Raw genomic sequence first — 113,110 nt, 5'->3', positions numbered from 1 at the left:
ACGTCGTGATGGTTGCCGGCGTGGCTGCGCTGCTTCAGAAGCATGTTGCCGAGCCAGGGGGTGAAATAGACCGCCACGAACCAGGAAACGACGAGCGCGATGCCGACGACATAGAACAGCGAGCGCACATATTCGCCGGCGGTCGAGGCGGCAAAGCCGACGGGAATGAAGCCGGCCGTGGTGATCAGCGTGCCCGTCAGCATCGGGAAGGCGGTGGAGGTATAGGCAAAGCTCGCGGCCTCGACCTTGACGAGCCCCTCCTCCAGCTTCCTTTCCATCATCTCGACGACGATCATGGCGTCATCGACCAGAAGGCCGAGCGCAATGATCAGCGCGCCGAGCGAGATGCGCTGCAGGTCGATGCCGAGTTCGTACATGATGGCGAAAGTGGCGGCCAGCACCAGCGGGATAGTGATCGCGATCACCAGGCCCGAGCGCCAGCCGATCGACAAGAACGACACGACGAGCACGATCGCGAGCGCCTCGCCGAGCGCCTTCATGAATTCGCCGACCGCTTCCTTGACCACTTCAGGCTGGTTCGACACCTGGTCGACCTTGACGCCATAGGGCAGCGACGCCTCGAAGTGCTCATAGGTCGCTTCGACCGCCTTGCCGACATCGGTCACCTTGAAGCCCTTGGCCATGACGACACCGAGCTGCACGCTGTCCTGACCGTTGAAGCGGAACTTGCGTGAATAGGGGTCTTCGAGACCGGAGCTGACCGTGGCGATATCACCGAGGCGGGTGATCTGGCCGCCGGCACGAAGGCGCAGGTTCTTCAGGTCCTCGACCTTGTCGAGGCTGCCTTCGACCGAGATGCGCACCGAGCGCGTGCCGGTATCGACGGAGCCGGCCGGATCGATGTTGTTCTGGCCGGCAATCGTGCTGCGCAGGTCGTTGAGCGTCAGCCCGCGTTCGGCCAGCACCTGCGAGGACACGTCGATGTAGATCTTCTCCGGCTGGTCGCCGATGATGACGGCCTTTTCGACGCCCGGCGTCGTCAACAGCATGTCGCGCGCCTGGATCGCGAACTTCTTCAGCTCCGGGTAGCTGTAGCCTTCACCGCTCAGCGAATGCAGCGTGATGAAGGTGTCGCCGAACTCGTCGTTGAAGTACGGGCCGAGCAATCCCTCCGGGAGTTCGTTGGAGATGTCACCGACCTTCTTGCGGACCTGATAGAAGGCGTCCGCCACCTGCTGCGCATTGGTGTCGCCCTCGACCTGCAGCGTGATGATCGCACTGCCGGCGCGGGTATAGGAGCGCACGAAATCGAGATGCGGCGTTTCCTGCAGCTTGCGCTCGATCTTGTTGACGACCTGGTCCTGCATCTCCTCGATCGAGGCGCCGGGCCAGAAAGCCTGCACGACCATGACGCGGAAGGTGAAATCCGGGTCCTCCTTCTGCCCCATGCGCATCAGGCCGAAAACACCGGCGAGAATGATGAGGCCGAACAGGAAGCGCGCCATGCTCGGATGCGCAATGGCCCAACGAGAAAGGTTGAAGGGCCGTTTTTCATCGGAAGAGGAGGTGGTCATCGGCTCGGTTCCGCGGTTCTCGGGTGTCAGCGCACGAGGGGGGCTTCGGCCTGCACCGAAGCGGAAACTTGCGTTGTCGCGTCCGAGATCGTCACCTTGAGGTCGTCGGCCATGAACTGCGTGCCGGCGGCGACGACGAGATCGCCCACGTCGAGGCCGTCGGTGACGCGCACGCCATCGGCGGTGAAATCCGCAAGCGTGACCGGACGGCTGCGGACGGTTTCCGTGCCGCGATCGACGACCCAGACAATGGTGTAGCCGTCCTTCTGCGCCAGCGCGCTCAAGGGGACCGAAACGTACGCCTTGCCATTGCCGGCCGACGCCTCGACGGTCGCGGTCATGCCGAGCAGAACCCGCGGATCGTTCGGCAGGCTCACCCGCACGGAAAATGTCCGCGACTGCTGGTCGGCGCTGCCGGCCACCTCGCGCACCGCGCCGTCAAGCGACAGCCCGGTGTCGGACCAGAGCCCGACCTTGACCGGCAAGCCGGCCTTGAAATTGGCGATCTCCGTCTCGGGCACGGCGACCTGCACTTCCTTTTCGCCTTCGACGGCGACGGTTGCGACAGGCGTGCCCGAACCGACGACCTGGCCGACATCGGCATTGATCGTGGTGACGATGCCAGGCCGGTCGGAAACGAGGTTCGTATAGGTCACCTGGTTCTCCGCCTGCGACAGCGCCGACTTCGCGGCGTCGCGCGTCGCCACTGCCTGGTTGTAGCTCAGCACCGACTGGTCGAACTGCGCCTGCGAGGCAAACTTCCGGGCGAGCAGCTGCTCGGCGCGGTCGCGAACCAGCTTGACCGTCTCGACCTGGCGCTCGGATGCTTCCAGATTGGCCGAGGCGCTGCGTACGGCGAGCTCATAGTCGGTGGCGTCGACGCGCGCCAGCAGATCGCCGACCTTTACGCGGTCGCCGACATTGACGACCCGCTCGACGATCTTGCCGCTGACGCGGAAGCCGAGGTTCATTTCGGTCCGCGCTCGCACGGAGCCGGAATAGCTGAGCTGGCGGGCCGTGTCGGCCTCAGCGATCTCGACGACCTTGACCGGGCGCACCACAGCAGTGGCTTCGGTCTTTTCCTGCGAGCAGCCGGCCAGTGTCGCCGCGAGCGTCGAGAGGAGTGCAGCAGTGGCAAAAAATGAAATACGGCGGCGAAATTCTATGAGCTTAAACATGTTCGCACTCCCAAAACAGGCTGGCGCAGGCCCGAAGCCACGCCGGGAATATTTCTGCTAGATTTTCAATGCGTTGATCGCGAATTCGACAAGCTCTTCCGGACTTGCGCGGTTCGTCTTGCTCAGACACTGGGCGACCATTTGCGGATGGCAAAGCGTGACGGTCGCCGCCCCGAAGCAGCGGGACGCGGCATCGGCGTCCTGGTCACGGAACTCGCCCGCGGCAATCCCTTCGCGGATGACGTCGGCCAGAAGCGCGTCGATCCTGTCGATGTGCTTGTCGATGACGTGCCACTCGCGCTCGATGGCAACGATCACCATCTCGTGCACCTTCGTGTCGTCGAGCATCAGTTCGACGGTCATTTTATGCTGGGCATGGACGTAGCGGTGCAGGCGCTCGCTCGCGCTCAGCGGCAACTGGCAGATCTCCTGCGCCATCTGGTAGCTGGCCGCGAGCATGCGCGCGCAAAGCGCCTGGTGGATCTCGGTCTTCGAGGCAAAGAAACGGTAGATGTTTGCCGGCGACATGCCGAGCTCGCGGGCGATGTCGGCAACATTGGTCTTGCTGTAGCCGAAGTGCCGAAACAGCCCCTCCGCCGCATCGAGGATGCGCGTGATGTTGTCCTGCCGTGTCTGGTCGACGACGATATCGTTGTTCACGGGCATCGCTGGCCTTTCGATTTACGACTGACGAATTTCGTATTTCGTCAGTCGTAAATCGAAACGAAGTGTGCGTCAATGGTACAGTCGGGCATGGCGATCACATTTGAAGACCAGAATGGCCGCCGCCGGACCATCTGAAGGCTCTGCGATGCAGACCATGACTGACGCAACCGCAGCGGCCGTTGACTCGACACACCATGGTAGGTACTGGCGACTTAACTGCCGCTTTTTCGGATTTCTCTCAAAGGGTTCAGCCGTCAATGGCCACAGGTCTCATCGCCCTCCTCGACGATATCACTGCGATCGCCAAGATGGCTGCCGCCTCGCTCGACGACGTCGCCGCCCAGACGGTGAAGGCCAGCACCAAGGCCGCTGGCGTCGTGATCGACGATGCGGCTGTGACGCCACGCTACGTCGTTGGCCTGACGCCGGAACGGGAACTGCCGATCATCGCGCGGATTGCCTACGGCTCGCTCAAGAACAAGCTGCTTTTCCTTCTGCCCGGAGCGCTCCTGCTCGGCTATTTCGCGCCGTGGGCGATCACGCCGCTGCTCATGGTCGGCGGCATCTATCTCTGCTACGAGGGCGCCGAGAAGCTCTATGGTGCCCTCTTCCCCCATGCCGCCCACGCACATGAGGAAGCCGTGCTCGGTGCCACCAGCGATCCGGCAGCGCTTGAAAACGAAAAGGTTGCGGGCGCTATCCGAACCGACTTCATTCTTTCCGCCGAGATCATGGCGCTGACGCTCTCGACCGTTGCCGACGCCAGCATCTACACGCAGGCAGGAGTTCTGGCCGGCGTCGGCATCCTCATCACGCTTGCCGTCTACGGAGCGGTCGGTTTGATCGTGAAGGCCGACGATGCCGGCGTCGCGCTTGCCAAAAACCCCGTCGCGCTCCTGCGGCCGCTCGGCCGCGGACTGGTGCTCGGCATGCCCGTGTTCCTCAAGGCTCTCGCCGCCATCGGCACCGCCGCCATGCTGTGGGTCGGGGGCAGCATTCTCGTGCATGGCATGGCGCAACTTGGCGAGGTCGGGCCGGAACATTTCATCCACGACATCTCCGAGCATGTCGCGCAGGCGCTTCAGTTCGCGCCCGGGCTCGTCGGCTGGCTTGCGACCTCGGCACAGCAGGCACTGCTCGCCCTCGTCGTCGGTGCCGTCACGATCGTCGTCATGGGCAATGTCGTCGCGCCGATCTGGGGGCGTCTGCGCCCGGCAAAGCACTAAAGGCGTTCGAAAGGTTTTCGGAAAGGAGGCCGCCTCCGGCCTCCTGCCAATCCGCAATCAAGCTTGCCGGAGCCGTTACCGCTTGTACTTCACCCCCGGCAGCACGCAGAGCGTTTCATAAAGCAGGTTCGCCGCGGTGATCGCGGTCGTTCCCGTCGTGTCGAAGGGCGGGCTCACCTCGACGAGATCGGCGCCGACCAGGTTGAGGCCGCGGCAGCCGCGGATGATCTCGAGTGCCTGGATGACGGTAAGACCCCCGATCTCGGGCGTACCGGTGCCCGGCGCATAGGCCGGATCGAGGCTGTCGATATCGAAGGTCAAATAGGTCTTGTGGTTGCCGATCTTCGCGCGGATGCCTTCGATCAGCGGCACCAGCGACTTGTGCCAGCATTCCTCGGCTGGCACGACAGTGAAGCCCTTGTCACGCGACCAGTCGAAATCGTCAGACGCATAACCGGTGCCGCGCAGGCCAATCTGGAAAACGAGATTGGGATTGAGGCAGCCGTCCTCATAGGCGCGACGAAACGGGGTGCCGTGGGCGATCTTTTCGCCGAACATCGTGTCGTTGATATCCGCGTGCGCATCGACATGGATGAGGGCGACCGGCCCATGCTTTTCGGCGATCGCCTTCAGGATCGGGTAGCTGATCGTGTGATCGCCACCGAGGGTCAGCGGAATGCAGTCGTGCTTCAGGATCTCGCCGATGTTGCGGGTGATGATCTCCATATTGGCCGGCAGGTTGAAGGTATTGATGGCGATGTCGCCGATATCGGCGACCTGCAGGCTTTCGAAGGGGGCAGCACCGGTCGCCATGTTGTAGGGACGGATCATCACGGATTCCGCGCGGATCTGGCGCGGTCCATAGCGCGTACCGGAACGGTTGGACGCGCCGATATCCATGGGAATGCCGACGAAGCAGGCGTCGAGGCCGGCGGCCGACGCCGCTGTTGGAAGGCGCATCATCGTGCCCGGGCCACCAAAGCGGGGCATGTCGTTGCCGCCGAGCGGCTGGTTGAATTTCTCTTCCATCGAGGCTCTCCCTTTTGATCTCGCCGGAACCCTATCAGGCGCTGCAGGCCGAGAAATGCCCATTGATCGAATGTTACTTCGATCGCGATCAAACCAACACGGTCGATCCAGCGAAGGCAGGCGTCGATTGCCGTTTACGACGATGCCGCGCCGCCCGCACCTAGCCAAAGGGAGTGTTGCCCTCACAGGACCGGCCAATCACTTTGGCGAAAACAAAAATACCGTGTCTTTGGGAGGAAACATGCAAAACTCACGTCGCACCATTTTGCGCTCCATGCTCGCCGCGTCACTCGCGGCCATCACGGTCTCAACAACTGCACAGGCGCAGGACAAACTGTTCATCTACAATTTCTCCGACTACTTCGCCGAAGACACCGTTTCGAACTTCCAGGCCAGGACCGGAGTGGAAACGCGGGTCGATTTCTACGATTCGCTGGAAGTGCTCGAGACGCGGCTGCTTGCCGGCGGCAGCGGCTTCGATGTCGCCTTTCCGAGCGCAACCGTCGGAGAACGCCTCATCCAGTCCGGCGCTTTAAAGCCGATCGATATCACCGCCCTCAAGAACTACGGCAATCTCGACAAGGACCTCCTGAAGCTCGTGGCCGAGCACGACCCCGCGAACAAGTATCTCGTCCCCTACATGTGGCTGACGACGGGCGTTGCCTACAACGCCAAGCTCGTCAGCGCGCGCCTGCCGGATGCGCCGACCAACAGCCTCGACATGTTCTTCAAGCCTGAAGTGGCAGCAAAGTTCCAGGACTGCGGCATAGGCATTGTCGACGCGCCAAACGAGGTGATCCCGATCGCGCTCAACTATCTCGGCCTCGATCCTTATTCCACAAAGGCGGAGGATCTCGACAAAGCCAAGGAACTGCTGCTGAAGCTGCGCCCCTTTATCCGCCATATGCAGAGCGGCCAGCTCGTGGCCGACATGGCCTCCGGCCAGCTCTGCCTGGCGCTGATGTGGAGCGGCGATGCCGGCATTGCGGCTGCCCGCGCCGAAGAAGCCGAGACCGACGTTACGGTCGACTACGCGATCCCGAAGGAAGGCACGATCATCTCCTTCGACACGATGGCGATCCCCGCCGACGCACCGGACCCGGAACAGGCGCTCGCCTTCATCGACTACATTCTCGAGCCGAAGACGGTGGCTGCCATCAGCAACCACGTCTTCTACGCCAATGCCAATGCGGCGGCGACGGCGGAAGTCGATGCCGCGATCCGCGACAACCCGAACATCTACCCTCCTGCGGAGGTCCGTTCCAAGCTCTTCGTCGACAAGTCGCTGCCGCCGCGCCAGACGCGCGAGCGCACCCGCGTCTGGTCGGCGTTCAGGGCCGGCCAATAGGCGAACCGTCAACAGCAGGATCAGACCCCGTGCAATCCTATATTTCGATCGAGAACCTGGCGAAGTCCTATGGCGTCGTCACCGCCGTCAACAACATCAACCTCAGTATCGAGAAAGGCGAGTTCTTCTCGCTGCTCGGACCATCCGGCTGCGGAAAGTCGACGCTGCTGCGGATGATCGCCGGCTTCGAGACGCCGACCTCGGGCGCGATCAGGTTGGAGGGTGCCGACGTCACCGACGTTCCGGCGCATAAACGCCCGACCAACATGATGTTCCAGTCCTACGCGCTCTTTCCGCATCTGACAGTCGGCAAGAACATCGCCTTCGGCCTGCAGCAGGACGGCCTCGACAAGAGCGAGATCAGGAAGCGCATCGACGAGGTGGCGGAAAAGCTGCAGCTGTCTGCACTGCTCGACCGCAAGCCGGCGCAGCTTTCCGGCGGCCAGCGCCAGCGCGTGGCGCTCGCCCGGGCGCTGGTCAAGCGGCCCAAGGTGCTTTTGCTCGACGAGCCCCTCGGCGCGCTCGACAAGAACCTGCGCACCGAAACCCAGCTCGAACTCGTCCGCCTGCAACGCGAACTCGGCCTCACCTTCATCATCGTCACCCACGACCAGCACGAGGCGATGACCGTTTCTACCCGCATCGCCATCATGAAGCAGGGGCAGGTGCTGCAGGTGGGCTCACCGTCAGAAGTCTACGAAACGCCGCGGTCGCGCTATGTCGCCAAGTTCCTCGGCGAGACGAATGTCTTTGCCGGGGGCCGAGCGGAGCGCAGCGGCGAAGAGCTCCGGATCGAAAGCGACGAGGCCGGCGGCGGTCTGCGCGCCGGCTTCACCGACCGGGTGGCACTCGATCAGCCGTTCTGGGTCTCGGTTCGCCCGGAACGGGTGGAGCTTTCGACTTCGGGCAGCGGCCTCGAAGGCACGGTGGAGCAACTCACCTATACCGGCGTCGAGCGGCACTACCGCGTCCGACTGAACTCCGGCGCAACACTCGACGCGCGCCGGGTCAATCTCGGCGGCGAAAGCGATCTCCGCGTCGGCGACCGCGTGTTCGCAAGCTGGCCGCCGCAGGCAAGCCGCCTGCTGGCGGAGTAGGAGATCACCATGTCTTCTGTCGCCATCGCTCCCGCGGCCACCCCTTCCGCAACGACGAACTGGGGCAAACGCCTGCTGATTGCCATTCCCTATGCCTGGCTTCTGGTGCTGTTTCTCGCGCCCTTCGCGCTCGTCGCCGGCATCAGCCTTTCGACCGTGCGCCTCGGCATGCCCCCTTTCGAGCCGCTGACCGCCTGGGACGGCTCGATCCTGAACTTGCGCCTCAATTTCGAGAACTTCCTCTATGTTCTCACCGACGACACCTACCTGCTCGCCTATCTGACGAGCCTCAAGATCGCGGCGATCTCGACCGCCGCCATGCTCTTCATCGCCTATCCGCTCGCCTACGGCATTGCCTCCTGTTCGCCGTCGTCACGCTCGCTGCTGGTCTTCCTGGTGATTGTCCCCTTCTGGAGTTCGATGCTGATCCGCGTCTATTCCTGGATGAGCATCCTCAGGAACGACGGCCTGCTAAACGCGCTCCTGTTGAAGATCGGCCTGATCAGCGAACCGCTGCGCATCCTCAACACCGAGACGGCGATCTATATCGGCATCGTCTACACCTACCTGCCCTTCATGGTTCTGCCGATCTACTCGACCTTGAGCAGCGCCGATAAGACATTGATCGAGGCGGCGCGCGATCTCGGCTGCTCGCGCATCTCCGCTTTCTGGCGGGTCACCTTCCCGTTGAGCCTGCCCGGCGTTGCGGCCGGCTGCGCGCTGGTCTTCATCCCCGTCGTCGGCGAGTTCGTCATCCCGGATCTGCTCGGCGGCGCCGACACACAGATGATCGGCCGCGCCATCTGGCTCGAATTCTTCAACAACCGCGACTGGCCGACGGCGGCCGCCGTGACGATCGTCCTGCTCGCTTTGTTGGTCGTGCCGATCGTCTATTTCCAGTCGCGCCAGGCGCGCGCGCAAGGCTGAGGAGATCGCCATGACCAAACCAAGCTGGTTCAATCGGCTGTCGATCCTCTTCGGCCTCGCCTTCCTCTACCTGCCGATCGCGGTCCTCGTCGTCTACAGCTTCAATGGCTCGAAACTGGTGACCGTCTGGGGCGGATTTTCCACCCAATGGTACGCGACCGTTCTTGCCAACCCCTCGATCATCGAAGGCGCGAAGGTGAGCTTCCTGGTCGCCGCGGTCTCGGCGACGGCCGCGACCATTCTCGGCACGCTTGCGGCGGTCGTCATGGTGCGGCTGCGGCGGTTCCGCGGCCGGGCGCTGCTCAACGGTATGCTGCTTGCGCCGATGGTCATGCCGGAAGTGGTGATGGCGGTCTCGATGCTTCTGATGTTCGTGACGCTCGGGATTGATCGCGGGCCGCTGACCATCACGCTCGCCCACACCACCTTCACGCTCTGCTTTGCAACCGTCGTCTTGCAGTCGCGGCTGGTCGAGCTCGACCCCTCGCTCGAAGAGGCAGCCCGCGACCTCGGGTGCCCGCCGGCCAAGGCCTTCGTCAGCGTCGCCTTGCCGAACATGATCCCGGCGCTGGTCTCCGCCTGGCTGCTCTCCTTCACCCTGTCGCTGGATGATCTGGTGATATCGAGCTTCACCACCGGCCCGGGTGCATCGACCCTGCCGATCAAGATCTATTCGCAGATCAAGTTCGGCGTGACGCCAGAGATCAACGCGATCTCAACGATCATCCTCGGCATCGTCGTGCTTGGATTGGTGGCCGCGCAACTGGTCTCGCGGCGTTCCGAACAACGGGTAACTGCCGCTTGAAACAGTTCCCGGGAAGAGCAGTTCTTCCCGGGATTGCCGGCGTAACGCGCTGGCTCAGTGCGGCCTCAGCGCGCCGCCCGGCGAAAGATATGTGGCCAGCGGATCTTCAAAGGCGTTGCTTGCCGACGACACGGCGTCGATAAACAGCGAGAACAGTGCTGTCTGCGATGTGATGTCGAGCTTGGCGTAGAGATTGCGGCGATGCAGCTTGACGGTCGCCGGCGAGATGCCGAGCTTTTCGGCAGCCCCCTTGACCGAGTAACCACGCAGGATCATCTGCGCCACCTGGCATTCGCGATCGGTGAGCAGGCTGCGGCCAAAGTTCCTGACCGCCTGCGCCAGGGCGCTTTGCAGCGGCGAGCCGTCGTCGCCCAGGCCTTCGGGCCTGAGATCGCGATAATGCCGAAGCACGGCCATGCTGATGAGCGGCGCCGCTTTCTGCAGGAAATCCTGATCTTCGCCGCTGAAGGCCGCATGCGAATGGCGCCGTGCCAGCGAGATCGCGATCTTCGTGTCGGCGTCAATGCCGATGAAGACGTTGAATTCGTCGTGCAGGCCGGAATGCCGGTAGTAGTCGCGGTAATATTGCGACCGGTCGAAGGACGGATCGATCTGCCGCAGGCGATAAAGTCCGTCGTCGCCATTGTCGAGCGCCAGCCGGTAGAACGGATCCATCCGGTACGGCCCCTGCAGATAGGCGCGAATATCCGACAGCCCCCTGTCCGTGCGCCAGTCGTTGAACAGGATCTTCGGCGCTGCGTCGCGTCGATAGAGGAGCATCAGGCCTGCATCGATCGTGATGTGACGCTTCAGCGACTGGGCCAGCCGGTCCTGGAAATCCGAACGGCCAACCCCCTCCATAAGCGACAGCGCCAGGTCGCCCACGCCGGACGCCCGCTGCGCCGGGGCGCAGACTTTGATGATCGTATCGTCGTTCATGCTGTTCTCCTCCAAGCGCAGACTAGGCGAAGGTTGGGTTCGCCGCAAGTAACGGATTTTCACTACGGGTTTTCCAAAACTATCTTTTGGCGAACCAAAACAACGGCATAGGTGGCCGACACCCGGCGGGGCAAGGCCTTGCGGCGCGGCGCGGATGGTCCGCCGAGGAGCGAACCTAGCCCTTTGGCGTATTCCGGGCAGCGATACCGACGCCTAGAAAAATGATGCAAGCCGCACAGTAGATCCGCGGCAGGCAAGGCGGCACGTGACTGTCGAGACGGCATATTGATCTCGGGCATCCCGTCTTTCCGCAGAAGATTGAAGCAACGAAACCCTGGCGCGCGGCCGATCGACTTGGCGCTCGTCTTTCTGAACTGGAGTGAACATGTCGAAGGTCATCAAACTCGGGCGCGATGGTGTCGGCCTCAACGCCCTTGAGAAATGCAGCGTCGTGCCGCCGGAGGCGATCCTTTCGGGCTTTGCGGACGAGCTCGGCGATGTTCATTTCGAAAGCCCCGACAAGGCCGTGGTCATCGGCACCTGGCAGTCGACGCCGTACGCGGAAATGCTGTCCTATCCCGACGGCAACGAATACAGCGTCATCCTCTCGGGCAAGGTGGCGATTACCAATCCCGATGGATCCGTCGAGACCTTTTCAGCTGGCGAAAGCTACGTCCTGCCGGCCGGTATCGAGGTCCGTTTCGAGGTGCTGGAGACGATGCGCAAGGTCTACGTCCTCTACACCGCACCCGCCGCGAAGTGATGTGAGGCGCCCGATGACCAAGGTCAGAAGCAAAGCCCTTGCAGATGTGACGATGACGCCCTTCTGGCTCGACCGGCCGGATGCGCCCGAGGCTCGCGAACGGCTGGCGCGCCATCTGAACGCCGATCTGCTCGTCGTTGGCGGCGGTTTTACCGGGTTGTGGGGCGCCATCCAGGCCAAGCAGCGCCAGCCGGAAATCGACGTCGTGCTGATCGAGAAGGGATCGGTCGCCAATGGCGCATCCGGCCGTCCGGGCGGCGTCGTTTCGACCTCCGTCATGCACGGCCTTTCGAACGCCGTTCGCATCTTCCCCAAGGATATCGCAGCGCTTGAGAAGCTTGGCCAGGAGAACATGCACGGCTTCCTTGCGACGCTCGACGAGCATGCGATCGACTGTCATGCCGAATGGGGCGGAGAGCTGACCGTCGCTGTCGACGACGCCCATATCGAGGCGCTGCACGAGGAGCACGAACTCCATCTGAAATATGGCCACCAGGCCGTCTTCCTCGATCAGAGCGCGGTGCGCGCCGAGATCAATTCGCCGCGCTACAAGGCCGGCGTCTGGTCGAAGCACATCTGCGGCACGGTGCATCCGGCGTTGCTTGCCTTCGGACTGAAGCGGGTCGCGCTCACGCTCGGCGTACGGATCTTCGAAAACACCGAGCTGACAGGCCTCGAAGACCTCGGCGACCGGATGAAGGCGCATACGCCTTCCGGCAGCGTGACCGCGCCCAAGGTGCTGCTCGCCACCAATGCCTTTGTCTCGGGCCACAGGAAGATCAAAAACAGGGTCGTCGCCGTGCGCGATCGGGTGCTGGCGACGGAGCCCTTGTCGGCAGACCAGATGGCTTCGATCGGCTGGAGCCACCGGCAGGGTGTTTACGACACCCGCACCCAGATGAACTACATGCGGCTCACCAAGGACAACCGGATCATCTTCGGCGGACGCCTCGCCTATGCCTTTGCCGGCGATCCGTTCCCGTCGGTCGACAGGGAGCTCGATACCTATGAGCCGCTCGCCGCCGCTTTCTTCGACACCTTCCCGCAGCTCGAAGGCCTGCGCTTCAGCCATGCCTGGAGCGGGCCGATCGATCTCAGCACCCGCATGGCCGTGCACTTCCAGCGCTACCATGACGAAAAGGTCGTTTATGCCGGCGGCTATTCCGGCTTCGGCGTCTCGGCATCACGTTTCGGCGCACGCATCGCGCTCGATATCCTCGACGGCTCGAAGACCCCGGAGAGCCGGCTCGATTTCGCCACCAGCCTTCCGAATACGATCCCGCCCGAGCCGTTCCGCTGGCTCGGCGCGCAGATCACCATGTATGCGCTCGACACCGCCGACAAGTCCGGCGGCTGGCGCAGGCCTTGGCTCAAGATGGTCTCGGCCATGGGCTTCCCGCTCAGTTGAGCAAACGTTTTCCGGCGGCTTCAAGGGGCAAGCGGAGCCGAAACTTTCGGCTCTGCCACCGGGCGATGGCGGTGTCCCATCTGGCCCGGGAGCAAAGGTGGTAGTAAATCGTTAACCATGATTAGATAGCCAAAGCTACCCATTCCGCTGGCTGATTCGCGAGCGTTCGTAGCACCGGCGGCACCCATGCGACAAACACCGCTCGCGGTCCTTTCCAAACGCCTCGGCCTTTTCACGGCACTAGCCTCTCTTGCCCTCTCGACGCCGGCGCTTGCCCAGACCGTTTGGACCGGGGGAGCCGACAATGAGTTCGGCAACGGCGCGAACTGGGCGCCCGCCCTGCCCGGCGCAAACGACGCAGCGGAGGTCAAAACCGGCTCTCCGCAGGTCAACGACAGCCGTACGATCCGCCAGCTTGGCGTCGACGGCGGAAATGTCACTATCTCCAACACCGGAGCGCTGACCGTCACCAACGGCAGCACGATCAATTCCGGAAGCGTCAGCATCAACGCAGGCGGCGCACTCACCTCCAATGTCGAGCTGAACGGCGGCAGCCTGTCGATCGATGGGGACCTCAACGGACGACTGACGCTGAACAGCGGCAACGTGTCGGTGAACGGAACGCTGGACAGCGCCAGCGTCGGCAGCGCCACGTCGCTTTCCAACAACGGCCAGGTCGGTGACGTCAACGTTTCGGCCGGGGGCACTTTCGTGAACAACACCGGCGCCGTCGCCGGCGCGACGGTGAATGCCGGCACCGCCTCCAACGCCGGAACCATGGGCTCGCTGACGAACACCCAGGGGAACTTCACCAACAACACCGGCGGCACGATCACCGGGAAAACGACGGTGGCGGGCGGAACCGTCACCAACAACTTCGTCGTCACCGACGCGGATGTCGCGGCAGCGGCCGCCTTCGTCAACAACAATGGCGCAACGGCGGGAGCGATTACCAACGCCGGGACGGTCTCGAACGCCGGCACCATCGCATCGGTGCGCAACGACGCCGGAAGCTTCACCAACAATTTCGGCGGCGAAGTGACCGGCGAAACCATGGTCTCGGGCGGCGCCGTCACCAACAACGCGACCCTCGGTACGGTCACCGTCGGCGCGGGCGGCACCTTCACGAACACCTCGGGCGCGAGCGCAGGAGCCGTCACCAACAGCGGCGCCGCGTCGAATGCCGGCACGATCGCCGGACTTACCAACACAGCCGGAAACTTCGCCAACAATGCCGGCGGCACAGTCACCGGGAAGACGACGGTTACAGGCGGCTCCGTGACGAACAACTTTGTCGTCACCGACGCCGATGTCGCGGCCGCCGCCGCCTTCGTCAACAACAGCGGCGCCGTGGCCGGCAACGTCACCAACGCCGGCACCCTTTCGAATGCCGGAACCATCGCTTCCGTGCGCAACGATGGCGGATCCTTCACCAACAACGGCAACGGCACGGTGACCGGAAAGACAACCGTTGCCGGCGGCAGCGTCGTCAACAATGCGGCGCTCGCCGACGTCGAGATCGGTGCCAACGGCACGTTCACCAACAACAGCGGCGCGACTGCCGGGGCAGTTTCCAACGCCGGCACCGGGTCGAACGACGGAACCATCGCTTCGCTTGCAAGTAGCGGCGGCCTCTTTGAAAACACCGGCACGATCAGCGGTCCGGCAAGCATCACGGGCGGCGCGCTCGTCAATCAGGGTACGGTCGCCGGGACGGTCGAGATCTTCGACGGCGGTCTCTTGTCCGGCAGCGGCATCGTTGGCGGCCTGACGATCAATGCCGGTGGTGTGGTCTCTCCCGGCCCCGGCATCGCGGTTGCCACCGTCAACGGCGACCTGACGTTCCGTTCGGGCTCGATCTATCAGGTCGATGTGGATGCGGCAGGGCAATCAGACCGCCTGGCCGTTTCGGGCGCGCTTTCGCTTGAGGGCGGCAGGTTGGCGGTCCTCGCCGGCAGCGGCGTCTATGACCCGTCGACGAGCTACACGATCGTTTCTGCCGGCACTGTCAGCGGCCGGTTCGACGCGGTGACGAGCAATCTTGCGTTCCTGTCGCCGACGCTGACCTATGGCGCCACCGGCATCGATCTGAGGCTCGACCGCAACGACGTTGCCTTCGCGGACCTCGCAGAAACCGCCAACGGGCGCGCAGCGGCAAGCGCTGTCGAAGCGCTGGGCATCACGAGCCCGCTCACGCTGGCCGTGCTCTCGCTGGATGATGCAACGGCGGCAAGCGCCTTTTCCCAACTGAGCGGCGAGGTCCACGCTTCGGTCAAGAGCGCGCTGATGTGGGACAGCCGTTTTCCGCGGGACGCCATTCTGGAGCGCGCGGGCTCGGCCGTCTCGACCCTTCAGGAAACCGAGGACGCTGTCTTCTGGACGTCGGGGTTTGCAGGCGCGGGCCATTTGTCCGGTGACGGCAACGCAGCAGCTATCGATAGCCGCACGGCGGGTGTCCTCGTCGGCGCCGATACGTCGGTTTCCGACGATTGGCGCCTCGGCGGGATCCTCGGCTACAGCCATCTCACCGTTCAGCCGCAGGCGCGTGTCGATGCCTACCATGCCGGCCTCTACGGATATGGGAACATCGGGGCGCTGAACCTTGCAGGCGGCGCGATCTACACCCATAACGAAGTCTCGTCCGAGCGTGACCTTGCCTTCGGCTCGTTCAGCGATCGGCTGACTGCCGACTACGACAGCAGCGTTGCCCAGGTGTTTGCCGACCTTTCCGTCACCCTCGACGCCGACGCCATCCGGCTGCAGCCGTTCGCGAACCTTGCCTATGTCTATCTCGATACCGATCAGTTCAGGGAGGCCGGCGGTTCGGCGGCGCTGTCGGCGGATGACGCCGACGACGACGCCACGTTGACAACCATCGGCGTGCGCTGGTGGGCGGACCTGCCGGCAAGCCAGGTCCCGGTCTCCGCCTCGGGCATGCTCGGCTGGCGCCACGCCGGCGGCGACATTGCGCCGTCCGCGCGGCTTGCCTTTGCCGGCGCCACCCCCTTCACCATCGCCGGCGTTCCCATGGCGCGCGATGCCGTGGTGATGGAGGCAGGCATCTCCGCCCGCCTCTCCAAATCCGCGCGGCTGGCGATCACCTATCTCGGCGAATTCGGAAACGGCGCACGCTCGAGTGCCGGCCGCGCAAACCTGATCGTGGATTTCTAAAAGCGCCTCGCGATCTTTCAGATACGCTCGGTGCGCTTAAGTTATTGATTTGGCGCATGTCGTTGTCGCAAAACCGCCGCGCTCTTTGCGCGACATGCTCTAGCGGCGAACCGCCGAGCATGAAGCTACGCAACGGCCGATCGCGGTCGCCTCACGGCTGGACGTTGGCGACCGATCCGGTCTCGGCGAAGAGCGTCGGGTAGGAGCGTTCCAACATTCCGGCGATCGCCTCGGCGAAGCGCTCGTTGGCGATCCGGTTCGGGTGAGCATCGGACGGCGACACCCAGAGCGTTTCCGGTACGAGATCCTCGACCGACGGGCGAAGATCGAGGAAGGGAACATCCTCGTCCTGGGCCAGCGTCTCGACCGCACCGGTGACCTCCGGGAAGGGGTAGTTCTTGAGTTCATGCAGTTCGGGATAGTTGACGACCACAAGCTTGATGTCGCGCTCGCGGCAGAAGCTCGCAAGCAGCCTGATCGCCTCCTTCCCTTCCGCCCAACCGGGCTGCCCGTCTTCATAGAGACCCCGGTAATAGCCCTTCCAGTCGGCCCGGCCGAGGAAGATGCGCGAGACTTTGTCGATGGCAGACGCAAGGATGACGTAGGCCTGCGAATATTCGCCCCAGCCGACCTCGCGACGGCGCGGTGTCGATTCGGCATCGTTGATGAAATAGTTGAGAACGACGACATCGGGCTTGAGCTCGAAGCCATTGGTCATGAAGTAGGCGACTTCCATCTGCGTGTTGTAGTTGCCGACGCCGGTGTTGATGACCTCGTAATTGCGCGCCCCGGTGGTGCCACCGTTGAGGACCGTTTCCAGCAGCCTGGACGGCGTATCCTCCTCTTTCACGCCCCAGCCGAAGGTCAGCGAATCCCCGAGCATCACCACCCGCGTCGTCCCGTCGGCAACAGGGCCGACTTCCCTGTTGCGCAGGCCAATCGAGTTGATGCTCACCGGCACACCCATGAAGACGCCGATAGAGTTCGGAATGTGCTCGTGGCCGATCGCCGGCTCGGCGCTGACGCGTTTCAGGTCGCGGGCGTATTTCCACATCTCGAGGTCGAAATCCATGCCGTTGTCGAAGACGGTACGCGCCATGCCTTCGATCATCAGACCGAAGAGAGCGAGGCTGAACGCCGTCGCGAGCACAGCGAGTGGTGCTCGCCTGAGAATGGTAGATTTCCGGCCGCTGTTCGGTTCGGCTCTGGATGCATTGGTGTACATCTGATCTTCCTTTCAGGTCCGCCGATCACGGCGCGACCTGCGAAAGCTGCAGGCAATCAGGCTGGACCACAGCGCTCTGAACGAATTCATGCTTGGCAGTCGTGAGGCCCTGGCCGCCGCGCCAGCTGTTGAGCAGCCATTTGTCGATCGCCACGGCCACGACGAAATGCCCGAGCGGGGACAGGTGCTTGTCGCCGCTGCCATAGGTCTTCATCGGGTCGCTGGCAGCGAGCTTCGCCGTCGGATCGACCACGTAAACCCCTGGTGTCGCGGCGGCGAATGCCTTGACCATCTCGCGCTGCTTTGTCGGCTGCAGACCGTCGTCGCGGCCCGCAAGTTCCGCCCAGCCGGGCAGGATAACGATGAGCAGTTCGGCACCGTTCGCTGACGCATCGCCTGCAAGCCGCACGAACAGCCGACGCGTCAGCTCGATCGCCTGGTCCATGTCCCGCCGGGACGCCCTGTCGCCGATATAGGGCCGCAGCAGCGTCAGATAGAACCAATTGTAGAGCTTGCTTTTCTGCCACAGGTACAGGTGCGCCTGCAGAGCGAGGCTGGGCTTCTTCGCTCCAGTCCCCGCCGGTTCGACCGTGATCTCGGCCGACGATGGCGTCAGCACGGCCCGCTCGGCGTTGTCCTCGACATCGGTGCTGAGCGAAAGGCCGACGACGACCAGCTTGTGCGGAATGGTGGGACCCTTGTCCTCGTAGAGCCGGATCTCGTTTGGCTGGCCGTAGCCGCCGGTACCGTAGTTCTTGAAGAGGAGTTGCGGATGCCAGGCGTTCAGAAGCGCGCTGAAGGTCTCACTCTCCTTGACGAGCGAACCGCGCACCATGGAATCGCCGAGAACCAGGATCGGCGCGCCGTTGCCGGTCGCATTGTCGCGGAAGCCGTCGCTGTTGATCTGGATATGGTTCCACGGGTCAAACGGGCTGAAGCGTTCGAAATAGCTGTTGCCCGGTATTTCGGTGTAGCCATACAGCGCGTGTGACTGGTGGCGCGCCCGCGGCACGCCGCAATAGACATATTCGCCCTCGCCGACCGGCGACTGGAGGCTCGGCACAAACCGCAACACCGTCTCGCAGATCAGAATGGCGGCAATGCCGGAAACGACGATGATCAGCCCATCCATCACGCCGCCGAAGTTGCGCGAACGGCGCATGCGCTGCAGGATCCCATTCGACCGGGGCCTGTCTTGGTCAAGGAAATCCGAAGGCGTAGCCGTCGGATTGTTGAGATTGAGCGCATCCGGACGTTCGGCTTTTCGGGACATGTCGGCTGACATCTTGATCGTACGCTCTGTGTTGAAACATTTGGGGTTAATGCCGCACCGCCCAACTCAGCCGCTTCCGGCTTCGCGCCAGTAGGACCGCACTAGGCTGGCGAGATAGGTGGTCGTCCGCCTCGGCACTTTCGCCGGAGACGCCGCACGCTTCTGTTCGCCGGCGTCCGCGGGCCCGGTGCACCTGGAGGAACCCGGTCGCAGGAGTTCGACCGGCCGGAGCAGGCCGGGCAAGATCCCGTAACCGGTCAACAGGTCGCGAAACAGACTGGTGGCGGCGTAGACGACCTCCGCGGTCTCGACGGCCTCGCGCACGCGGGCATCATCTGAAATCTTGACGTAGAGCACGCCGGGAATAAGAAGAGGTAACGTCGGCACCACGGGATCGAGCACGCGATTGACCGCGGCCGGCGTCACCTCGTTCAATACGAAGACGGTAAGCCGCTTCTGGCTCAAACGATAACCCTTTATGATTATCTCGACCGGAATCCGACCGTCTGTTTGCGCTATTTCAATAACACTTTGAACATGCATAGTGGCCCTCCGAAGCAGAGAAGAACACCGTGAATATTTTTTGACTACGACACCAATAATCTATTTTTTATACAGCGACATGAGCTTCGGCGATTTCGCTTCTCTGCCGGATACGCCTTACAATTCCGAACTCTATCTCAGGATTTTCATTCTGAATATATCCAGATGGATATACTCCAGCCTTGTTTCTTCATGATGTACGGCGAATTGTCGGAAGGTCATGGGCAGCAACGCGGGCGGCAGATCGCGATTGCCGTTCTATCGCCCCTCTCGAACCGCAGCATCGGCGATCGACCCATCCTGGATGTGGCGGGCGATGATCTCGGCTGCAAACACTGCGCCGCTGTCGCTGAAGTGACCATCCGCGCCATACAACTCCTGTGGCCGAGGACGCCCTTCGAAAGCGGTCGAAAGGTCGATGAGGGGAACAGCCTCGCTGGCCGCACCTCGCGCGACCAGCGAGCGCAGCGGCTCGAAAGCGGAGCGAGCGGAAAAAGCGCCCAGATACCGATCGACCCTCGGCACATAGACGAGCTGGAGCGAGCCGCCCCAACTCTGCACGATCGATTTTGACCGCCGAAGGACATGCCTAAACTCTGGAATATCCTGCGTCGCCCCCGGAAAATTCAACCCGAGCCGTGCAAAGGTCTGCTGCAGGGCAAAGAAGTTGCGCAGCACTTCGGTCCTTGCAAGCAGGTCCGCCACCGTTATGGGCTGGCGGTTGAGTTCGCCGATGGCGGCCCTTGCTCGAAGCATTGCCGCGCCTGCGCTTTGCGGCGTGCCAAAATCGGCATATTCGTCAAGGGCGGAACGCAACCATGAAATCAAGAGCTCTCCCTCCAGATTTCGCCAGTCGTTGCCCTCAAAAAACACAATGAGAACATGGCGTGGCCTGAGCATCGGACCGAACCGCCCTAGCATTGCGAGCTCTGTTAGAGGGCCACTGCCCCGAATGCCGAAGCCGACGGCCGAGACGGCCTTCTGGCGCAGCTGCGAGACGAGATCGACGCCTGGCGGCAAGCAGAAACCTTCGACAAAGGAGTCGCCGAGCAGCATCACGTCTATCCGGCCGCTATCGTAAACCGAGTCCGGATTGTTGAAGCCATAGCGGTCTGCCCTGTAGCTGACGACACTGGACGGTTGCGCGCAAAGAATGACCTGCTGCGCAGGGAACCCGGAAAGAACGGCACGGTTCAGGTCCTTGACATCAGACAGTCTGTTGAGCTGCGGCAAGGTAAAGCCGCGCACGACGTCACCCTCCCGCGCGATAGCGGCGCTCTGCTCGGGCGACAATTGTCCCAGCATAGACATGCGAACCGGGACGGAGCGCAATGTCAGCAGGGTTTCAAATAGGAACAGCCCACCAAGAACGCTTAAGGCATAGACGCCAGCAGTGAGAGCGACGGACGGCTTCGCAAAGAGGCCGACGGCAAGGAAGAAGAGTGCCAGTACGACTGGCGCAAGGACGTAGCGCGCAATCAACGGGATCGAAGAGGCGTATTCCTTGAAATGGTATAGCGCGTATATCGGGCTGAGAAGCAGATAGACGGCGAGCACTCCACACAGTATCGCCGCAACCCTTCTTGAATTCATAGCTATATTTCCTTGAACGAAATCTACGAAAAGCTACGACGAATGCAGAAAGAAAAATGTGTACTTGCTAATCCACCGCAAACAAACGGCGGCTTCGATGATCTTGGAACTCGTTGAACACAACCGTTGGCCGCTACTCTGGCGCTCTCAGGAGCCGGCTGGCCCGATTGGCAAGTTCGACGCGCGTCGCGATGCCAAGCTTGCTGTAGATACTGTGGAGATGCAACTTAACGGTGCCCGGAGAAATACCAAGTCGGGCGCCGATCTCCTTGCTTCGGATGCCGGAGGCCGCCAGGCGCGACACTTCAATTTCGCGCTGGGTCAAGAGTTCACCCCCTTGCGTCCACGCGGTCTCCTGCATCCGTATCCGATCGAGCGCAGAGGTCAGCGCCCGATCTTGCAAATAGGTCTTGCCGGCGGCCACTGCATCGATGCAATCGAGCAGGGTGTCAGGCGCCTGCTCCTTGAGCACGATGCCGCTCACCCCGAGTTTCATCGCTTCGGCGATTTGGTCGTCGGAGATGTCGGCCGTCAGGATGACGATTGCGATCTGCTGTCCATGAATACGCAGCCGACGGATGAATTCAAGTCCGTCCATTTGCGGCATGCGAAGGTCGGCAACAACGATGTCGACAGCCTTTTCTGAGAGGATCTGCAACGCATCGTCGGCGCGCTCGCAGGTCGCGGCCACCTGCCAGCCAGGCACGGTCTCGATCAGGCGGCGCAGCCCGTCAAGGACGATCCGGTGATCATCTACGACGATTGCGCGCAGCGTTACTGCGGCATCGGCAACATGACGATGACCCTTGTCCATTCCGCTATCCTTTCGATCGCAAGTTTTCCGCCGCGCGCCGCCGCGCGCTCACGCAGGCTGCGGGGCCCGATTTTTTCCCGCTGCAACTCAGTATGGTCAAGGCGCCCACCATAGCCGAAGCCGATGCCGTCGTCGTCGATCGTCAGCACGATCGAACCAGCGTCGACCCGGACCACGATCCGGACCGTCTGCGCTCCGCCATGCCGGACTGCGTTGGCGGTCGCTTCAGAGGTCATGCGGGCGAGTTCATAGGTGAGAGCCAACGGCAGATCGATGCCAGCCGGTGGATCGAAGGCGATCGATATGTCGATCTGCCATTGCTGACTAAGCCGCACCGCCAACGCCTCGAGTTGCCGCTCAAGGCTCATTTCGTCGGTAGCCCTCAGGTTGCCGCCCGGCTCGAGTGCCCGAATGAAGCCACGAAGCTCCCGCTGTTCGTCCTGCAGCATCGCTTGGATGGTGTCGAGGCGCTCCGCCAGAACCTCCGGCCGCACATCGGTGAGCTTCCGCAGCGACTGAAGATGCAATGCGGTGCCCGCAAGGGCCTGGAGGACGCCGTCATGCAGGTCGCGACCGATACGGATACGCTCGTTCACTGCTGCCTCGTCGCTCAGCTGCCGCACCAGGATGGCTTGCTCGAACAGGGCCTTTATCCGGTCGGCAATAATCTCGGTGATCGCAACGTCGTCGAGCGTGAGTGCGGGTGGCTCCAATACAAAGAGGCGTGCCTGGAGATCGTCGACCTGGAAAAAGGTCGAGACCGCGGAATTGATCTTGAAAGCCTCGACGAGAGCCGGCGAGATCGGCGGCTCGGGATCCGTCCATCGATGAAACCGCCCCTCGCCCGTGTGGATGAGAAGGCGCCCGGCCGCGGCCTCAGTGATCAGCAGGCTGCTGTACAGTAATCTCTCGTCCGTCCAGCTGCCAAAGGCGTCTGGCGACATCTGCACGACCTCGAGTTCGCCTTTGTTCCACAAAGCCGCATAGGTCCAAGGCTCTTCCGCGTCCGTCCACAATAGCAGTGCGCGCGGCACCAGCATGACGTGGGCGGCGTAATCGAGTGCCGTGCGTACTGGCCACTCACGGCCCCTTGGCTGGGCCGGCGTTCGCTGGACGAGGCGTAACAGCTCAGCTCTGACTGCTTCCTGATGTGCGCCGAGCCAAACCAGCAAGACCGCAGCCACGAAAATGAAAAGAAGCCGCGATGCGTTGGTGGTCGTGTCCGAATCCGGATCGAGCAGCTCGTTGGTGTCGAAGTATCCGAGGTAGAGCAACGCTGCCAGGCAGACAAGGCCTGTGTAAAGCGCCCCGCGCCAACGCCAGTGCAGGGTCGCTGAAAGCAGCGTGAACGGCATGAACATGAAGAACGGGCTGGCTGGACCATCGGTCATCGACATGAATGTGGTCAGGGCAGCAACATCGATTACATGGCGGACCAGGGTGCCGCGAACCCGCGAAATGTCCGTGCGCCAGACTAGAAAGGCGGCCGCGACCGCGTAGAACAGATAAACAGTCAGAAGAAAATAGATCGGCTCGGGCGGCAGCGGCACATGAACGGAATCAAGCCAGACGATCCACACGCTGCCGGCGGCAAGAAGGATGCGCCCGACAGCGATTACCTTGTCGGATCGGGCGCGGAAGGTGTTCGCCCACACCTTACGTCCCGAAGCCTGGTCCCCGTCGATCGCCGATCTCAACTCCGGCCGCAGACGGTTGCCCGCCGGGCTCCAACGCCGAGCGCTGAAACAGTCTGTCGGCTCCAGCCTCATGCCGTTGTCTCCGCCTTCGGCCGATCCCCGCCAAGTTGCAAATACGCGCGGCGATCCAGAACAAAACTAAATGTCGACTGCAGACCGAGACAACCACACCGTTAACGATATGGGCAGCACGAATCTTGGAGTCGCTAAGCGCACCTTCTAAAATCATGCAAGAATACGCTTTTATGATCATATTCTCAATTGCCTTCAGCCACGAGTATACCCAAGGTTAGGGCTTGATCGGCATCCGACACATCCTCGCGCTTGCGTCAGGGCAGCTGTAACACCGCAAGCGTCCGTACAAAGTCCTCAACATCAGCATGGGCCGCCAAGAAAACGAGCAGGATATGCCCGTCTATATCCATTGGCATATTGACCTATCCCAGTATTTGCCGCTCATATTCTCTCATTATAAATGACTAAATTTTCTCATTCCTCGGTACAATTGAAAATGAGCGTTTTTAGCTAACCGCTTTGAGGTGGATAGCAATGAGCATTTCTCACGGACCACTCAAAGAGAAGCTCCCGGAAGGACCGTCGAACAGAAGTTTCGGCTATACCGTCGGTGGCATCCTCTTGCTGATCGCTCTGGTGAAATGGTGGCGGGCTTCCGAGATAACCACGGTGACGGCCGTAATTGCCGTGATCGGCGCGGTTCTTGTCGTCCTGGCGTTCATCGCGCCCGCGACCCTGACACGCGCCAACCACCTCTGGATGCAGCTCGGCGTCGTCCTTTTCAGGATCGTCAACCCCGTCGTGATGTTCCTGATCTACGTCACGACCTTCGTGCCGATCGGCTTCTATCTCAGGCTGCGCAGGCATGACGCGCTGGCCGCGCAGTTCGACAAGAACGCAAAGACCTATTGGATCGAGAAGCCAAAAGGCGACGCGGCCGAGGCCACGATGAAAAACCAGTTCTGAATTTGAAGAACCTATCCCTTACTGTATCGGACAGAGGACACGAAAATGGACCTTACTCGGGAACTCCTGTCTTACATGGGCAACCGCAAGAAATACTGGTTGCTGCCGATCCTGGTCATGACGACCATCTTCGGAACTCTGGTGGTCCTGACGCAGGGAACGGCTGTCGCCCCCTTCATCTACACGCTGTTCTAAGGCGGCTCGATCGTGCGTATCCTCGGCATCTCTGCCTTTTACCACGATAGCGCGGCTGCGCTCGTCGAAGACGGGCGCATCGTAGCCGCCGCGCAGGAAGAACGCTTCACGCGCCGGAAACACGACCCGGATTTTCCGGCGCGGGCAATCGAATACTGCTTGTCGGAAGCAGGCTGCACCATGAACGACATCGACCATGTCGTCTTCTATGAAAAGCCGTTTCTGAAATTCGAGCGGCTTGTCGAGACCTATCTTGCGACAGTGCCGCACGGCTTCAGTTCGTTCCGCGTCGCGATGCCGGTCTGGATCAAGGAAAAGCTGTTCCAGAAGACGATGCTGCGAAAGGATCTCGGAAAGCTCGCCGGCAAGAAGGAATGGGACGGCTCGCTGCTTTTCACCGAGCACCACCAGTCCCATGCGGCGAGCGCTTTCTTTCCCTCGCCCTTCGCCTCCGCCGCCGTCCTCACCATGGATGGCGTCGGCGAGTGGTGCACCACGTCGCTTGCCCATGGCCACGACAACCGCCTCGACTTCCTGAAGGAAGTGCATTTCCCGCACTCCCTTGGCCTGCTCTATTCGGCCTTCACCTATTATACCGGCTTCAAGGTCAATTCGGGCGAGTACAAGGTCATGGGGCTTGCGCCCTATGGGCGGCCGCGGTTCGCGCAGACGATCCTCGACAACCTGATCGATCTCAAGGACGACGGCTCCTTCCGTCTGGACCAGCACTATTTCGGCTATTGCACGGGCCTCAGGATGACCTCGCCGGCCTTTCACGACCTCTTCGGCGGCGAACCCCGCAAGCCGGAAGCGCCGCTGACCCAACGCGAGATGGACCTGGCGGCCTCGGTGCAGGTCGTGACCGAAGAGGCGGTCATGCGGCTCGCGCGCTTTGCCCGGCGCCAGACGAGCGAGAAGAATCTCTGCCTTGCGGGCGGCGTCGCGCTCAACTGCGTCGCCAATGGCAAGCTGCTGAAGGCCGGCATCTTCGACGACATCTGGATCCAGCCTGCCGCCGGCGACGCGGGCGGGGCGCTCGGGGCGGCGCTTTCCGTCTGGTACGAGTATCTCGGAAGCACGCGCGTACCGAAGGACGGTGACGCGATGTCCGGCTCCTACCTCGGACCTGCCTTCGAGCAGGGCGAGGTCGAACAGCGGCTCGCCGCCACGGGCGCCAAATTCGAGGTCCTGTCGGACGAGGACGTCACCTCGTCCACGGTTTCGGCGCTGGCCGAGGAAAAGGCCGTCGGCTGGATGCAGGGCCGTATGGAGTTCGGCCCGCGCGCACTCGGCGGGCGCTCGATCCTCGGCGACGCACGCTCGCCGACGATGCAGAAGATGCTCAATCTCAAGGTCAAGTACCGCGAGAGCTTCCGCCCCTTTGCTCCGTCGATCCGGCGCGAAGACGTGTCGGACTGGTTCGATATCGACACGGACAGCCCCTACATGCTGCTTGTCGGCGACGTCCTGGAAAGCCGCCGTCTGCACGCCAATCATCCGCAGGAAAACCTGTTCGGCATCGATCTGCTCAACGTGCCGCGCTCGGAAATACCGGCGGTGACCCATGTCGACTACTCCGCCCGTATCCAGACGGTGCACCGCGAGACCAACCCGCGTTACTGGGAGTTGTTGACCCGGTTCAAGGCGCGCACCGGCTGCCCGGTGCTCGTCAACACCAGCTTCAACGTGCGTGGCGAGCCGATCGTTTGCAATCCCGAAGACGCCTATCGCTGCTTCATGGGAACGGAAATCGAGCGCCTCGTCGTCGGCAATTGCATGCTGAAGAAGGAAGACCAGCCGGCGCACCTGAAGCAGGACTACAAGGAAAACTTCGAGCTCGACTAAAACCGCCAGGCAACGTGGTCCTTCATTTCCAGGCGCCGGCCGCAAGCAGCGACCCGGCGTCCTAGAGCATGTCGCGCAAAAGTGCGCAGCGGTTTGGCGACAACGACATGCGTCAAATCAATAACTTAATGCGCACGAGCGAATCTGAAAGATTGCGACGCGCTTTAGCGTCCTGCCCGCATGCGCGATGGGTCTCGGCGAGACTGCGGAACGCCGAACTCGCTCGTCAGCAGTTTCACGAAGAACGGCACCAGCCCGGACTTCGCGCGCGACTTGTCGAAGGCCACCTGGAACGGTGCCTTGTAGCTGAAGAGATCCGGGCGGATCGGCCGCAACAGCCCCTCGCTGACATAGCGACTGGCAAAATGATCGGGCAGGTAACCGAGATAGCGGCCCGAGAGGATCAGCCGCGCCTCCGCCTCCATGTCGCAGACCGTCGCGCGCGGATTGGCGATCGAGAAGATCTTGAGGTCGCGGGCATTCCAGTAGGAGCGGCCGATCAGATTGTAGGACCGGATATCGTCGATCTCGATCGTGCTGTCATCGCGGGAAAACAGCGGATGTTCAGCGCCGCAATAAAAGCGCTGCGTCTCCTCGTAGAGATCGACATATTCGAGCCCCAGCGTCGTGCGCGGGAAGCTTGCAATCGCGATATGAAGCTCGCCGGTGATCACGTCACGCAGCAATTCATGCGGCGGCCGGGTGACGATCGACAGCGCCACTTCGGGCGCCTCGTCGGTCATCCGGGCAAAGACACGATTGAGGCGGGAGGCCGGGTCCGACAGGGTGTTGTCGATGAGACCGATGGAGAGCGTCCCGTTCAGTCGGTGCTGCAGCCCCTTCATGCGGATATCGAACTGGTCGATCGTACCGAACAGGCGCTTGGCCTCCTCGTAGACTGCGCGGCCTTCCTCGGTGAGGCGGAAACCGGACCGGCCCCGCTGGCAGAGGACCAGCCCCAGGCGGCTTTCCAGCGCCGAGATATGGTTGGAAATCGTCGAGAGCGACAGGTTGAGCTCTCCCTGCGCCGCCGCAAAACCGCCTGCCTCGACAATCGTCACAAAAATGCGCAGCAGCCGCACATCCAACGAATCCAACGCCATTCCAACGTGCCTTTAGCTTCAACGATCTCAAAGTGAAGCGCAATTATTATGCATTTTCATGCACTAAGCTAGTGCGTCCATGGCCCGAACGACAAATCGGCCGGCGCTGGCGGCGCCGACCGAGCGTGACCCGGACAGGTGCAAGGACAGTCGTGGCGGAAGGCCGCCGACGACCTGTCCGCGCACGGCAACCGGCAAGCGACGGACGCTTCCGCCCCGGCTTAGGGGCGGCGATAGACCTCGTTTCCGGCGAGATAGGTCGCCTCCACCTTGCGCTCGCGGATCGAGCGGTCGAGTGGATCCGGCAAGGTGCCGTCGATGACGACGAAATCCGCCCACTTGCCGACGCTGATCGAGCCGATCTCACCGCCCCAGGGCGTCATGTCGGCTCCGGCCTGCGTCAGGCCGTGCAGCGCCTGATCGAAGTTGACAGCCTGTTCCGGATGCCAGGGGCCGTCGCCAAGACCGAACGGGCTCTCGCGGAAGACGGCGTCGTTGATCTGGGTGAGCGGGCTCAGCGGCGACGTCGGCCAGTCGGAACCGAACACCAGAGGCACGCCGGCGTCGAGCATCGAATGCCAGACATAGGCCCGCGGCTCGCGATCGCTGCCGATACGCTCGGTGATGTATTTGCCGATCGTGCCGGTGGCGTGGTTCGGCTGCATCGATGCGACGACGCCGAGTTCCTTGAAGCGTTGGATATCCTTGGTCTCGACCACCTCGATATGCTCGATGCGGTTGGGCTGCGGCCGCGGCACGGAGGCTTCGGCGAAAGCGTCGAGAACGAGGCTGACGCCGCCGTCGCCGATCGCGTGCACCGCCGTCGGGAAGCCGTTCTCGTTGGAGGCCTTGATGGCGGCGGCAAGCTGTTCCTTGGTCTCGAAGGGTTTGCCCTTCCAGCCGTGCTGGTCGGAATAATCCTCGTGCATATAGGCCGTGCGCGTGGACAGCACGCCGTCGATCACCGACTTGGTGTAGCCGAGCTTCAGCAGCGGTCCCTTCTTCTCCTGTTCGCCGGAGTCGGCGACAATCTTGTCGACCTCGTCGCGGTCCTTGACCGCACCGGCGATCTTCTTCGGGTCGCCCTCGAAGAAGCCGTACCAGACGCGCAGCGGCAACTTCTTTTCAGCGAGGATCGCTGCATAATCGTGCACGGCGGCAAGGTCGGACATGTCGTTGACGCCGGTAATGCCGAGGCTGTTGGCGAACTTCATCGTCTCAAGCAGGGCTTCGCGGCGCTCCGCGTCGGCAACCGCCGGCCGATGTTTCTCGACGAGATCGCCGGCGCTCTCGAGCAGAATGCCGCTCGGCTCGCCCTTGTCGTTGAGCACGACCTCGCCACCCTCCTCGACCTTGGACGTCGCGGTCACGCCGCCGACTTCGAGCGCCTTGGAGTTTACCCAGTAGGAATGGAAATCGATGTCGCGCAGGATGACGACGCGGTCCGGCACCACTTCGTCGAGGTCTTCCTTGGTCGGCAGCTTGCCTTCGCCGAGCGTATAGTCCCAACCGCCGCCCATCAGCCAGACGCCCTTCGGCAGGCGCTGATCGGCTTCCTTGATCTTTTCGAGCCAGGTCTTCTTGTCCGGGATGTAGGACAGGTCGACGCCGGTCACCATGTCCATGCCCGAGGTCAGGTGCGTATGCCCGTCGATGAAGCCCGGCGTCACCGTCTTGCCGCCGGCGTCGAACACCTTGGTCTCAGCGTCGGCCAAGGCCTTGATCTCGTCGTTGCTGCCGATCGCGGTGAACTTGCCGTTTTCGATCGCGAAGGCCTGTGCCTTCGGCTTGCCCTTGTCGACGGTGCGCACGTCGCCGTTCAGCACGATCAGGTCGGGTGCCGCCCAAGCCGGCTGCGCCGCACAGGCCATGATCGCCAGAATGGATGTTGCCCCCAGGGCCCGGGTCACTGCTGCCAATGTCATGAAATCCTCCTCCCGCGGCTGCATCCCTCCACCCCCGGCGAGCCGCGCGGCACCGGCGTTGAAGGGATGATGCTCTAGGGCAGGAGGATAACGATATACTCCCTCGGGCTAGGTCTGCATGATGTCGACCGAGAACGCGTGCCGAGATCGCTGAGCCAGGCGTGTTGGAGCAGCCGGGGAATGCGCTGGCACAAGCGCTGCCTCGGCGCGAGCAGGAGGCTCCCGCCACCGCGAAAACGAGAGGTGAGGGAAGCGTCCGGCTGGCGCCCTGGCTTCCCCTGTGGCTGGCCGATCGGCTCAGCCCTCAGCTAAAGAGCGCCTTCAGGCGCGGCCAAAGACCAATGGCTGCGCGGACCCGCCGGGCGGCATAGGCGGCCCGCACCGAACTACCGAAATTGCAGTCGCAGACGATGTCGTGCAACTGATGGTCCGATATTTCGAAGAAGCGTTTTGCTTCGCCGTAGCTGTCGTCGGCGAGCCCCGCGAACCGCAATTGCGGATCCTCGAAGGCGACGGTCATGGGGGAACCGTTGACCTGCATGGCCTGGCGAACGGCAGTGGTCGCACGCTCGGTTCCGGAAAGCGTGCCCAGCCGACGGTCGGGGTTGCTTTCGAGGAGTTCGGCCCAACGCTGGAGCCGTTCCGTTCTCGTCATGACGGGATCGGGACGAATTTCGGCGAGCGCCTGCAATTGTTCTATTGTTTGATGCTTCATCGTCGTCTCTCCTAGTGCGAAGATGCGACCGCGGTACGCGCCCCTGCATACCGGGGTCGCCGATCCTCAAACTCGCCAAGGGGAACCCCAGTTCCCTGGCCGAAGAAAAAAAAGCGGCGACGGGTACCCATGCGGGAACGGCGCAGAAACGCCCAACTTCCGCGGGCGGAAACCCGCAAATCGCCAGCCCCGAATGGCCCATTCCACCGCTGACAAACATGCGCCCATCGCCATTCCGGGTGTCGAGCGCAAGGCGTATGCTTTCTCGGGAACGTTCTTGCCGGATCCGCATCAAACGGTGGTTTGGAGGTGGATGATGAAGGATGCCCCGCAAACGACGCGCGCAGCGCCGGCAACGGCTGACTTGACGGACCAGGATCTCATCGAGCGTGCGCTCGCCAGGGACCCGGAAGCCTTCCGGACCATCATGACCAGGCACAACCAGCGGCTTTTTCGCATCGCACGCGCCGTCGTGCGCAACGACAGCGTCGCCGAGGATGTGGTGCAGGAGGCCTATCTGCGCGCCTTCGAACATCTGGATACGTTCCGCGGCGACGCCAGCCTCGCCACCTGGCTTCACCGCGTCGTGCTGAACGAGGCGCTCGGCCGGCTGCGCAGGTCGGCAACGCGCCGCGAGGTTCCGCTTCCAACGGACGGGGCCGGCGCCGAGATCGTGCCGTTCCCCCATGCGGCGAACCCGGACGATCCGGAGCGCAGCGTCGCGCAGCGGCAGATCCTGCGGCTGGTGGAAGAGGCCGCCGACGCGTTGCCGGAAGATTTTCGCCTGGTCTTTACCGCGCGGGTCATCGAAGCGATGAGCGTGGAGGAAACTGCAACTCTGCTTGGCATCAACCCGAAGACCGTCAGGAGCCGCCTGCACCGGGCCCGCCAGCTCCTGCGCCAGCAGATCGATCGCAAGGTCGGGCCCGTGCTTCTGAACGCCTTCCCCTTTGCCGGTCGCCGCTGCGCCCGGCTGACGGAGGCGGTCATGAAGAACCTCGGCCTTTCAAGCTGATATTTTCGGGAACGTTCGCGGGCGGCGCGCATCCAACGGGTATCGTCCATCAAGACCGGCGGCGATCGCCACCGGTAAAAGGAGTTCCCGATGTTTGCCCGCCTCACGTCAGCCTTCGCCTTCGCCTGCCTCATCAGCGGCACTACCCTTGCGGCCGACACGAAGGTCACCGATCCCCAGATCGCCCATATCGCTTACACCGCCGGCGTCATCGATATCGAAGCCGCCAAGCAGGCCCTGAAAATCTCGAAGGACAAGGAGGTCATCAGCTTTGCCAACGACATGCTGCGCGACCACGAGGCCGTGAACACGCAGGCCCTCGATCTCGTCAAGAAACTGAAAGTGACGCCCGAGGACAACGACACCAGCCGCGCACTGATGAAAGCGGCCACTGAGGAGCGCGAGAAGCTTTCGAAGCTCAGCGGCGCCGACTTCGACAAGGCCTATGTCGCCAACGAGGTGGCCTACCACAAGCAGGTCAATGGGGCGCTTGAAAGCCTGCTCATTCCCTCCGCGAAGAATGCCGAGCTCAAGGACCTGCTGGAGACCGGCCTCAAGCTGTTCCAGGGACATCAGCAACATGCCGAGCATGTCGCGGCCATGATGAAATAGGCTGCGGCATGATCCATAAGCTGAGCCTTGGTGCCGTTTGCGGCCTGGCGGTGATGTTGGCCGTGCCGTCGGCGCAAGCGGAAACCATCCGGATCACGATCGACAAGCTCGTCTTTTCGCCCGCCGAAATCAGCGCCGCCGTCGGCGACGTGATCGAGTGGCAAAACAACGACGTGATGGCCCACACGGCAACGGCCAAGGGTGAGTTCGACGTCGTGATACCGCCGAAAAAAACGGCGACACTCACCGTCAGCAAGGCCGGCACCTTCGACTACACCTGCCGCTTTCACCCGAACATGAAGGCGCGCCTGCAGGTGCGGCAATAGGCTGAACCCTGCTGAGGACGGCGGTGCGCCAGGACCGAAGCGCCCCGCCGTTCACGGCGAAGTCACCGGAGGCCGTCTGTATCCGGAACCGGAATCGTGCCATGAAACGGGCGGTTTCATTCGACAGGCGGCACCACCATGAAGAAGATCGGCTTTCTTTCCTTCGGACACTGGACGCCCTCGCCCCAGTCGCAGACGCGATCGGCGGCTGACGCCCTGCTGCAATCGATCGACCTTGCCGTTGCGGCGGAAGAACTGGGCGCGGATGGTGCCTATGTCCGCGTCCATCACTTCGCCCGCCAGCTCGCCTCGCCATTCCCGCTCCTGGCCGCGATCGGCGCGAAGACCAGCCGGATCGAGATCGGCACCGCCGTCATCGACATGCGCTACGAGAATCCGCTCTACATGGCGGAGGATGCCGGTGCCGCCGATCTCATCGCCGGCGGACGCCTGCAGCTCGGCATCAGCCGCGGCTCGCCGGAACAGGTGATCGACGGCTGGCGCCACTTCGGCTACCAGCCGTCCGATGGCGAGACCGAAAGCGACATGGCAAGGCGGCACGCGGAGGTGCTGCTCGACGTGCTGCGCGGCGAAGGCTTCGCCGAACCCAATCCGCGGCCGATGTTCCCCAACCCTCCCGGCCTCCTGCGTCTCGAGCCGCACTCACAGGGCCTTCGCGAGCGAATCTGGTGGGGTGCAAGCTCGAACGCCACGGCTGTGTGGGCCGCCAAGCTCGGCATGAACCTGCAGAGCTCGACGCTCAAGGACGATGAGACCGGCCTGCCGTTCCATGTCCAGCAGGCCGACCAGATCCGCGCCTACCGGGAAGCCTGGAAGTCAGCCGGCCACACGCGCGAGCCGCGCGTCTCAGTCAGCCGCAGCATCTTCGCGCTGGTGGACGATCGCGACCGCATGTATTTCGGCGGCGGAAACAAGCAGGAAGACCAGATCGGCTTCATCGACGACAAGACGCGGGCGATCTTCGGGCGCAGCTACGCCGCAGCACCCGAAGTGCTGGTCGAGCAACTGGCGAAGGACGAGGCGATTGCCGAGGCTGATACGTTGCTCCTGACCGTTCCGAACCAGCTGGGCGTCGAATACAACGCCCATGTGATCGAGGCGATCCTCAAGCACGTCGCGCCGGCGCTTGGTTGGCGCTAGAGCATCCTGCCTCAAGTGGCATCACTTGGGGCAGAAAGATGCTCCAGAATCAAAGTTCTACAGCGACCTTTACGCGTCTGATAAGACGCGCGGCGCTGTAGGACCGGCAACGCATCTCAACTCCGGGCATCTGAAACGAGGCACGCCGACCGACACAGGCGAGCGTCTCATGTCGCTGCACCCGTTTGCTCAACAGACCGCTCAGGGGACCTGCGGCGGATGTGTGACACCCAGATAATAGTCCCCCTGTCCGCCGCCCTGATACTCGCCCGTATAGCGCTGGCGGGCGTCACCCAAGGTGCGTGCCGGCGGGCGATAGATGTAGCCCGGCGCCGGGTCGACATACGGATCCACATAGATGCTGCCGGTCGGCATCGGGTCGACATAGACCTGCGGCGCCGGCTCGACATAAACAGGACCGGGCGCAGGCTCGACATAGTAGGGTCGCGCATACAGCACCCTGTTCTGAGTACCTGGGGGATTATGCGGGTCGATGCCGGTGTAGAAGCCATTGGCGAGTGCCGGTGCTGCCGTGCCAAGGGCGAGAACGATTGCGGCGAATGACATTCCCTTCGATAGCTTCATGGCGTTGCTCCTGTCTCGGCCGAGCATCCGGCCCACCGGGCAGCGTCGCCCCGGTGGATGCGGACTTGGAGAGAATAACGCGCGATCGCTGCAACCGTTCCGCAGCAAGCAGCCTCAATGCAGTCCAAAGACGCCGAGCAGCTCTTCGCGCTGGCGAACGAACGCACGGGCGCTGCGATCGCGCGGCCGTGGCAGGTCGATTTCGATCAACCGGGGCTCGCCGCCCTTTTTCCCGCGGCAGGATCAGGATGCGAAGGAGATTTCAATGAGGCGCGGCCGGATTGAAATGTTTTTCGTCGTTCGGCCCGCTTTCGAGATCGGCAACCGCTGCATCGCCCTCAGGGCCATCCTGCCTGAACGACAGCGCGCGGTTGCTCCGCGAAAATATTCCACTTGGAATAATTTTCGAGCCAAAGGGTTTCTTATCTCGATCGGAATACTCGACTATTTTCCGGGCACCTGCGGCGACCGATGCCTAAAAATGCGATCGCCGCCACACAATTGAGAGTAAACGACGTGTCCCAAGCAACCACCCAATCCTCACCAAAGCCGATTTTCGCCTCCTTCGGCTTCCAGGTCCTGGCAGCCATGGTCATCGGCCTGCTGCTCGGCCTCATCGCCCGCAATATGGGCGTCGATGGCAGCGGCAATGCCAACTGGCTGACGGTGACCCTGCAGACGATCGGTTCGATCTTCGTCCAGCTTCTGCGCGCGCTCGTGCCGCCGCTCGTCTTTACCGCCATCGTCGCCTCGATCGCCAATCTGGCGACGCTGCAGAATGCCGCCAAGCTCGTCTGGCAGACGCTGCTCTGGTTCGCGCTCACCTCGCTGATCGCCGTCGTCATCGCCATCGCGCTCGGCCTGATCATCCAGCCGGGTGTCGGCTCGGCCGTTTCGCAGGAAGCCGCGAAGGCGCCGTCCTATTCCGGCTCATGGCTCGATTTCCTGAAGGGCCTCGTGCCGGCCAACATGCTCGGCCTCGAAGCGAGCACCAAGGTCACCGATACGGGTGCAACCACCTCACTCAACTTCAACGTCCTGCAGATCCTCGTCGTCTCGATCGCCGTCGGTGCAGCCGCCCTGAAGGTTGGTGACGCGGCCAAGCCGTTCCTCGCCTTCAACCAGTCGCTGCTTGCGGTCGTGCGCAAGATCCTCTGGTGGGTTATCCGGCTGACGCCGATCGGCACGATCGGCCTGCTTGGCCGCGCCGTCGCGCAATATGGCTGGGAAACGCTGGCGCAGCTCGGCTGGTATGCCGCCGCCGTCTATATCGGCCTGGCGATCGTGCTCTTCGTCGTCTACCCGGCGCTGCTCGTCGGCCACGGCCTGAAGCCCTCGCGCTTCTTCGCCGGCGCCTGGCCGGCGATCCAGCTCGCCTTCGTCTCGCGCTCCTCGGTCGGCACCCTGCCCGTTACCGAAACGGTGACCGAAAAGAGCCTCGGCGTGCCGCGCGAATATGCCGCCTTCGCCGTGCCGCTCGGCGCAACCACGAAGATGGACGGCTGCGCCGCGATCTACCCGGCGATTTCGGCGATCTTCATCGCGCAGTTCTTCGGTCTGCCGCTCGGCATCCAGGAATATGTGCTGATCGTCTTCGTCTCGGTGCTCGGCTCTGCCGCCACCGCCGGCCTCACCGGCGCCACCGTCATGCTGACGCTGACGCTTTCAACGCTCGGCCTGCCGCTCGAGGGCGTCGGCCTGCTGCTCGCCATCGACCCCATCCTCGACATGGGCCGCACGGCGGTCAACGTCGCCGGCCAGGCTCTGGTGCCGACCATCGTCGCCAAGCGCGAGGGCATCCTCGACGAGACCGTCTACAACGGCGACAAGGTCCTCGACGACCTCGAGCCGCTGGCTGCCGCAGCACGCGCTGCCTGACAGCGCAGATCAGAGCATGCGGGCCGCAAGGCCCGCATGCCGTGTTATACTGCAGGCCATCCGCCTGTTGAGGGATCGGCGATGTCGTCGACCAATTTTCATCTTGTCACCGAATGGACGATTGCTTCCCCGCTTGAAGACGTTTGGCGTGAGCTCGGCACGCCGGAACGCTGGCCCGAGTGGTGGCCCTCGGTGAAACAGGTGACGCTGCTGCGACAGGGCGACGAGCGCGGTGTCGGCGCCATCAGGCGCATGCGCTGGTCGACGGCGCTGCCCTACGAGCTGGTCTTCGACATGGAGACCGTGAAAGTCGAGCAGCCCTTCCTCATCGAGGGCCGGGCCCTGGGCGAACTCGACGGCATCGGCCGCTGGACGCTGCAAGGCGACGAAGCCAGCTGCCGCGTTCGCTACGACTGGATCGTAGAAGTGACGAAACCCTGGATGGTCCGGCTTTCCTTCATCCTCCGGCCCGTCTTCCGCTGGAACCATGGCGTGGTGATGGAGCGCGGACGGCGCGGTCTGCTGGAACGGCTGGCCTGAAAGGGACAGTGGCACGGGCTCGAAGGACGCACGGACAGACGCCTACTGCGCGAGGGCGCGGGCCTCTTGCCTGATGATGTCGCCGAGGCGCCGGGCGCCCGGTCCAGCAGCATCCGGATCCGGGTAGACCAGATACATGGCGCCCCAGCGCTCCGACCCTTCCTTCAGCGGCAGCGGCTTCAGCTGGCCGGCGGCAAGTTCCTCGCGAATCCAGTCCTCCGGATACCAGGCAAAGCCCATGCCCATGCAAGCGGCGCGAATGGAGGTTGCCTTGTGGCTGACCGTCAGCCGCCGCTCCGTCACGCTCCAGACACTCGGGCGTTGCCGTTGCAAACCGCTGTCACGGATCACCAGGTGGCGGTGGCCTTTCAGATCCTCGATCCCGAGTTCCCGGTCCAGTTGATGCAACGGGTGGAAAGGGGCGGCCGCCACAATGGCCCGATAGCGCAGGAGAACCTCGCCCGTGTGGCCGGCCGGCAGATTGTCGGCGCAGATCGCAAGGTCGACGGCGCCCGACAGCAGCAACTCGTCCGTTCCCCCCATCACGCTCTCATGGAGCTCGATGCGGGTCTCCGGCGCCTCCTCGCCGAACCGCTCGATGCAGCGCAACAGCAGCCAGGTCGGAAACAGCCCCTCCACCGCCAGGCTCAGCATCTGCTCCTGCCCCTTGGCAAGGTTTTCGGCTGCCCGCTCCAGCCGCGTCGCCTCGTCGACCAGCGACTTGCCGCGCCGGTAGAGAATACGCCCCTCGGTGGTCAAGAGCGCCTTCCGGCCCTCGATCTCGAAGACGGCGACACCGAGCCTCTCCTCGATCTGGCGCACCGCATAGCTGACCGTCGACTGCGACTTGTTCAGCGCCTCGGCCGCCTGCGCGAAGCCGCCGGCATCGACCACCGCGATGAAGGTCCGCCACTGGTCCAGGGATATGCGCAACATTGATCGAACCATTCGATAGATAGACGCCAATATTCAAACTTTTTTATCGCTCTGACAGATGTTTGTATAGATCCAACAAACGCAGACACACGAGGGCGACATGAACATTCTTCTCGTCACAGCCGATCCGGACGGCCAGTCCTTCGCCAAATCCCTGGCCGACCGCTACGTCGCCGGCATCCGCGAAACGAAGACCGCAAAGGTCGAACTGGCCGACCTTGCCGGCGAAGGTTTCGACCCGCGCATGACCCGCGCGGACCTGGCTTTCTATCGCGAGACTGGACCATTGCCGCAGAATGTCAGGCGCGAACAGCAACGCGTCGAGCGGGCGGACCTCCTGCTGCTGGCCACTCCGATCTATTGGTGGTCGCTGCCGGCCGTAACGAAGGGCTGGATCGATCGTGTCTTTACCAAGGGCTGGGCCTTCGGCAGCAACGATCGCTTCTCCGGGCCGCTCTCGACAAAGCACGTTCGACTGATCGCGACCGGCGCCGGCGGCCACCGGCTCTACCAGGAGCACGGCTACGAAGGCGCGATGGCCGCCCAGATCGCCCATGGCATCTTCAACTTCAGCGGCGTCACCAATGTCGAGACGCACCTGTTCCTGGACGTGGAGAGCGGCGACCGCGCGGCGCGCCTGCGCAATCTTGCCACCGCCCACGATCTTGGCCGCGCCTATGCCGAGGGCCAGCACCAGCCTTCGGCGCACCGCCACCTCCTGCCGGCGAACTAAAGCCACCGGTCGCCGGCAACCCGAAATCCATCTTTCACCGAACCGAGCGCCGCTGCAGGCGGCGCGCGAGCCAACCTGTTCATCCCTCAATCGAATCCCAGAAAGCAAAGGAAAAAACCATGTCCACCGCAACCCGCGAAATCCGTCTGAAGAGCCGCCCGACCGGACTTCCGGCCGCCGAAAACTTCGCGATCGCCAGCCGGCGCCTCGACGATCCGAAACCCGGCCAGCTGCTGGTCCGCAACACCTGGATGTCCGTCGATCCCTACATGCGCGGCCGCATGGACGACCGGAAAAGCTATATTCCGCCGTTCCAGCTTGACGCGGCCATGGATGGCGCCGCCGTCGGCGTGGTCGAACACTCCACCGATCCGGCCTTCTCGGTCGGCGACGCCGTCGTGCACTTCGCCGGCTGGAGGGATTATGCCGTCATCGACGCGGCGGCGGCACGCAAGATCGACCCGGATCTCCCGGCCCAGGCCTATCTCGGCGCGCTCGGCTTTCCCGGCCTCACCGCCTATGTGGGGCTGACGCGGATCGCCAATGCCAGGCCAGGCGAGACCATCTTCGTTTCGGCCGCCAGCGGCGCCGTCGGCAGCATCGTCGCCCAGATCGCCAAGCTCAACGGCCTGCGGGTAATCGCCTCGGTCGGCTCGTCGGACAAGGCCGACTGGCTGAAGAACGAGATCGGCGTCGACGCGGTCATCAACTATCGCGAGACGTCCGATCTGACCGAAGCGCTTGCGGCCGCAGCACCTGACGGCATCGACATCTACTTCGACAATGTCGGCGGCGACCATCTCGAAGCGGCGCTGGCGCGCGCCAACGACCACGCCCGCTTCGTGCTTTGCGGCATGATCACCGGTTACAATGCCGGCGGCGCGGCCGGGCCGCGCAACATCTTCCAGGCGATCGAGAAACGCATCCGCCTGGAGGGGCTGATCGTTTCCGATCACGTCGATCTCATCCCCGAGTTCGACCGCAAGATGAGCGCCTGGATCAAGGAACGGAAGATCGCGCTGCGCGAGACCATCGTCGACGGCCTGGAGAATGCGCCCGACGCCTTCCTCGGCCTCTTCAAGGGCGCCAACACCGGCAAGATGCTCGTGCGCCTCTAGTCGCAGGCGCCCGCCCCTCGCAGAGCCGACCTATGCCCCGTCCGATGGCGGGGCATAGGCCTTCTATTTTTGGAGTGGAGCGAAAGCGCAGGTTCGGCTGTCCGGGCCGCACGACTCGGACGAGACGCTGAAGGCACCGCTGCCCGGAAACACGGTCGGAAACGACGGCGCTTGAACTATCCTATCCAGGGGGATAGGATATGGAAATGAGCGAACATCGACACGACACCCACCCAGAGATCGTCAAGCGGCTGAAGCGCGCCGAAGGCCATCTGAAGAGCGTCATCGCCATGATCGAAGGAGGCCGGCCCTGCCTCGACATCGCCCAGCAGCTCCATGCGGTGGAGAAGGCGATCAGCCAGGCGAAGCGAACCCTGATCCAGGATCATCTGGACCATTGCCTTGAAGACACGATCGGGGCGCTTGCCCGCGACCAGCGCCACTCCATCGACGAATTCAAGGCGATCACAAAATACCTCTGAGCGACGGCAGCCGCCGTCACCAAACGCTACCGAGCGAGCCCAACACCATGCTGCAGATCCTTGCAAACCGGACATACCGCCATCTGTTCCTGGCGCAGGTGATCGCGCTCATCGGAACCGGTCTTGCGACCGTCGCACTCGGGCTTCTCGCCTATGATCTCGCCGGCGCCGAAGCGGGCGCGGTGCTCGGAACGGCGCTCGCGATCAAGATGATCGCCTATGTCGGCGTGGCGCCGATCGCCGCCGCCTTCGCCGAGCGGCTTCCACGTCGCGCCATGCTCGTCGGCCTCGATCTGGTGCGCGCGGCCGTTGCGCTGTTCCTGCCCTTCGTGACCGAGATCTGGCAGATCTATGTACTGATTTTCGTGCTGCAGTCGGCGTCGGCCGCCTTTACCCCGACCTTCCAGGCGACCATTCCCGATGTGCTGCCCGACGAGAGGGACTACACCCGCGCCCTGTCGCTCTCGCGGCTCGCCTATGACCTCGAAAGCGTCGCAAGCCCGATGCTTGCCGCAGCGCTGCTTACCGTCGTCAGTTTCCACGACCTGTTTGCCGGCACGGTGATCGGTTTCCTCGCCTCGGCCGCCTTCGTCGTCTCGGTCGCGCTTCCAACCCCGAAAGCAGCGGAACCGCGCGGCATCTACGACCGGACGACCCGGGGCCTGCGCATCTATCTGGCAACGCCGCGGCTCAAGGGTCTGCTCGCGCTCAATCTCGCGGTCTCGGCGGCCGGGTCGATGGTCATCGTCAACACGGTGGTGTTGGTGCAGGCCAAGTTTGGACTAACCCAGTCCGACACGGCCATCGCACTTGCCGCCTTCGGCGCCGGCTCGATGATCGCCGCGCTGCTGTTGCCGCACCTCCTCGACAGGGTACCCGATCGCGTCGCCATGTTTTCGGGCGCGGCGATCCTCCCCGCCGGCCTCTTCATCGGCACACTCGTTCCAAATTTCGCTTCGCTGTTGCCGCTGTGGCTCGTCATCGGCCTCGGTTACTCGCTGACCCAGACGCCGTCGGGTCGGTTGCTCCGCCGCTCCGCGCAGCCCGAGGACCGGCCGGCGCTCTTTGCCGCGCAGTTCGCCCTGTCGCATGCCTGCTGGCTGATCACCTATCCGCTGGCCGGCTGGCTCGGCGCAACCGCCGGGCTCGCCGCGACCTTCACCACGCTCGGCCTCATCGCCATCGGCGCCATCGTCACCGCCGCCCGGCTCTGGCCGGCGCAGGATCCGGACGAAATCGAGCACGTGCACCACGCGCTGGCGGACGATCACCCCCATCTTTCCGGTGCGACGCGCGTCGGCAGCGGCCACCGCCACACCCATGTGTTCGTGATCGACAGCCACCACCCGGACTGGCCCGCCGAGCGATAGCAAGCAGCCGCTATCTGGAAGCCGTTCCACTGCCGGCAAAGGACAGGATCGCCGCATCGGCGATCTCGGCGAAACGAGCGCTTGGCCCCTCGGCGCCGCTGCTCTGCTGCGCGGCGCGCGCGCCTTCGATCAACAGCAGCAACGTGTCGGCGAGCAGTTCCGCATCGGCGATACCGGCCCTTCGGCAAAGCTCCACGACCCGATCCCGTTGCGCATCCTTGAACAGGCGGATCACCTCGCGTCCGGGATGTTCCTCATCCGTCAACTGCGCGGCGGCGCTCATCATTTCGCATTGGCACGTGTCGCCGTCGAGATGCTCTGCGATGCGCCGGATCCAGGCCCTGAGCTGCCCCAATCCGTCGCCGGGATAGGTATCTTCCAGCTCGCGCCAGAAGCCGTCCATTTCCATTCCCGCTTGGCGCAGGCATTCGACGATCAGATCGTCCTTCGAACTGAAGTGGCGGTAGAGCGTCATCTTGTTGCTGTCGGCCGCATCGGCGATGGCATCGACGCCGGTTCCGCGAATGCCGCGGCGGCGGAAGAGATCACGCGCGGCCTCGACGATGCGATCGCGCGGCGAACGACGGGATGGCTTGCAGAAATCCGTTTTCATCGCAGTGGCCCGGCGTGGACGGCGCGGAAATCTTGCCCCTTGACGCCCTGTCATGGGTCGATAACATGCGACGGTGTTACCGACCAGTAACATTTTCGCCACCGTGTAAATCGAAGAGCATCCGCTTGCGGCAAAGAGCTCTTCCGGAAACGCCGGCGGTAACCGCAGAAAAATTTTCAAGCGCAGTGTCGGTGGGCGCGGTCGTCAGGCGTCTTTTAGCCAGAGCGCACACCGCAGAGACTTTTTAAAATTCGATAACGCTCGTGATTTGGGTCGTTCCGGCCCATCATGATCTCGTGCTGGAGCCTTACGATGCGCATGCTGGATGGGCTGAAGGCTGAGCAGACCGTCGCTGACCGCAAGGTCCGCGCGGCGGGCGTGCGCGTGCCCGGTTTCGAAACCTCCCGCCATGCGGGCCGCCCCTTTGGCGGCGCCTCACAAGGATCGATCCCGTCATGATCGACTTCTTCATCCACCGGCCGATCTTCGCATCGGCGATCGCAATCATCATGACGCTTGCCGGCGGCATCTGCTATTTCCTGCTGCCGATCTCGCAGTTTCCCGACGTGACGCCGCCGCAGATCGTGGTCGCCGCCAACTATCCGGGCGCCAGCGCCCAGGTGGTCGCCGACACGGTGACGACGCCGCTCGAACAGCAGATCAACGGCGTGCCGGGCATGCTCTACATGACCTCGGCGAGTTCGAACGACGGCTCGTCGCGCATCATCATTTCCTTCGAAGTGGGGTACCCGATCGACGTTGCAGCCCTCGACGTGCAGAACCGCGTGTCGCAGGCCGCCTCCTCGCTTCCTGCCCTCGTCAACCAGACCGGCGTCACCATCGCCAAGCAGATCCCCAACTTCACCGTGCTCGTCAGCCTGGATTCGCCCGACAATTCGGTCGATTTCGCCTCGGTCAGCAACTACGCCTATCTGCAGATCCTCGATCCCTTGAAGCGCCTGCCGGGTGTCGGCGACGTCCAGCTCTTCGGCGAGCGCCGCTATTCGATGCGCGTCTGGCTCGACCCCGACCGCATGGCCAATCTCGGCATCACCGCCGTCGACGTCCAGAACGTGATTGCCGAGCAGAACATCCAGGTCGCGGGCGGCAAGATCGGGCAATCGCCGGCGCCGGCGGGCACGCCCTTCGAAATGCAGATCAACGCGCTTGGGCGCTTGAGCGACCCGTCCCAGTTCGGCGATATCGTGCTTCGCGCCGACCAGACCACCGGAGCGACGACCCGGCTGCGCGACGTCGCCCGCATCGAGCTCGGCGCCCTGCTCTACTCGTCCTCGGTCACCTTCAACGGCAAGGAGAGCGTCGTGCTTGCCGTCTTCCAGGCGCCGGGCTCCAATGCGCTCGACCTGCAGGCCCGCGTGCAGGCGAAGATGGACGAGCTGTCTGAGCGCTTCCCCGCCGGCATCGCCTACCACATGTTCTACGACACCACGCGCTTCGTCTCCGCGGCTATGAAGGATGTCGTCTTCACGCTGCTCGAGGCCTTGGCCCTCGTCGTGTTCGTCGTCTTCATCTTCCTGCAGAACCTGCGCACGACGATCATCCCGACGATCGCCATTCCGGTCTCGCTGATCGCGACGCTGGTCGTCATGTATCTCTTCGGCTTCTCGCTCAACATGCTGAGCCTGCTCGGCATGGTGCTCGCCATCGGGCTCGTGGTCGACGACGCGATCGTCGTCGTCGAGAACGTCGAACGCCAGCTGGAGGCCGGGCTGCCGCCGCTCGAAGCCACCAAGAAGGCGATGCAGGAGGTGACCGGCCCGATCATCGCGACGACCGCCGTGCTGCTTGCCGTCTTCATCCCCGTCGCCTTCATTCCGGGCGTCGCCGGCAGTCTCTACAACCAGTTCGCGCTGACGGTCGCGATCTCCGTCGCCTTTTCCGCCTTCAACTCGCTGACCCTCAGCCCCGCCTTGAGCGCCGCGTTTCTGCGCTATCGCGGCGAGCCACGTTTTGCGCTCTTCCGCTGGTTCAACACCGGTTTTCACGCGCTGTCGCACGGCTATGCACACAGCGTCGCCGCGCTGGTGCGCTGGCGCTGGGCGCTGTTTGCCGTCTTCCTCGCCGCGGTCGCCTCGACCTATGCGCTATGGCAGCGCATCCCCTCGACTTTCCTGCCGGTCGAGGACCAGGGCTACTTCTTCGTCGTCATCCAGTTGCCCGACGGCGCCTCGCTGGAGCGCACCGAGGCGGTCGCACGTCGATCCGAGGAAATCCTTCGCGGCACCGCCGGCGTCGATTTCGTCGGCTCGGTGGTCGGCTTCAACTTCCTGTCCTTCGCCGCCCAGTCGAACTCCGCCGTGCAGTTCGCCGTCTTGAAGCCATGGGATGAGCGCCCGCCCGAACAAGGCGCCTCGGTGCTGCGTGAAGCGGTGACCCCGCAACTCCTGCAGATCCCGGACGCGCTCGTGCTCGCCTTCGACCCGCCGTCGATCCAGGGCCTCGGCGCCACCGGCGGCTTCGAATTCCAGGTCGAGGACCTCGCCGGGCGCAGCGCCCAGGCGCTCAACGACGCGACCCAGGCGTTGATTGCCGAGGCCCGCAAGCAGCCGGAGATCAACCCCTACCAGCTCTTCACCACCTTCAGCACCTCGAGCCCGCAATTCGACTATGACCTCGACCGCGACAAGGCGAAGCTGCTGGGCTTGAGCCTGCCGGATATCTTCAGCACGCTGCAGATCTATTTCGGCTCACTCTATGTCAACGACTTCAACATCTTCGGCCGCACCTTCCGCGTGACGCTGCAGGCCGACCAGGAGGCGCGGGCTTCCGCCACCGATCTCTCGCGCCTCTATGTACGCAACACCGAGGGCGAGATGGTGCCGCTCAACACGCTTGGAACCTTCAAGCCGACGGTCGGCCCCGAGACCATCACCCACTACAACAATTATCCCTCGGCACTGGTCAACGGCGCGGCAGCGCCCGGCTTCAGCTCGAGCCAGGCGGTGGCGGCGATGGAACGGGTCGCCCGCACGACGCTGCCCAGGGACTACACATTCGAGTGGACCGGCATTACCTATCAGGAGATCCGGGCAGGCTCGATCGCCGCGCTCGTCTTTGCGCTCGCCCTCGTCTTCTGCTTCCTGATCCTGGCCGCCCAGTATGAAAGCTGGTCGATGCCGTTCATGGTGCTGCTTTCGGTGCCGCTCGCGCTCCTGGGGGCGCTCTCGGCGCTGTGGCTGCGCGGCATGCAGATAGACGTCTATTCGCAGATCGGTTTCGTGATGCTGGTTGGACTTGCCGCCAAGAACGCCATCCTGATCGTCGAGTTCGCAAGAAGGCGGCGCGAGGAGGGGCTTGATGTGGTCGCCGCAGCGGCGGAAGCGGCGCGGCTGCGGCTGCGGCCGATCCTGATGACGGCCTTTGCCTTCATCCTCGGCGTTCTGCCGCTGATGTATGCCCGAGGCGCGGGTGCAGCCAGCCGCCAGTCGATCGGCACCACCGTCTTTGGCGGCATGCTGGCGGCAACCATTCTCACACTGATTTTCGTCCCGGTCTTCTACGCAGTCATCGAGAGGTGGCGCGAGGGCACATCCTCGCAACCGATCGGCCAGCGTCACGAGCCGGAGGCGGCGGAATAGGAACTGGAGCCTGACATGCGTGGTTCGAAACTGCTTCTTGCCGCAGCGGTCGTGGTCGCCGCCCTCGCTGCAGCCTATCACTACAAAAACGGCGGCTTCGAGCTGAAGGGCGGCGATGCCGGCGCGGCGGTCGGCCCGCCGCAACAGGCCATGCCGGTTCCGGTCGCAGCGGTCGTCAAGAAGACCATTCCGATCTATCTCGACTATTCGGCCCGGACCGAAGCAATCCGCAATGTGACGCTGCGCGCCAAGATCACCGGCTACATCGAATCGCAGGCCGTGCCCGACGGCTCGGATGTGAAGCAAGGCGATCTTCTCTACCGGATCGACGCGCGCGACTATCGCGCCGAGCTCGACCAGGCGAAAGCCCAGGTCGAGCGGGACGAAGCGTCGCTCGCCTATCTTCGCTCCAACCTCAACCGCGGCAACGAGCTTGCCACGACCGGGTATCTCGACAAGGACAGTTTCGACCAGCGCCAGAGCGCCGTGCATCAGGCCGAAGCGGCGCTGGCCATGTCGCGGGCGGCGGTGCGCACCGCCGAGATCAACTTCGACTACACCGAGATCCGCGCGCCCTTTGCCGGCCGGCTCGGTCGCAACCAGGCGCCCGAGGGAACGCTCGTCAGCAACACCGCCGGAACGCCGCTTAACAACCTGGTGCAGCTTTCGCCGATCTATGTCTCGTTCAACCCGAGCGAGACGGAGCTCTCCGACATCCAGAAGGCACGGGCGAAAGGCAAGGTGGAGGCGGAAGTGCTTCTGCCCGGTGACAAGGAGCCGCGCTATCGCGGCGATCTCAGCTTCATCAACAATACGGTCGAGGGCAATACCGGAACGGTGGTGGCGCGCGTGACGATCGACAACACCGATCTGACCCTGCTGCCCGGCCAATATGTCCGCGTGCGGCTGAAGGTCCGCGACGAGCCGAACGTGCTGATGGTGCCGGAAACGGCGCTCGGCTCCAGCCAGCTCGGCAAATACATCTATGTCGTCGGCAAGGGTGAAACGGTCGAGCAGCGGCTGGTCACCCTCGGCCCGGCGAGCGGCGACCTCATCGGCCTGACGTCGGGCGTTTCGGAGGGCGACCAGGTGATATCTGGAAACCTGCAGAAGATTTTTCCCGGCGCACCGGTCAAGCCCATGCCTGCCGAACAGGCCCAGGCACAGAAATAGGCCAGCCGCCGGCCCGGCCTACGCCCTTTTCAGGATCGGGAAGACCATTCCGAACGTGATGACGGCAATGGCGACGACCTGAAGCAGCGTCGGGACTTCGCCGAGAACGACGACGCCTGCCGCGGTCGTCGTCACCGGAACGCACGGCATGAACAGCGACGCAGGCTGCGGGCCCAATTGACGGATGACATAGGTGTAGAGAACGCTCGCCAGCGCTCCGGCGAGAAAGCCCTGGATGACGAATTGCGTGGCAATTTCGGTGAAAGAGGCGGAAGCGAACCCGCTGGGCGCCAGAATGTGCAGCAAGGGCAACGGCAGACAGGAAAAGAACACCACGGCGATCGTCGCCGTCACGGCGTCGACGGACCATAGCCGCACCAGCACCGCAAAGGTGGCAAACATCAAGCCCGACACGGCGAACAACAGATCACCGCGCAATGTCCCGGCGTCGGCGACGCCCGACTGTGCGACGAACAGCAAAAGGCCGGCAATGACCGTGGCAACGCCTGCAAGGCGTGTGCCGGAGGCCTTGTCCTTGAAGACGAGGCGGGAAAACAGGAACGAGAAGAAGACGATCACGGCGGGAGAGAGTGCTGCCGCATGGGCGACCGGTGCGAGCGAAAGTCCCTGGTTGATGATCAGCGGATAGGGCAGCCCCGTCAGCAGCGCCAGCACGGCTGCCTTGCGCCAGCCAAGCTGCAGCAACTTCGGCAAGCCGAAGCTGAGGAACACCGGCAGGAAAGCCAGGGCGGCACCGGAGAACCGCAAGGTGACGATGTCGGCGGCCGTCAGATGCTCGCGCAAACTGAACCGGGCGGCCACGAACTGCAAGGTGGTGATTGCTACGACCGCCACCCCTGCCCATATCGCCAGCCGCCGGCTGCGGTCGCCCTCCCCGATTGTAGCACTTTGCACGCCCGCCTCCCCACATTGCGGAAGCCCACCGAGCTTCGACAGAAACACCGTATTGCGCAGGCGGCTGCGTCTAAATACACTGATTTCAACTAATTTGAGCGATTATCACTCTTTCATGGAGCAATTTGCGTGAGTATCGAAATTGCAGGTCTCGACACGATCGATCGCACCTTGCTGAGATTGCTGCAGGAAGATGGTCGGCGGACCACGCTGGAACTGGCCGAGCGTGTCGGCCTGTCCCCAACAGGCACGAGCCAGCGCGTGAAGCGCCTCTTTCGCGAGGGGTATGTGAAAGCCGTGAGAGCGATCCTCGACCCGAAGAAGATCGGCCGCGGCACCGTCGTGTTCATCCAGGTGCGCCTCGATCATACAGCCCCGCACATTTTCGAGCGCTTCTCCGAGGCGGTCGTGAAGGCGCCGGAAGTCCTGGAATGCCACATGGTGATCGGCGGTTTCGATTATCTGGTGAAGGCGCGGATCGCCGACATGTCGCTGTTTCAGGATTTTCTCGAACGGGTGATCCTGCCCCTGCCCGGCGTCAGGGAAACGCATACCTACGCGTCGGTCGGCGACGTCAAGCCGGACGCGCTGTTGCCGATCTGAGGATCAGCCGGCTTGGGCCGCGCCGTCGCGGCCAAGCCATGGATCGGGCCCCGGGTCGCGCCCGGACGCCACCTGTCGGAGCCGCTCCAGGTAGTGCGCCCAGCCCTCCGCGTGGCCGGCGCATTGTTCGGCGCTGGGCAATCCCGTTTGTGTGAGGCGCAGCAATGTTCCGGGCGGCTGCTCGATCAGGTCGATCTCGATCAGGCTGGAGCCAGGCGGGACGATGTCGCTCCCCTCCCAGCCGAAGCTGTAGGCGAGCCGGTGCACCGGCACCACTTCGCGGAAAGACCCACGGGCAAACCGGGCGCCGGTCACGTTGACGAGATAGAGGCCGCCGGGCTCCGCCTTGGTGTCGGCCTCGGTTCCCATCCAGCGCAGGATCTTTTCCGGGTCGGTCAAAAGAGCGAATACCGCGGCGGGCGGCGCCGGGATATGCGTTTCGCGGCGAACGACAAGGGCGTCTGGCATCGGTCTTCCCTTTGCAGATTGGCCTGCCCGCCGGCATGAGAGGCCGGATGCGGGCTGCCGCCAGCATAGACCGCCATGGCGGATGACGCTACCGGCTCCCTCCAAAGCTTGCCCGCTGTACCGCGCGGAAAGGTCCTTGTCCGCGGGGGCCTCGGCGCTATCCTCTTTGCCATGGATTTGTCCGCACCCCTCGCCTGGCTCGTGGACGAGGCAAGCGCCTCGCCGGAGCCGGACCGGTTCCTGTTAGAACTCGGCGGCCGGCTTGCCGCCGACGGTCTGCCGCTCGCGGGCGGCGCCCTGACCCTGGCCGTGCCGCATCCGATCATCGCCCACCGCACTTGGCTTTGGCGGTCCGAGACCGGCGTGGTGATCGAGAGCCTGGGTTTTGCCGGCGCCGTCTCGGACCGGGCGGGCGAGGAGTGGCTGGCCGGGCTCGGGCCGACGCTCGACCAGTCGACCGGCGCGGGGACGGACCACGCGACGCTCGGCTGGGCCGGGATCCGGCCATTCGACGCTGACGAGACGGCCCGGCTCCGTGATGTCGCGCGCTTTGCCGCTGCGCCACTTACGGCACTTGCCGAGCGGGCAGCGCTTGCCGCCCTGCTCGAAGCCTATCTCGGCCGCCGCAGTGCCGCCCGTGTCCGCGCCGGATCGTTGAGCCGCGGCACCGGCGAGACCATTCGTGCAGCGTTGCTCTACGCCGATCTGCGCAACTTCACCGCGCTGTCCGAGACATCGGAGCCCGCCGCGGTGATCGCGGCGCTCGACGCCTGGTTCGACCGCCTCGCCGGGGCGGTCCACGCCTTTGGCGGCGAGGTGCTGAAATTCATCGGCGACGGCGTCCTGGCGATCTTTCCGGTCAGCGGTTCGCCGCGCGAGGCCTGCGATGCGGCGCTGCGCGCGGTTGCTGCCGCGCGCGCCGGCATGACACATCTCGGCCAGACACGGCAGGCCGAGGGTCTGCCGCCGCTCTCCTTCGGCGTGGCGCTGCATCTCGGCGATGTTTTCTGGGGCAATATCGGCGCCGCCGACCGGCTGGATTTTACCGCGATCGGCCCGGCGGTAAACCTCGTCAGCCGGCTGGAGGGCCTGTGCCGGCCGCTCGGCCGGTCGGTGCTGATCTCGGGCGCCGTCGCCGACGCCACGTTAACGCCGCTCCTGTCGCTCGGCGATCATCCCTTGCGCGGCATCGCGGCAGCTTGCGCCGTCTTCACCCTGCCGGACGCCTGACGCAGCCCTTGGCCACAACCAACCGCAACGGGCGAAGTATCCGTCTTCGTTCGTCACGCGCGCATGCGCTCCGCCACCCAGTCGGCCACCAGCGGGCGATAAAGCCAGGGAATGTTGTTGCAGACGTGGTTGCCGTCCTCGAAGATGTGCAGTTCGGCGCCGCGCGCGCAGGTGTCCGCGCATTTTACCGCTTCGGAGGGCGGAAAGATCTTGTCACGTCCGCCGTGGAGGATGAGAGCCGGGACGGTCGGCGGCGCGCATCGCGCCAGCGTGAAACGATCCGCGCGTTCGCGAACGTCCGCGCCCCCCAGCGAGAAGCGCATGTTGTCGCGATAGACCTGCGGCAGCGCATCCCAGAACCCGCCGAGATCGAAGAAGCCATTGATCGAGACGACGCCGGCGAGCGACGGCACGGACGCGGCGGCGCGCAGGGCGAGAAAGCCGCCGAAGGCCATGCCGACGAGCGCGACCTTGCCCGAAAGGCGCGGATGCGCCTCCACAGACCGGATGGCCGCCTCGACGGCCGGACCGATATCCGGGCGCAGCGCTCCCATCGAACGCCCCTCGCCTTGCCCTGGGCCGTCGAGCGAGAGGGTCGCGACGCCGCGGGCGTGAAAATGCCGCTCGAAGGCCGGGAATTCCTCCTTGGTCGAATCCGAGCCCGGGATGATCAGCGCCATCGGATGTCTGCCTTCTCCCTTCGGCACGCGAAGGACGGCCTGGAGTTCTCCACCTTCGAAGGGCACGGAGACCATCTCGCCAGGCGGATCAAGCAAGGGCGCTGCGAGGCGGTAGAGTTCCACCTTGCGCGCGGCCGCCCTCGCCTTGGCGTCAAGGTCCTCGAAAGCCATAAACTGCCCGAAATGGTAGAAAAGGCTGGCGCGGGCATAGGCCTCGCCGGCGGTCACGTGGCGGCCGGCGAGCAAAGCCGCGGCGCCAAGTTCCGCGTGACGCTCGCCCTCCTCGCTCCAGATCGCAAGCCATTTCTGCCAGACGCCGGCGCGCTCGATGACGGCGCGTGCCGTTGCCGAGGGGATCCCGGCCACCTCCATGCGCGGGAGCCAGTGCTCGACGACACTGACCAGTCGGTTCTCATTCTGCGTCATGCATTTTCTCCCGCATGATGAAATTGCTTGGGTCCGCCCCCGGCGATACGTGTTCGACGGAGACCGGCTGGAGCTCCCCGGGGTAGCTCCGGGCTTTCGCTCGATAACGTTGCGCCCCGATCGACAACGCCTCAGCCGTCTTTCCGTCGAGGGCGCGGACGATCTGGGCGGGCACGCCGACGACCAGCGATCCATCCGGGACGACCATGTTCTCCCGTACCAGGGCGCTGGCCCCGATCAGGCATCTCTCTCCGATCCGCGCGCCGTTCAGGATCGTGGCCCCCATGCCGACGAGGCTGCCTTTGCCGATCCGGCATCCGTGAATGGTGGCATTGTGCCCGACGGTGACATCATCGCCGATCTCGACGGGATAGCCGGGGTCGGTGTGAACGACGCAGCCGTCCTGGATGTTGCAGCCGCGCCCGAGAATGATCGGCTCGTTGTCGCCGCGCAAGACGGCATTGAACCAGATGCTGACATCCGCTTCGAGCCGCACGTCGCCGATCACCACGGCGCCGGGCGCGACGTAATATCGACCGTCAGCGGGAACGCGCGGTTCACGCGTGCCCAGTCGGTAGAGACCCGGTGAAACCATCAACAATTCTCCATTCTTCGGCAGTGCGTTCAGGTCGGCATCGCAAGTAGGATGGACGCCGGCGCATTGGTGCGGTTGACGAGCGCCCGGGTCTCGCCGGGCGCCAGGCGGCAGCTGTCGAGAAAGCCGAGGGTGACGCTCTCGCTGCCGGTTTCGACAGTCACCTCGCCCGCAACGACGATGTAGATCTTCTCGACCGCAGCATCCTTCAGCGACGTATGGCCACCCGGCAGGAGGTGCGACAGGCCGATCCAGATCGTATCAGTCACCGTCGCCTCCTTTCCCTGGAGCCTGAGGCAATGCATGCCATAGTGCTCCGCCGCCTCGTATGGCTTGGCATCGCCGTAGCGCGTCACCTGCATCGGCGTCTCCTTAAGGCACCAGCAGCACGCGATCGGATGTGCCGCGCAGCACCGAGGCATAGGCCTTGGCGGCGTCGGCAAAGCCGTAGACGGTCGCCGGATTGATCGGGAACGGCTTGAGCTTGCCCTCCTCGAACTTCGGCTTGAGCTTGTCGAAGATGCGGGCGCCCTCGACCGAGGACAGCGCCAGCGTGTCGATACCGATATATTTGTGACGCCCCCGGAAGAAGTTAAAGATATCGAAGGGCACGGCGCGGTCGAAGGTGGAGATGAACACCTGGCGCGCCTGTTTCGCCATCGCGTTGTTGGCGATCTCGAAATAGGGACTGCCGACGGTGTTGAAGACGATGTCGGCACCATGGCCGCCGGTCTTTTCGCGCACGATCGCGGCAACGTCGTCCTTGGCGCTGTTCAGCATTTCGACGGGCGCGTTGGTGTGCGCCAAAAGCGGCTGCTCGTTGTATTCGACCGCAAAGACCCTGGCGCCGGCCATGGTCGCAAGCTGGATCACCGCCTGCCCGACCTTGCCGTTGCCGCCGCAGACGAGCACGACATCCGTCGGCTGCACGCCGCCGGCCTCGCGCAGGCCCTCATAGGCAGTGATGAACGGCACGCCGATCGAGCCCGCTTCCTGCATGGTGAAGTTCGCGGGCTTGGCGCGCACGGCCTTCTGGTCGAGCACCATCCATTTGGCGTGGCTGCCGTCCTGGGTGATGCCGAGCTCGCCGCCGCCACCCCAGATTTCCATGCCGATCATCGACGACGGTCCCTCGCGCACGATGCCGCCGAAATCGCGCCCCGGCGTGCGCGGCCAGATGGCATGCGGCATGTGCCCGAGCGAGGCCTTCACGTCGCTGGGATTGACCCCTGCCGCGACGATCTCGACCAGCACCTGGCCCGGCCCCGGCCGCGGCACCGCGACATCGACCACATCGATCCTGAGATTGTCGAGATCGGGAGATTTTTCCGTCACCCTCAGTGCCCGGGCGATCTTGGCGTCCACCTGAATGTTCATTCTATGCCTCCTTGCAGAAATCGATGCCTATGCACGCAGTCCGAGAATTTCGCGGGCCTGGGAGGGCTCGGCGATCCGGCCGCCGAGCTTCTCGATCAGGTCTCTTGCCCGCTCGACCAGTTCGCCATTGCCTTTGGCGAGCACGCCCTTGGCGATGTAGGAATTGTCCTCCAGGCCAACCCGGACGTGTCCGCCGAGCAGATAGGCCTGAACGGCCATCGGGAACGACATGCGGCCAACGCCGAAGCCGGTCCAGACGGCGTCTGCCGGCAACATGCGCGCAGCGGTCGCCATCACGTCGGTGGTCGAGGGAAAGCCGTACTTGACGCCGGTGACGATCGTGAACATCGCCGGCGACTTCAGCACGCCGGCCTTCAAGAGGTCCTGAGCCAGCTGGATGTGCCCGGTATCGAAGACCTCGAGCTCCGGCTTGGAACCCGCCTCGTTGATGATGTCGGCCATGATCTTGACGTTGGCCGGCGTGTTGATGACGACCTCCGACCCGAAGGTCATGGTGTTGAGATCGAGCGTGGCGATATCGGGTTTCAGCGCGACGATGTGCTCGACCCGCTTTTCCGGCCGCATCAGCGTGGTCCGCGGACCGGCGACCGCCGGATTTTCGTCGCTCGGGTGGTAGCGGCCGCCCGGACCGGTCGTCACGTTGAGGATCAGCGCCGTGTTCTTCGCCCGGATGCACTCGACGACCTCGCGGTAATATTTGAGCTCCATGGAGGGCTTCGCCGTAACCGGATCGCGCACGTGAATATGAGCGATCGCCGCACCGGCATCGGCCGCCTCCAGGCAGGAATTGGCGATCTCTTCCGGCGTGACGGGAAGTCCGGGGTGGTTCTCCCGCGTCGTGAGATTGCCCGTGACCGCGCAGGTGATGATGACGTTTTGCTGCATCACACGCCCTCCGCGCCCGAGCGCGAGCGGTTCGATCTCTCAGTCATGATGCGCCACCTTCTTTCCGGAGATGGGAGGCAGCGGCAGGACCGATTGGCCCTCCACCAGCTTGAAGTGATAGTTGCAGCTATAGAAAGGCGCCGCAGCGCCCGGAAATTCGCTATCCGGGCTGTCGTGGCGGAAGAACTTCCCGACGATCTGCTGTTTCGCGCCGAAGACCACGTCGTTGACCAGGGCTTCGTGCGTGTCGGAAAAGATCTGGGTGACGAGCGTCTTGTAGCCCGGGGCCGAGACGATGAAGTGGATATGGGCCGGACGCATCGGCGTCCGCTTCTGCGCCCGCAAGAGGTCGCCGACCGGTCCATCGGTTGGAACCGGATAGCCTGCCGGCTTCACGGACACGAAATGAAAGTTTCCGTCGCCATCCGTGGTGAACCGGCCGCGCAGGTTGAAGTCGTCCTGCGTTTCGTCCTGGTTCTCGTAAAGTCCGACCGGGGACGCCTGCCAGACGTCAAGGGTCGCGCCCTCGACGGGCCGGCCCGCAGGATCGGTCACCCGTCCCGTGAAATAGAGCTGCGATCCCGGCGTATCCGAACGGGCGATACAGTCGCCATTGGCACATTTCGGCGAGCCGCCGCGATAAAACGGTCCGAGAAGCGCCGACAGCGTCTCGCCCTGCATGCCGTCATTGTTGATCAGGTCGATCAGCGTCGAGGCGCCGAGCACGTCGGCGGCAAGCACGGTTTCATTGTGCGCCTCGTTGGTCGCCTGGCCGACCGCCGTGATCCAGCGCAGGGCGTATTCGAACTCCGCCTCGGTCGGACGTGCTTCGAGCAGGAAGGCATGCAGATGGCGGACCATCGCGTTCATGATCTGCTTGAGCCGCGGATCGTCGCCGTGCGACATGGCGGCAAGCACCGTCGGCGTGACGTCGGCCTCCCTGGAAATCAGTTTTGCCTCGGGGCTGATATGGCTGTTCATTCCTGCTCTCCTTTCCGCGTCACAGGCCCGACCCGGCGACCCGAAGTTCGGGCCGCGCCGTCTTCAGGTGCGGATACTTCTCGGTCAGCAGCGAGCCGTGGTAGTAGGTTTCGGTGAAGGCGTCGGTTGCGCGGATGGCATCGAGCCAGTTCGTTATCGCCGGCATCTCCCCCCACATCGAGGAGAGACCGATATCGTCCATCCGGACGATCACCGGCATGATCGCGATATCGGCCAGCGTCAGCTGGCTGCCCATGATCCATGGCCCGCCATTGTCGGAGAGCCAGTTCGCCATGCGCTGAACGCCGCGCTGCAGGCGCCCGAGCGCTTCATTCATTTCCTGCTCGGGAAAGCCGGTGCGCCCCATCTTCATCAGGAACTCGCGGCGAAGCGGCTTGGCGTCGCAGACCGCCTGAAACTCCTCCGCCGTCATCGCCTGATAGTGCGGCAGGAAGGCGAGGTTGTAGGAAGGCACCCGGACAGCCGGTGTCGGCACTTCGTCGATGAAGCGCATCATCGCCCGCATCTTCGCCGCACCGAAGGCGTCATTTGGCCGAAGCCCGCCCGGCGAAATGTCTTCCAGATACTCCATGATGACGGCGGAATCGGTGACCGCGCGGCCCTGGTGGACGAGCGAGGGCACGACGCCGTTCGGGTTGATCGCCAGATATTCGGGCTTGAGCTGGTCGCCGGTGAACAGATCGAGCTTGTGCTCCTTAAAGGCGAGGTCCTTGGCGTTGAGTACGTACCGAACCCGCTGGCTGCACGTCGATTGAGGGGCGTTGTAGAGGATGAAGTCCTGCATCATTGCCTCCCTCAATCCCAGTTGAGGACACGGGGCAGCTTGCCCTTGCGGGCGAGCGTTCCAATCACGCCGTTCGGGAAGAACATCAGTCCCAGGACCATGACGAAGCCGGTCGCGAGAATGTTGATCTCGGATGCCCCGAGCGTGGCCACGAAGATCTCGTTGAAGGCCACGATGAGGATGGCACCGACGACCGGGCCGGCAATCGTGCCCTTGCCGCCGAGAATGCACATCAGCACCAGGTTTGCCGAAACCAGAATGATCAGGAAGATGTTCGGCCGGAGATAGGTAAGGTACTCGCCCCAGACCGCACCGGACATGCCGACGAAGAAGGCCGACAGAGCGAAGGCGAGCACCTTGTAGAAGCGGGTGTTGATCCCCGCGCTTTCCGCCTTGACCTCGTCCTTGGAGAGCGCACGCAGGCCGAGCCCGAACTTGGAATGCTTGATGCGATAGGTCGCCCAAACCGTGAAGGCGGCCATCAGCACGAAGGCGTAGTAGTAGGGCAGCTTCGCCGTCAGAACCGGCAGGTCGGTCACCGGCAGCGACATGCCGTTGGCACCGCCGATGAACCCCCAGTGGTCGAACAGGATGCGGGCGATCATCAAAAGTGCGATCGACGAGATGATGAAGCTCGGGCCGCGGACCTTGAGCGTGATGAGGCCGACGAGATAGCCGCAGATGGCGGCCACCAGGCCGGCGAGCGGCGCCGTCAAGAGCGTCGAAATCCCGTACCGCGCCAGCAGCATGCCCGAAAAATAGCCGCCGATCGCGAAGAAGACCGCATGACCGAGCGAGATGTAGCCGGCGAAGCCACCGATGATGTTCCAGCCGCTGGCCATGACCGCATAGGAGGCGGTGAACAGGACGAGATGCAGCAGGTAGTTGTAGTTGCCGGTCAATTGCAGCAGCGGCAGGGCGAGCAGCACACCGAGAACAGCAAGGGGAAACCATGTGGCGCGGGTCTGGTCGTGCTGGCGCGCAAGCTTCTGATTGTGGATGCGACGGGCCTCGAGCACCGAGCTCGCGTCGGCTTGTTGCAGGTTAACGGCCATTATGCCAACTCCGGTTTTTCGCCGAACAGACCCTGGGGACGGATCAGCAGGATGACGAAGAGTGCGAGAAAGAAGGTCATGGTCGACCAGGTGGCGCCCACCCAGGCGCCGACGAAGGCGGCGATGACCGACAGGAGAAGGGCGGCGACGACGGTGCCGAGCACGCTGCCCATGCCGCCGAGCACGACGACCGACATCAGCATTGCGATCCATTCCCACTGCTTGGCGGGGAAGAAGCTGAAGACGAAGCTCACCAGCGAGCCGGCAGCACCTGCAAGCCCGATGCCGATGGCAAAGGCGATCATGCTGATCAGGTTGACGTTGACGCCGAGAAGTTCGGCGGCCTCGCGGTTCTGGGTCGTGGCGCGGATGGCATAGCCGAGCCGCGAGTAGTTGAGGAACAGCGTCAGGGCGCCGATGATCGCCAGCGATACGCAGCCGGCATAGAGCTGGCCCTTCGGAATGAACAGGCTGCCGATGAAGAAGGCATCCGTCGCATAGTCGGGCGAGGTCACGCGCTGGGTATTGGTGAAGGCGGCGCCGAGGAAGCCTTCGACGATCATCGCCAACGCGAAGGTCAAAAGCACCGTCATTTCCGAGTAGCGCGCGCTCTTTGCCTGGCTCTCGAACATCAGCCGGTAGAGCAGCACGCCGATCGCCGCCATGATCAGCGCTGCGATCGGCAGCGTGACGATCGGGTCGAGCCCCCAGAGCTTGAAGGCCCAATAGCTGACATAGGCGCCGCAGATGATCAGCGACGGATGGGCCAGGTTGACGATGCGCATGACCCCGAAGACCAGCGAAAGTCCGGACCCCATCAGGGCGATCACGCCGCCGAGCGCAAGCCCGAGTATCAGTATCTGAAGTATGTCTGTCATTGTGTCCTCCGCTACGCGACCTTGCGGCCGCCGAGGTAAAGTTCCTGGATGCGCGGGTCCGCCAGAACCGCTTCCGCCGGCCCTTCAAAGAGGGTGCGGCCGAGGTCGAGCACAACGCCCCAGTCGGAATTCTTGAGGCCCATCAATGCGTTCTGCTCGACGAGCAGCACGGTGACGCCCTCCTGCGACATCATCTTCATGATGTCGAACATCTCCTGGACCACCTTTGGCGCGAGCCCGAGCGAGGGCTCGTCCAGCATGACGATGTCGGGCTTGACGATCAGCGTGCGTGCCATCGCAAGCGTCTGCTGCTGGCCGCCCGACATGGTTCCGGCATGCTGGTCTGCGCGCTCGCGCAGCACCGGGAAGCGCTCGAGGATTTCATCGATGCGGCGATCGCGCAGTTTGGTGTCGCTGAGCACGTACCCGCCCATGCGCAGGTTCTCGCGCACCGTCATCTTCGGAAACAGCGCGCGCTCCTGCGGCACGAAACAGATGCCCTTGCGCAGGATCTGGTCGGGGCGCAGCCCGTTCAGCCGCTCGCCCTTGAAGACGACATCGCCCTTGCGGATCGTCAGCATGCCGCAGATCGCCTTCAGCAGCGTCGACTTGCCCGCGCCGTTCGGACCGATGATGCAGTGGACCTTGCCGGGCTCGACCGTCAGCCGCGCGCCATCGAGAATGGCCGGACCGTCGCCGTAGCCGGCGGTGATGTTGGTGACTTGCAGGAGTTCGCTCATCAGGCTGCTTCCTCTTCCAGTACGCCGCCCAGATAGGCTTCGAGCACATGCGGATCGCGACGCACCACGTCGGGCGTGCCGTCGCAGATCACCCGCCCGTGCGCCATGACGACGACGCGGTGCGAAAGCCGCATGATCAGATCCATGTTGTGTTCGACGATCAGCACCGTCAGGCCCTTGGCGTTGAGCGCCCGGATGTGGCCGACGATCTCTTCGAGCAGCGTCGGGTTGACGCCGCCGGCCGGCTCGTCGAGCAGGATGATCTTCGGATCGGCCATCAACAGCGCTGCCAGATCCATCAGTTTCTTCTGACCGTAGGAAAGGTTGTGCCCGTCCTCGTAGGCGATGCGGGTGATCCCGAGGAAATCGAGGATCGACATCGCCTTGTCCCGCTCCTCCGCCGAGACCGCCGGCCGAAACAGGTCCGCAAAGCCGCGGCTGCGCGCCTGCACGATCACGTTTTCGAGCACCGTCATGTCGGCGAGGTTGCGCGAGATCTGGAAGGTCCGGCTGAGGCCCTTGGCCGTGATCTTGTGCGGGCGCAGATTGTCGATCCGCTCCCCGTCGAGCCAAACCTCGCCCGAGGTCGGAACGACGGTGCGGCTGATGCAGTTGAAGGCCGTGGTCTTGCCGGCGCCGTTCGGGCCGATGAGTGCCGTGATCGAGCCTTTCTCGACCTTGAAGCTTGCGCCGTCCACGGCACGAATTCCGCCGTAGTGCTTGCACAGGTTCTTAACCTCGAGCATCCGCGCGATCTCCTTGTACTAGAATCTGGGTAGATAGATGCCTGCTGATCGGAGGGCGCCTCGCAGGCGAAACGCCCTCCCCCTTCCGCGCAATCGATCAGAAACCGGACTTGGGATAGCGGAAGGGCACGATGCCCTCGAACTGGCCGGTCGGGTAGACGAAGGTCAGCTTGCCATCCTGCCACTGCGTCATGATGTGCGACTTGTCGACGGGCAGGCCGAGATCGTCCCAGCTGAAGTCGCCGAGCACGGTCTGGACAGGCTGTTCCTTGGTGCGGGCGTGCAGCCATTCGCCCATCTTGGCGTTATCCGTGGTGCCGGCGCCAACCATGGCCTGCTCGATGCCCTGGCAGACGGCGAAGGGAATGGCGCTGTCCTCATCCGGCTCGACGCCGTATTCGGCTTCAAACGCCTTCACGAAATCCGCGTTGCCGAAGGGCTTGCCGGCGAGCGTGCTCTTGAAGGGAACATCCTTGTGCCAGGTGGTGTGGATGACGACACCGTCGGCCGCATCGTTGCCGACACCCTCGATGAACTCCGTCTGCGCGCCCTGGCTGAGATAGACGAGTTTCGCCGAGGCGCCGACGGTTTTCAGCGACCGCATGAGCTGGACGGCTTCCTCCGCCGAAGCCGTCAGACCGACGATCATTTCCGCGCCGGAGCGCTTGATCGAGTTTGCGAGGTTCAGCCAGTCGTTGAAGCCTTCTTCAGGCCACTTCTCCTCCATCACCACCTCGATGCCGGCTTCCTTGAAGTAGCCTGGCGCGAGGTCGGCGATTTCCTTGTCGTTCGCCGGGTCGATCACCTTCTGGCCGAGCAGGCCGGTGGCGATCGCGTTGGCGAAGAAGTCGTCCGCGTGGACGACGGCGACGGTCTTCGGCGCATCCGCCGGATCCTTGACCTCCTTCAGAAGACCGATCACGTCCTTGCCGGTGTATTCGGCGGCATTGACCTGGAAATAGAAGAGGTTCTTGTAGCCCTGGGCATAGATCCGGAGCGCTCCGCCCGAGGGTACCGGGTGCACCATGTTGTATTTGGACAGAACATTGCCGACCGGAAAGGTCAGGCGGCTCGAGAACGTGCCGTAGACGGCGTCGACCTTGTCGACGTTGATGAAGCGTTCGTACTGGTTGATGGCCGTCGCAGGGTCGGAGCGATTGTCGCTGACGATCAATTCCACCTGCTTGCCGAGGATGCCGCCTGCCTCATTGATCAGCTTGTTGCAGAGCTCGTAGCCCCGCTTGTGCTTTTCGCCGCTGACCGAAAGGCCACCGGTAATCGGCAACGATGCGCCGATCCGTATTGTTTCCGCAGCGCTCGCAACGGTGCTTGCCGAAAGCACACTGACGGTTGCTGCCGCGATCAGCCGATTGATTCCCATTTTGTCTCCTCCCAGACAGTTGCGCGCAATCGTTTGCATTGGAGCGAAAAACAAATCGCCCGGCCACGCCGGACGCCACTTCCGCACTGTTCGATCGACGGCAGGCCAGCTCCTCAACCGCCCTGCCGCAAACTGAATATGCAAACGATTGCACATTGGCGATTATGCGCACCGTTTGCGCTTTGTCAAGCATCCATGCGAACGATTGCAAAACCTCCGGCAAGATTTTAAATGGAGGCGAGAGGTGACACATGCAGAAGAAACGAACCACGCTGAAGGACATTGCGCGCGCGACCGGCGTCCATGTGTCGACCGTATCGCGCGCCCTTGACCCGACCGAGCGAAAGAGCATCACACCAGAGGTCGTGGCGAAGATCCAGGCGGCGGCGGAACGCCTGGACTATCGCCCCAACCGCATTGCCTTCGGGCTTCGCACCAACCGCACGATGACCGTCGGCGTCGTCATCCCGGATATCACCAACCCGATTTTCCCACCGATCCTGCGCGGGATCGAAAGTGTTCTGGAACCGCTCGGCTATGCCTCGATCATCGTCAACACGGACAGCGAGCGCGAGCGCGAAATTCGCCTTCTCGAAGTGTTGCGCGACCGCGGCGTCGACGGTGTCATTCATGCCGCCGTGCTCAGAAGCGACCCGTCGATCGCCAAGGCGGCGCAGGACGGCCTGTCGGTGGTGACGCTTAACCGGCGCGTGGAGAACTCGAACATCCCCTATGTCATCAATGACGAGGACATGGGCATCTGCGAGATGCTGCGCCACCTGACGAAGCTCGGCCACCGGCGGATCGCGCATCTGGCCGGGCCGCAGGATCTGTCGACAGGCCAGTTGCGCCTGGCGGCCTTTCGCAACGCCGCCGAGAGAATGTCGATCGAGATCGATCCGCAACTCATCGTCACCGCCATACGCTTCGACGAGGACGAAGGCGCCCGTTGCACGCGCGATCTGCTCACCTCCGGACACGATTTCACCGCGGTGCTCTGCGCAAACGACCGGCTGGCGCTCGGCTGCATCGACGTGCTGCGCGAGAATGGCCTCGACTGCCCGTCGGACATTTCGGTCAGCGGCTTCAACGACATGCCGTTCTTGCAACTGGCCCGTCCGCGGCTCACGACCGTCCGCATCCAGCAGTATGACGCGGGCATTACTGCCGCCTCGATCCTGCTGCGCCTCATGAACGCCGGCGCAGACGACGACATTCCGCTCGAGACGGTGCTGCCGGTGGAGCTCCTGGAACGCGAAAGCACGGGGCCGGTGGCAGCGCAGCGGCGCTGACAGGCCCCTCTGCCATCAGGTCGCCAGCCGTCAGCGGCTTTGGCTTCATCTCGCCCGCTTTCCCCGGTCTTGCCCGCAGCATTCGACACTCCCGATCATGCAATCGATTGCCCATTGTTTTATGCAATCGATTGCCCTAAGGTCGTCTCCGGTTGGCCGGCAATTGCAGGGCGGCGTTCCCGCCGGCTGAAAAGACATCGCGTCAAGAGGGAGGAACTTATGGCGTATCCGCGGTCCTTGGTTGGAAAGACAATTCTCGTCATCGGCGGCAACGGCGCGATCGGCGCCGCGACCGGCCGCCTTTTCGCAGACGCCGGGGCAACGGTGCTCATCACCCATATGCCGGGCGAACAGGGTGCCACGGGCGCGGATGCAGCACTTTCTTCCTTTGCCAACCCGGAACGTCACGCGCGCTATGCCGTCGACATCACCGATTCCAGCGCTCTTGGCGACCTCGCCCGCGCCATCGAAGAGAAATTCGGACGGCTCGACGTGCTGGTCAATGCCGCGGGCTTCACCAAGCCCATCGCCCATCGGGATCTCGAGGCGCTGACGGATGAGCTGATCGACGACATCTTCAAGGTGAACTGGCGAAGCCAGTTCGCGGCGATCCGCGCCTTTGCCCCGCTTCTGAAAAAGTCGGGCGACGGGCTCGTCGTCTCCATCTCGTCGATCGCAGCCTTCACCGGTGTCGGGTCGAACATCGCCTATTGTGCAGCCAAGGCGGGTATCGACGTGATGACCAAGGCGCTTGCCCGCGTTCTCGCACCGGAAGTCCGGGTGCTGGCCGTCTCTCCTGGTGTCGTCGACACGCAATTCGTTCCCGGACGAGGCTCGGACTTCAACGACAAGGTCGCGGCCTCGACCCCGCTCGGCCGCATCGGCGAAGTCGACGACATTGCCGCCGCCATCCTGGCGAGCGCGACGTTGCTCGGTTTCTCGACGGGCCACATCATCCAGGTCGACGGCGGCCGGGCGCTCTGACGCCAGCGGAAATCCCGCATCCTGCGCGACGGGCCGGGCGCGGGGATGAGATCGCCGTCATGCCGTCTCCGCCCGTGTCGCCTGGGCCCGAACCAACAGGCGTGGCGCTTACGGCGCGGCAGCCGCATATCCGCGCGGCGAGAGGCGCGCGGTCAGCGCCGCCGCAACGACGATGCACCCCAGGTGCCATTTCCAGCCGGTGGCAAAGCTCCCGGTCAGGTCATGGAGTGCCGACACGATCATCGGCGGCAACGCTGCCAGCAGAAACCCGCCGCCCTGCATCACCGCCGACAAAGCGGTTGCCTGGGCGGGATCCGCCAGATGGTCGAGCGCGACCACCATCGACAGGGCGAAGCAGCCACCCAGCCCGACGCCGACCATCGCCACGAAAACGAAGGGCGCGGCATGAGGCGCGAACGCAAAACCGGCAAAGCCCGCGAACTGGCACCCGAGCGTCAGCCACAGCCACGGCCGGCGGTCCGTCCCGCTGCGGCACGCCAGCAGCGGCAGGCAGAGCGCCGCGATGGCCTGGAATATCGCCATGACCGCCAGCAGGCTGCCGCTCGCCGATGCACCCCAGCCAAGCTGCTGGTAGTGCGGAGCGAGCCAGACCACCACCGACGTATAGCCGCCATTGACCAGACCGAAGAACGCCATGAGCAGCCAGGCACGCGGCTTGGCGAGCAAGCTCCTGACGAGATTGCTGTCCGGTTTCCGATGGCCGCCGTTGGGAAGCCCGATCCAAGCAACGGCAAGGGCGGCAAAGCCGATCGCGGCCAGCGAACCCAGTCCCGCGCGCCAGCTTTGGGTCAAGTCCGCGATAACAGGCGACGCCTGGGCCCCCAATGCCCCGCCCCCGAGCAGCATGGCCGAGTAGAGCCCTGCGATCGGTCCCGCCTGATCGGGAAACTCGCGCTTGATGATGCCGGGAAAAACCGCCTGAATGACAGCAACGCCAACCCCGATCACCGCAGCGGTTGCCACCATCGTCCAGCCGTTGGGAACGAAGACGCGCATAAGCGTCCCGAGGCTGATCGTCGCAAGCGCCGACAGAACCACCGGGCGGGTGCCGGCGAGCCGTTCCAGGCCCGGGCCAAGGAATGCGAAACATCCCATCAGCAACATCGGCAGAAATGTCAGCATCGCCAGCCCATAGGAGCCGAGACCTGTTTCTGCGTGAATGTTCTCGGCCAGGGGCCCGACACTTGCGATGAATGGACGAAGATTGAGACCGATGGCCGCCACGGCGATCAAAAAGATCCAACGCAACCTGCCCTGGCTCTGCATGAGTTTTTCCTGTCGTCGTATTCTTTGCTGGAACGGGCGATCAGCCCGAACCAGGGCGTGTTGAATGGGCATCCGGACGGCACGCCCCGCTATCCCGGGGTAAAACCCACCTACGCCATTCGCGCGTAGTGCTCGAAACCCACAGCCTTCAAGGGCGGCGTCTCATGCACATAGCCGGGCGGACGGATCGGACTGCGCAGCTCCCGTGCACCGAGCGTTCGGTTGCGACGCTGATCCGGATGCACGATCGGCACGGCGGACAAAAGTCTCTGCGTATAGGGATGTGCCGGCGAGCCGAGGACGGCGTCGCGTGGTCCGATCTCGATGATTTCACCGAGATACATGACCGCGATGCGGTCGCTGACGCGCTCGACCACGGCCATGTCGTGGGAAATGAACAGGACGGAAATCGAAAACTCCTCCTGGATCTCCGCAAGCAGATCGAGGATCTGCCCCTGGATCGACACGTCGAGCGCCGAGACCGGCTCGTCGGCGATGATCACCTTCGGATTGAGGGCCAGAGCGCGGGCGATGCAGATGCGTTGGCGCTGGCCACCCGAAAACTGATGCGGATAGAGGCTCGCCTGCGCCCGGGTGAGCCCGACGCGTTCAAGCAGGCCATGGACCCGGTCCCGGATCTCCGAGGGGCTACCGACGCGGTGAATGCGCAGCGGCTCGGCCACGATCTGCTCCACCGACATGCGGGGATTGAGCGATGCGTAGGGATCCTGGAACACCATCTGGATGCGTTTGCGCATCTCGATCATTTCGGATGCGCCAACGCCCTCCAGATTGCGTCCCTGGAGCAGGACCTCGCCGCCGTTGGGTCGGATGAGCCGCATGATGCTCTTGCCGGTCGTCGATTTTCCGCAGCCGCTCTCCCCCACCAGCGACAGGGTCTCCTTCTCGCGCAGATCGAAGGACACGCCCTCGACCGCATGGACATTGGCGACGACGCGCTGGAACATGCCTTGCCGAACGGCAAAGCGCGTGACGAGGTTGCGCACACTGAGCACGACGTTCGCGTCGTCCTTGTCCTGCGCTGCCGGCGTCTCCGCAGCACGTTCCTTTTGGTCAGAGCCTTCCTGCCGGGCCTGAAGCTTTGGCGCGGCGTCGAGCAGGCGGCGTGTGTATTCGTGCTTCGGCGCGTTGAAGATCGCGTGGATCTCGCCGCTCTCCACCACCTCGCCCTTCAGCATGACGACCACCTTGTCGGCGATCTCGGCCACGACGCCCATGTCATGGGTGATCAGCAGGATGGCCATGCCGGTCTCGCGTTGGATGACCTTCAGCAGCTCCAGAATCTCGGCCTGCACCGTGACGTCCAACGCCGTCGTCGGCTCGTCGGCGATCAACAGGTCCGGCTTGCACAGGATCGCCATGGCGATCATGACGCGCTGGCGCATGCCGCCCGACAATTCGTGCGGATATTGCCTCAGCCGGCGCTCGGGCTCGGGGATGCGCACCTGCTGCAAGGCATTGAGCGCAATCCCGTCGGCCTCCGCCCGGCCGATCTTGCGATGTTTGACGACGACCTCGGACAATTGCTGACCGATGGTCAGCACGGGATTGAGCGAAGTCATCGGCTCCTGGAAAATCATCGCGATCCGGTCGCCCCGCAACCCCTGCATGCGGGTCTCGTCAAGGGTGAGGAGATCGATCGAACCGCCCGATTTCTCGCTGAGAGCGGCGCGTCCGCCGACGATCTCCGCACCCATGTATTCGACGAGCCGCATGATGGATTTGGCCGTGACCGATTTTCCCGATCCGGATTCGCCGACGATCGCGACGACCTCGCCGCGGCCGATGGCAAGATCGATGCCCTTGACGGCGAGCGCGCCGTCCGGCGTTCCGCGGAACTTCACCGCGAGATCGGAAATCCTGAGCAGGTCTTCAGTCACGTTCGCCTCCAGATCGACGTTTTATTTCCAGGTCAGCACGCGGCGTAGGCGCGGATTTCCACCGCGCAGTCGCGACGCGCTGCATGTCCGGTCACGACGGAAAGGGCGGGTACGCCTTCCGGATCGATCCACTCGTTCCAAAGTTCGCAAAACGCCGGGTATTCGCTGATGTCGAACAGCCAGACCTGCACCATCAGGATCTGCTTGCGCGACGAGCCGACGCTCTCGAAGTACTCTTCGATGGCGGTGAGGATCTGAAGCGACTGATCCCTGAGGTCGCCGGTCTTGTCCGGCGCGGTGAGGCATACGGAGGCCAGAGTGTCTGACGCCTTGCCGAGGCAGATGCGTGGCTGATGGCCGGCGCCATCCTTCTTCCCGAGTTCTCTCAATTCCATGGGGGTCTCCTTCGCAAGCGATCAGGCGCGATAGGCGATGACGACCGCCTCGACGAGAACGTCCGAACGGTAGAGTTCGCCGCTGACGCAGGTGCGCGCCGGCGGATGAGCCGGGTCGGCCCACTCGTTCCAGACCGAGTTCATGGCGCCGAAGTAGCGCATGTCCTTCAGCCAGATATGCACGACGAAGATCGACTTGTGGTTCGAGCCGGCCGCTTCCAGCAGCCGATCGACGCTGCGCAGGACTTCGCGCGTCTGCTCCTTGATGTCGCCGCTGGTGTCGGTGGCATGCACGCCCGACAGGAAGACCATGTCGTTGTGAACCACAGCCATGCTCTTCAGAGCGCCGTCCGCCATCGATGTTTCGATACGTTCAACCAATGGAATAATCCTTCTTTTCTTAGTGTTTCGAACCGTCAGGCGCGGTTCAGGCGGGGATCGAGATGGGTTCTGAGCACATCGCCTAGGAGGTTGATGGCGAGAACGGTGACGAAGATGCAGAGGCCCGGGAACAGGGCCATCCACCAGGAGGTGCTGATGTAGGCGCGCGCATCCGACAGCATGCCGCCCCAGGTCGGGGTCGAGGCCGGCACGCCGAGGCCGAGGAAGCTGAGGCTCGATTCCGCGATGATCGCGGTGGCCATGGCAAAGGTCGCGACGATCAACGCCGACTGGATGAGGTTCGGCAGGATATGCGTGCGCAGGATGCGGCCGTCGCTGGCGCCGAGCGAGCGCGCGGCGGATACAAATTCCCGTTCGCGCAGGGTCAGCGCTTCGGCCCGGGCAAGGCGGCAATAGGGGATCCAGCGCTGCGACGCGAGCGCAACGATGAGGATGCCGAGGCCCTGGCCGAGAAAGGCGACGATCGAGATTGCAAGCAGCAGCGGCGGGAAGGCCCAGACCACTTCCAGAAACTTCTGGATCGCCGAGTCCACCCGGCCGCCATAGTAGCCGGAGACGACACCGAGCGTCACGCCGACCACGCCGGAGAAGAGCACGACGGCAACGGCGATCAGCAGCGAAACGCGCGAGCCGTAGATGATGCGGCTCATCATGTCGCGCCCGACGTGATCCGTCCCGAGGAAATGGGGTCCGGTCAGTTGCGGCGGCATCATCGCAAGCATCAGATCCTGGCGGTTCGGATCAAAGGGCGCAAGCAGCGGCGCAAAGGCAGCAGCCAGCAGCAAGAGGCCGATGACGACGAGGCTGAAGGCGCCCTTCGGCGATTTCAGCGCCTGCAGCAGCTGTCGAGTTTTGGAGGAGCGAGCCATCCTAGTCACCCCAGACGGATGCGCGGATCGACGACGGTGTAGATCATGTCGATCGCGAGGTTGATGAGAACGAACAGCGTCGTGTAGACGAGCACCAGGCCGGTGATCAGCGGGAAGTCGCGGAACGAGATCCCCTGCAGCAGCAGATAGCCGATGCCGGGCCAGGCAAAGACGGTTTCGACGATGATGGCGCCGCTGATGAGCGTGCCGAATTCGAGGCCGATGATCGTGATGACGGCGATGAGCGCATTGCGGAAGGCATGACGCCAGAGCACGACGCGTCCACTCATGCCCTTGGCGCGCGCAGTCATCACATAGTCTTCCTGCAGGTTCTCCAGCACCGAGGCGCGGGTGATCTGCATGATGATGCCGGTCATGTTGGTGCCGAGCACGATGACCGGAAGCGTCAGGTGGCGAAGCGCGTCCCACAGCGCGTCCCAACGCCCGGCGATGATGGCGTCGATCGTCAGGAAGCCGGTGACCCGCTCGACGTTCAGGCCCCAGGTTTCGCGGCCGCCTGACGGCAGCAGGTTGAAGGTGCCGGCAAAGAGCAGGATCAACAGGATACCAAGCCAGAAATTCGGCAGGCTGATGCCGAAGAAGCCGCCGATCGAGCCCAGCGTGTCGACGAGGGAGTTGGGCCGGCTGGCGGCCCAGACGCCAAGCGGCAGACCGATGGCGACCGCCACCAAGGTCGAATAGATGGCGAGCTCAAGGCTCGCCGGCAAGCGCTCCAGGATCAGGTCCATGACCGGTTCGCGGTAGCGGAAGGATTGCCCGAAGTCGCCCATGACGGCGTTCTTCACGAAGGTCAGGTACTGGACATAAATCGGCTGATCGAGCCCCCAGGCCGAGCGGATCGCCAGCCTGACCTCCTCGGTCGCCTCGTCGCTTACCAGCATGTCGACCGGATCGCCGGGGGCGAGCTGTACCAATGCGAAAATCAGAAGCGAGACCATGAACAGCACCGGAACGGTGCCGGCCACGCGTCTCAGCGTGTAGCCAAGCATGGGAAATCCTTGGAACTCTTGAGGGGGAATGGGCGCCGGGGCGGCGCTTGCGGGCGGCCCCGGCGTGATAGGATGGCCGCGGCTATCTCAGATGGATTTCCCAGCCGTTGACCCGGTCGGCCTTGCTCGGCTTGTAATCGACGCCCTTGGCGACGCCCCAGGCGAGCTTGTGCAGCCACAGGAAGCAGGCCGGAGCGTCCTCGGTGATGGCCGCCATCGCCTTGGAGAGCATGGCCACCCGCTTTGCCGGATCGAATTCCTGGCGTTCGGCCTGGAGGAGAGCATCGACCTCGGCACTGGAGTACTTCAGCCGCGGCGAAGCGTCGGTCTCGAAATACTGCGCCAGTGCTGGCGACGGGTCGAGCATGTTGCCACGGCCCATGTAGTAGAATGGCGTTTCGCCGCGCTGGACGTTGGTCCACAGCGTTGCCCATTCGGGCGTCTGCAGCGTTGCCTTGAAGCCCACCTGTTCGAGCATAGGAACGATCGCTTCGGTGATCTGGCGATCGGCGGTGTAACGACCGACTGGCGTATAGAGGTCGACGGCGGCGCCGACCGCGCCGGCCTCCTCGAGCAACGTCTTCGCCTTCTCCGGATCATAGTTCATCGGCGACGTATAATCGGGATCGAAGCCGAGCTGACCGTCGCCGACCGGGCCGTTGAGAAGCGTGACCTGATTGCCGAGGATGGCGCGGGCGATACCCTCGCGGTTGATCGCGTGGCAAACCGCCTGGCGCACCTTCGGATTGTCCCAGGGCGCGGTCTTCGGGCTCATCGCGATGAACATCGCTTCCGCCGAATCGACCATTTCAGCGGTCGCGTTCGGCAGTTGCTGCACGCGGCTTACGAGCTGTGGCGGAATGCCCTGGGCGATCTGCACCTCTCCGTTGGCCAGTGCAGTGACGCGCTGCTCGGGCTCGACCATCATGCGGTAGATGATGCGCTTGGGATTGGTCGGCTCGACCATCGGGTGACCATCCACCCGCTCGATGACGATGTGGCTGCCGATACCGACCTCGACGAGCTTGTAGGGTCCGGCACCAACAGGATGCTCGCGGTCGGCTGCCTTGGCGCCATACTGGTCGTAGATCTTCTTGGAGGTGATCTGCATCGTCGCCAGGTAATTCGGCAACGTCGCCATCTTCTGGGTCGTCTTGATGCGCAGGCGACGCTCGTCAAGCGCCTCGGCCGAAGCGATGTACTGCACCGAGGCCTGCGACATGCTTTCCGGGTCGTTGCGCGAGCGCTCGATCGAATGGATCACGTCCGCAGCCACGATGGGATCGCCGTTGTGGCGCTTCCAATCGGAGCGAAGCGTCAGGATCCAGTTGAGATCATCCTCGGGCTCCAGGCTTTCGGCGAGGAATGGCACAAACTTTCCGGCCTTGAAGTCCCAGGTCGTCAGGCAACCATAGACCTGGCACCAGATCGAACCGATGAGGACCACGGAATCCGCGTAGGGATTGTTGCCGGTTATCCCCTCGGTGATCGCAACGGTGATCTGATCCTGCTTTTGCGCCTGTGCCTGTTGCGCCATTCCGGTAGCCATGACGGCGGCTCCGCCGCTCAACAGCAGTATTCTCTTGATTGCCTTGAACACAGTCCCCTCCCGTTCGCCGCCGGCTCGCAGCAGGCGGTCATCATTTTTGCTCCCTGCACTGCAAAAAGCGTCTCCTCTATTTTTGTAAGTATGCTATTACTTACTTGGTTGTCAATTGTCTCGATGGCCATTTGCGATAGAAAGATCCTGCCGCGTTGGCAGGACAAAAGGTGGATGCAGAATGCGTGACGCAGACAACGATGATCACCAGCCCGGCGAAACAGGCGGCCCACGCTCGCGCAATGCGCAGGCCACGCGCAAATCCATCCTCGATGCGGGGATTGCAGAGTTTTGCGAGCATGGACTGAGCGGCGCGAGCACGGCACGCATCGTCGAGCGCGCCGGCTGCAACATCCGGATGCTCTACCACTACTTCCAGAGCAAGGAACTGCTCTACAAGGCCGCATTGCAGGAGGTTTACAACGACCTGCGCAGCCAGGAAGCCGGGCTCAACATATTGGATCGCCCCCCGGTCGAAGCGATCGAGGCGCTCACCGCGTTTACCTACGACTACATGGCCGCGACGCCGGCATTCATCAAAATGGTGCTGGCGGAAAACCTTCTGCAGGGAGAGTTCATCCGCGCGATCGACAGCATACCGCGCTCCTCAAGACCCTTGATCGAGACGATCCAGACGCTTCTTGATCGCGGCGAAGCCGCCGGCGTGATCCAGCCGGGCATCGACGCCATGCAGCTCTACATCTCGATCGTGGCGCTCAGCTTCATTCACATCTCCAGCCGCTACACGCTCTCCGTCACCTTCGGCGTCGACCTGTCCTCGGAACGCATCGTCACCGAGCGACGGCAGCATGTCGTCGACCTGATCGGAACCTATGTGAGGCCGAAATCAGGTCATGCGGCAAGCTGAGCGGGACCATAGGTTTTTTGCGCGCTGCGCGTCGTCGGTAGCGCCCGCCTTCAGCCCAATCCGCGTCGATACGCCGCCCGCAATCGAGTCGTCTCAAAAGACAGCTTGGACCGAGACTGTCGGCCCCCATCCCGCTATAAGGCTTCCATACGAGCAAATCAGGAAGTGACATGGAAACCATCGAAATCACCGGACGCAGCGACTTCGCCCTGTGGGCAATCCAGCGCGCCCAGGAAATTGTGACGGCCGAAGGCGCGGCCTTCGCCGTCGCCGCGCGCGACATGAACGACGAGGAACTGGCGCAAACCGCCGCCGCACTCGGCAAGGCGATCAGCGACGCAATGCTCGAGGTTTTCGACGGCCTGACAGCGGAGTAAGCCTCAAGCATCGTCTGCCGCTCGCGACCCGCGAAGCCTGCAGGGTTTTCATCCGAAGGAGAAATTGCTAATGTTCCTTCTTTGTTCCCGCCCTGCCGTGATCGATTCGGGCTGTAACTGAATGCGACGAAAAACGAACGGGAACGCATGAGCGCCGCCTATCTCGAAAAACTCAATGATCGTCAGCGCGAGGCGGTCGAGCACGGCGTCGGATTGCCCGATGGACGGATCGGCGGTCCGCTTCTCATCATTGCCGGTGCCGGCTCCGGAAAGACGAACACGCTCGCCCATCGGGTCGCGCATCTGATCGTCAACGGCGCCGATCCGCGACGCATTCTGTTGATGACCTTTTCCCGGCGCGCGGCATCCGAAATGACCCGCCGCGTCGGTCGGATCTGCCGCCAGGTCCTCGGCGACAATGGCGCGGTCATGACGGACGCACTCTCCTGGGCAGGTACCTTCCACGGGATCGGAGCGCGAATCCTGCGCATCTATGCCGAACAGATCGGTCTCGGCCCGGACTTCACGATCCATGACCGGGAGGACAGCGCCGATCTGATGAATCTCGTGCGCCACGAACTCGGCTTCTCGAAGATGGAAAGCCGGTTCCCGACGAAGGGGACGTGCCTCTCGATCTATTCGCGCATCGTGAATTCCGAAAGCTCGATTGCAGACGTGCTGAAGTCGGCCTATCCGTGGGTCAACGGCTTCGATGAACAGCTGAAGGCACTGTTTGCCGCCTACGTCGACGCCAAGCAGGCGCAGAACGTACTCGATTACGACGACCTCCTGCTCTACTGGGCGCAGATGGTTTGCGAACCGGAACTTGCCCGGGACGTCGGCGGCCGTTTCGATCACGTCCTCGTCGACGAGTATCAGGACACCAACAGGCTTCAGGCGTCGATCCTCATGGCGCTGAGACCAGGGGGCCACGGGTTGACGGTCGTTGGCGACGACGCCCAGTCGATCTATTCCTTCCGGGCCGCGACGGTGCGCAACATTCTCGATTTCCCGAGCGCCTTTTCGCCGGAGCCTGCCGACGTCATCACCCTCGATCGGAATTACCGTTCGACGCAGCCGATCCTTGCCGCCGCCAACGGGGTGATCGGCTTGGCGCGCGAACGGTTCACCAAGAACCTTTGGACGGACAGGCAATCGGAGCAGCGCCCGCTGCTCGTCACCGTCAAGGACGAAGCGGACCAGGCGGCCTACATCGTCGAGCAGGTTCTCGCCGGCCGCGAGATCGGCATCGCCTTGAAACAGCAGGCGGTTCTCTTCCGCTCGTCCAGTCACAGCGGGACGCTCGAGGTCGAACTCACCCGCCGCAATATTCCGTTCGTGAAGTTCGGCGGGTTGAAGTTCTTGGACAGCGCGCACGTGAAGGACCTGCTCGCGGTCATGCGTTTCGCACAGAACCCGCGGGACCGCGTCGCGGGTTTCCGGCTGCTGCAGATGCTTCCCGGGATTGGCCCGCAGACGGCGGGAAAGATCCTCGACGCGATCGCCGCCGATCCGGAACCGCTCGCAGCCCTTGCGGAAATCCCGCCTCCCCCGAAAACCGGTGAGGTTTGGGGCGGCTTCATCGACCTTGTTTCCGGCCTGCGAAAGGCCGAGCCGGGGTGGCCGCAGGAGATCGGCGCAGCGCGCGCCTGGTATGAGCCTCATCTCGATCGCATCCATGAAGACGCCGACACACGCAAGGCGGACCTGCTGCAGCTTGAGCAGATTGCCGGCGGCTACCGGAACCGCGAGCAATTCCTGACCGAACTCACCCTTGATCCACCCGATGCTACCAGTGATCAGGCAGGCGTCCCCCTGCTCGACGAGGACTATCTGATCCTTTCGACGATCCATTCGGCGAAGGGCCAGGAATGGCGCTCGGTGTTCATGCTCAACGTCGTCGATGGTTGTATCCCGTCCGACCTCGGTGTCGGCACCACCGCCGAACTCGAAGAGGAAAGGCGGCTGCTCTATGTCGGCATGACGCGGGCACGGGACCATCTCGCGCTGATCACGCCGCAACGCTTCTTCACCCACGGGCAGAACGCCCAGGGCGATCGGCACGTCTACGCGTCGCGCACCCGGTTCATTCCGGCGACACTGCTGCAGTTCTTCGAAACGACGAGCTGGCCGAAGATCTCGGCGAGCGCCAGTGAGAGAAGCGCCCAGCAGATCCGCATCGATGTCGGCGCCCGCATGCGCTCCATGTGGAAATGAGCGACAGGACGGCGTGAAGGCGTCCCGGTCCGCAAGGATGTGGCGATGTGCCGATGCGGCGGCCGCCTCCTTGAGGCGAACACGCTTGCCAAGCGCCAAAATTGTATCGCGCCGTATTTCAACATAAAATAGTCGCCCTCGGCACGTGCCGGCTCAGAATGCTCCCATAGGCTGCAAACGCTCCGACAAGCAGAGTGCGCCTAACGAGCGGCCCGCGTGACGCTGACAAGGCGAGCTCGGCCCCATGAACCCGCGATCGAATCCACCGAAGACATGATCCTTCATTCCCGCGCTCTCGATTGGCTCGTTCACAACCGCCCGAAGGGAGTGGCGGAACTCGGCGTCCACTCGTCTGACGGCGGCAATTGCAGTCTTCGCCGGACTTCACGCGTGATCGCAATCTTCACGACGTCATGTGGGGCTCTTACTCCATGTTGAACAAGGAAGCCGTGCTTTCCGGTCGCCGATTGAGCGGACTGGAACTGACAGCCCTCTTTACCGGCTTCATCGCTGCGACTTACGGCTTTGGCATCTATCTCTTTTCGACGCTGATCCCCGACATGAAGGGTGACCTTGGTCTGGACTACGGCGACGCAGGCACGGTGATCGCCCTGGCGCAGGTCGGTTTCATGGTCGCGGCGCTCTCGAGCGGGCTTCTGGCGCACCGTTTTGGAGCCGCAAGGGTCGTGCTGTTCTCGGTGCTTGTGTGCGGGGTTTGCCTGCTGGCGCTGTCGTTCGCAACGGCGGGCTGGCAGCTCGTCGGGCTCCTGTTCCTGACGGGCGCGGCTGCGGCATCCGTCTGGGTTCCGATGGTTTCCCTGGCTCAGGCCGCTCTGCCGACTACGCATCAGGGGAAAGCGCTGGGGCTGATGTCATCCGGGACCGCTTACGGCGTCTTCCTCAACGGTCTTGCCGTGCCGGCGCTCGTGCCCTCCTACGGCTGGCAATCCGTCTGGCTCGTCATGGGTGTAGTGACGCTCATTCTGTTTGCCTGGGGCGTCGTCCGGCTGTCCGGCGTTCGTTTCGAAAGCCGCCGCACAGCCGTCGACACCGAACCAGGCGCGACTGCGGGCACCTTGTCCGTGCTGCGGTCGCCGCTCAGCGCAATCGTGCTTGCCATGATGTTTTTCAACGGCATCGCTTGCATGCCGACCCAGAACTATCTCGTTTCGCTGCTGCGGGACGATCTCGGCTACGGCGTGGCCGAGGCGAGCCGGGCGTGGAGCGCGATCGGCTTCATCGGCATGTTCGGTGGGTTGCTCATGGGATGGGTTGCTGACCGCATAACCGTGCTGAGAGCCATGCTCCTGACCTACGCGCTTCTCGTCGCGGCCATAATGGCCTTTCTGCACCACTCCAGCCTCGTGGAGATTTACATCGGGGCAGCGCTCTTCGGCCTCGCCTTCAACGCCATCTTCGGGCTGATGCCCGCCTTTGTCAGCCTCAACTTCCACGGCCGATCGGCGACCACGATCTTTGGGTTCGGCAACGTTTTGCTTGGGCTGGGTTCGATGGCCGGCAACTACCTTGGCGGCGCAACGAAGGATGCACTCGGATCATTCCAGCTGATCTACCTGATTTCGCTGGGCGCCGGGATCGTGCTTCTCGGACTGACTGTCGTGCTCGGGATCCGGACGGCAGAAAAATAGGTCTCGGCGTCCTGCGACCGGCGAGATCCCTCACCCTTGACTGGCGCGGCCGCTGACGGACGCGCCCCGAGGCCGGCGGCCTTAAGCCGTCTGCCGGCGCGCGTCTTCATGACATCTCGACCGGTGACGATGCGGACCGCCGACCCCGCGCAAACTATGAGTTGACCGTTTCCGAAGGCGAGGCGACACTCGCGCGATGACAGCAAGGCAGGAGGAAAAAGATGGCCGAGCCGGACCACTGGCGTCATATGGCGAGCGCGCCGAAAAACGGAAGCCGGATCCTCGTCACGATCCGCCCATCCGAGCAGGGCGGCGCAGAAGTCGATCTCGCCTATTGGTCGAACGGTGATCAGTTCGGGCCCGAAGGCTGGCGCGCATCCGATTCCTCGCCCGGCCGTATCGTCGCGTACCCCGAGCCCGAGTTGAAGTGTTGGATGCCGATGCCCGCGGCCAATCTCAGCCGCAGCGCGATGCCTTTGCCCTGGGAGGGCGAGGACGAGCAGGAGTTGGACGGCTCCGGAATCTAGGAACGCGCGGCGACCCATCGGGACGGCACGGCCGCGGCGACTGTCACCGCGGCCGCACACCGTTTTTGTTTGCCCTATCGCATCATCGCCGCGACATTGCCGCCATCGACGGTAATGACCGCGCCGGTGCTCGCGCGCGCCTTGGCAAGATGCACGAAGGCGTCTGCGACATCCCTGGCGGAGACTTCGCGGTGGACGAGATTGCCCCGCATATAGGCGTCCGGCGTAATCCCGCGGGCGCGGCTGCGCTCCTCGACCATCTGGTCGGTCATGAGGCCGGTGCGGATACGATCGGCGTTGACGGCGTTCGACGTGATCCCGTCGGCGCCGTGCTCGACCGCGTATTGCCGCATCAGCGCCATCAAGGCCGCCTTCGACGTGCCGTAAGGACCGAAATCAGGGCCGGGATTGACCGCCTGCTTGGAGACGTTGAACACCAGCGCGCCGCCGGTGCCTTGCGCCTTCATGATCTTCGTTGCAGCGCGGGCGATGTAGTGATGCCCCCAGAAATTGAGCGCGAAGGCTTTCTGGAAAAGTTCGTCCGAAACCTTGATCATGGCTCCCTGGAAGGCGGCGCCCGCGTTGGAAATCACGATGTCGACGCCGCCGAAATGTTCGGCAACGCCGGCGAGCGCTGCGTCGACCGCCTGAGGGTTCGTCACGTCGCATGCCAGGCCAAGTCCGCCGAGCCGGGCCGCCTCCGTCTTGACCGCCGCTTCGGCGAGGTCGATCAGGGCGATTTCGGCGCCCTCCGCCCGCAATGCCTCGGCGATCGCCAGGCCGAGCCCGCCAGCGCCGCCGGTTACCACCGCCACCTGTCGGCTGAGCGGCTTTTCCACCTGCTTCGTCAGCTTCACCTGTTCGAGCGACCAGTATTCGATGTCGAAGAGATCCTGTTCCGACAGCGCCTCGAAGCTCTCGATGCCCTCGGCGTTGCGGATGACGTTGATCGTCGCCTCGGCGACATCGGCGCCGACGCGCGCAGCCTTCTTGCTGGGGCCCGCCGCAAAGAGGCCGACGCCGGCGACGTAAAAGACGCGCGGCATCGGATCGAGCATCTTCCTGTTGCCACCGACGAGGGCGTTGTTGCGCTCGAAATAGGCGCGGTACTCGGCGATGTAATCCGCCACGGCCGCGCGCACCGTCTCAGCCCACGCCGCCGTCTCGCCAGCAACCGGCGCCGGCAGGACGAGCCCGAAGCGCTTGATGTGAATGACGTGTTCCGGCGTTGCATTGCCGCGACGCGCAAGGTCGCTCGCATTCTGCGCATTGCAGAACTCCAGCACGGCGTCGCTCGCGCGGTGCTCCAGCACGAAGCGCTTCGCAGCGCCTTCGACACCGGTATCGATGGCGATGGCGCCACGCAGGAGCGGGGCGATTTCGGCGGCCGACGCAAGCGCTGCCGGCTGCGTCACCTGAACGAACGGTCGCGGATTGCCTTTTGCAATGCGGCGCTCGGCCCGGTCGATCGCGGCGATCATCTTCTCATAGGATTCGCGCGGGTCCTCCGACCAGGTGAAGATGCCGTGCTTCAGGAGGATCATGCCATCGGCGGTCGGATCGGCGCGGAAGGCCTCGTCGCAGGCTTTCGCGAGATCGAAGCCGGGCATGACATAGGGGACGATGATCGCCTTGGGGAAGAGTTCGCGCACGATGTCTTCGCCGTGCGGCTGGTTCGTCAGTGACACGATCGCGTTGGCATGGGTGTGGTCGATGTGCTTGAACGGCAAATTGGCGTGCAGGATCGCCTCGACCGACGGGTTCGGCGCCGTCGGATCGAGCAGCAGCCGGCGCTGCAGCATGACCATGTCGTCGTCGCTGAGCGTCTGGAAACCGACCATGGCCTGCAGCGGCTGCAGGCGCACGGCCGGCAGACCCGCCGGCTCGATCGTGCCCATGTCCCAGCCGCTTCCCTTGACGCAAAGAACCGGAATTTCCGAGCCGTCGAGGTCGGTGAAGGTGGTTTTCACGGAGGTGTTTCCACCGCCGTGCAATACCAGTTCCGGGTCGGATCCGAGCAGGCGCGTGGTGTAGGTGCGGATCGCGAGGTCGCGGTTGACGCCTTTGCGGACATAGGCATCCACGACATCAGCATATTCGGTTTCGGACCATCTCGACTTCATGGAAAGGCTCCTTAGCTTCCGGCGGACATCGTCTGGACGGCCCCGGACAAAATGACATGGCGGGGCCACGCCCGCCGAACCGCAGGAGGCTGGCAGGAAAGGCCGCTTGAGGAATTTGGGAACGGCAGCCGGCACAGGCCGCGCCAAAGGCTCGGCCCGGATGCAGTCTGCCGCGGTCTCGCCTGCGCACGTGTCCGCATTCGCGGCCGCGTGTTCAAGCGCGATTCCGTTCTCGATCGTCCGTTGCAGCGGAACATAAACAAATGACAACATCACGTGTCAAATGTCAATTGAGCGTGCGAATTTGTTTGACGGCAGCGACTTTTCCGGTTTGAGGTGGCGCAAACGGTATCAGGCGGAGTGACGGATGACAGATAGCGGACGGGCAAGTTGGATGATCGGCGAAGGCAAGTCGTTGCCGCCCGAGTTCGATGACGGGGTCGTCTGGGCCGCCTGGCTCTACTACGTCGATCAACTGACCCAGAGCGACATCGCCAAGATCCTCGGCATGTCGCGCGCGACCATCGTCAACTACCTTCAGGAAGCCCGCGAGAGGGGTCTCGTGACCATTCGCGTCAACACCGATATCGGCGGACGCGTCGCGGTTGCGCGAAAGCTCAAGGAAAAGTTCGGGCTCGAAGGGGCACTGGTCATTCCTGCCGGCGAGCCGACGTCGCTGGTCACACGGCTCGGCGAGGCCGGCGCCCGCCTGCTCGCCGACATGATCAAGGAAGGCGATACGATCGGGGTTGCCTGGGGGCGGACCGTGCTTGCCGTCGCCGACCAGATCTCGCTGGCCGAGCCGCTTGGAGGACTGACGGTCGTCCAGGTCTCGGGCAGTTCCATCGCCAATCCCGAATTCTCGCCGGAGTTCTGCACCTCGCTGATGTCGCAGCGCATTCATGCACGCTGCGTCAACCTGCTTGCGCCGGCGCTCCTGTCGACACCGGAACTCAAGCGCTGGCTGCTTTCGGAGCCGGTGCTCGTCAAGCAGTTCGAGCTCATCCATTCCACCAATGTCCTGGTCTTCGGCGTCGGCGACATCGGCCCCGACACGCTGATCCGCTCGGCCAATGTCGCAAGCCAGGAGGACTTCGATTCCTATCAGGCACACGGCGCGGTCGCGGTGCTGATCTGCCGTTTCATCGACGAGGCGGGCCGACAGGTGAGCGGCGAGCTCGATGATCGCATGGTGGGCATCGAGCTCAACGAACTGGTGCGCATCCCGAGCCGCATCTGCGTTGCCGGCGGTTCGAACAAGGTCACCGCGATCCGCGCGACGATGAACGGCGGCTACGCCACCCATCTCGTCACCGACATCGAAACCGCCGAGATGTTGCTGGCGGAAGAGGCCTGAGGCGCTCCGCAAGGAGCGCCCCCGCAGAACCGATCAGTTCGTCTTGACGCGCGCCGTCCGCATGAACTCCTGCGTCGCCTCGAAGGAGGTGATGCCGGCATCCGAGCCGAGACCGGTCGCCACCAGCGCCGCGGAGGCCTGCGCGAACCTGAGCGATGTCTCGGTATCCATCTTGTGATGCAGGCCGGCGATGAAGCCGGCGTTGAAGGCATCGCCGCAGCCGGTCGTATCGACGACGTCGATCTCGAACGCCGGCAGCTTCACGGTCTTTCGCTCCGGATCCATGAAATAGACGCCGTCGCCGCCGAGCGTGAAGACGCAGTGCTTCACGCCGAGATCGCAGAAGAACAGCGCCGCATCCTCGGCCGTTGTCCGCCCGGAGATCAGCATGGCTTCCTCCACCGATGGCATGAAGTAGTCGATATAGGGAAAGAGCGGGCGGATGAGGGAAAGCGTCTTCTCGCTGGCGCCGAGAAGATCGAAGGTGACCGTCCTGCCCTTGCGCTTCGCCGCTTCGAGAAGCACGCGGCTCGGTTCGCCGTCGAGGCGGTCGAGCAGGCCCGTGCCGCCGAGGTGAACGATCGGCGCTGCCGTCACGCGATCGAGCGCCTCTTCTGCGACCTCGAAATGACCGGACGCCCCGCGCACGTGAAGGGCCGGCCTTTCGCCATTGCGACGAATGTTGAGGATCGTGGCGGACGTCGGAACGCCCGGGATCCGCTGCATCTCCGCCGTGTCGACACCAAAGCGCTGCAAGGTCGAAATCACGAAATCGGCCTTCTCGTCGTCGCCGACCGCGCCGACCGCGAGGCAGTTGAGACCGAGCTTTGCGAGGTCGACGACCGTGCCTCCGGCGGTACCGGCAACCGTCAGGCGGATCTCGTCGATGAACTCGACATTGCCGCCCGCGGGAATGCGGTCGACCGGGCGGCCGAGGATGTCGAGAATGTAAAGTCCGATGACCGAAACATCGTGCGCCATGCGCTCAAACCTTTCTCAGTGAAGGAGGGTTGTCGAACGACGCCGGCCCCGGGGCCGCCTCATTGCGGTCCCGGGGCCGGCCGTCAGGATTGTCTGCCGCGGATCGAGAAGATCGCGCCGGCGAGAATGATGAAGATACCGACGATGACGAGCTGCCAGGTGCTCGGAATGCCGACGAGAATGAGCACGTTGCTGACCAGCGTGATCAGCACCACGCCCAGAAGCGTGCCGATGACACTGCCGGAGCCGCCGGTGATGCGCGCCCCGCCGAGAACGACTGCGGCGATGATCTCGAGTTCGGCGCCGGCAAGATCGAACGGGTTCGCCAGGCGGTTGCTGGAGACGTGAATGATCCCGGCGATGCCGGCGAGAAGCCCCGCATAGGCAAAGACGAAGATGCGGACCGTGCGCAGATTGTAGCCGAGGCGCTCTGCGACACCGGCATTGCCGCCGACGGCATAGACCGCGCGGCCGATCAGGGTGCGCTCGAGGATCCACCAGGTAACGAGCGAGGCGACCGCGAGGATGAGCACGAATGCCGGCAGCGTCGACGTCGAGCCGTTGGCGCTGTGATGGGTGAAGAGCGCAAGCTTTCCGAAGGCGTCCATCGCCGCCGGGATGTTCATGAACAGCGCCGTGCCGACAAAGGTGAGCAGGAAGCTGCGGATGACGTATTGCGTGCCGATCGTCACGATCAGCGACGGTGCCTTGAGCACATGAACCAGAACGCCGTTGAGCGCGCCGAAGCAGGCACCACCGAGGGCGCCAAGCGCGAGGATCGCCACGATCGGCATGCCGGGCACGACATTCACCACAAGCATCGTGACGGCGTACATGACGAAAGCAGCGATCGCCGTGAACGAGACGTCGATGCCGCCGGAGGCAAGCACGACGAGCACGCCGAGCGCGAAGAGGCCGCGCACGACCGAAGCACGCAGGATGTCGAAGAGGTTGGATACCTGCCAGAAGTCCGTGTTGATCGCGCCGACGATCAAGGAAACGGCGACGATCAGGATCAGCGTGAAGGCCGGCGGGTGACGCATGAGCCACGCCCAGAGGCCGGCTGTGGCGCCTGGGCTTTCGGAGCGGGATGCTGCCGAGGAGAAGGTGGTTTCGGTCATTGAAGCCTCGCAATGGTATCGTCGGTCAGCGCGCGCGAGAGGACGTCTTCCGCCAGTCCTTCGGCGGTAAAGGTTTTGACCACGCGGCCCTTGCGCATGACCATGATGCGGTCTGAGTTCTGCAGCAGTTCGGGCAGGTCGTCGCTGATGATGATGACACCCATGCCGTCACCGGCGAGCCGCTGAATGATGCGATAGATCGTGTCCTTGGAGCCGACATCGACACCGACGGTCGGGCCGTGGAGGATGAGAAGCTTGGGCTCGATCGTCAGCCAGCGGCCGATGAGCACGCGCTGCTGGTTGCCGCCGGACAGCGACTGCACCGGCTTGTCGACCCCGGCCGAGACGACCTGCAGGTCGTCGACCGTGCGCGCGGCGAGCGCGCGACTGCGGCGACCGTCGACAATGCCAATGGCGTTGCGCAGCCGGTCGAGGACCGGGACCACGATGTTGTCCTTGATCGACTGCGACAGGAACAACCCCTCCGAGAGCCGATCCTCAGGCACATAGCCAATCCCCGAAGCGATGGCGTCGGCGGGTTTCACGAGCCGGATCTCGTTGCCTTCGAGAAAAATGCCGCCGCCGTCCGCCGGAGAGACGCCTGCGAGCGCAAGCGCCAGTTCGTTGCGCCCGGAATCGAGCAGGCCGGTAATGCCGACGATTTCGCCCTTGCGCAGCGACAGGGACACGTCCGCGAAAAATCCACTCCGAGAGAGCTTTTCGACGTTGAGCAGCTTTTCGCCGAGCGTGACGGCCGAGCGCTGGCGCGTGTCGTCCAGCACCTTGCCCGTCATCCAGAAGGCAAGATCGGCCTTGGAATGGGTTTCGACATCGCATTCTGCGACCTTCTGGCCATCGCGCATGATGATCGCCCGTCCGCCGAGCGATTTGCACTCGTCGAGCTTGTGGGTCACGAACAGGACGGCGACGCCCTTGGCGCGCAGGCGGTCGACGACGCCGAGGAGATTGTCGACCTCGTGTTTCGTCAGCGCCGTCGTCGGCTCGTCCATGATGACGAGGCGCGCATCGGAGGCGATCGCGCGCGCGATCGCGATCAGCTGCCGGGTCGCCATCGGCAGTTCGTCCGTCCGGGTCGAAAGAAAGGCCCTGTTCGCCGGCAGGCCCACGGCCGCAAGGGCGCGCTCGGCCGTCGCCCGCATCTTCGGTATGTCGAGCCGTCGCGCAAGCTTGCCCGACGAGGACACCAGCTGCTGCGTCAGCCCGATATTCTCGGCGACGGAGAGATTGGGAAGCAGCGAGAAATCCTGGTAGACGGTCTCGATGCCTTTCGCGAGGGCTGCGACCGGCGTCAGACCGGTGACCGTCTCGCCGTCGATCAGGAGTTCGCCGGCATCGGCCCCTTGCGCGCCGGAAATGATCTTGATGAGCGTGCTCTTGCCGCAGCCGTTCTCACCCATCAGGTGATAGATGTTGCCGGCTTCGATCGAAAAGCTCACGCCCTTGAGCGCGCGCACGCCACCGAAGTGCTTCTCGATGTTGCGCACCTCCAGAAACGGGGTCGCGGGCTTGAGATGCGGTTCACCGCCATTTTGCTGGGGCTGCATGGCTTTGTCCTGATGGTGCATGGAGAGGCGTTCGACGGATGGGCCGCCGCGCCGGTTCAATGGCGCGGCGGCTTTGATCGGTTGAGCCGATCAGAACGGGTATTTGCCGTAGTTGGACTTGTCGACATCGACCCAGGCTTCGCCGACAACGATGATGCCGTCGCCGGCACCCTTCTTGACCGACACCTTCTCGTAGCCGGGCACGCCGAGGTTCATGCCGTCCTTGATCTCTTCGCCCTTGATGACCATGTCGGCCACCTTGTTCATGACGTAGCCGGCATCCTTCGGATCCCAGAAGCTGATGCCGTCAACGGCGCCGGATTCGAGATAGGAACCGGTATCCTTCGGCAGGCCGATGCCGAAGACGCAGGTCTTGTCCTGGAGGCCGGCCTCTTCGACGGCGCGGCCGATGCCGATGACGTCGATCGCCGAGCCGCCCTGGAAGCCCTTGATGTCAGGGTATTTGCGCAGGATCTCGCGCGCCTTTTCATAGGCGCGGTTGGCGTCGTTGAAGGATTCATTCTTCTCCGAGACCAGCTCCATGTCCGGGTACTTCTTGGCGTTTTCGGCACCGCCATCGGCCCACTGCACGTGCGTCAGGCTGCCGAGCGAACCGACGAAGGACGTCCACTTTCCTGACTTGCCCATACACTCGGCGATCTTCTCGTTGAAGCGGGCGCCGAAGGCCTTGTTCTCGAAGGCTTCGATGTCGACGAGCGTGTTCTTCATGCTGTCAGCTTCGTGGGTGACCACCTTGATGCCGCGCTGGGCGGCGCGCTTCAGCACGCCTTCGAGCGACGACGGGTCCATCGGCACGACGGCAATGGCGCTGACCTTCTTGGCGACGAGGTCCTCGATCAGGCGCGCCTGCTGGGCGGCGTCGGCCTTGCCCGGACCGATCTGGCTCGTGGCAACCGTGTCGTTGTCGTTGCCGTAGGCGGCAACGCCTTCGGCCATGCGCGTGAACCAGTTCTCGCCGGTGACCTTGACGACGGTCACGATGCTCGGCTTCTCCTCGGCCGTGGCAGCCGCAGCACCCCAGATGGTGCTGAGGGCGACGGTGCAGGCGGCAAGTTTACGAAAATCAGGCATAGTTCCTCCCATTGCGCCTTCGAAGGGAAAGAGCCGTGGCGCGCGAAGGCTCGCGCCCGGCCCTAGCGGAAGCGGGGTTAGCTGCGCACGGCCCTGAACCAGGCTTTGAAATCGAAGCCGGAGGTGGCGATGAAGACGAGCAGAAGAACGCCCCAGGCGAGATCGCGGAAGAAATTCGAGATGTTCATGAAGTTGAACAGGCTGGACAGCATCTGCAGCGACGTTGCCGAAAGCACCACGCAGATAACCCGTCCGTAGCCGCCCTCGGGGCGAACCCCGGCCATGACGGCGATCAGGATCGCGATGAGGACATAGGAGGTGCCGTAGTCCCACTTCACGCTCGAGGTGCGCGCTGCAATCACGATACCGGCAACCGACGCCAATAGTCCGCAAACCGTATAGGTCAGGAACAGGATGCGTTTTTCCGGGATGCCGGCGTAGCGCGCGGCCTTGGCATTGTTGCCGAGCAGAAGCAGGCGTTGGCCAAAGGGCGTGAAACGCAGGACGGCACCGATTGCGAGCGCGACGACCAGGAAGAGAGCGAAGCATTGGGGCACGCTCAGGATCGTGGCATTGCCGAAATCGTCGAGCGGCTCGACATAACCGATGCTGAGTGCCGAGCCGTTGGTCAGAACGATGGCCAGTCCGGTGAAGAGCAGTTGCGTACCGAGCGTCGCGATGATCGGAGTCAGTCCAACTTGGGCGATCAGGAAGCCGTTCAGCATGCCACCGACAAGACCGATGGCAAGCGCTGCGCCGACCAGGCTCCAGGTGAAAAGAAGCGGAGCGTCGTCGGCGGAGATCACGTCCCGCAGGAAGAAGTAGGCGGCAACGCCCGAGAGATTGGCGAGCGCGATGCCGGAAAGGTCGATACCGCCATTGCCGGACATCATGGCCAGCATGACGCCAAGGGCGAGGAAGCCCAGTTCGGGAACCTGCGACGCCATGGACTGGAAGTTATAGAGCTCGACGAAACTCGCGCCGACGAGCACCGCGCCGGCGACAATGGCGGCAACGTTCACGGTGGCGAGAAAGCCGAGCTGCCGATCCACCTGAAAAGCCACGATGTCCCCTCCCATGCTGGCATTCGTGCGGACGGAAATGCTTTCCGGCCCTCTGGTTTCAGGCTCCTGTCTCCCCTGAAACCGATCGGCATCCGGTGCCCTCTGCACATTTCTGACATTTGCCAGTCATCGGTGTGTTTTGTCAACAGCGTTCTTCGCACTGCCCGGGGACGCGTGGGGACCGAGCGCGGAAATGACGTGTTTCCATGCTTTTGCCCCGGCGGGCAGGCCCGCTTGGCGAGACTGTCCAGCACGTCCTCAGCCCCGGCGCGGCGTCTGCCGGATGTGGCAACGGCAAGGGGTCAGAATGGGAAAAGGTGGCGGCAGTGGCGGCGCGAGAGCGCGCCGTTTGGCTCGGCCGCGGGCGTCACGCTTCGGCGTTCTGCCGATCGAGCCATTCCCGAAGGATGGTGGCGAGGCGTTGCGGCGCTTCCATCGGAACCATATGGCCGGTACCGGCGACAACCTCGAAGCTTGAACCGGCAAGTCCCTGGTGCAACTCGAGCGCCTCGGCGCGCGATCGCAACCGGTCCTCGTCACCCGCGACGATCAGGCTTGGGCACCCAATCGCCGCCAACTCATCCCGTTCGTCTCTCCGCTCGACAAGGGATTGCCGGCGAAAGGCGTCGCCTCCAAGTCGCTGACCCGCCGCCTGGATGCGATCGACAAGATCAGACCGCTCCGCACTATCAGGATACAGGGATGAGAGGATGGCGGATCGGCTGAGCCCCTTGAACGCGGTGCCTGCCGCCTGTCCGGCGACGACCGCCTTGCGCTGGCGCTCCACATCGCTGTCGCCGCGCGCAGATGTGGCGATGAGGACAAGGGCGGTCACCCGGTCGGGCGCCTGCCGGACGATTTCCCGGGCGACGTAGCCGCCCATGGAGAAGCCGATGAGGACGAAGCGGGCCGGCGCATCCAGCAGCGCACGACGGGCCATGGCGGCGATCGAGCTGTCCTGCGACAGATCGGCGTAGGTCGCAGGGCCGTAGTCGCCGAGTGCGGGAACCACGTCGCGCCACAGATCCGCATCGAGCATGAAGCCCGGAACCAAGAGCATTGCCACAGTTGCCACCTCCCCCGTGCACGTGCCGTACACTGACCTATCGGAAGAAATAGATGCGGTCGTCAAGCGGATGAAAAGCGCTCGGTCTTCCAGCGGCGATCGGCGCGACCGCTGTGCAGTGTGGCTGCCGGTCAGTCGGCGTTCAACGACCGGTTCAGGGCCGATTTCCAGCGCGCAATGAAGTCAGCCGAAATACGCGCCTGCGGCACCATCGCATCGAAGCCGTGATAGGCGCCCTGGACCACGGACATCTCGACGGCCACGCCGGCCTCGACGAGGCGAACGGCGAAGCTGATCGATTCCTGCGCGAACAGGTCGAGCGTGCCGACGCCGATCCAGGTGGGCGGCAGGCCGCCAAGATCAACCGCACGCGCCGGGGCCGCCTCGGCGGGCGCGTCCTCGATCACCGGCTTGCGGCCCAGCGCCGCAGTCCAGCCAAAAGCATTCGATCGCGCGTTCCAGATGAAGGTTCCGACATGGGCAGGCGGCGCGTGCAGCGCGGTGCGGTCGTCGAGCATGGGATAGCGCAGCAGTTGGAAGCGAATCGGCAACGCGCCGCGGTCGCGGGCCCTCAGCGAAACGGCGGCGGCAAGCCCGGCGCCGGCACTCTCGCCCATCACCGCGATGCGGTTGCGATCGACGCCAAGCTCGGCTGCCGCTCCATGCAGCCAGCCGAGCGCGGCATATGCATCGTCAAGCCCGGCCGGGAAGGGATGCTCGGGCGCAAGGCGGTAGTCGACCGAGGCGATGAGCACACCCAGTTCCGCAGACAGTTGCTGCAATTCCGGTATCGCAACTTCGGGCTTGCCGACGACCAGGCCGCCACCATGGATATGCAGGATCGCCGGCTTGTTCGCACGCTCCGGCGCGGGATCGAGAACGACGACCCGCAGTTTCGGGTTGCCCTCACCACCTGGGATGAAGCGGTCCTGCGGCTGCACCGCCGGCGCCGGCAGCGCCGGGGGAAACTGCGCGCTGCGGACCGCCTGGAGATTGTCGTTGCCCAGGTCGAGCGGCGGGATATGTGCGAGCAGCGGGCGCAGTTCAGGATCAACCAGATCGATGGGCGCGACGGCTACCGCTCGTTGGAAACCTGGCGCCGCAGTCTCGGCCCGAGCGTCGGCGGCGTGCAAGGCGATGGACAAAGACATGGCGACAAACTCCCTGAAATTGAGATGCATATTGGTCCCCCTCGAGATGCACCGAACATCGGCTCGGGCCGAGGAGCGTGAAAACATCTGGTTCATGGGGAAAAGATAGATTATCTCTGAATGATGGATAATGCTCTAGATTTGGAACTAGAATCCATGAGTGTAGATAATCGAAGCTCCACCGCCTCAACCGTGGAACGCCTCCCCCCGATCGAGGCCGTCGTCATCTTCACCCGCGTTGCGGAGTTGGGCAGCTTCACCGCCGCAGCGCGTTCCATGGGCATCCCCCTGGCGACCGTCAGCAAGCGCGTGGCCGAACTGGAAGAACATCTCGGCGTGAAGCTGATCGCGCGGACGACGCGGCGCTCCTCGCTCACCGAGCCGGGAAAGCGTCTGCTCATCCACGGCCGGCTGATTGTCGATGCGCTTCAGCGGGCAACCGACGAAGCCGCCCATGCGGTCGCCGAGCCCTCCGGCCGGCTCAGGCTGTCGATGTCGTCGGTGCTGGTCGAGGCGGGTCTCGGTAAGGTCGTGGCGCGCTTTGCCGCTGCGAACCCGAAGCTGCACTGCGAGATCGACGTGTCGGACCGTCACGTCGATCTCGTGGCCGAAGGCTACGATCTCGCGGTGCGCGTCGGCAAGCTCAAGGACTCCTCCCTGATCGCCCGCAAGATCGGCCGCACCGAGGCCTCTGTCTTTGCCGCTCCGGCGCTGATTGCGGCGCACGGGATGCCACGCCTCCCCTCCGATCTCGCAGCCTATCCGCTGATCGGCGAGCAGATCGCGCCCGGCGAAAGCCAGATCTGGACACTCCACCACGCGACAGAAAAGCCGGCAAAGCTTGAGTTCAAGCCGCGACTGTGCGCCAACAGCGTGCGCGCGATCTCCGAAGCGATCGAGACAGGCATCGGCATCGGCCGCCTGCCAACGCTGATCGGCCGCAGAATGGTCGCCGAGGGGGCCGCCATACAAGTCCTGCCTGGCTGGGCTGGGCCGGGACTGGATATTTCGCTGATACACGCCGCGAGCCGCGGCATGCTGCCCGGCGTGCGCCTGCTGATCGAAACTTTGTCCAGCGAGGCCGGCGGGCGCTTGTAGCCCGCCCGCGAAGCTGAAGCGCGGAGGTGTCGTGCGGCAGCCGCGCGGGGTGCCGGCGGGAACCACGGCGATCGTTCGGGCGGATGTGCCCGAGCGACAAGATCACCCGCCGAGACCGGGACGATCGCGATCACGTCGCCGGGCGGCCCACCTATTGGTAAGCGCAGCTTGCCAGCATGGGAAGAAATCGACGCCTTATCGCTCAAATCCTCCTCGCCTACCTTTTGCGTCAGCCACAGCAACGCAACCGGAGGGACGTTCGCAATCGTCGGACGTCCACCCGTCACCTGTCGAGGAGAGAAACGTGCTCGATCGCATTCAATCGCAATTTGCAGCCGCGGGTACGGCGGTCATCTTCAGTCTTTCGCCGGAGATCGCCTTCGCCCAATCCCTGGAGGAGCGCCGGGAACGCGGCGCCGCCGTCATCCGCAACCTCAACAACGGCGTGGCGCAGCCCAACCTGGAACGAATGCGGCAGGAGTTTCCCTTCCTTGCCGATGCGACCGAGGCCTATGCCCTTGGCGACGTCTGGTCTCGTCCGGGTCTCGACAACCGGACGCGGCAACTCGCGGCGGTGGCGGCATTCGCCGCGATGGGGCTGACCGACCTGATGAAGGTCCATGCCGGATACGCGCTCAACATCGGCGTTTCTGAGGATGAGCTTAAGGAAGTGATCTACATGGTAACCGTTCCGGCCGGTTTTCCCCGCGCCATTGCCGCGTCGCAATCGCTGTCGCAGCTCTTTGCCGAGCGGGCCGATGGCGGCGGCGAAAAGCCTGCGGAGGCGCGGCCATGAGCAGTCTCCAAAGGCTCGCCGCCGCCACGCTCATCGCCGGTTTCGCGTCTCTCGACGCGCCGGTCTCCCGTCAAGCGATCGCAGAGGACGTCATGGACAGCGCGACCGAGAGCAAGCAATCAGATCACCCCTATGTCGGCATGTGGGTCACAAAGGACGGGCGGATCCGCCAGGAACTGCTGCCGAACGGTCGCTATGACGAGGCGCGCGGAAGCCGAACGAGCGCCTATCAGGGACGCTATGTCGTGACCGGCAATCAGATCGACTACTGGGACGACACCGGCTTCACCGCCGACGGCACGTTCATAGACGGCGTGCTGCACCATGGCGGCATGGTGTTCTACCGCGAAAGATGACGACGGCGGACAGAGCGTGTGACGGCCGTCATGCGATTGGTGGCTGCCACGTCTCCACCGCTCGGTTTCTACAGCTGCCTGCCCTGTTCGCGAGAAGCGCGGGGCTCGGTTGAGGGCAACCTCCCGCTTGCCAGTGGCGGCACACCAAACAAGGACCAAACCATGAAGCGCGATATTTTCGCCTTGGCGGCAATCTGGATGCTGGCGACAGGTGGCGCCTTTGCGCAGCAAGAGGCCCAGCCCGCTTGCCCTGCAAGTGGCGCGGACGGGCCGGCGGAACTCCATAGAAGCTGGATCCTCGAAGGCTGGGAACGTGCCCCCGGGGACCCGGCATTCAAGTTCGCCGACAAGCTCGGACGCTACTACGACCTCGCTGGCGAGGGCGTGTTCTACGACGACCTGGCGCCGAACTTCCGGACAGTGCGCCGCGCGGCCGATTACGGGGCCATGTGGGAAGGCCCATTCAACAACATGCGCGCAGCGATCCACGCCGTCTCCGACGGGCCGGATGCGATCGTCGGAGAGCGCGTCGCCTCGACGACGCTCGAATTCGTGGCGCGGCTCGAAACGAAGGATGGCGCCGTGACCGCGATCATCGACCGTTCTCAACTCGGCTGGGAGTGTGATGGCCGACGGTGGGTAATCCGCCACGAGCACAATTCTGCACGAGCCGTCAGCGAAAGCGAGATTGCACCCTTTCTGTCACGGGAGACCGGGAGGAAGTGAAGGCCCTGGCTTGAAGGTTGTCGGTCGGCAGGCCAAGATTGTATCTTCATTCTGCCCAATCACACCGATACCGGTAAGCTGAGCCGACCAATGGCCGTTGATCTGAATGCTATCTCCGTCTTCATGGCCGTTGCCGAGGCCCGCAGTTTCCGCGCGGCCGCCGAGCATCTGGGCGTTACCCGATCTGCGGTCAGCCAGTCGCTGCGCCGTCTCGAAGATCGACTCGGAGTGGCGCTCGTCCAACGAACGACGCGCAGCGTCAGCCTTACCGAGGCTGGCGCGCAATTGTACCAGCGCGTGGCACCGGCCCTTCAAGAAGTCGGCTTGGCTCTGGACGCCACGGCGGATCGGGACATGGCTCCCACGGGCCTGTTGCGATTGGCCGTGTCCTCGATCGCCGAGAGGTTTATCGCAGGCCCGTTGCTCGCAAGCTTTGCTGCAGCCTACCCGACGATCGAGATCGATGTGACCGTCACGGACGAGGAATTCGACATCGTTGCCCAAGGCTATGACGCCGGGGTGCGGCTCGGCGAGGTCATCGAGCAGGACATGATCGCGGTCCCGGTATCGGCCGAGCAACGCCAGACCGCGGTGGCGGCACCCTCCTATATCGAGCGCTTCGGCAAGCCCTTGCAGCCGTCGGACCTCGCTTTGCATCGCTGCATCGGCTGGCGTCCGGCACCGCAGACCGCGCCTTACCGCTGGGAGTTCGGCAAGGATGGTCGCGAGTTCGATGTCGCCGTGAACCCCCAGATCACGACCAACGACATGTGGCTGATGATCCGCACCGCCTGTGCCGGCGGCGGCATAACGTTCGGCATGGAAGAAACCTTCAGGCCCTATGTTTCGTCGGGACAGCTGGTGCCGCTTCTCGAAGACTACTTCCCGCCATTCGCGGGCTTCTACCTCTACTTTCCCAACCGGCGGAATCTTGCACCGAAGCTGCGCGCGCTTATCGAGCATGTGCGGTGGCGGCCTGGCGCCGGGTAGAACAACCAACCCAAAGCGCCTACGCGACGATCTCGCGAACGAAGTCGAGAAAGGCCCGCAGCTTTGCCGGCATCAGGTCCGAGCGGCGATAATAGGCGTGAAGCGGAAAGGTCTCCTCCGCCCAGTCCGGCAGGATCTGGATCAGATCGCCGTCCCCCAATTCGTCCCTGACATAGAGTTCGAGCAGCTGCGCGATGCCGGCGCCGCTGCGGCAGGCGGCAATCAGCGAGCCGGTGTCGTTGACCATGACCCTGCCGGTCGCCGCGAATGGTACGACTTCGCCCCGACGCTGAAACTCCCAGGTGAAGGGACGCCCGGTTCCCGGGTCGCGGATGAGGACGCACTGGTGCCCGTTCGAGAGATCGGCGGGCGTTTTCGGTTCGCCATTCCTCTCGAGATAGTTGGCCGAAGCGCAGGTGAACACGCGCGTTTCCAGCAGAAGTTCCGTTTGCAGCGAATGTGCGCCGGGCTCGCCGAACCGCACGGCGACATCCGTCCCTTCGCCGACAAAATCCCCGATCGAGTCGCGCACGAAGATCTCGACCGACAGTTCCGGATGGCGCTCGAGAAAGTCGTTGATCCTTGGAGCAAGCACGAAATGCCCGAAGGTCCCATCGACATTGACCCGCAACCTGCCGCGCACCCGCGTCTTGGCCGCACCAGCCGTGATGGCGGCCTCCTCGATCGCCGATAGAAGCGGCGCGACGAGTTCATAGAAACGCCGTCCCTCGTCCGTCAGCGAGATCGCCCGGGCGCTTCGGTTGAAAATTCGGATGCCGACACGCTCCTCCAGACGTGCAACCGCGCGACTAACGGCAGGCTGCGTCAATCCCATTGCCTCACCGGCCCGGGCAAAGCTGCCGGCTTCGACGACCGCAGAAAGCACACCGATCCCGCTGAGCAGGCGAGCATCAAACGTCATGACGACCCATACTTTCAGTTATTGATCACCTGCAAACTATGCATTTTTTCTTCTCTCCTGTCAGCCGTATCCTCCTTTCGATCAATAGACCGAACACCCGAAAGGCTTGGCAAATGAGCAACAGCAACAAGGTCGCGCTGGTTACCGGAGCGTCGCGGGGCATCGGGGCGGAAATCGTAAGGGGTCTCGCCCGTGACGGCTTCAAGATTGTCCTGAACTATGCGGGACGCACCGAGGCGGCCAAGGCGGTCGCGGAGGAAATCATCGGCGCCGGTGGCGACGCTCGCATCGTTCAGGCGGATGTCAGCGACGCCGGCGCGGTTGCGGCGATGTTCGACATGGCCACGCAAGCCTTCGGCGGAGTGGACGTCGTCGTCAACAGCGCCGGCATCATGAAGCTCGCGCCGATTGCCGACATCGCCGACGAGGTCGTGAACGAAACCATCGCGATAAACCTGAAGGGCACGTTCAACGTCTGCCGCGAAGCAGCGAGGCGGCTGCGCAACGACGGCCGCATCATCAACGTCTCGTCGAGCGTGATCGGAATGCGCCTGCCGACCTATGGCATCTACATTGCGACCAAGGCGGCCGTCGAAGGGCTGACCCAGGTGTTGGCCCAGGAGATGCGCGGCCGCGGCATTCGCGTGAACGCCATCGCCCCCGGCCCCGTGGCGACAGAGCTGTTCCTGAGCGGCAAGAGCCCTGAACTGCTGGACCGCATGGCCAGGATGAACCCGCTCGAACGGCTCGCCGAACCCGAGGATATCGCCCGCGTCGTGTCTTTCCTCGCCGGGCCGGATGGGGCGTGGATCAACGGCCAGGTCATCCGGGCAAACGGCGGCATGTGCTGAGCCACACGCATCTCCTCACAACGAAGTCTCATTCATGGAAGGACCATCCCATGACACAGGAATCGACGCACGCTGATGCGCATGGATCTGCCGGACCTGGACGTGACACCGGCCTCTATCTGGTCTTCACCGTTACCGCGGCCCTTGTCGCCGCGGCAGCGGCCGGCCTGAGCCTTGTGCTGGCGATCGCGCCCTGGGCCATGTTCATGGGCTGGATTGCCTATTTTACCCGCAGGCCGTCTGCCGCCGAAGGGCTGCGGACCTATGTCTGCGTCGTGATCGGGCTTACGCTCGGCGCTATTTCCACCATAACCGTCAACCTGCTCGCCCCGGCGCTCGGCGCATTCGCGCTCCCGCTGGTCGTCTTTGCAACCGGATCCGTCGTCATCGCCACGCGAGGCTTGCGCCTGCTGAACAATCTTCTCGGCTACTTCATCGGCCTGGTCACTTTCTTTGCAGCACATCTCGAGCCGACATTGACGGCCGTCAGCGAGCTCGCCGGCGCGACCGGCCTTGGTTCCTGTGCCGGATGGGTGGCGCAGATCATCGAAAGCCGTACCCGTCGGGCAGTGCAAACCTGAGCACGCGTTCACAGACCCGGGCTGTCTTTCATGCTCGAACCTGCGTCGTGGTCACAGCACGGCGCAGGTTTCCGCCGCTTCGAGCTGCGCATTCTCCAGGAAAAGCGGCAGGCACCCGGGCAGCCTCCGGAGATAGAGCGCCAGGCTCAACGGGATCACACTAAACCGTGAGGATGGCGTACCCCCTCGTAACGCAGGGTTTAGCGGACAAGCGGATCGGGCATCCGTAGACAGCAGGGGCCGGACTATGACGCGCATCGGTGCGTCGATCATTCGGCTTTGGACCCATTAATCTCCGGAGAAAACATGTCCGCTCAGGCACAAAACGACTTGCCGCTGGTGTTTCCGTTTCTCGCACCGCTCTACGGCAAGGTTCAGGACCTTTCCTACGCGCTGCTACGGACCACGACCGGCGGGGTCATGAGCTGGTTCGGCTGGGAAAAGCTCTTCAACGGCGACATGCCCCGCGACATCGCGCTCTTTCAGGATCTCGGGCTCGAGCCGGCCGTGCCGCTCGCCTATCTGACCAGCCTTCTGGAGTTTTTCGGTGGGATCGCCATTGCGCTCGGGCTGCTGACACGCCCGCTCGCCTTCATGCTCTTCATCCAGATGATCGTCATTCTGGTGCTGGTGATGATCCCCCGCGGCACCGGATTTCAGCTCTCGACCGTGTGGCTCGGGGTCTTTGCCTATCTCAGTGCCCATGGGAGCGGACGCTGGTCACTCGACAGGCTGATCGGCAAGCAGGTCTGAGCGCTTCGAGACAGTTCATCTGAGGCCGGGCTTGCCGACGAGGCTTGACCACAAGTGCCTGAAGGAGCCAGTCGCGCGGTAGCGCGACGGGCTATCCAACGGTTCGTTTCCGGTATGCCGCTCGAGCCAGCCTGGGATGACCTGTTGTGTTTTTTAAACCTCTTTGCTAGAGCTTCCCAGTCGCATTCAGCTTAGGCGAGCATTCATTCGCATCGCCCTGACCCGCCTCCTCGGGTTCTACAGCGCCGACACCCTCCCCAAAAAACTTCGATTTCTCCACCCGGCGCTACGAACGCTCCAGACGTCTTTGCGCGCCGGTTTCCTCCCCCTGCTTCTCAAGCCCAAGGACGAAAAACCGTGCCCTCACGCTTCATTCTGCCCACCCTCGCGCTCGCGGTTTTCTTCGTTGGCGCGACCGAGTTCATGCTTTCGGCGATGCTTTCACCGTTGGCTTTTGCCTTTCACACGACACCCTCTCAGGCCTCATGGCTCGTCAGCAGCTACGCGCTTTCCTATGCCGTCGCCGCACCCATCTTCGGCTACCTGTCCGATCGCATGGACCGGCGTCGCCTTCTGCTCGTCTCGCTCGTCCTGTTTTCAATCGACGGGCTCGCCTTAACGATCGCGCCAAGCTTCGGTGCGGCCATTGCTCTGCGGGTCTTTGGCGGCCTGGCGTCGGCGGCCCTGATCCCGACGGCCTTTGCCCTGGTTGCGGACGTCATTCCCGCGCACCGGCAATCCGCCGCGATGGGAGCGGTGATGATCGGCATGACATCAGGCATAGTCTCGGGCCCGGTCATCGCCGGCGTCCTGACGGAGGCCTTCGATTGGCGAGCGCCCTTCCTGGTGACAGCTGTGGGCTGCCTCTTGACCGTTGCCATTGCCCAGCGTGCGATCCCGCCGCAGGCGAGCCGTCACCTGGAACCGAAGGCACGGCGCTTTGTCTGGCTCAGCCGAGGAATCCTGATCCGCCCCCTGGTCGCGAAAGGCCTCTGGAACGGAACGGCCGTGGCCGGGTTCCTTCTTGCCGGCGAGGTCTTGCGGCAACGCCACGAGCTCGGCATCGCGGCGACCGGAGTCTCCATCTCGGCGTTCGGCATGGGTCTTCTGCTCGGAAACCTCGGCGTCGGCCGAGCCATTCGGCTGTTTGGAGGCGACGACCGCACGCTCCTGGCCGCCCTGCTCCTCCTCTGCGCAGCGGTCGGGGGCTTCATGCTCAGCCCGATGTCGTTGGCAGGAGACCTGGCTTGCCTGACGGCATGGGGCTTTGCGTTGGGGCTCGCCGCACCGACGAGCACCGCGATCCTCGCAACCCGGGCCGGGGATGAAAAAGGCCAGGTGCTTTCGCTTTCGGAGAGCCTCAACAACCTGACGATCCTGTTCGTCCTGCCGCTTGCCGCGATGCAGTTCGACGGGACGGGCGCGACCGGAGCAGCGCTGGTGCTCGGCGCCTTCCTGGCGGTCGGACTTTTCCTCGCGATCACAGACCTTGCGACCCGTGCGCCGAAACAGTCCTGAACGCCATTTCAGGCGCGAGGCCCGCATCGGCAAAAGCAGGGGTGGCAGGGCCGCTCCGGGCTGTCCGCGGTCGACGGCCGGTCAAGAACCTGTTCGAACGCTCCTGACCTCCCGTTCCGCCGCCGTATTTTTTCGCGCGTAACGTCGAGCGGTGGTTGCCCGCCTATCGGAGGATGCATAAGCTCCCCGGCGCGCGGGCATCGCCGCAAGCCGTTCCCGGCACCCCTGGAGCCAAGAAATCAGCCATGACAGTCGCCATCCCTGCTTTGACACGGCCCAAGACGCATCTTGCGGTCCTGGTCGTTCTGGGGCTCTCCCACCTCCTCAACGACCTCATGCAGTCGCTGATCCCGGCCGCCTATCCGATCCTGAAGGATGCCTATGCACTGGATTTCGTGCAGATCGGCATGATCACCATGACCTTCCAGATTGCCGGATCGCTGCTGCAGCCGGCGATCGGCATGGTCACGGACAAACATCCTGCACCCTATTCCCCGGTCGTCGGGATGATGTTCACGCTCTCGGGGCTGGTCAGCCTCGCCTTCGCCAACAGCTATGCGATGATCCTCGTCTCGGTCGCGCTGATCGGCATCGGGTCGTCGATCTTCCACCCCGAAGCCACGCGCATGGCCCGCTATGCCGCCGGCGGACGGCAGGGCTTGGCACAGGGACTGTTTCAGGTCGGCGGCCAGGCAGGCGGGGCGCTCGGCCCGGTCTTTGCCGCTGTGATCATCGTTCCCTGGGGACAGCCGAGCCTCGCCTGGTTCGCCGCTCTGGCGTTGCTGGCCATGGTGCTTCTCGCCTGGATCGGCGGCAAGCAGCGCGAAATCAGCGCCGCATTCATGGCGTTGCGGGCGGAGGGCAAGAAGGCGGGCGGCGGCATCCGGCATGCACCGGCGACGATCGGCGCGGCCCTGGTGGTCCTGACGCTGCTGATGTTCACCAAGAACGCCTATGGCGAGAGTTTCCGCTCCTTCTATACCTTCTACCTCATGGAGAGGTTCGGCCTTTCCATCCCTTCGGCACAGATGATGCTGTTCATCTTCCTGCTGGCCTCGGCCGCGGGCGCACTGATCGGCGGCATTATCGGCGATCGCATCGGTCGCTACCGGATCATCTGGATTTCGGTCCTGGGGCCGCTGCCCCTGACGCTGATGCTGCCCCATGTCGACCTGTTCTGGACCGGCGTGCTGACGGTGATGATCAACCTGATCATGGCGAGCGCTTTCGCGTCGATCCTGATCTACGCCATCGAGTTGCTGCCGCATCGCATCGGGCTTATCGGCGGGCTGTTCTACGGCCTGAACTTCGGTTTGGGCGGCATTGCTGCGGCGCTCCTCGGAATACTGGCCGACAGCTACGGTGTCGAAACGGTCTATTACGTCTGCTCCTTCCTGCCGCTTGCGGGACTTCTCGCCTGGTTTCTCCCGAAGATCGAGGAGGTCCACCATTGAGGGGCCTCTTCCCGATTGCGCAGTGGAGCCCGGAGGAGCGACACGCGTCCGATTGAGGAATGATGCGACGCGTTTCATAATCGCCCCGCGCTGGCGGCGGCGGCTTTCTAACGAGAGGATAGCGATATGCATGAACTCGCAATTCTTGCCTCCATCCTGGGCGTCTTCCTGCTTGGCGCCATGAGTCCCGGCCCGAGCTTCATCGTCGTGTCGCGTATCGCGATCGCCCGGTCGCGCGCCGACGGCTTGATGGCAGCGGTCGGCATGGGCCTTGGCGGCTTCCTGTTCGCCTGCATTGCGGTCGCCGGCCTGACGGCGATCCTTCTTCAGGTCGAGTGGCTCAACATTCTCTTGAGGCTTGCCGGCGGCGCCTACCTGGTCTGGATCGGCATCGGCATCTGGCGGGCCGCACCGCAGAAGATAACCATTGCCGAAACGCCCGCCGACCAGCCGGGCACGCTCTGGAAATCTCTGCTGCGGGGCCTCTTCGTTCAAATCTCCAACCCGAAGACGGCGATCTTCTACGCTTCGATGTTTGCCGCGCTGCTGCCGTCTCCGACACCCACCTGGATGCTGCTCGCCCTTCCGCCACTGCTCTTCATCAACGAGTTCCTGTGGTACGCAATCGTCGCCCTCGGCTTTTCCGCGCAGGCCCCGCGGGTCGTCTATCTGCGTTCCAAGACCTGGATTGACCGCGCCGCCGGCGCCGTGGTGGGCGCGCTCGGGATCAAGCTGATGTCCGACAGCGCGCGAACGATCGCCTGACGGTCGGCTTGTGCACCGACCGTCAGGATCCTCGACTTCATCATCACCACCGCTCGTTCCGGCGGTCGGAGGCGTCAGGCTCCATGGCGACATCCAAGCCGTCGACCGAACTCACGTGAGATTGATGGTCTCGGCGAGGGCGAAGACGCGTTCCTGAATGTCCACCGTGCGTCGCCGGGCGTGAGCCCAGTCGACGTCGACCATCGCGCCGTTGCGTTTCACGCGCCGGCCGCTCACCCATACGCTGTCGATGTCCTCCATCGCCGCAAAATTCAGCACGCGATCGGCAAGGCTCCCGAGATTGGCAAAACCCATGCGGTCGGTGCGCAGCAGCACCAGGTCAGCCCGCTTGCCGAGGGTGACGGAGCCGGTGACATCCCCGAGGCCGAGTGCCTTGGCGCCACCGAGCGTCGCGAAGTCGATCACATCGGTCGATGTGTAGGCATTTGCCAGACGCGCTCCGTCTTCGGATTTGTAGAGGATCCAGAAGGCTGAGCGCATGTGCTCGAAATAGTCGTGCAGCATGGCAATGGCGGCGTCGAGACCAATCCCGGCATCCACGTCCATCGCCCGTGCACGGCCGTGCAGCGAGGGGGTGCCGTAGGTGAATTCGCCGAGCGTCGTCGCGCAGACCTTGGAGCCGGCCGCCTTCATGAAGGCGAGTTCCTCGTCGGTCACGTCGTTGCCGTGGGAAATGTGGTAGTCCGGACCGAGCAGGCCCGCCTCATGAAGGTCCCTGATGCCACGCAGGACCGGCGGGGCAGGCTCCGGAAACGACTGGTTCATGTGTTGCGTCAGGATCGCAGCACCGAGTTCCCGGCAACGCCTGAACTCCTTGGCGGCCTGTTCGACCGACTGCGTGCCGACCGATCCCGTGAGGCCGATACCGAAACGCAAGGCGCCGTTCGTATCCGAGAAGTACCGGTCCCGAAGCCGCGCCGCCTGCTCGTAGTGTCGTTCGTCCGGCGGGCCGTCGCGATCGGCCCTCGCCTGGGCCAGCGGATAGGTGTCGCCCGGTCCATAGCGCGGCGACTGACGCATCTGATAGCAGAAATAGCCGCCGACGCCGGAGTCTCTGAGACCCCGTGCGGCGGCATCCTCGATCTCGTTGCCGTTGGTCGCATGCATGTGATCGAGAACCGTGGTGACGCCCGAATCCAGGCACACGAGCCCTCCGAAGTAGCTGGAGAAATACATGTCCTCCGGCGTGAAGCAGAGGCCGTATTTCAGGTTGTTCTCGCGATCGTAGTGCCGGTAGAGCTTCGAGCCCTTGACGATCTGGCCGGCTTCGGCGTTCTGCCAGACGTGGCGATGGCCGTCGACCATGCCGGGCATAAGGATCATTCCCTTGGCTTCGACAACCTCGACGTCGTCGGCGTTGATGGCTTTGGCGATCGCCTCGATGCGGCCGTCCTTGATCAGCACGTCGCTCTCGTAAACCTCGCCAATCTTCGGATCCATGGAGAGGATATCGGCGCCACGAATGAGCGTGGCGCTTGTGCTGCGGGCCGCCGCCGGAACGGTTCCGCTTGCCTGCGCACGGGCCGCGGGCACGCCAAGTCCGGCTGCGAGACCGCTTGCAGCCGTGAGTTTCAAGAAGTCTTTCCTGGTAAGCTTCATCGCAAGTTCTCCCTGCCACGCGATCGGTGGATCCAGCGCGGATGGCTGCCCGAATGGGCGGTTTTCATTGATGATGAGGAGAGGCGTGGTCGTCTCAGGTGAAGCGAATGCTCGCCGCGTCCCGCAGAATGCGCTCCTGCGCGGCCGCCATCTTGGCCTTGAGCGAAGCCCAGTCGACGCCCAGCATCTTGCCCCCGGATTTGCGCAGAACCCCACGAACCCAGACACTGTCGACGTCCGAACGGTTTGCAAAGGTGACGACGCGGTCGGCAAGCGTCCCGCGAGAGGCAAGCCCGTAGCGCTTGGTGTCGAGAAGCACCAGATCGGCATATTTGCCGACGGAGACACTGCCGGTTTCATCGCCCATGCGCATGGCTTTGGCGCCCCAGCGCGTCGCGAAATCGAGTGAATCCGCCGTTTCGTATTCCCGGGCGATCGCAGCGTATTCGGCCGAGCGATAATGCGCCCAGAGACCTGCCCGCACATGCTCGAAATAGTCCTGCGTGAGCGCCATGTTCACGTCGATACCGATGCCTGCCGGAAGGCCCATCTTGCGGGCCTTTCCATGGATCGAGGCGGCGACGTAAGGAAACTCTCCCATCGCCGTGGCGCAAAGCATGCCGCCGGTGTCGCGCAGCATGACCAACTCCTCGTCGGTCATCTGAACACCGTGGGAAACATGGATGTCCGGCCCCAGCAGTCCCGCCTTGTGAAGATCGGAGATATGGCGGTAGATCCCTTCGGGCGGCATCGGATTGGGTCGATGGATATGAAGGGCGAAAAGGAAGGGCTCCAATGTCCGGGCGCGATCGAACTCGATTTTCGCCTGGCGCATCGAATGCCGGGCAAGACCGTTGCTGGAGGCAAGGCCGAAACGCAGGCGGCTATCGGCTGAAGAAAACAGCTCGTCACGCAGAAGCTGCGCGGTCTCATAGTGCTCTTCCGTCGGCGGTGCCAGGCGTTCGGCCGACGCCTGGGCGAGCGGGATCGTATCTCCGGGCCCATAGGTGGGACTATGGGCGATCTGGTAGCAGAAGACCCCGGCGACGCCGGATTCGATCAGTCCTCGGGCACCGGCAAAGGCCTTTTCGCGGTTGTGCTGGCCGTGCGCATAGTCGACGAGATTGGTAACGCCGGAATCGATCGCCAGCAGCCCACCGACGTAACCTGCCAGATGAAAGTCTTCCGGCGTCATGCAGACGACGGTGCGCTCCTTCCACGTCTGGTAACGCTCGTAGCGCGCCGCCTCGGTTTTCACCATCGAGCCCGCATGCATGATCTGCCAGACGTGCCGATGGCCGTCATTCATGCCGGGCATCAGGATCTTGCCGGTTGCGTCGACGACCTCGGCATCGGCCACGCGCATGCCCTTGCCGATGGCCACAATCTTCTCGCCTTCGATCAGCACGTCGAACGACGACAGTTCGCCAAGCTTCTCGTCCATGGTGAGGATGTCGGCATCGCGAATAAGCACGGGGCGGACGGACTTCGGCGCGGCATGTGCGCTCTGCTTCTGGCTCGAGGCGTTCGCCTGACGTCCGCCGGCAAGCGCTGCGGCCAATAGACCGGTCGCTCCCATCCGGAGCATGTCCTTGCGGGTCACTTCCATTTCTTCCTCCTCAAGATACGGAGCCACATGGATCTGCCGCACGCCCTTGCCGGGCGTTGCGACGGGTCCCTTCCCTCCTCCATGAGCGAGCCATGGAGAGCTCAGCCCCTTGAAAAGACAAAGTAATTGATGTTGACCGCCACGCGAGCAAATAGCATGTTGCAAACCGGACATTCGATTTTGCGTTTAGGACAGGCTTCATGGACAGCGGCGATCTCTCGTTCTTGCCCCTGGTTCGCAACTTCAGGCGCGGGCTGGTGATCGAGGCGCATGTGCATCCGTTCCCGCAACTTCTCTACGCGCAGGCCGGCGTTCTGAGCGTCTCGACGGACCAGGGAAACTGGGTGATCCCGCCGCATCGGGCACTGTGGTTGCCGCCGCTCTGCGTGCATGAAGTCCGCATGCTGACGGACACCAACATCACCTCGCTCATGCTGCGGACCTGCGCCGGCCTCGACGCCTTGGAATGCAGCGTGCTGGACGTTTCGCCGCTCTTGCGGGCCTTGCTGCTGAGCGCTCTGCAACTGGACGCCGCCCGCGACAAGACCGAGCGCGAAGACCTGATGCTGGCGCTCCTGAAGGCTGAGATCGTTGCGGCCCGGACCAACGTGTCCCCCATTCCCCTGCCGAAAAACGAGAAGCTGCGTGCCCTTTGCCAAGCGGCGGTGGGCAACCTGCTGATCGATTGCCCGGTTACCTATTTCGCGGATGAACTCGGTATTACCGTCCGCACATTCTCCCGGCTCTTCAAACGCGAGATCGGCATGTCCTACCGCGAATGGATGGACCGCGTCCGGGTTTCCTATGCGAGGGCCCAACTCGATCAGGGCACACCGGCAAAGGTCGTTGCCTCCGATCTCGGTTATACCCCAAGCGCGTTCTCGACGATGATGCGCCGCGCCGGCGGCAGATCGGCGGCCGAGACGGACGCGAGGTCAGGCGGTGAAGTCGTATGGGCCGACCTGCCACCGCTGAACTGGTTCACGCGGACCATCTCGCAAGGAGAACTGGCCAGCGACGGCCGGTGGGCCGTTCCCCCGGTCCAATAGGAAAGCGTCGCGGCCTTAAGCCCGGCGCGGATCAACTCCATGCGCCACCGCGGACAAGCAGCCCCGTTTCGACATGTTCGCCCCTTGCATCGGGCCAATCAAACACGTCTGCGGTAGACGCCCCTCGTCGCAGCACCCTCACGCGGGTGCGATCAAGCCGACCGATTTGTCCTATAATTGAGACATAGAAGCTCAATCCAGGCGTCTACCGCCAATTTGTACCATCCCTATTCTCTTAGTCATCGAAGGCCGCTCAATCAGAAACGGTCCGAGCAATGAAGAGAAAGGAAACCGACATGACCCCTGCAAACTTCAATGGACAGCGCCCGGTTATCGATCCCGATGATGCGGTGATGCTTTTGATCGACCACCAGAGCGGCCTGTTCCAGACCGTCAACGACATGCCGATGCCGAAGCTGCGCGCCCATGCGGCAGCCCTTGCCAGCATGGCGACGCTGACGAAGATGCCGGTCATCACCACCGCCTCCGTGCCGCAGGGCCCGAACGGCCCGCTGATCCCGGAAATCCACGCCAATGCGCCGCATGCCAAATACATCGCCCGCCGCGGCGAGATCAACGCCTGGGACAATCCGGACTTCGTCGCCGCCGTCAAGGAAACCGGCCGCAAGACCCTGATCATCGCCGGTACGATCACCAGCGTCTGCATGGCCTTCCCGGCGATCAGCGCCGTCTATGACGGCTACAAGGTCTTTGCCGTCGTCGATGCCTCGGGCACCTATTCGAAGATGGCTGAGGAGATCACCCTTGCCCGCGTCGTCCAGGCCGGCGTCGTGCCGATGGATACGGCAGCGGTTGCCTCCGAACTGCAGCGCACCTGGCATCGCGACGACGCCCAGCAGTGGGCCGAGATCTACACCAAGATCTTCCCGGAATACCAGCTGCTGATCGAAAGCTACCTCAAGGCCCAGCAGGTCGAGAAGGACCACGAACAGCTGGACTCCCAGCGCGGCTAACACCGCCGTGACCGATGGCGTCGGGGCACTTTGCCCCGGCGCCGACGCGTCGTCGAATGGAGAGGGCGACTGTGAACATCAGGAGAAGATGATGGAACTAGGGATCTACAGCTTCGGCGACGTACAGCGCGATACCGCGACCGGCGAACTCGGTTCGACCGCGCAAGCGACGCGCAACCTGCTCGAGGCCATCCAGCTCGCAGACCAGGTCGGCCTCGACTATTTCGGGATCGGCGAACATCATACGCGCGAAATGCCGGCGTCCGCCGCCACGGTCATTCTGGGCGCCGCGGCCGCGTCCACCTCGACCATCAAGCTCGGCAGCGCCGTGACCGTGCTCAGCACCGACGACCCGGTGCGGGTCTATCAGCAATTCGCAACCCTCGATGCCGTTTCGAATGGGCGCGCCGAGATCACGGCGGGCCGCGGTTCGTCAACGGAATCCTTTCCGCTGTTCGGCCAGAGCCTCAATGACTATGACGAACTCTACGCCGAGAAGCTCGATCTGCTTCTGCAGATCAATGAGAACGAGACCGTCACCTGGTCCGGAAAATTCCGGCCGGCCCTGAACGATGCGCTGGTCGTGCCGCGGCCCGAAAGGGGAACCTTGCCGATCTGGCTTGCGACGGGCGGCAATCCGCATTCGTCGGTTCGCGCCGGCCTGCTCGGCCTGCCGATTTCCTATGCGATCATCGGTGGCCAGGCGCACCGGTTCTCACCCTTGGCGGATCTCTACAGACGTGCGGCCGAGCAGGCCGGACATGGACCGGACAAGATCAAGGTGTCTGTCGCGAGCCCCGGATTTGTCGGGGAAGACGCCAGGCAGGCCAAGGATTTCTTCTGGACGCACTGGCACGCGGTCATGGAGCAGATCGGTCGGATTCGCGGATTTGCGCCGCCGCCGCGGTTCCACTACGACACGGAGGCGAGCGGCGCGGGTGCGCTCTTTGTGGGCCATCCCGAGGAGATCGCCGAGCGGATCGTGACGCTTCACAAGAGCATCGGCCACCAACGCCAGTTCTTCCAGACGGATGTCGGGCAAATGCCGCACCGGGACTTCCTGCGCTCGATCGAACTCCTGGGCACCCGGGTGAAGCCGCTCGTCGATGCCGAGCTCGGCAGGCGCCAGCCTGTGCCGGAGAACGACGAGGCAGCACATGCATAAGATCGCGATCCTCGGCGCCGGGCGGGTCGGCACCGCCCTTGCCCGGCGCGCCTTGTCAGCCGGCTTCGAGGTGCGGGTGGCAACCTCGCGGCCCGCCGCCGACAACGCCTTCATGCTGCAGATCGTGGCACCGGGGGCAATTGCCGCAAGCGCCGAAGAGGCGATCGCCGAAAGCGATATCGTCGTTCTGGCGCTGCCTCTCTCGAAGTATCGCAATCTCAAACCCGAGCTGCTTCAGGGCAAGATCGTCGTCGACGCCATGAATTACTGGGCGCCGACGGACGGGACGCTCGCCGAGTTCGACGGCGCCGCCTCAAGCAGCGAGGTGGTCCAGCGCTTTTTGAAGGGCGCCCGGCTCGTGCGCAGCTTCAATCACTTGGGCTACCACGAAATCGAGGACGCTGCCCGCCCGCAAGGGCATGCCGAGCGTCGCGCCATGGCGGTCGCCGGTGACGATCCCCAGGCAAACCCGGTGGTTGCGGCGTTCGTCGACAGGCTTGGCTTTGATCCGGTCCTTTCCGGCGGACTGGCGTCGTCCCGTCTCTTTGCCGGCGGCACCCCGGTTTTCGGCGCGGCGATGACCCGTAGCGAAATGGAGGATCATCTCGGTCTCTCCAGCGAAAATCTGGCCTAGCTCGGTTCGCTGGTCAGCCGAAACGAAGCGGATCCAGCTCGTCCTACAAGCCAGCCTGGGCGCGGTAGAACGCCACAAGCGCGTTCGCATGGCCATGACCGATCTTGTGGTCCTCCTTGAGGAAGGCGACCTGTTCCATGTGCTTCTTTTCCTTCACGGAATTGAGCAGTTCGAGCCAATGGGCGACAGGCTTGCCATAGGTCTTTTCTATTGACGGGAAATAGGATGCCGGGCCCTTAACTTTGGTATCGGTTGCCATGTGCGTCTCCATCCTTGCGTTGTTGTTCGCGATAGGGTCGGGCGAGCGGATAGGCGCGCCTGTCCGCCGGATCATCGTCAGCCCATCGTTTGCTTCGCCAGCTTTGCTTCCAGGCCGAGGACGAATGCCTCGACATAGGTCTCGAACCCTCCGTCGAGCGGCGCCGTGCTGCCGCTTTCCCAGCGCATGATGAAGGCCCGGTTGGCGAGGCCCGCGAAGTTTTTATGGATGAGCGGGTAGTGGTCGGAAGGAAGTTCTCTCAGCTGCTGTTCGAACCCTCGTGCCCAGCTGTCGGGCTCGTCGCGCGGCACGGGCGCAAACTCGAGCGTGACGTAGCCTAGCATCGCAGCCAGAACGGCGTTGTAGGCGTCGATCAGCGCCGCCCCGCGAAATCCGGCGCCGTCAAGTGCCGTCAGCACGCGCTCGACAAGAATGGGATTGACCCCGGCATTGGATACGAGCTGGGCGCCGAGCAAGGGCGCGACGTTCGGGTGTTCGGAGAGCGCCTTGCGATACTGCCGAAACAGCAGCCTGATCCATTCTCGCCAGTCGTCGTTCAGGTGAAGGGCCGGCGTGACGCCATTGAGTGCCCTTGAGGCGACTGCCGCCAGAAGCGCGTTCTTGCCAGATTTGAAGTACCAGTAGATGGCCGTGGGATAGACCTTAAGCGCACGCGCGACTTCCCGCATGCTGAAGCCGTCGAGCCCGTCCCGATCGATGATCATGAGCGCCGTCGCGACGATCTGATCATGATCGAGCTGGTCGTTGCGGCGACCGCGCCGTGGAGCGTCTTCCTTCGACATGCCAGTTCCTAACGGCATCGATGGCGCCGGATCCGGCGCATTCCATGGTGCCTGTCGTAACTCATCCAGTTCCTATTGTACAGTGGACAAGCAAAATTGTTACTCGTACAACACTGCAATCGGACGCGTTTGGGGAGGACTGGACATGTCGAAGAATGGTAAAGCCGCCATGGCGGCAGCGCTGGCCGAAGCACATCACCGGTATGAACAGACCAATCGGCTGAGCCTGGAATACCATCGGACCGCGCGCGCGTTCATGCCCGGCGGCAACACCCGCAGCATCCTGTTCCACAGACCTTTCCCATTGGCGATCGAACGCGGACGCGGCGCCCGGCTTTGGGATGCCGACGGGCACGAATATTCAAACTTCCTGGGCGAATACACCGCCGGCCTCTTCGGGCACTCCCACCCCAAAATTCGGGCAGCCATCGAGGCCGCGCTCGACCAGGGCCTCAACCTTTCTGCCCACACGCAGAGCGAAGCGAGCTTTGCAGCCGCCGTCTGCAGGCGTTTTTCTCCGATCGAGCTGGTTCGCTTCACCAATTCGGGAACCGAAGCGAACCTGATGGCGCTGGCTGCGGCAACGGCGATCACAGGGCGCAGGAAAGTCCTGGTGTTCGACGGCGGCTACCATGGCGGCGTTCTCAATTTCGCAACCGGCGGCGCTCCCACAAATGTGCCTCATGATTTTGTTGTCGGGACCTATAACGATCTGGAGCGCACGGCGGCCCTGTTGCAGGAGCTCGGCGCCCAATGCGCGGCGATCCTGGTCGAGCCGATGCTCGGTTCCGGTGGCTGCATACCGGCCGAACGCGCCTTTCTTGAGCTTCTTCGGACGGAGGCAAGCCGGCACGGAGCGTTGCTCATCTTCGACGAGGTGATGACCTCGCGGCTGTCGCCGGGCGGGCTGCAGGAACTCCACGGAATTGCCCCCGACCTGATGACCCTGGGGAAGTACATCGGCGGCGGCATGTCTATCGGCGCCTTTGGCGGCCGCGCGCCCATCATGGCACGATTTGATCCCGCAAGCGCCGCAGCCTTTGCCCACGCGGGAACCTTCAACAACAACGTCCTCACGATGAGAGCCGGCCTTGCGGCGCTGACCGAGATCTATACGCCTGATGTCGCCACGAGACTGAACGCGGAAGGAGATGCGTTTCGCGCGCAACTCAACAGGCACGCCGCCGATGCGGGTGTGCCGGTGCAAGTCACGGGAATGGGCTCGCTCGGAACGGTGCACTTTGCCCGCGGCAAACTCCGAACGGCTGCCGACGTAAGAAACGGCGAACAGGAGCTGAAGGAACTCTTCTATTTCGACATGCTGTCGCGCGGGTTCTACCTCGCCCGGCGCGGGATGTACGCTCTCAGCCTGGAAATCTCGGCGAGCGACCGCTCGCGCTTTCAGGTGGCCTTCACAGCGTTTCTCGATGAGCGGCAAGACCTCTTCGACCGGGTTGCTGAGCGCGATCGCCAATAGGTCGTGCTCAGGCGATCACGATCGCTGCCGGCAGAAAATACAGCCATGGCTGCTTGCTGGTGTTGACGGCGCCCGGCACGATCCGGAACATGATGTTCGGAAATTTCCGGACAGGCGGGGACCTCGGCTGCTGAACCGGACTGCCGGCCGAACAAATCCGGAAAGAAGGAGAACGAGCATGGGGATCGACCGGCGGGTGGTCAGAACGCGCACCGCGCTTTATGAGGCTCTTCTGTCCTTGATCCGCCGCAAACACTACGAGTTGATCACCGTGGAAGAGATCCTGGCCGAGGCGAATATCGGTCGATCCACGTTCTATGCGCACTTCACGTCGAAGGATGACCTCCTGAAGCGCAGCCTGGAGCGTTTGCGCGATCTGCTCGTCACGGCAAAGGACAGGACGATCTCGGCGGCGCTCCGGCAGGAAGGAGAACAGGCGTGGGATCCGAGCCGGGCCCTGTTCGAGCATGTTGCGGAACACGCGGACATTCGCAGCGCGCTTACCGGCGGACGCGGAGGCGGCATCGTTCGCGACGCGATAGACGATGTGCTTGCGGAAGTTCTCCGCCAGTCACTGCCCGCCACGATGGATGCCACCCTTCCTCGAGATCTCGTGATCCGCCATATGGTCTCCACGTTCAACGCCGTTCTGCGCTGGTGGCTGGAAGTGCGACCGGAAACGACCCCGCGCGAAGCCGATGCCGCATTTCGAAAACTCGTGCTTCATGGCGTGCCGCCGGAGGCGTGTCGGCCTTTCATCATGACGGCGTGACCTGCCCAGACATGTGGCGACTTGAAGTCCGTCACGCCCGATCCTCAATCACGCCAGCGGCTCCGCCGAGCTTCAGCCACAACAGGACGATGGCCGACGTCGCCGAGGCTGCGGCCGCGACCAGATAGATGCTGCTGCGCCCCCACTCCTCATCCAGATAGCCGGACAGGAGTGTGCCAAGCCCGTAACCGGCCCACATGAAACCGCTGAGCCAGCCAAACGCCTCCGTGCGGTCCTCAGGTCGGGCACTGATGCCGATTGCGAACTGGCCCAGCGCATCCCGCGCCCCGCTGAGGAGTCCGACGCCGACGTAAAGCACCAGCAGTCCCCATGATTCGAGAACCCAACTCATCAAGACGAAGAGGCAGGCCGTTGCCAGATGGAAGACCATCATGTCGCGCTTGACGTTGGCATCGCGCGATCGGACGCCGGAGAGAAGCCCTCCGACGACCTCGCCGCCAGCGAAGGCGCTGAAGAGAATGCTCGCCGCTGCCGCCGTGGCGCCGGCCGCAGCCCCGACCTGCAATGCCCCTATCGTGAAGGTATCGGCTGCGATAACGGCGAGAAGCAGCATCAGTGGCGCATTTGCGCTCAGCGCAAGCGCCTTGCGCCCGCTGCGCTCGCCAACCTTGAGCCCCGAAGCGCCCGTTGCGATCAGCGCGTCTCCGGTAATCTTGGCGATGGCGCAGGCACCCACGACCGTGTTTGCCGACAGGAAGAAGAGGAGACCGCCCACGATCATCGGGCCCAGGATGAACGTGGTTGAATTGATAACCGTATCAAGCGCGTAGGCACTCGACAGGTATTTTCCGGGAACCAGCAACGGCCAGGTGCTGCGCACGACCGCGCTTGACGGCGGGGTCGTGCAACCCAGAAAAGCTGCGGCAACGACGAGGTGAGACAGCGGCAGCGCAAGAACGAGAGCAGACACGATCGCCGCATAGGACAGCCCGTGGAACCCGATGAAGGCAAGGAGAGTTCGCCGCGGGCCGTATCGATCCGCGAGACGCCCACTGACCGGGGCCGCCAAGGCGAGCGCAACGGCATGGACGAACAGGACAAGGCCTGCCTCGGCGAAGGAACCATTGCTCGCGGAGACCGCGAGCAGAAGAGAAAGGCTCAGCATCGATGTCGTCAGACGACTGACCGTTACCGCACCCGCAAGTCGAGCGGCCCCGTCGCTGCGCAGTACCGCAACATAAGATGTCCAAGCCATCGTGACGTTACCCCTCTTGTTCGATTAAAAGGTAACAGCGATCCTTAAGGAGTTACCGTCAAAATGCAACTTACAAGTAACTCGCAACGACAGGCCGGGTTGGCGGCGGTGCTGGTAAACCTCGCGCTGGAGGGACGCGCGGGAGGGCGTTCCTATTCTGGCTTGCAGGAGCGTGCACTTCGTCAGGCGTTCGCCGAACAGCTCCACGCGCCGATGAGACAACGGCTGCTGTCGGTGGACGATGCCGGCGCCCGGCTCTATTCGGTTGCTGTAGCGCTTCGTCCGGTGTTCGAGGCACCGGACGAGACGGCGGCGGCAAAAACCTTGAATGACCTGATGCGCCGCTATGGCGCCCGCCCTTACCTCGTTGACGATGTGGGGCAGCCATTTCACCTGCATTTCCATGGCGATGGAGAAACCGATGTGGAGGCGCTGGCAGGCGAGTTTGCGGTCTCCCTGGCGCTGCTGATGGACACGTTTGGAACGCGGCGCTTTGGCATATGTCATGCGAAGGAATGCGACCGCGCCTATGTCGACATCACGCGCAACGGCTCGAAACTCTACTGTTCGGAGGCCTGCGCGGCGCGCATGAAAATGGCCGAGTATCGCGCGCGTTCAAACAGGAACCGCTAGGCGGCGGTGTGGATCGGGCAGCCGGCCTGAGGCGCACTTTCAACGGCGCGGCCGCGATCATCAGCCGAAAACACGATGGGACCGCGATCCTGACAAGGACGCAAAGTCCTGGAGCAGGTCGCGCAAGACTGCGCAGCAATCTTGCGATGGCGGCATGCGACATATCAAAAACGGAAAGCGCTCGGAGCGAATCTGAAAGACCGCGATGCGCTTCAGTCGGCGCAGAGCATTTGGCCGTCGAAAGGGCTCTGCCCCTTGTCGAAACGCATCGAGACGATCGTCTTCAATCCATCCGGGTCCGCACGAAACACGCCGTCAGCCCGGCCCGCTCCGGCGGGTGTCTCGATCCGGCGGGAGTTCACGAGGCCGGGCACGAGATCGACCTGCTCGACATAGCCGGGCACCTCAAAGCTGTAGACGACATCGGCCGAGATGAATTCGAGATGCACGACCTTTCCGGCGGGCAGCGTGATTTGACCGCTGACGGTACATTGTACCGAAGGATCGCCTTCGGAAGGCTCGCCCGGCTTGTGATACTCGAGCGTGAGCGCACCCTTGTCGGCTCTCATCAACACCGTGAGATCCGCATCGTCGGGCGACGTGGAGAGCGGGGCAAGAAGGTCGTCCGCCGTGATGCAGTCGGCCCGATTGGCCTCGGGCAATTCGGTACATGACTCTTGCGGAGCCTTCGGCTCACTGGCCGTCGCCGCGCCCAGCGACGTCGCAGCCATGGCAAGGATAAGGGCGACCCTTGACGCGCAAGTCATTGTTCGTGCCCTCCTTTAGCCCGGCATTCGATCGACGCGGCATGTGTGCGCCAGCCGGGACCGGAGCGCAAGCGGCGATCGTTGCACCCCCTGGGGCACCACAGTCTTGTCATCGGTGCACGGTGAGTTTCACGCTGCCGGCAGGCCGTCCTCCATCTGGTCTGGCGTGTTCCAGGTTCCGTCACAGAAAACAACAAGATGCATCTGTCCCCCTCCCCGGGCTCGAAACCACCGTTGTCGCGGATTGTCACGCGCCGCCGGGAACCCTTGGAGCGGTCCTTCGGCCCGCATGTCGTCCGGTTCGAGAATTTAACATAGAGGTATGCAATCTGAACGCCTCAGCTCCGATGCACGCCCCCTGCATCCGCAGGCCGAAAGCGATCCGAGACAGCGCCGCGCGTGCGAAGGCGTGTAGCGCCGGTCTGCCGGCGGAGCGGCACTCCAGGGGGAATGCCGACAGATCCTATCATCCGGGGAAACGCTCTAGTTTTGAGGCGGAGCCTGGTCCAGCGCGTCGAGCAGAGCCTGGCGGGTTACGGAAAGCGCCGCCGGCAATCGATGGCCGAAGGACTCCAACAATACGTCATGGCTTTGCAGCTCTTGCCGGAGCTCGTCCCGATCGACCTTCATCAGCGCCTCGAAGGTCTGACCGTTATAGTCGAGACCACGCCAGTCGATGTCGTGGTAGCGGGGCACAAGGCCGACCGATGCGACCTGTCCGCCACCCCTGTTTTCTGTCCGTTGCACGATCCATTTCAGCACGCGCATGTTTTGCCGAAAACCCGGCCAAAGAAACGCACCGCCGTCGTCGCGCCTGAACCAGTTGACGCGGAAGATCGCCGGCGTGTTCGCGAGCCGGTCACCCATCGACAGCCAGTGGGCAAAGTAGTCGGCCATGTTGTAGCCGCAGAAGGGCAGCATCGAGAAGGGATCGCGCCGCGTCGCCGCCTGGTTCTCGGCGGCGGCCGTCGCTTCCGAACCGAGTGTTGCCGCCCAGTAGATACCCTCGCGCCAGTCCCTGGCCTCAAAGACGAGCGGAAAGGTATGGGAGAGCCGCCCGCCGAAGACGAACGCCGAGATCGGCACGCCGGCGGGATCGGCCGCCAAGGGATCCATGCTCGGGCAGCGGGCACGCGAAACGGTGAAGCGGGCGTTCGGATGGGCCGCCGGACGACCGGCCTGAGGCGTCCAGTCGAGACCGCGCCAATCGACCAGCGCCGGCGGCCGCACTTCCGTCAGCCCCTCCCACCAGACGTCGCCATCGGGCGTCAGCGCGCAATTGGTGAAGATAGTATCGCGCGCGATCGCGGCCATCATGTTGGGGTTGGTCTTATCGTTGGTGCCCGGGGCAACGCCGAAGAAGCCGGTTTCCGGATTGATGGCGCGCAAGGTGCCCTCCGCATCCGGCCGGATCCAGGCAATGTCGTCGCCGACCGTCTTGACCTTCCACCCCGCAAAACCCTCGGGCGGCAGAAGCATCGCGAAATTGGTCTTGCCGCAGGCCGACGGAAAGGCGGCCGCGACATAGGTCGTTTTCCCGGCAGGATCCTCCACGCCCATGATCAGCATGTGCTCGGCAAGCCACCCTTCCTTTCGTCCCTTCAGCGAGGCGGTGCGCAATGCTAGGCACTTCTTGCCGAGAAGCGCATTTCCGCCGTAGCCGGAACCGAAGGATGCGATCGAGCCGTCGTCCTGGAAGCTCACGATATATTTGTGTTCCGCATTGCAGGGCCACGGCACATCGCGATCGCCGGCCGCGAGCGGGGCTCCGACCGAGTGCAGGCAGCGCACGAATTCGCCGGCGCCAAGCGCACGCAGGACCGGCAGGCCGATATGCGCCATCAGTTTCATGCTGACCGCGACATAGGCGGAATCGGTGATCTGGACCCCGATCATCGAGAGGTCCGAGCCGGGCTCCCCCATGGAGAAGGGGATCACATACATCGTCCGCCCGCGCATCGACCCTTTGAACAGCGGCTGAAGCTCGGCGCGCATTTCGGCGGGATCCGCCCAATTGTTGGTCGGCCCAGCATCGTCCCGGTCGGCAGTGCACACGAAAGTGCGATGCTCGAGGCGTGCGACATCGCCGGGATCGGAGCGGCAGAGGAACGAGTTCGGACGCTTTTCTTCGTTCAACCGGATAAAGGTGCCCGCGGCGACAAGGGTGCTGCAGAGACGCTCGTATTCCGCATCGCTGCCGTCGCAGAGATGGACCTGATCCGGTTCGCACAGGGCCTGAACCTCGTCGATCCATTGGCCGAGGGCGGGGTTGGTTGTGACAGTCAGGTCTTGCATGGATATGTCTTTCGCTTGGCAATAATGAAGTCTGTTCGCGCGGCCCGATCTTCCTCACGGAGGTTCGTGCGGCCCGCCTTCCTAACCTTACATGTTCGGATAGACCGGGCCTTCGCCGGCTTTCCTCACGGAGGTCCGTGCGGCCCGCCTGCCGAACCTTACATGTTCGGATAGACCGGGCCTTCGCCTCCTTGTGGCGGC

106 protein-coding genes and 1 pseudogene (1 of these 107 cut by a window edge) are annotated in these 113,110 nt (G+C 63.5%); 52 read left to right on the top strand and 55 right to left on the bottom strand.

The window, feature by feature from the left end; genetic code table 11:
* The 3 genes in view from C1A35_RS20085 to C1A35_RS20075 are tightly spaced (at most 57 nt apart) and all read right to left on the bottom strand, a layout consistent with a single transcriptional unit that may run on beyond the window.
* Positions 1-1,535 carry the beginning of an efflux RND transporter permease subunit gene (locus tag C1A35_RS20085; RefSeq protein ID WP_104666011.1) on the bottom strand. It extends 1,621 nt beyond the left edge of the window, so only the first 1,535 of its 3,156 coding nucleotides appear in the window; it begins with the start codon at positions 1,533-1,535; the stop codon falls past the left edge of the window.
* 26 nt (positions 1,536-1,561) lie between these two features.
* On the bottom strand, positions 1,562-2,713 hold the full coding sequence (locus C1A35_RS20080; RefSeq protein ID WP_104666010.1) for an efflux RND transporter periplasmic adaptor subunit: 1,152 nt from the start codon (positions 2,711-2,713) through the stop codon (positions 1,562-1,564).
* Positions 2,714-2,770: 57 nt separating this feature from the next.
* A complete protein-coding gene (locus C1A35_RS20075) occupies positions 2,771-3,379 on the bottom strand; it encodes a TetR family transcriptional regulator (protein ID WP_104666009.1) in 609 nt (202 codons plus the stop codon).
* A 257-nt stretch (positions 3,380-3,636) separates the two neighbouring features.
* Between C1A35_RS20075 and C1A35_RS20070 the strand changes: the two genes are divergently transcribed.
* Complete coding sequence (locus tag C1A35_RS20070) at positions 3,637-4,605, top strand: DUF808 domain-containing protein (protein WP_104666008.1); 969 nt, start codon at positions 3,637-3,639, stop codon at positions 4,603-4,605.
* A gap of 75 nt (positions 4,606-4,680) precedes the next feature.
* On the opposite strand, the gene speB is transcribed toward C1A35_RS20070, so the two are convergent.
* The gene (gene speB / locus C1A35_RS20065; RefSeq protein ID WP_104666007.1) at positions 4,681-5,634 is read right to left on the bottom strand and encodes an agmatinase; all 954 of its coding nucleotides are present in this window, start codon (positions 5,632-5,634) and stop codon (positions 4,681-4,683) included.
* A gap of 241 nt (positions 5,635-5,875) precedes the next feature.
* Here speB and C1A35_RS20060 point away from each other — a divergent pair, with 241 nt between their 5' ends.
* The 4 genes from C1A35_RS20060 to C1A35_RS20045 are packed head-to-tail and all read left to right on the top strand — an operon-like array spanning position 5,876 to position 9,811.
* Complete coding sequence (locus C1A35_RS20060; protein WP_104666006.1) at positions 5,876-6,982, top strand: extracellular solute-binding protein; 1,107 nt, start codon at positions 5,876-5,878, stop codon at positions 6,980-6,982.
* Positions 6,979-8,079, top strand: coding sequence for an ABC transporter ATP-binding protein (locus C1A35_RS20055; RefSeq protein ID WP_104666176.1), 1,101 nt, complete (start codon positions 6,979-6,981; stop codon positions 8,077-8,079). Before C1A35_RS20060 ends, C1A35_RS20055 begins: the two co-directional genes overlap by 4 nt.
* A 9-nt stretch (positions 8,080-8,088) precedes the next feature.
* Positions 8,089-9,006, top strand: coding sequence for an ABC transporter permease subunit (locus C1A35_RS20050; protein ID WP_104666005.1), 918 nt, complete (start codon positions 8,089-8,091; stop codon positions 9,004-9,006).
* A 10-nt stretch (positions 9,007-9,016) separates the two neighbouring features.
* Positions 9,017-9,811 (top strand): ABC transporter permease, encoded by a 795-nt coding sequence (locus tag C1A35_RS20045; RefSeq protein ID WP_104666004.1) that lies wholly within the window; start codon positions 9,017-9,019, stop codon positions 9,809-9,811.
* 54 nt (positions 9,812-9,865) lie between these two features.
* On the opposite strand, the gene C1A35_RS20040 is transcribed toward C1A35_RS20045, so the two are convergent.
* A complete protein-coding gene (locus C1A35_RS20040) occupies positions 9,866-10,750 on the bottom strand; it encodes a helix-turn-helix transcriptional regulator (protein ID WP_104666003.1) in 885 nt (294 codons plus the stop codon).
* A 385-nt stretch (positions 10,751-11,135) separates the two neighbouring features.
* On the opposite strand from C1A35_RS20040, the gene C1A35_RS20035 reads away from it, so the two are divergent.
* The 3 genes from C1A35_RS20035 (at position 11,136) to C1A35_RS20025 (ending at position 16,092) form a co-directional block, all read left to right on the top strand.
* Complete coding sequence (locus C1A35_RS20035; RefSeq protein ID WP_104666002.1) at positions 11,136-11,513, top strand: cupin domain-containing protein; 378 nt, start codon at positions 11,136-11,138, stop codon at positions 11,511-11,513.
* 13 nt (positions 11,514-11,526) lie between these two features.
* On the top strand, positions 11,527-12,921 hold the full coding sequence (locus C1A35_RS20030) for an NAD(P)/FAD-dependent oxidoreductase (protein WP_104666001.1): 1,395 nt from the start codon (positions 11,527-11,529) through the stop codon (positions 12,919-12,921).
* Positions 12,922-13,107: 186 nt separating this feature from the next.
* A complete protein-coding gene (locus C1A35_RS20025) occupies positions 13,108-16,092 on the top strand; it encodes an autotransporter outer membrane beta-barrel domain-containing protein (RefSeq protein WP_104666000.1) in 2,985 nt (994 codons plus the stop codon).
* Between the two features lie 151 nt (positions 16,093-16,243).
* Here C1A35_RS20025 and C1A35_RS20020 read toward each other — a convergent pair whose 3' ends face one another.
* From C1A35_RS20020 to C1A35_RS19995, 6 genes are all read right to left on the bottom strand, one after another.
* Positions 16,244-17,317 carry an SGNH/GDSL hydrolase family protein gene (locus tag C1A35_RS20020; protein ID WP_104665999.1) on the bottom strand — a complete coding sequence of 358 codons (1,074 nt, stop codon included), beginning with the start codon at positions 17,315-17,317 and terminating at the stop codon, positions 16,244-16,246.
* 25 nt (positions 17,318-17,342) lie between these two features.
* Positions 17,343-18,590 carry a hypothetical protein gene (locus C1A35_RS20015; protein WP_104665998.1) on the bottom strand — a complete coding sequence of 416 codons (1,248 nt, stop codon included), beginning with the start codon at positions 18,588-18,590 and terminating at the stop codon, positions 17,343-17,345.
* Positions 18,591-18,656: 66 nt separating this feature from the next.
* Complete coding sequence (locus C1A35_RS20010; protein WP_104665997.1) at positions 18,657-19,055, bottom strand: hypothetical protein; 399 nt, start codon at positions 19,053-19,055, stop codon at positions 18,657-18,659.
* 336 nt (positions 19,056-19,391) lie between these two features.
* Positions 19,392-20,690 carry a GDSL-type esterase/lipase family protein gene (locus C1A35_RS20005; protein ID WP_234822918.1) on the bottom strand — a complete coding sequence of 433 codons (1,299 nt, stop codon included), beginning with the start codon at positions 20,688-20,690 and terminating at the stop codon, positions 19,392-19,394.
* 169 nt (positions 20,691-20,859) lie between these two features.
* Positions 20,860-21,540: a response regulator transcription factor gene (locus C1A35_RS20000; RefSeq protein WP_104665996.1), complete on the bottom strand. Its 681-nt coding sequence runs from the start codon at positions 21,538-21,540 to the stop codon at positions 20,860-20,862.
* Positions 21,501-23,309, bottom strand: a complete 1,809-nt coding sequence (locus C1A35_RS19995) for a sensor histidine kinase (RefSeq protein WP_104665995.1) — start codon at positions 23,307-23,309, stop codon at positions 21,501-21,503. Before C1A35_RS19995 ends, C1A35_RS20000 begins: the two co-directional genes overlap by 40 nt.
* Before the next feature lie 477 nt (positions 23,310-23,786).
* Here C1A35_RS19995 and C1A35_RS19990 point away from each other — a divergent pair, with 477 nt between their 5' ends.
* Genes C1A35_RS19990 through C1A35_RS19985 form a run of 3 tightly spaced genes read left to right on the top strand, consistent with a single transcriptional unit; the run spans position 23,787 to position 26,258 of the window.
* On the top strand, positions 23,787-24,218 hold the full coding sequence (locus C1A35_RS19990) for a hypothetical protein (protein WP_104665994.1): 432 nt from the start codon (positions 23,787-23,789) through the stop codon (positions 24,216-24,218).
* A 45-nt stretch (positions 24,219-24,263) separates the two neighbouring features.
* Entirely contained in the window at positions 24,264-24,413 is a 150-nt protein-coding gene (locus C1A35_RS36420) for a DUF5989 family protein (protein ID WP_199772982.1), read from the top strand.
* A 12-nt stretch (positions 24,414-24,425) separates the two neighbouring features.
* A complete protein-coding gene (locus tag C1A35_RS19985) occupies positions 24,426-26,258 on the top strand; it encodes a carbamoyltransferase family protein (protein WP_104665993.1) in 1,833 nt (610 codons plus the stop codon).
* A 164-nt stretch (positions 26,259-26,422) separates the two neighbouring features.
* Here the strand turns inward: C1A35_RS19985 and C1A35_RS19980 are convergent, their stop codons facing one another.
* From C1A35_RS19980 to C1A35_RS19970, 3 genes are all read right to left on the bottom strand, one after another.
* The gene (locus tag C1A35_RS19980; protein ID WP_104665992.1) at positions 26,423-27,361 is read right to left on the bottom strand and encodes a LysR family transcriptional regulator; all 939 of its coding nucleotides are present in this window, start codon (positions 27,359-27,361) and stop codon (positions 26,423-26,425) included.
* 221 nt (positions 27,362-27,582) lie between these two features.
* Positions 27,583-29,286, bottom strand: coding sequence for an amidohydrolase (locus C1A35_RS19975; RefSeq protein ID WP_199772981.1), 1,704 nt, complete (start codon positions 29,284-29,286; stop codon positions 27,583-27,585).
* A gap of 304 nt (positions 29,287-29,590) precedes the next feature.
* Complete coding sequence (locus tag C1A35_RS19970; RefSeq protein WP_104665991.1) at positions 29,591-30,001, bottom strand: hypothetical protein; 411 nt, start codon at positions 29,999-30,001, stop codon at positions 29,591-29,593.
* A 313-nt stretch (positions 30,002-30,314) separates the two neighbouring features.
* Between C1A35_RS19970 and C1A35_RS19965 the strand changes: the two genes are divergently transcribed.
* The 4 genes from C1A35_RS19965 (at position 30,315) to C1A35_RS19950 (ending at position 33,115) form a co-directional block, all read left to right on the top strand.
* Positions 30,315-31,016, top strand: a complete 702-nt coding sequence (locus tag C1A35_RS19965; protein ID WP_234822917.1) for an RNA polymerase sigma factor — start codon at positions 30,315-30,317, stop codon at positions 31,014-31,016.
* 90 nt (positions 31,017-31,106) lie between these two features.
* On the top strand, positions 31,107-31,628 hold the full coding sequence (locus tag C1A35_RS19960; RefSeq protein ID WP_104665990.1) for a DUF4142 domain-containing protein: 522 nt from the start codon (positions 31,107-31,109) through the stop codon (positions 31,626-31,628).
* 8 nt (positions 31,629-31,636) lie between these two features.
* Positions 31,637-31,954 carry a cupredoxin domain-containing protein gene (locus tag C1A35_RS19955; RefSeq protein WP_104665989.1) on the top strand — a complete coding sequence of 106 codons (318 nt, stop codon included), beginning with the start codon at positions 31,637-31,639 and terminating at the stop codon, positions 31,952-31,954.
* 138 nt (positions 31,955-32,092) lie between these two features.
* Positions 32,093-33,115: an LLM class flavin-dependent oxidoreductase gene (locus C1A35_RS19950; protein ID WP_104665988.1), complete on the top strand. Its 1,023-nt coding sequence runs from the start codon at positions 32,093-32,095 to the stop codon at positions 33,113-33,115.
* Between the two features lie 201 nt (positions 33,116-33,316).
* On the opposite strand, the gene C1A35_RS19945 is transcribed toward C1A35_RS19950, so the two are convergent.
* On the bottom strand, positions 33,317-33,700 hold the full coding sequence (locus tag C1A35_RS19945) for a hypothetical protein (protein ID WP_104665987.1): 384 nt from the start codon (positions 33,698-33,700) through the stop codon (positions 33,317-33,319).
* Between the two features lie 114 nt (positions 33,701-33,814).
* Positions 33,815-33,953 (bottom strand): annotated as a pseudogene (locus tag C1A35_RS19940) (ABC transporter ATP-binding protein); the annotation flags it as partial.
* A 263-nt stretch (positions 33,954-34,216) separates the two neighbouring features.
* Here C1A35_RS19940 and C1A35_RS19935 point away from each other — a divergent pair.
* Both C1A35_RS19935 and C1A35_RS19930 read left to right on the top strand, forming a co-directional pair.
* Complete coding sequence (locus C1A35_RS19935; RefSeq protein WP_104665986.1) at positions 34,217-35,578, top strand: dicarboxylate/amino acid:cation symporter; 1,362 nt, start codon at positions 34,217-34,219, stop codon at positions 35,576-35,578.
* Between the two features lie 81 nt (positions 35,579-35,659).
* Positions 35,660-36,118, top strand: coding sequence for an SRPBCC family protein (locus C1A35_RS19930; RefSeq protein WP_104665985.1), 459 nt, complete (start codon positions 35,660-35,662; stop codon positions 36,116-36,118).
* A 42-nt stretch (positions 36,119-36,160) separates the two neighbouring features.
* On the opposite strand, the gene C1A35_RS19925 is transcribed toward C1A35_RS19930, so the two are convergent.
* On the bottom strand, positions 36,161-37,054 hold the full coding sequence (locus C1A35_RS19925; RefSeq protein WP_104665984.1) for a LysR family transcriptional regulator: 894 nt from the start codon (positions 37,052-37,054) through the stop codon (positions 36,161-36,163).
* 100 nt (positions 37,055-37,154) lie between these two features.
* Between C1A35_RS19925 and C1A35_RS19920 the strand changes: the two genes are divergently transcribed.
* From C1A35_RS19920 to C1A35_RS19905, 4 genes are all read left to right on the top strand, one after another.
* Positions 37,155-37,787 (top strand): NAD(P)H-dependent oxidoreductase, encoded by a 633-nt coding sequence (locus C1A35_RS19920; protein ID WP_104665983.1) that lies wholly within the window; start codon positions 37,155-37,157, stop codon positions 37,785-37,787.
* A gap of 119 nt (positions 37,788-37,906) precedes the next feature.
* A complete protein-coding gene (locus C1A35_RS19915; RefSeq protein WP_104665982.1) occupies positions 37,907-38,905 on the top strand; it encodes an NADP-dependent oxidoreductase in 999 nt (332 codons plus the stop codon).
* Positions 38,906-39,111: 206 nt separating this feature from the next.
* Positions 39,112-39,387 (top strand): metal-sensing transcriptional repressor, encoded by a 276-nt coding sequence (locus C1A35_RS19910; RefSeq protein WP_104666172.1) that lies wholly within the window; start codon positions 39,112-39,114, stop codon positions 39,385-39,387.
* 47 nt (positions 39,388-39,434) lie between these two features.
* The gene (locus tag C1A35_RS19905) at positions 39,435-40,757 is read left to right on the top strand and encodes an MFS transporter (protein ID WP_104665981.1); all 1,323 of its coding nucleotides are present in this window, start codon (positions 39,435-39,437) and stop codon (positions 40,755-40,757) included.
* A 10-nt stretch (positions 40,758-40,767) separates the two neighbouring features.
* Here the strand turns inward: C1A35_RS19905 and C1A35_RS19900 are convergent, their stop codons facing one another.
* Complete coding sequence (locus C1A35_RS19900) at positions 40,768-41,370, bottom strand: TetR/AcrR family transcriptional regulator (RefSeq protein ID WP_104665980.1); 603 nt, start codon at positions 41,368-41,370, stop codon at positions 40,768-40,770.
* A 312-nt stretch (positions 41,371-41,682) separates the two neighbouring features.
* Here C1A35_RS19900 and C1A35_RS36005 point away from each other — a divergent pair, with 312 nt between their 5' ends.
* From C1A35_RS36005 to C1A35_RS19890, 3 genes are read left to right on the top strand one after another with little or no spacing between them, the layout of a single operon-like run.
* Positions 41,683-41,829 carry a hypothetical protein gene (locus tag C1A35_RS36005; protein ID WP_158665105.1) on the top strand — a complete coding sequence of 49 codons (147 nt, stop codon included), beginning with the start codon at positions 41,683-41,685 and terminating at the stop codon, positions 41,827-41,829.
* The gene (locus C1A35_RS19895) at positions 41,826-44,969 is read left to right on the top strand and encodes an efflux RND transporter permease subunit (protein ID WP_104665979.1); all 3,144 of its coding nucleotides are present in this window, start codon (positions 41,826-41,828) and stop codon (positions 44,967-44,969) included. Before C1A35_RS36005 ends, C1A35_RS19895 begins: the two co-directional genes overlap by 4 nt.
* A 15-nt stretch (positions 44,970-44,984) precedes the next feature.
* The gene (locus C1A35_RS19890; RefSeq protein WP_104665978.1) at positions 44,985-46,142 is read left to right on the top strand and encodes an efflux RND transporter periplasmic adaptor subunit; all 1,158 of its coding nucleotides are present in this window, start codon (positions 44,985-44,987) and stop codon (positions 46,140-46,142) included.
* A gap of 18 nt (positions 46,143-46,160) precedes the next feature.
* On the opposite strand, the gene C1A35_RS19885 is transcribed toward C1A35_RS19890, so the two are convergent.
* Entirely contained in the window at positions 46,161-47,057 is an 897-nt protein-coding gene (locus C1A35_RS19885) for a DMT family transporter (RefSeq protein WP_234822916.1), read from the bottom strand.
* Between the two features lie 141 nt (positions 47,058-47,198).
* Here C1A35_RS19885 and C1A35_RS19880 point away from each other — a divergent pair, with 141 nt between their 5' ends.
* Positions 47,199-47,660 (top strand): Lrp/AsnC ligand binding domain-containing protein, encoded by a 462-nt coding sequence (locus C1A35_RS19880; protein WP_104666170.1) that lies wholly within the window; start codon positions 47,199-47,201, stop codon positions 47,658-47,660.
* Between the two features lie 3 nt (positions 47,661-47,663).
* On the opposite strand, the gene C1A35_RS19875 is transcribed toward C1A35_RS19880, so the two are convergent.
* The gene (locus tag C1A35_RS19875) at positions 47,664-48,128 is read right to left on the bottom strand and encodes an SRPBCC family protein (protein ID WP_104665977.1); all 465 of its coding nucleotides are present in this window, start codon (positions 48,126-48,128) and stop codon (positions 47,664-47,666) included.
* Positions 48,129-48,299: 171 nt separating this feature from the next.
* Here C1A35_RS19875 and C1A35_RS19870 point away from each other — a divergent pair, with 171 nt between their 5' ends.
* Positions 48,300-49,358 (top strand): adenylate/guanylate cyclase domain-containing protein, encoded by a 1,059-nt coding sequence (locus C1A35_RS19870; protein ID WP_104666169.1) that lies wholly within the window; start codon positions 48,300-48,302, stop codon positions 49,356-49,358.
* A gap of 53 nt (positions 49,359-49,411) precedes the next feature.
* Here the strand turns inward: C1A35_RS19870 and C1A35_RS19865 are convergent, their stop codons facing one another.
* The 12 genes from C1A35_RS19865 to C1A35_RS19810 form a co-directional block, all read right to left on the bottom strand.
* A complete protein-coding gene (locus tag C1A35_RS19865; RefSeq protein WP_104665976.1) occupies positions 49,412-50,464 on the bottom strand; it encodes an alpha/beta hydrolase family protein in 1,053 nt (350 codons plus the stop codon).
* Positions 50,451-51,059 carry a gamma carbonic anhydrase family protein gene (locus C1A35_RS19860; protein ID WP_104665975.1) on the bottom strand — a complete coding sequence of 203 codons (609 nt, stop codon included), beginning with the start codon at positions 51,057-51,059 and terminating at the stop codon, positions 50,451-50,453. Before C1A35_RS19860 ends, C1A35_RS19865 begins: the two co-directional genes overlap by 14 nt.
* A gap of 29 nt (positions 51,060-51,088) precedes the next feature.
* Positions 51,089-51,421 carry a cupin domain-containing protein gene (locus C1A35_RS19855; RefSeq protein ID WP_104665974.1) on the bottom strand — a complete coding sequence of 111 codons (333 nt, stop codon included), beginning with the start codon at positions 51,419-51,421 and terminating at the stop codon, positions 51,089-51,091.
* A gap of 10 nt (positions 51,422-51,431) precedes the next feature.
* Positions 51,432-52,436: a quinone oxidoreductase family protein gene (locus tag C1A35_RS19850; RefSeq protein ID WP_104665973.1), complete on the bottom strand. Its 1,005-nt coding sequence runs from the start codon at positions 52,434-52,436 to the stop codon at positions 51,432-51,434.
* A gap of 27 nt (positions 52,437-52,463) precedes the next feature.
* Positions 52,464-53,342, bottom strand: coding sequence for a 3-keto-5-aminohexanoate cleavage protein (locus C1A35_RS19845; protein WP_104665972.1), 879 nt, complete (start codon positions 53,340-53,342; stop codon positions 52,464-52,466).
* 39 nt (positions 53,343-53,381) lie between these two features.
* Positions 53,382-54,323 carry a dioxygenase family protein gene (locus C1A35_RS19840; protein ID WP_104665971.1) on the bottom strand — a complete coding sequence of 314 codons (942 nt, stop codon included), beginning with the start codon at positions 54,321-54,323 and terminating at the stop codon, positions 53,382-53,384.
* Between the two features lie 19 nt (positions 54,324-54,342).
* On the bottom strand, positions 54,343-55,131 hold the full coding sequence (locus C1A35_RS19835; RefSeq protein ID WP_234822914.1) for a glutathione S-transferase family protein: 789 nt from the start codon (positions 55,129-55,131) through the stop codon (positions 54,343-54,345).
* An 8-nt stretch (positions 55,132-55,139) separates the two neighbouring features.
* Positions 55,140-56,183: a branched-chain amino acid ABC transporter permease gene (locus C1A35_RS19830; protein WP_104665970.1), complete on the bottom strand. Its 1,044-nt coding sequence runs from the start codon at positions 56,181-56,183 to the stop codon at positions 55,140-55,142.
* Entirely contained in the window at positions 56,183-57,061 is an 879-nt protein-coding gene (locus C1A35_RS19825) for a branched-chain amino acid ABC transporter permease (protein ID WP_104665969.1), read from the bottom strand. Before C1A35_RS19825 ends, C1A35_RS19830 begins: the two co-directional genes overlap by 1 nt.
* Positions 57,062-57,072: 11 nt before the next feature.
* Complete coding sequence (locus C1A35_RS19820; protein ID WP_104665968.1) at positions 57,073-57,801, bottom strand: ABC transporter ATP-binding protein; 729 nt, start codon at positions 57,799-57,801, stop codon at positions 57,073-57,075.
* Positions 57,801-58,547: an ABC transporter ATP-binding protein gene (locus tag C1A35_RS19815; RefSeq protein ID WP_104665967.1), complete on the bottom strand. Its 747-nt coding sequence runs from the start codon at positions 58,545-58,547 to the stop codon at positions 57,801-57,803. The genes C1A35_RS19820 and C1A35_RS19815 overlap by 1 nt, the downstream gene beginning before the upstream one ends.
* Positions 58,548-58,644: 97 nt before the next feature.
* On the bottom strand, positions 58,645-59,928 hold the full coding sequence (locus C1A35_RS19810) for an amino acid ABC transporter substrate-binding protein (RefSeq protein ID WP_104665966.1): 1,284 nt from the start codon (positions 59,926-59,928) through the stop codon (positions 58,645-58,647).
* 251 nt (positions 59,929-60,179) lie between these two features.
* Between C1A35_RS19810 and C1A35_RS19805 the strand changes: the two genes are divergently transcribed.
* Both C1A35_RS19805 and C1A35_RS19800 read left to right on the top strand, forming a co-directional pair.
* Positions 60,180-61,220, top strand: a complete 1,041-nt coding sequence (locus C1A35_RS19805; protein WP_104665965.1) for a LacI family DNA-binding transcriptional regulator — start codon at positions 60,180-60,182, stop codon at positions 61,218-61,220.
* A 219-nt stretch (positions 61,221-61,439) separates the two neighbouring features.
* Positions 61,440-62,204: an SDR family NAD(P)-dependent oxidoreductase gene (locus C1A35_RS19800; RefSeq protein WP_104665964.1), complete on the top strand. Its 765-nt coding sequence runs from the start codon at positions 61,440-61,442 to the stop codon at positions 62,202-62,204.
* A 108-nt stretch (positions 62,205-62,312) separates the two neighbouring features.
* On the opposite strand, the gene C1A35_RS19795 is transcribed toward C1A35_RS19800, so the two are convergent.
* From C1A35_RS19795 to C1A35_RS19765, 7 genes are all read right to left on the bottom strand, one after another.
* Positions 62,313-63,491, bottom strand: coding sequence for a cyanate transporter (locus C1A35_RS19795; RefSeq protein WP_104665963.1), 1,179 nt, complete (start codon positions 63,489-63,491; stop codon positions 62,313-62,315).
* A gap of 110 nt (positions 63,492-63,601) precedes the next feature.
* The gene (locus tag C1A35_RS19790) at positions 63,602-65,392 is read right to left on the bottom strand and encodes an ABC transporter ATP-binding protein (RefSeq protein WP_104665962.1); all 1,791 of its coding nucleotides are present in this window, start codon (positions 65,390-65,392) and stop codon (positions 63,602-63,604) included.
* Positions 65,393-65,424: 32 nt separating this feature from the next.
* The gene (locus tag C1A35_RS19785) at positions 65,425-65,787 is read right to left on the bottom strand and encodes a Rid family hydrolase (RefSeq protein WP_104665961.1); all 363 of its coding nucleotides are present in this window, start codon (positions 65,785-65,787) and stop codon (positions 65,425-65,427) included.
* Positions 65,788-65,808: 21 nt separating this feature from the next.
* Positions 65,809-66,168: a RidA family protein gene (locus C1A35_RS19780; protein WP_060582252.1), complete on the bottom strand. Its 360-nt coding sequence runs from the start codon at positions 66,166-66,168 to the stop codon at positions 65,809-65,811.
* A gap of 35 nt (positions 66,169-66,203) precedes the next feature.
* Entirely contained in the window at positions 66,204-67,058 is an 855-nt protein-coding gene (locus C1A35_RS19775; protein ID WP_104665960.1) for an ABC transporter permease, read from the bottom strand.
* A gap of 5 nt (positions 67,059-67,063) precedes the next feature.
* The gene (locus tag C1A35_RS19770; protein WP_104665959.1) at positions 67,064-68,068 is read right to left on the bottom strand and encodes an ABC transporter permease; all 1,005 of its coding nucleotides are present in this window, start codon (positions 68,066-68,068) and stop codon (positions 67,064-67,066) included.
* Between the two features lie 82 nt (positions 68,069-68,150).
* Positions 68,151-69,617, bottom strand: a complete 1,467-nt coding sequence (locus tag C1A35_RS19765) for an ABC transporter substrate-binding protein (protein ID WP_104666167.1) — start codon at positions 69,615-69,617, stop codon at positions 68,151-68,153.
* A gap of 232 nt (positions 69,618-69,849) precedes the next feature.
* Here C1A35_RS19765 and C1A35_RS19760 point away from each other — a divergent pair, with 232 nt between their 5' ends.
* The 5 genes from C1A35_RS19760 to C1A35_RS19740 all read left to right on the top strand — a co-directional run bounded on the left by C1A35_RS19760 (position 69,850) and on the right by C1A35_RS19740 (position 75,306).
* Positions 69,850-70,536: a TetR family transcriptional regulator gene (locus tag C1A35_RS19760; RefSeq protein WP_104665958.1), complete on the top strand. Its 687-nt coding sequence runs from the start codon at positions 69,850-69,852 to the stop codon at positions 70,534-70,536.
* Between the two features lie 170 nt (positions 70,537-70,706).
* Positions 70,707-70,913: a hypothetical protein gene (locus C1A35_RS19755; RefSeq protein ID WP_104665957.1), complete on the top strand. Its 207-nt coding sequence runs from the start codon at positions 70,707-70,709 to the stop codon at positions 70,911-70,913.
* 147 nt (positions 70,914-71,060) lie between these two features.
* Positions 71,061-73,130, top strand: a complete 2,070-nt coding sequence (locus tag C1A35_RS19750; RefSeq protein WP_104665956.1) for an ATP-dependent helicase — start codon at positions 71,061-71,063, stop codon at positions 73,128-73,130.
* Positions 73,131-73,561: 431 nt separating this feature from the next.
* Complete coding sequence (locus tag C1A35_RS19745) at positions 73,562-74,779, top strand: MFS transporter (protein ID WP_158665104.1); 1,218 nt, start codon at positions 73,562-73,564, stop codon at positions 74,777-74,779.
* Between the two features lie 221 nt (positions 74,780-75,000).
* Complete coding sequence (locus C1A35_RS19740) at positions 75,001-75,306, top strand: hypothetical protein (protein WP_104665954.1); 306 nt, start codon at positions 75,001-75,003, stop codon at positions 75,304-75,306.
* 74 nt (positions 75,307-75,380) lie between these two features.
* Here C1A35_RS19740 and C1A35_RS19735 read toward each other — a convergent pair whose 3' ends face one another.
* Positions 75,381-77,429 carry a bifunctional aldolase/short-chain dehydrogenase gene (locus C1A35_RS19735; RefSeq protein ID WP_104665953.1) on the bottom strand — a complete coding sequence of 683 codons (2,049 nt, stop codon included), beginning with the start codon at positions 77,427-77,429 and terminating at the stop codon, positions 75,381-75,383.
* Positions 77,430-77,796: 367 nt separating this feature from the next.
* Between C1A35_RS19735 and C1A35_RS19730 the strand changes: the two genes are divergently transcribed.
* Entirely contained in the window at positions 77,797-78,786 is a 990-nt protein-coding gene (locus tag C1A35_RS19730) for a sugar-binding transcriptional regulator (RefSeq protein WP_234822913.1), read from the top strand.
* A gap of 33 nt (positions 78,787-78,819) precedes the next feature.
* Here the strand turns inward: C1A35_RS19730 and C1A35_RS19725 are convergent, their stop codons facing one another.
* The 7 genes from C1A35_RS19725 to C1A35_RS19695 form a co-directional block, all read right to left on the bottom strand.
* Entirely contained in the window at positions 78,820-79,767 is a 948-nt protein-coding gene (locus tag C1A35_RS19725) for a carbohydrate kinase family protein (protein WP_104665951.1), read from the bottom strand.
* Positions 79,768-79,850: 83 nt separating this feature from the next.
* Positions 79,851-80,888: an ABC transporter permease gene (locus tag C1A35_RS19720; protein ID WP_104665950.1), complete on the bottom strand. Its 1,038-nt coding sequence runs from the start codon at positions 80,886-80,888 to the stop codon at positions 79,851-79,853.
* Complete coding sequence (locus C1A35_RS19715; protein WP_104665949.1) at positions 80,885-82,453, bottom strand: sugar ABC transporter ATP-binding protein; 1,569 nt, start codon at positions 82,451-82,453, stop codon at positions 80,885-80,887. The genes C1A35_RS19720 and C1A35_RS19715 overlap by 4 nt, the downstream gene beginning before the upstream one ends.
* Positions 82,454-82,543: 90 nt before the next feature.
* Positions 82,544-83,545 carry a substrate-binding domain-containing protein gene (locus C1A35_RS19710; protein WP_104665948.1) on the bottom strand — a complete coding sequence of 334 codons (1,002 nt, stop codon included), beginning with the start codon at positions 83,543-83,545 and terminating at the stop codon, positions 82,544-82,546.
* 77 nt (positions 83,546-83,622) lie between these two features.
* Positions 83,623-84,624, bottom strand: a complete 1,002-nt coding sequence (locus C1A35_RS19705) for an ABC transporter permease (RefSeq protein ID WP_104665947.1) — start codon at positions 84,622-84,624, stop codon at positions 83,623-83,625.
* A gap of 352 nt (positions 84,625-84,976) precedes the next feature.
* On the bottom strand, positions 84,977-85,669 hold the full coding sequence (locus C1A35_RS19700; RefSeq protein WP_234822929.1) for an alpha/beta fold hydrolase: 693 nt from the start codon (positions 85,667-85,669) through the stop codon (positions 84,977-84,979).
* Between the two features lie 137 nt (positions 85,670-85,806).
* Positions 85,807-86,856, bottom strand: a complete 1,050-nt coding sequence (locus C1A35_RS19695) for an alpha/beta hydrolase (protein WP_158665103.1) — start codon at positions 86,854-86,856, stop codon at positions 85,807-85,809.
* Between the two features lie 126 nt (positions 86,857-86,982).
* Between C1A35_RS19695 and C1A35_RS19690 the strand changes: the two genes are divergently transcribed.
* The 5 genes from C1A35_RS19690 (at position 86,983) to C1A35_RS19670 (ending at position 90,792) form a co-directional block, all read left to right on the top strand.
* Entirely contained in the window at positions 86,983-87,924 is a 942-nt protein-coding gene (locus C1A35_RS19690) for a LysR family transcriptional regulator (protein ID WP_158665102.1), read from the top strand.
* Positions 87,925-88,228: 304 nt separating this feature from the next.
* Entirely contained in the window at positions 88,229-88,720 is a 492-nt protein-coding gene (locus C1A35_RS19685; protein ID WP_104665943.1) for a carboxymuconolactone decarboxylase family protein, read from the top strand.
* Positions 88,717-89,076, top strand: coding sequence for an Atu4866 domain-containing protein (locus tag C1A35_RS19680; protein WP_104665942.1), 360 nt, complete (start codon positions 88,717-88,719; stop codon positions 89,074-89,076). The genes C1A35_RS19685 and C1A35_RS19680 overlap by 4 nt, the downstream gene beginning before the upstream one ends.
* Before the next feature lie 162 nt (positions 89,077-89,238).
* The gene (locus C1A35_RS19675; protein WP_234822912.1) at positions 89,239-89,802 is read left to right on the top strand and encodes a hypothetical protein; all 564 of its coding nucleotides are present in this window, start codon (positions 89,239-89,241) and stop codon (positions 89,800-89,802) included.
* 90 nt (positions 89,803-89,892) lie between these two features.
* Positions 89,893-90,792, top strand: a complete 900-nt coding sequence (locus C1A35_RS19670) for a LysR family transcriptional regulator (protein ID WP_104665941.1) — start codon at positions 89,893-89,895, stop codon at positions 90,790-90,792.
* A gap of 19 nt (positions 90,793-90,811) precedes the next feature.
* Here the strand turns inward: C1A35_RS19670 and C1A35_RS19665 are convergent, their stop codons facing one another.
* Entirely contained in the window at positions 90,812-91,714 is a 903-nt protein-coding gene (locus C1A35_RS19665; RefSeq protein ID WP_104665940.1) for a LysR family transcriptional regulator, read from the bottom strand.
* Positions 91,715-91,827: 113 nt separating this feature from the next.
* Between C1A35_RS19665 and C1A35_RS19660 the strand changes: the two genes are divergently transcribed.
* The 6 genes from C1A35_RS19660 (at position 91,828) to C1A35_RS19635 (ending at position 97,636) form a co-directional block, all read left to right on the top strand.
* Complete coding sequence (locus tag C1A35_RS19660) at positions 91,828-92,565, top strand: SDR family oxidoreductase (protein WP_104665939.1); 738 nt, start codon at positions 91,828-91,830, stop codon at positions 92,563-92,565.
* A 50-nt stretch (positions 92,566-92,615) separates the two neighbouring features.
* Positions 92,616-93,146: a DUF1097 domain-containing protein gene (locus tag C1A35_RS19655; protein ID WP_104665938.1), complete on the top strand. Its 531-nt coding sequence runs from the start codon at positions 92,616-92,618 to the stop codon at positions 93,144-93,146.
* 306 nt (positions 93,147-93,452) lie between these two features.
* Positions 93,453-93,899: a DoxX family protein gene (locus C1A35_RS19650; RefSeq protein WP_104665937.1), complete on the top strand. Its 447-nt coding sequence runs from the start codon at positions 93,453-93,455 to the stop codon at positions 93,897-93,899.
* 357 nt (positions 93,900-94,256) lie between these two features.
* Positions 94,257-95,417, top strand: coding sequence for an MFS transporter (locus tag C1A35_RS19645; protein WP_104665936.1), 1,161 nt, complete (start codon positions 94,257-94,259; stop codon positions 95,415-95,417).
* Positions 95,418-95,662: 245 nt separating this feature from the next.
* A complete protein-coding gene (locus C1A35_RS19640; RefSeq protein ID WP_104665935.1) occupies positions 95,663-96,871 on the top strand; it encodes an MFS transporter in 1,209 nt (402 codons plus the stop codon).
* Between the two features lie 126 nt (positions 96,872-96,997).
* Complete coding sequence (locus tag C1A35_RS19635) at positions 96,998-97,636, top strand: LysE family translocator (RefSeq protein WP_104665934.1); 639 nt, start codon at positions 96,998-97,000, stop codon at positions 97,634-97,636.
* Between the two features lie 111 nt (positions 97,637-97,747).
* Here C1A35_RS19635 and C1A35_RS19630 read toward each other — a convergent pair whose 3' ends face one another.
* Together C1A35_RS19630 and C1A35_RS19625 are read right to left on the bottom strand one after the other, a co-directional pair.
* Positions 97,748-99,232, bottom strand: coding sequence for an amidohydrolase family protein (locus tag C1A35_RS19630; RefSeq protein WP_158665101.1), 1,485 nt, complete (start codon positions 99,230-99,232; stop codon positions 97,748-97,750).
* A 118-nt stretch (positions 99,233-99,350) separates the two neighbouring features.
* On the bottom strand, positions 99,351-100,865 hold the full coding sequence (locus tag C1A35_RS19625; RefSeq protein WP_199772980.1) for an amidohydrolase family protein: 1,515 nt from the start codon (positions 100,863-100,865) through the stop codon (positions 99,351-99,353).
* 200 nt (positions 100,866-101,065) lie between these two features.
* Here C1A35_RS19625 and C1A35_RS19620 point away from each other — a divergent pair, with 200 nt between their 5' ends.
* The 4 genes from C1A35_RS19620 (at position 101,066) to C1A35_RS19605 (ending at position 104,687) form a co-directional block, all read left to right on the top strand.
* Positions 101,066-101,914, top strand: coding sequence for an AraC family transcriptional regulator (locus C1A35_RS19620; protein WP_104665932.1), 849 nt, complete (start codon positions 101,066-101,068; stop codon positions 101,912-101,914).
* A gap of 296 nt (positions 101,915-102,210) precedes the next feature.
* Positions 102,211-102,888 (top strand): isochorismatase family protein, encoded by a 678-nt coding sequence (locus C1A35_RS19615; RefSeq protein WP_104666164.1) that lies wholly within the window; start codon positions 102,211-102,213, stop codon positions 102,886-102,888.
* A 91-nt stretch (positions 102,889-102,979) separates the two neighbouring features.
* Positions 102,980-104,053, top strand: coding sequence for an LLM class flavin-dependent oxidoreductase (locus tag C1A35_RS19610; protein ID WP_104665931.1), 1,074 nt, complete (start codon positions 102,980-102,982; stop codon positions 104,051-104,053).
* The gene (locus tag C1A35_RS19605; protein WP_158665100.1) at positions 104,046-104,687 is read left to right on the top strand and encodes an NADPH-dependent F420 reductase; all 642 of its coding nucleotides are present in this window, start codon (positions 104,046-104,048) and stop codon (positions 104,685-104,687) included. The genes C1A35_RS19610 and C1A35_RS19605 overlap by 8 nt, the downstream gene beginning before the upstream one ends.
* A gap of 43 nt (positions 104,688-104,730) precedes the next feature.
* Here the strand turns inward: C1A35_RS19605 and C1A35_RS19600 are convergent, their stop codons facing one another.
* Together C1A35_RS19600 and C1A35_RS19595 are read right to left on the bottom strand one after the other, a co-directional pair.
* A complete protein-coding gene (locus C1A35_RS19600; protein ID WP_104665929.1) occupies positions 104,731-104,946 on the bottom strand; it encodes a DUF4287 domain-containing protein in 216 nt (71 codons plus the stop codon).
* Between the two features lie 77 nt (positions 104,947-105,023).
* Positions 105,024-105,749, bottom strand: a complete 726-nt coding sequence (locus tag C1A35_RS19595) for a TetR/AcrR family transcriptional regulator (RefSeq protein WP_158665099.1) — start codon at positions 105,747-105,749, stop codon at positions 105,024-105,026.
* Between the two features lie 145 nt (positions 105,750-105,894).
* Between C1A35_RS19595 and C1A35_RS19590 the strand changes: the two genes are divergently transcribed.
* Positions 105,895-107,226 (top strand): aspartate aminotransferase family protein, encoded by a 1,332-nt coding sequence (locus C1A35_RS19590; protein WP_104665927.1) that lies wholly within the window; start codon positions 105,895-105,897, stop codon positions 107,224-107,226.
* Complete coding sequence (locus C1A35_RS19585; protein ID WP_199772979.1) at positions 107,177-107,998, top strand: TetR/AcrR family transcriptional regulator; 822 nt, start codon at positions 107,177-107,179, stop codon at positions 107,996-107,998. The genes C1A35_RS19590 and C1A35_RS19585 overlap by 50 nt, the downstream gene beginning before the upstream one ends.
* Before the next feature lie 31 nt (positions 107,999-108,029).
* Here C1A35_RS19585 and C1A35_RS19580 read toward each other — a convergent pair whose 3' ends face one another.
* A complete protein-coding gene (locus C1A35_RS19580; RefSeq protein WP_104665926.1) occupies positions 108,030-109,214 on the bottom strand; it encodes an MFS transporter in 1,185 nt (394 codons plus the stop codon).
* A gap of 108 nt (positions 109,215-109,322) precedes the next feature.
* Between C1A35_RS19580 and C1A35_RS19575 the strand changes: the two genes are divergently transcribed.
* Positions 109,323-109,847 carry a CGNR zinc finger domain-containing protein gene (locus C1A35_RS19575; RefSeq protein ID WP_234822927.1) on the top strand — a complete coding sequence of 175 codons (525 nt, stop codon included), beginning with the start codon at positions 109,323-109,325 and terminating at the stop codon, positions 109,845-109,847.
* A gap of 212 nt (positions 109,848-110,059) precedes the next feature.
* Here C1A35_RS19575 and C1A35_RS19570 read toward each other — a convergent pair whose 3' ends face one another.
* Positions 110,060-110,614: a hypothetical protein gene (locus C1A35_RS19570; RefSeq protein ID WP_158665098.1), complete on the bottom strand. Its 555-nt coding sequence runs from the start codon at positions 110,612-110,614 to the stop codon at positions 110,060-110,062.
* Between the two features lie 483 nt (positions 110,615-111,097).
* Positions 111,098-112,909: a phosphoenolpyruvate carboxykinase (GTP) gene (locus C1A35_RS19565; RefSeq protein ID WP_104665923.1), complete on the bottom strand. Its 1,812-nt coding sequence runs from the start codon at positions 112,907-112,909 to the stop codon at positions 111,098-111,100.
* Positions 112,910-113,110: the final 201 nt, after the last annotated feature.

Source organism: Ensifer adhaerens, from assembly GCF_002940685.1.
In the GTDB taxonomy this organism is placed as follows: domain Bacteria; phylum Pseudomonadota; class Alphaproteobacteria; order Rhizobiales; family Rhizobiaceae; genus Ensifer; species Ensifer adhaerens_E.
This window is presented reverse-complemented; position numbering and strand designations above follow the sequence as displayed.

What these genes read in the sequence shown, in the direction of transcription:
- C1A35_RS20035 (WP_104666002.1), top strand. Translation starts at nt 11,136, where the DNA reads ATGTCGAAGGTCATCAAACTCGGGCGCGATGGTGTCGGCCTCAACGCC.
- C1A35_RS20045 (WP_104666004.1), top strand. Translation starts at nt 9,017, where the DNA reads ATGACCAAACCAAGCTGGTTCAATCGGCTGTCGATCCTCTTCGGCCTC.
- C1A35_RS20080 (WP_104666010.1), bottom strand. Translation starts at nt 2,713, where the DNA reads ATGTTTAAGCTCATAGAATTTCGCCGCCGTATTTCATTTTTTGCCACT.
- C1A35_RS19710 (WP_104665948.1), bottom strand. Translation starts at nt 83,545, where the DNA reads ATGCCTGATTTTCGTAAACTTGCCGCCTGCACCGTCGCCCTCAGCACC.
- C1A35_RS19570 (WP_158665098.1), bottom strand. Translation starts at nt 110,614, where the DNA reads ATGACTTGCGCGTCAAGGGTCGCCCTTATCCTTGCCATGGCTGCGACG.
- C1A35_RS19755 (WP_104665957.1), top strand. Translation starts at nt 70,707, where the DNA reads ATGGAAACCATCGAAATCACCGGACGCAGCGACTTCGCCCTGTGGGCA.
- C1A35_RS19665 (WP_104665940.1), bottom strand. Translation starts at nt 91,714, where the DNA reads ATGACGTTTGATGCTCGCCTGCTCAGCGGGATCGGTGTGCTTTCTGCG.
- C1A35_RS19840 (WP_104665971.1), bottom strand. Translation starts at nt 54,323, where the DNA reads ATGAACAGCCATATCAGCCCCGAGGCAAAACTGATTTCCAGGGAGGCC.
- C1A35_RS19730 (WP_234822913.1), top strand. Translation starts at nt 77,797, where the DNA reads ATGACAGATAGCGGACGGGCAAGTTGGATGATCGGCGAAGGCAAGTCG.
- C1A35_RS19945 (WP_104665987.1), bottom strand. Translation starts at nt 33,700, where the DNA reads ATGAAGCTATCGAAGGGAATGTCATTCGCCGCAATCGTTCTCGCCCTT.
- C1A35_RS19695 (WP_158665103.1), bottom strand. Translation starts at nt 86,856, where the DNA reads ATGCATCTCAATTTCAGGGAGTTTGTCGCCATGTCTTTGTCCATCGCC.
- C1A35_RS19960 (WP_104665990.1), top strand. Translation starts at nt 31,107, where the DNA reads ATGTTTGCCCGCCTCACGTCAGCCTTCGCCTTCGCCTGCCTCATCAGC.
- C1A35_RS19895 (WP_104665979.1), top strand. Translation starts at nt 41,826, where the DNA reads ATGATCGACTTCTTCATCCACCGGCCGATCTTCGCATCGGCGATCGCA.
- C1A35_RS19675 (WP_234822912.1), top strand. Translation starts at nt 89,239, where the DNA reads ATGAAGCGCGATATTTTCGCCTTGGCGGCAATCTGGATGCTGGCGACA.
- C1A35_RS19620 (WP_104665932.1), top strand. Translation starts at nt 101,066, where the DNA reads ATGGACAGCGGCGATCTCTCGTTCTTGCCCCTGGTTCGCAACTTCAGG.
- C1A35_RS20075 (WP_104666009.1), bottom strand. Translation starts at nt 3,379, where the DNA reads ATGCCCGTGAACAACGATATCGTCGTCGACCAGACACGGCAGGACAAC.
- C1A35_RS19600 (WP_104665929.1), bottom strand. Translation starts at nt 104,946, where the DNA reads ATGGCAACCGATACCAAAGTTAAGGGCCCGGCATCCTATTTCCCGTCA.
- C1A35_RS19565 (WP_104665923.1), bottom strand. Translation starts at nt 112,909, where the DNA reads ATGCAAGACCTGACTGTCACAACCAACCCCGCCCTCGGCCAATGGATC.
- C1A35_RS19910 (WP_104666172.1), top strand. Translation starts at nt 39,112, where the DNA reads ATGAGCGAACATCGACACGACACCCACCCAGAGATCGTCAAGCGGCTG.
- speB (WP_104666007.1), bottom strand. Translation starts at nt 5,634, where the DNA reads ATGGAAGAGAAATTCAACCAGCCGCTCGGCGGCAACGACATGCCCCGC.
- C1A35_RS19735 (WP_104665953.1), bottom strand. Translation starts at nt 77,429, where the DNA reads ATGAAGTCGAGATGGTCCGAAACCGAATATGCTGATGTCGTGGATGCC.
- C1A35_RS20020 (WP_104665999.1), bottom strand. Translation starts at nt 17,317, where the DNA reads ATGTACACCAATGCATCCAGAGCCGAACCGAACAGCGGCCGGAAATCT.
- C1A35_RS19900 (WP_104665980.1), bottom strand. Translation starts at nt 41,370, where the DNA reads ATGAAAACGGATTTCTGCAAGCCATCCCGTCGTTCGCCGCGCGATCGC.
- C1A35_RS20060 (WP_104666006.1), top strand. Translation starts at nt 5,876, where the DNA reads ATGCAAAACTCACGTCGCACCATTTTGCGCTCCATGCTCGCCGCGTCA.
- C1A35_RS19635 (WP_104665934.1), top strand. Translation starts at nt 96,998, where the DNA reads ATGCATGAACTCGCAATTCTTGCCTCCATCCTGGGCGTCTTCCTGCTT.
- C1A35_RS19580 (WP_104665926.1), bottom strand. Translation starts at nt 109,214, where the DNA reads ATGGCTTGGACATCTTATGTTGCGGTACTGCGCAGCGACGGGGCCGCT.
- C1A35_RS19995 (WP_104665995.1), bottom strand. Translation starts at nt 23,309, where the DNA reads ATGAGGCTGGAGCCGACAGACTGTTTCAGCGCTCGGCGTTGGAGCCCG.
- C1A35_RS19820 (WP_104665968.1), bottom strand. Translation starts at nt 57,801, where the DNA reads ATGAGCGAACTCCTGCAAGTCACCAACATCACCGCCGGCTACGGCGAC.
- C1A35_RS20040 (WP_104666003.1), bottom strand. Translation starts at nt 10,750, where the DNA reads ATGAACGACGATACGATCATCAAAGTCTGCGCCCCGGCGCAGCGGGCG.
- C1A35_RS20000 (WP_104665996.1), bottom strand. Translation starts at nt 21,540, where the DNA reads ATGGACAAGGGTCATCGTCATGTTGCCGATGCCGCAGTAACGCTGCGC.
- C1A35_RS20070 (WP_104666008.1), top strand. Translation starts at nt 3,637, where the DNA reads ATGGCCACAGGTCTCATCGCCCTCCTCGACGATATCACTGCGATCGCC.
- C1A35_RS19785 (WP_104665961.1), bottom strand. Translation starts at nt 65,787, where the DNA reads ATGGAATTGAGAGAACTCGGGAAGAAGGATGGCGCCGGCCATCAGCCA.
- C1A35_RS19805 (WP_104665965.1), top strand. Translation starts at nt 60,180, where the DNA reads ATGCAGAAGAAACGAACCACGCTGAAGGACATTGCGCGCGCGACCGGC.
- C1A35_RS19640 (WP_104665935.1), top strand. Translation starts at nt 95,663, where the DNA reads ATGACAGTCGCCATCCCTGCTTTGACACGGCCCAAGACGCATCTTGCG.
- C1A35_RS19925 (WP_104665984.1), bottom strand. Translation starts at nt 37,054, where the DNA reads ATGTTGCGCATATCCCTGGACCAGTGGCGGACCTTCATCGCGGTGGTC.
- C1A35_RS36420 (WP_199772982.1), top strand. Translation starts at nt 24,264, where the DNA reads ATGGACCTTACTCGGGAACTCCTGTCTTACATGGGCAACCGCAAGAAA.
- C1A35_RS19745 (WP_158665104.1), top strand. Translation starts at nt 73,562, where the DNA reads ATGTTGAACAAGGAAGCCGTGCTTTCCGGTCGCCGATTGAGCGGACTG.
- C1A35_RS19670 (WP_104665941.1), top strand. Translation starts at nt 89,893, where the DNA reads ATGGCCGTTGATCTGAATGCTATCTCCGTCTTCATGGCCGTTGCCGAG.
- C1A35_RS19760 (WP_104665958.1), top strand. Translation starts at nt 69,850, where the DNA reads ATGCGTGACGCAGACAACGATGATCACCAGCCCGGCGAAACAGGCGGC.
- C1A35_RS19715 (WP_104665949.1), bottom strand. Translation starts at nt 82,453, where the DNA reads ATGCAGCCCCAGCAAAATGGCGGTGAACCGCATCTCAAGCCCGCGACC.
- C1A35_RS19775 (WP_104665960.1), bottom strand. Translation starts at nt 67,058, where the DNA reads ATGGCTCGCTCCTCCAAAACTCGACAGCTGCTGCAGGCGCTGAAATCG.
- C1A35_RS19905 (WP_104665981.1), top strand. Translation starts at nt 39,435, where the DNA reads ATGCTGCAGATCCTTGCAAACCGGACATACCGCCATCTGTTCCTGGCG.
- C1A35_RS19660 (WP_104665939.1), top strand. Translation starts at nt 91,828, where the DNA reads ATGAGCAACAGCAACAAGGTCGCGCTGGTTACCGGAGCGTCGCGGGGC.
- C1A35_RS19740 (WP_104665954.1), top strand. Translation starts at nt 75,001, where the DNA reads ATGGCCGAGCCGGACCACTGGCGTCATATGGCGAGCGCGCCGAAAAAC.
- C1A35_RS19915 (WP_104665982.1), top strand. Translation starts at nt 37,907, where the DNA reads ATGTCCACCGCAACCCGCGAAATCCGTCTGAAGAGCCGCCCGACCGGA.
- C1A35_RS20025 (WP_104666000.1), top strand. Translation starts at nt 13,108, where the DNA reads ATGCGACAAACACCGCTCGCGGTCCTTTCCAAACGCCTCGGCCTTTTC.
- C1A35_RS19700 (WP_234822929.1), bottom strand. Translation starts at nt 85,669, where the DNA reads ATGCTCTTGGTTCCGGGCTTCATGCTCGATGCGGATCTGTGGCGCGAC.
- C1A35_RS19795 (WP_104665963.1), bottom strand. Translation starts at nt 63,491, where the DNA reads ATGCAGAGCCAGGGCAGGTTGCGTTGGATCTTTTTGATCGCCGTGGCG.
- C1A35_RS19955 (WP_104665989.1), top strand. Translation starts at nt 31,637, where the DNA reads ATGATCCATAAGCTGAGCCTTGGTGCCGTTTGCGGCCTGGCGGTGATG.
- C1A35_RS19770 (WP_104665959.1), bottom strand. Translation starts at nt 68,068, where the DNA reads ATGCTTGGCTACACGCTGAGACGCGTGGCCGGCACCGTTCCGGTGCTG.
- C1A35_RS20015 (WP_104665998.1), bottom strand. Translation starts at nt 18,590, where the DNA reads ATGTCCCGAAAAGCCGAACGTCCGGATGCGCTCAATCTCAACAATCCG.
- C1A35_RS19860 (WP_104665975.1), bottom strand. Translation starts at nt 51,059, where the DNA reads ATGGTTTCACCGGGTCTCTACCGACTGGGCACGCGTGAACCGCGCGTT.
- C1A35_RS19855 (WP_104665974.1), bottom strand. Translation starts at nt 51,421, where the DNA reads ATGCAGGTGACGCGCTACGGCGATGCCAAGCCATACGAGGCGGCGGAG.
- C1A35_RS19705 (WP_104665947.1), bottom strand. Translation starts at nt 84,624, where the DNA reads ATGGGAGGGGACATCGTGGCTTTTCAGGTGGATCGGCAGCTCGGCTTT.
- C1A35_RS19975 (WP_199772981.1), bottom strand. Translation starts at nt 29,286, where the DNA reads ATGACATTGGCAGCAGTGACCCGGGCCCTGGGGGCAACATCCATTCTG.
- C1A35_RS19830 (WP_104665970.1), bottom strand. Translation starts at nt 56,183, where the DNA reads ATGGCCGTTAACCTGCAACAAGCCGACGCGAGCTCGGTGCTCGAGGCC.
- C1A35_RS19680 (WP_104665942.1), top strand. Translation starts at nt 88,717, where the DNA reads ATGAGCAGTCTCCAAAGGCTCGCCGCCGCCACGCTCATCGCCGGTTTC.
- C1A35_RS19845 (WP_104665972.1), bottom strand. Translation starts at nt 53,342, where the DNA reads ATGCAGCAAAACGTCATCATCACCTGCGCGGTCACGGGCAATCTCACG.
- C1A35_RS19610 (WP_104665931.1), top strand. Translation starts at nt 102,980, where the DNA reads ATGGAACTAGGGATCTACAGCTTCGGCGACGTACAGCGCGATACCGCG.
- C1A35_RS19825 (WP_104665969.1), bottom strand. Translation starts at nt 57,061, where the DNA reads ATGACAGACATACTTCAGATACTGATACTCGGGCTTGCGCTCGGCGGC.
- C1A35_RS20050 (WP_104666005.1), top strand. Translation starts at nt 8,089, where the DNA reads ATGTCTTCTGTCGCCATCGCTCCCGCGGCCACCCCTTCCGCAACGACG.
- C1A35_RS19875 (WP_104665977.1), bottom strand. Translation starts at nt 48,128, where the DNA reads ATGCCAGACGCCCTTGTCGTTCGCCGCGAAACGCATATCCCGGCGCCG.
- C1A35_RS19625 (WP_199772980.1), bottom strand. Translation starts at nt 100,865, where the DNA reads ATGGAAGTGACCCGCAAGGACATGCTCCGGATGGGAGCGACCGGTCTA.
- C1A35_RS19870 (WP_104666169.1), top strand. Translation starts at nt 48,300, where the DNA reads ATGGATTTGTCCGCACCCCTCGCCTGGCTCGTGGACGAGGCAAGCGCC.
- C1A35_RS19720 (WP_104665950.1), bottom strand. Translation starts at nt 80,888, where the DNA reads ATGACCGAAACCACCTTCTCCTCGGCAGCATCCCGCTCCGAAAGCCCA.
- C1A35_RS19595 (WP_158665099.1), bottom strand. Translation starts at nt 105,749, where the DNA reads ATGTCGAAGGAAGACGCTCCACGGCGCGGTCGCCGCAACGACCAGCTC.
- C1A35_RS19980 (WP_104665992.1), bottom strand. Translation starts at nt 27,361, where the DNA reads ATGGCGTTGGATTCGTTGGATGTGCGGCTGCTGCGCATTTTTGTGACG.
- C1A35_RS19890 (WP_104665978.1), top strand. Translation starts at nt 44,985, where the DNA reads ATGCGTGGTTCGAAACTGCTTCTTGCCGCAGCGGTCGTGGTCGCCGCC.
- C1A35_RS19835 (WP_234822914.1), bottom strand. Translation starts at nt 55,131, where the DNA reads ATGATGCAGGACTTCATCCTCTACAACGCCCCTCAATCGACGTGCAGC.
- C1A35_RS19865 (WP_104665976.1), bottom strand. Translation starts at nt 50,464, where the DNA reads ATGACGCAGAATGAGAACCGACTGGTCAGTGTCGTCGAGCACTGGCTC.
- C1A35_RS19655 (WP_104665938.1), top strand. Translation starts at nt 92,616, where the DNA reads ATGACACAGGAATCGACGCACGCTGATGCGCATGGATCTGCCGGACCT.
- C1A35_RS19990 (WP_104665994.1), top strand. Translation starts at nt 23,787, where the DNA reads ATGAGCATTTCTCACGGACCACTCAAAGAGAAGCTCCCGGAAGGACCG.
- C1A35_RS19815 (WP_104665967.1), bottom strand. Translation starts at nt 58,547, where the DNA reads ATGCTCGAGGTTAAGAACCTGTGCAAGCACTACGGCGGAATTCGTGCC.
- C1A35_RS19585 (WP_199772979.1), top strand. Translation starts at nt 107,177, where the DNA reads ATGAGCGGCAAGACCTCTTCGACCGGGTTGCTGAGCGCGATCGCCAAT.
- C1A35_RS19810 (WP_104665966.1), bottom strand. Translation starts at nt 59,928, where the DNA reads ATGGGAATCAATCGGCTGATCGCGGCAGCAACCGTCAGTGTGCTTTCG.
- C1A35_RS19970 (WP_104665991.1), bottom strand. Translation starts at nt 30,001, where the DNA reads ATGAAGCATCAAACAATAGAACAATTGCAGGCGCTCGCCGAAATTCGT.
- C1A35_RS20030 (WP_104666001.1), top strand. Translation starts at nt 11,527, where the DNA reads ATGACCAAGGTCAGAAGCAAAGCCCTTGCAGATGTGACGATGACGCCC.
- C1A35_RS19800 (WP_104665964.1), top strand. Translation starts at nt 61,440, where the DNA reads ATGGCGTATCCGCGGTCCTTGGTTGGAAAGACAATTCTCGTCATCGGC.
- C1A35_RS19765 (WP_104666167.1), bottom strand. Translation starts at nt 69,617, where the DNA reads ATGGCTACCGGAATGGCGCAACAGGCACAGGCGCAAAAGCAGGATCAG.
- C1A35_RS19605 (WP_158665100.1), top strand. Translation starts at nt 104,046, where the DNA reads ATGCATAAGATCGCGATCCTCGGCGCCGGGCGGGTCGGCACCGCCCTT.
- C1A35_RS36005 (WP_158665105.1), top strand. Translation starts at nt 41,683, where the DNA reads ATGCGCATGCTGGATGGGCTGAAGGCTGAGCAGACCGTCGCTGACCGC.
- C1A35_RS19725 (WP_104665951.1), bottom strand. Translation starts at nt 79,767, where the DNA reads ATGGCGCACGATGTTTCGGTCATCGGACTTTACATTCTCGACATCCTC.
- C1A35_RS19950 (WP_104665988.1), top strand. Translation starts at nt 32,093, where the DNA reads ATGAAGAAGATCGGCTTTCTTTCCTTCGGACACTGGACGCCCTCGCCC.
- C1A35_RS19750 (WP_104665956.1), top strand. Translation starts at nt 71,061, where the DNA reads ATGAGCGCCGCCTATCTCGAAAAACTCAATGATCGTCAGCGCGAGGCG.
- C1A35_RS19930 (WP_104665985.1), top strand. Translation starts at nt 35,660, where the DNA reads ATGTCGTCGACCAATTTTCATCTTGTCACCGAATGGACGATTGCTTCC.
- C1A35_RS19590 (WP_104665927.1), top strand. Translation starts at nt 105,895, where the DNA reads ATGTCGAAGAATGGTAAAGCCGCCATGGCGGCAGCGCTGGCCGAAGCA.
- C1A35_RS19850 (WP_104665973.1), bottom strand. Translation starts at nt 52,436, where the DNA reads ATGAACATTCAGGTGGACGCCAAGATCGCCCGGGCACTGAGGGTGACG.
- C1A35_RS19690 (WP_158665102.1), top strand. Translation starts at nt 86,983, where the DNA reads ATGAGTGTAGATAATCGAAGCTCCACCGCCTCAACCGTGGAACGCCTC.
- C1A35_RS19965 (WP_234822917.1), top strand. Translation starts at nt 30,315, where the DNA reads ATGATGAAGGATGCCCCGCAAACGACGCGCGCAGCGCCGGCAACGGCT.
- C1A35_RS19920 (WP_104665983.1), top strand. Translation starts at nt 37,155, where the DNA reads ATGAACATTCTTCTCGTCACAGCCGATCCGGACGGCCAGTCCTTCGCC.
- C1A35_RS19615 (WP_104666164.1), top strand. Translation starts at nt 102,211, where the DNA reads ATGACCCCTGCAAACTTCAATGGACAGCGCCCGGTTATCGATCCCGAT.
- C1A35_RS19650 (WP_104665937.1), top strand. Translation starts at nt 93,453, where the DNA reads ATGTCCGCTCAGGCACAAAACGACTTGCCGCTGGTGTTTCCGTTTCTC.